Origin of the sequence: Streptomyces sp. NPDC126497 (assembly GCF_040302425.1) — a bacterium.
In the GTDB taxonomy this organism is placed as follows: Bacteria; Actinomycetota; Actinomycetes; order Streptomycetales; family Streptomycetaceae; genus Streptomyces.
Genome location: NZ_JBEORT010000009.1, coordinates 1 through 113,803, shown reverse-complemented (window position 1 = coordinate 113,803; position 113,803 = coordinate 1). Strand labels below are relative to the sequence as shown.

Annotated in this window: 103 protein-coding genes, 5 tRNA genes, 1 pseudogene and 1 riboswitch (1 of these 110 cut by a window edge); of the genes and pseudogenes, 34 read left to right on the top strand and 75 right to left on the bottom strand. The window is 72.0% G+C overall.

The window, feature by feature from the left end; translation table 11 throughout:
* The 5 genes from ABTY20_RS07790 to ABTY20_RS07770 form a co-directional block, all read right to left on the bottom strand.
* Positions 1-393, bottom strand: the start of a protein-coding gene (locus tag ABTY20_RS07790; protein WP_351996073.1) for a beta-galactosidase. Its footprint begins 1,578 nt before the window's first position; the window shows 393 of its 1,971 coding nt (coding positions 1-393); it begins with the start codon at positions 391-393; the stop codon falls past the left edge of the window.
* A complete protein-coding gene (locus tag ABTY20_RS07785) occupies positions 393-2,591 on the bottom strand; it encodes a 1,4-beta-glucanase (RefSeq protein WP_351996072.1) in 2,199 nt (732 codons plus the stop codon). The genes ABTY20_RS07790 and ABTY20_RS07785 overlap by 1 nt, the downstream gene beginning before the upstream one ends.
* A gap of 143 nt (positions 2,592-2,734) precedes the next feature.
* Entirely contained in the window at positions 2,735-3,670 is a 936-nt protein-coding gene (locus ABTY20_RS07780) for a carbohydrate ABC transporter permease (protein ID WP_351996071.1), read from the bottom strand.
* The gene (locus ABTY20_RS07775) at positions 3,667-4,701 is read right to left on the bottom strand and encodes an ABC transporter permease (protein ID WP_351996070.1); all 1,035 of its coding nucleotides are present in this window, start codon (positions 4,699-4,701) and stop codon (positions 3,667-3,669) included. Before ABTY20_RS07775 ends, ABTY20_RS07780 begins: the two co-directional genes overlap by 4 nt.
* 27 nt (positions 4,702-4,728) lie before the next feature.
* On the bottom strand, positions 4,729-6,423 hold the full coding sequence (locus ABTY20_RS07770; RefSeq protein ID WP_351996069.1) for an extracellular solute-binding protein: 1,695 nt from the start codon (positions 6,421-6,423) through the stop codon (positions 4,729-4,731).
* A 357-nt stretch (positions 6,424-6,780) separates the two neighbouring features.
* On the opposite strand from ABTY20_RS07770, the gene ABTY20_RS07765 reads away from it, so the two are divergent.
* Together ABTY20_RS07765 and ABTY20_RS07760 are read left to right on the top strand one after the other, a co-directional pair.
* Positions 6,781-9,621 (top strand): glycoside hydrolase family 3 C-terminal domain-containing protein, encoded by a 2,841-nt coding sequence (locus ABTY20_RS07765; protein ID WP_351996068.1) that lies wholly within the window; start codon positions 6,781-6,783, stop codon positions 9,619-9,621.
* Between the two features lie 189 nt (positions 9,622-9,810).
* Entirely contained in the window at positions 9,811-10,269 is a 459-nt protein-coding gene (locus ABTY20_RS07760; RefSeq protein ID WP_351996067.1) for a DUF4190 domain-containing protein, read from the top strand.
* Positions 10,270-10,563: 294 nt separating this feature from the next.
* Here the strand turns inward: ABTY20_RS07760 and ybiA are convergent, their stop codons facing one another.
* A complete protein-coding gene (ybiA, locus tag ABTY20_RS07755; RefSeq protein WP_351996066.1) occupies positions 10,564-11,133 on the bottom strand; it encodes a riboflavin biosynthesis intermediates N-glycosidase in 570 nt (189 codons plus the stop codon).
* A gap of 197 nt (positions 11,134-11,330) precedes the next feature.
* Here ybiA and ABTY20_RS07750 point away from each other — a divergent pair, with 197 nt between their 5' ends.
* From ABTY20_RS07750 to ABTY20_RS07730, 5 genes are read left to right on the top strand one after another with little or no spacing between them, the layout of a single operon-like run.
* Positions 11,331-12,866 carry a gamma-aminobutyraldehyde dehydrogenase gene (locus ABTY20_RS07750; RefSeq protein ID WP_351996065.1) on the top strand — a complete coding sequence of 512 codons (1,536 nt, stop codon included), beginning with the start codon at positions 11,331-11,333 and terminating at the stop codon, positions 12,864-12,866.
* A 50-nt stretch (positions 12,867-12,916) separates the two neighbouring features.
* The gene (locus ABTY20_RS07745) at positions 12,917-14,164 is read left to right on the top strand and encodes a polyamine ABC transporter substrate-binding protein (RefSeq protein WP_351996064.1); all 1,248 of its coding nucleotides are present in this window, start codon (positions 12,917-12,919) and stop codon (positions 14,162-14,164) included.
* Positions 14,165-14,168: 4 nt separating this feature from the next.
* Complete coding sequence (locus ABTY20_RS07740) at positions 14,169-15,365, top strand: ABC transporter ATP-binding protein (protein WP_351996063.1); 1,197 nt, start codon at positions 14,169-14,171, stop codon at positions 15,363-15,365.
* Entirely contained in the window at positions 15,362-16,294 is a 933-nt protein-coding gene (locus ABTY20_RS07735) for an ABC transporter permease (protein ID WP_351996062.1), read from the top strand. Before ABTY20_RS07740 ends, ABTY20_RS07735 begins: the two co-directional genes overlap by 4 nt.
* A complete protein-coding gene (locus tag ABTY20_RS07730) occupies positions 16,295-17,095 on the top strand; it encodes an ABC transporter permease (RefSeq protein ID WP_351996061.1) in 801 nt (266 codons plus the stop codon).
* Between the two features lie 37 nt (positions 17,096-17,132).
* Here the strand turns inward: ABTY20_RS07730 and ABTY20_RS07725 are convergent, their stop codons facing one another.
* Both ABTY20_RS07725 and gabT read right to left on the bottom strand, forming a co-directional pair.
* Positions 17,133-17,783 (bottom strand): phosphatase PAP2 family protein, encoded by a 651-nt coding sequence (locus tag ABTY20_RS07725; protein ID WP_351996060.1) that lies wholly within the window; start codon positions 17,781-17,783, stop codon positions 17,133-17,135.
* Positions 17,784-18,214: 431 nt separating this feature from the next.
* Positions 18,215-19,549 (bottom strand): 4-aminobutyrate--2-oxoglutarate transaminase, encoded by a 1,335-nt coding sequence (gene gabT / locus ABTY20_RS07720; protein ID WP_351996059.1) that lies wholly within the window; start codon positions 19,547-19,549, stop codon positions 18,215-18,217.
* Positions 19,550-19,847: 298 nt separating this feature from the next.
* On the opposite strand from gabT, the gene ABTY20_RS07715 reads away from it, so the two are divergent.
* The 3 genes from ABTY20_RS07715 (at position 19,848) to ABTY20_RS07705 (ending at position 25,544) form a co-directional block, all read left to right on the top strand.
* Positions 19,848-22,259, top strand: a complete 2,412-nt coding sequence (locus ABTY20_RS07715) for an ATP/GTP-binding protein (RefSeq protein ID WP_351996058.1) — start codon at positions 19,848-19,850, stop codon at positions 22,257-22,259.
* Positions 22,260-22,386: 127 nt separating this feature from the next.
* Positions 22,387-23,940, top strand: coding sequence for a PucR family transcriptional regulator (locus tag ABTY20_RS07710; RefSeq protein WP_351996057.1), 1,554 nt, complete (start codon positions 22,387-22,389; stop codon positions 23,938-23,940).
* A gap of 158 nt (positions 23,941-24,098) precedes the next feature.
* A complete protein-coding gene (locus tag ABTY20_RS07705) occupies positions 24,099-25,544 on the top strand; it encodes an aldehyde dehydrogenase family protein (RefSeq protein WP_351996056.1) in 1,446 nt (481 codons plus the stop codon).
* An 85-nt stretch (positions 25,545-25,629) separates the two neighbouring features.
* Here the strand turns inward: ABTY20_RS07705 and ABTY20_RS07700 are convergent, their stop codons facing one another.
* A complete protein-coding gene (locus tag ABTY20_RS07700) occupies positions 25,630-26,340 on the bottom strand; it encodes a DUF4190 domain-containing protein (RefSeq protein ID WP_351996055.1) in 711 nt (236 codons plus the stop codon).
* A gap of 178 nt (positions 26,341-26,518) precedes the next feature.
* Here ABTY20_RS07700 and ABTY20_RS07695 point away from each other — a divergent pair, with 178 nt between their 5' ends.
* The 3 genes from ABTY20_RS07695 (at position 26,519) to ABTY20_RS07685 (ending at position 29,613) form a co-directional block, all read left to right on the top strand.
* Positions 26,519-27,580, top strand: coding sequence for an adenosine deaminase (locus tag ABTY20_RS07695; protein ID WP_351996054.1), 1,062 nt, complete (start codon positions 26,519-26,521; stop codon positions 27,578-27,580).
* A gap of 19 nt (positions 27,581-27,599) precedes the next feature.
* Positions 27,600-28,310 (top strand): glycerophosphodiester phosphodiesterase, encoded by a 711-nt coding sequence (locus ABTY20_RS07690; protein WP_351996053.1) that lies wholly within the window; start codon positions 27,600-27,602, stop codon positions 28,308-28,310.
* Between the two features lie 148 nt (positions 28,311-28,458).
* A complete protein-coding gene (locus ABTY20_RS07685; protein ID WP_351996052.1) occupies positions 28,459-29,613 on the top strand; it encodes a serine hydrolase domain-containing protein in 1,155 nt (384 codons plus the stop codon).
* Here ABTY20_RS07685 and ABTY20_RS07680 read toward each other — a convergent pair.
* Together ABTY20_RS07680 and ABTY20_RS07675 are read right to left on the bottom strand one after the other, a co-directional pair.
* Entirely contained in the window at positions 29,606-30,127 is a 522-nt protein-coding gene (locus ABTY20_RS07680) for a hypothetical protein (protein ID WP_351996051.1), read from the bottom strand. The two genes, ABTY20_RS07685 and ABTY20_RS07680, sit on opposite strands and share 8 nt — an antisense overlap.
* A 107-nt stretch (positions 30,128-30,234) precedes the next feature.
* Positions 30,235-31,674 carry a gamma-aminobutyraldehyde dehydrogenase gene (locus tag ABTY20_RS07675; RefSeq protein ID WP_351996050.1) on the bottom strand — a complete coding sequence of 480 codons (1,440 nt, stop codon included), beginning with the start codon at positions 31,672-31,674 and terminating at the stop codon, positions 30,235-30,237.
* 216 nt (positions 31,675-31,890) lie between these two features.
* Here ABTY20_RS07675 and ABTY20_RS07670 point away from each other — a divergent pair, with 216 nt between their 5' ends.
* From ABTY20_RS07670 to ABTY20_RS07640, 7 genes are all read left to right on the top strand, one after another.
* Positions 31,891-32,409 (top strand): Lrp/AsnC family transcriptional regulator, encoded by a 519-nt coding sequence (locus ABTY20_RS07670; RefSeq protein ID WP_351996049.1) that lies wholly within the window; start codon positions 31,891-31,893, stop codon positions 32,407-32,409.
* Between the two features lie 2 nt (positions 32,410-32,411).
* On the top strand, positions 32,412-33,785 hold the full coding sequence (locus ABTY20_RS07665; protein WP_351996048.1) for an aspartate aminotransferase family protein: 1,374 nt from the start codon (positions 32,412-32,414) through the stop codon (positions 33,783-33,785).
* A gap of 400 nt (positions 33,786-34,185) precedes the next feature.
* Positions 34,186-34,935 (top strand): ABC transporter ATP-binding protein, encoded by a 750-nt coding sequence (locus ABTY20_RS07660; protein ID WP_351996047.1) that lies wholly within the window; start codon positions 34,186-34,188, stop codon positions 34,933-34,935.
* A complete protein-coding gene (locus tag ABTY20_RS07655) occupies positions 34,917-36,227 on the top strand; it encodes a hypothetical protein (protein WP_351996046.1) in 1,311 nt (436 codons plus the stop codon). The genes ABTY20_RS07660 and ABTY20_RS07655 overlap by 19 nt, the downstream gene beginning before the upstream one ends.
* A gap of 110 nt (positions 36,228-36,337) precedes the next feature.
* A complete protein-coding gene (locus tag ABTY20_RS07650) occupies positions 36,338-36,745 on the top strand; it encodes a VOC family protein (RefSeq protein WP_351996045.1) in 408 nt (135 codons plus the stop codon).
* Positions 36,746-36,884: 139 nt separating this feature from the next.
* Entirely contained in the window at positions 36,885-38,006 is a 1,122-nt protein-coding gene (locus ABTY20_RS07645; protein WP_351996044.1) for an LOG family protein, read from the top strand.
* A gap of 148 nt (positions 38,007-38,154) precedes the next feature.
* Positions 38,155-38,844 carry an LAETG motif-containing sortase-dependent surface protein gene (locus tag ABTY20_RS07640; RefSeq protein ID WP_351996043.1) on the top strand — a complete coding sequence of 230 codons (690 nt, stop codon included), beginning with the start codon at positions 38,155-38,157 and terminating at the stop codon, positions 38,842-38,844.
* 56 nt (positions 38,845-38,900) lie between these two features.
* On the opposite strand, the gene ABTY20_RS07635 is transcribed toward ABTY20_RS07640, so the two are convergent.
* From ABTY20_RS07635 to rlmN, 4 genes are all read right to left on the bottom strand, one after another.
* The gene (locus ABTY20_RS07635; protein WP_351996042.1) at positions 38,901-39,920 is read right to left on the bottom strand and encodes an ABC transporter ATP-binding protein; all 1,020 of its coding nucleotides are present in this window, start codon (positions 39,918-39,920) and stop codon (positions 38,901-38,903) included.
* A complete protein-coding gene (locus ABTY20_RS07630) occupies positions 39,921-41,522 on the bottom strand; it encodes an ABC transporter permease (RefSeq protein WP_502991761.1) in 1,602 nt (533 codons plus the stop codon).
* Between the two features lie 47 nt (positions 41,523-41,569).
* Positions 41,570-42,655: a thiamine ABC transporter substrate-binding protein gene (locus ABTY20_RS07625; RefSeq protein WP_351996040.1), complete on the bottom strand. Its 1,086-nt coding sequence runs from the start codon at positions 42,653-42,655 to the stop codon at positions 41,570-41,572.
* An 80-nt stretch (positions 42,656-42,735) separates the two neighbouring features.
* Positions 42,736-42,841, bottom strand: a riboswitch (TPP riboswitch).
* 24 nt (positions 42,842-42,865) lie between these two features.
* Positions 42,866-43,972 (bottom strand): dual-specificity RNA methyltransferase RlmN, encoded by a 1,107-nt coding sequence (gene rlmN, locus ABTY20_RS07620; RefSeq protein WP_351996039.1) that lies wholly within the window; start codon positions 43,970-43,972, stop codon positions 42,866-42,868.
* Positions 43,973-44,144: 172 nt separating this feature from the next.
* On the opposite strand from rlmN, the gene ABTY20_RS07615 reads away from it, so the two are divergent.
* Complete coding sequence (locus ABTY20_RS07615; protein ID WP_351996038.1) at positions 44,145-44,366, top strand: hypothetical protein; 222 nt, start codon at positions 44,145-44,147, stop codon at positions 44,364-44,366.
* Positions 44,367-44,755: 389 nt separating this feature from the next.
* On the opposite strand, the gene ABTY20_RS07610 is transcribed toward ABTY20_RS07615, so the two are convergent.
* Positions 44,756-45,163, bottom strand: coding sequence for an STAS domain-containing protein (locus ABTY20_RS07610; protein ID WP_351996037.1), 408 nt, complete (start codon positions 45,161-45,163; stop codon positions 44,756-44,758).
* Positions 45,164-45,270: 107 nt separating this feature from the next.
* Here ABTY20_RS07610 and ABTY20_RS07605 point away from each other — a divergent pair, with 107 nt between their 5' ends.
* A complete protein-coding gene (locus ABTY20_RS07605; RefSeq protein ID WP_351996036.1) occupies positions 45,271-45,630 on the top strand; it encodes a helix-turn-helix transcriptional regulator in 360 nt (119 codons plus the stop codon).
* 1,230 nt (positions 45,631-46,860) lie between these two features.
* On the opposite strand, the gene ABTY20_RS07595 is transcribed toward ABTY20_RS07605, so the two are convergent.
* The 5 genes from ABTY20_RS07595 to rpsB form a co-directional block, all read right to left on the bottom strand.
* Positions 46,861-47,985, bottom strand: coding sequence for a phosphatidate cytidylyltransferase (locus ABTY20_RS07595; protein WP_351996035.1), 1,125 nt, complete (start codon positions 47,983-47,985; stop codon positions 46,861-46,863).
* The gene (gene frr / locus ABTY20_RS07590; RefSeq protein ID WP_131559753.1) at positions 47,985-48,542 is read right to left on the bottom strand and encodes a ribosome recycling factor; all 558 of its coding nucleotides are present in this window, start codon (positions 48,540-48,542) and stop codon (positions 47,985-47,987) included. The genes ABTY20_RS07595 and frr overlap by 1 nt, the downstream gene beginning before the upstream one ends.
* A 120-nt stretch (positions 48,543-48,662) precedes the next feature.
* Positions 48,663-49,421, bottom strand: coding sequence for a UMP kinase (pyrH, locus tag ABTY20_RS07585; protein ID WP_351996034.1), 759 nt, complete (start codon positions 49,419-49,421; stop codon positions 48,663-48,665).
* Positions 49,422-49,611: 190 nt separating this feature from the next.
* On the bottom strand, positions 49,612-50,448 hold the full coding sequence (gene tsf / locus ABTY20_RS07580; RefSeq protein WP_351996033.1) for a translation elongation factor Ts: 837 nt from the start codon (positions 50,446-50,448) through the stop codon (positions 49,612-49,614).
* Positions 50,449-50,603: 155 nt separating this feature from the next.
* Positions 50,604-51,497: a 30S ribosomal protein S2 gene (gene rpsB, locus ABTY20_RS07575; protein ID WP_351996032.1), complete on the bottom strand. Its 894-nt coding sequence runs from the start codon at positions 51,495-51,497 to the stop codon at positions 50,604-50,606.
* Between the two features lie 282 nt (positions 51,498-51,779).
* On the opposite strand from rpsB, the gene ABTY20_RS07570 reads away from it, so the two are divergent.
* Positions 51,780-52,400: a M23 family metallopeptidase gene (locus ABTY20_RS07570; RefSeq protein ID WP_351996031.1), complete on the top strand. Its 621-nt coding sequence runs from the start codon at positions 51,780-51,782 to the stop codon at positions 52,398-52,400.
* A 21-nt stretch (positions 52,401-52,421) separates the two neighbouring features.
* Here the strand turns inward: ABTY20_RS07570 and ABTY20_RS07565 are convergent, their stop codons facing one another.
* The 17 genes from ABTY20_RS07565 to ABTY20_RS07485 all read right to left on the bottom strand — a co-directional run bounded on the left by ABTY20_RS07565 (position 52,422) and on the right by ABTY20_RS07485 (position 65,542).
* Positions 52,422-52,979 carry a TetR/AcrR family transcriptional regulator gene (locus ABTY20_RS07565; protein WP_351996080.1) on the bottom strand — a complete coding sequence of 186 codons (558 nt, stop codon included), beginning with the start codon at positions 52,977-52,979 and terminating at the stop codon, positions 52,422-52,424.
* A gap of 91 nt (positions 52,980-53,070) precedes the next feature.
* Positions 53,071-53,913 carry an RNA polymerase sigma factor WhiG gene (gene whiG / locus ABTY20_RS07560; protein WP_351996030.1) on the bottom strand — a complete coding sequence of 281 codons (843 nt, stop codon included), beginning with the start codon at positions 53,911-53,913 and terminating at the stop codon, positions 53,071-53,073.
* Between the two features lie 280 nt (positions 53,914-54,193).
* Positions 54,194-55,354: a DNA-processing protein DprA gene (gene dprA, locus ABTY20_RS07555; protein WP_351996029.1), complete on the bottom strand. Its 1,161-nt coding sequence runs from the start codon at positions 55,352-55,354 to the stop codon at positions 54,194-54,196.
* On the bottom strand, positions 55,351-56,976 hold the full coding sequence (locus ABTY20_RS07550; protein WP_351996028.1) for a YifB family Mg chelatase-like AAA ATPase: 1,626 nt from the start codon (positions 56,974-56,976) through the stop codon (positions 55,351-55,353). The genes dprA and ABTY20_RS07550 overlap by 4 nt, the downstream gene beginning before the upstream one ends.
* Before the next feature lies 1 nt (position 56,977).
* A complete protein-coding gene (locus ABTY20_RS07545; protein WP_351996027.1) occupies positions 56,978-57,379 on the bottom strand; it encodes a YraN family protein in 402 nt (133 codons plus the stop codon).
* Positions 57,380-57,468: 89 nt separating this feature from the next.
* Positions 57,469-57,777, bottom strand: coding sequence for a DUF2469 domain-containing protein (locus ABTY20_RS07540; protein ID WP_351996026.1), 309 nt, complete (start codon positions 57,775-57,777; stop codon positions 57,469-57,471).
* Positions 57,778-57,830: 53 nt separating this feature from the next.
* A complete protein-coding gene (locus ABTY20_RS07535; RefSeq protein WP_351996025.1) occupies positions 57,831-58,358 on the bottom strand; it encodes an NUDIX hydrolase in 528 nt (175 codons plus the stop codon).
* On the bottom strand, positions 58,348-59,124 hold the full coding sequence (lepB, locus tag ABTY20_RS07530; RefSeq protein ID WP_351996024.1) for a signal peptidase I: 777 nt from the start codon (positions 59,122-59,124) through the stop codon (positions 58,348-58,350). The genes ABTY20_RS07535 and lepB (ABTY20_RS07530) overlap by 11 nt, the downstream gene beginning before the upstream one ends.
* A gap of 33 nt (positions 59,125-59,157) precedes the next feature.
* Positions 59,158-60,144: a signal peptidase I gene (gene lepB, locus ABTY20_RS07525; RefSeq protein WP_351996023.1), complete on the bottom strand. Its 987-nt coding sequence runs from the start codon at positions 60,142-60,144 to the stop codon at positions 59,158-59,160.
* Entirely contained in the window at positions 60,059-61,123 is a 1,065-nt protein-coding gene (gene lepB / locus ABTY20_RS07520) for a signal peptidase I (RefSeq protein WP_351996022.1), read from the bottom strand. Before lepB (ABTY20_RS07520) ends, lepB (ABTY20_RS07525) begins: the two co-directional genes overlap by 86 nt.
* Positions 61,116-61,847, bottom strand: a complete 732-nt coding sequence (gene lepB / locus ABTY20_RS07515) for a signal peptidase I (protein WP_351996021.1) — start codon at positions 61,845-61,847, stop codon at positions 61,116-61,118. The genes lepB (ABTY20_RS07520) and lepB (ABTY20_RS07515) overlap by 8 nt, the downstream gene beginning before the upstream one ends.
* 45 nt (positions 61,848-61,892) lie before the next feature.
* On the bottom strand, positions 61,893-62,243 hold the full coding sequence (gene rplS / locus ABTY20_RS07510; protein ID WP_053848457.1) for a 50S ribosomal protein L19: 351 nt from the start codon (positions 62,241-62,243) through the stop codon (positions 61,893-61,895).
* Positions 62,244-62,376: 133 nt separating this feature from the next.
* Positions 62,377-63,210, bottom strand: coding sequence for a tRNA (guanosine(37)-N1)-methyltransferase TrmD (trmD, locus tag ABTY20_RS07505; RefSeq protein WP_351996020.1), 834 nt, complete (start codon positions 63,208-63,210; stop codon positions 62,377-62,379).
* A complete protein-coding gene (gene rimM / locus ABTY20_RS07500; RefSeq protein ID WP_351996019.1) occupies positions 63,210-63,764 on the bottom strand; it encodes a ribosome maturation factor RimM in 555 nt (184 codons plus the stop codon). Before rimM ends, trmD begins: the two co-directional genes overlap by 1 nt.
* 109 nt (positions 63,765-63,873) lie before the next feature.
* Positions 63,874-64,113: an RNA-binding protein gene (locus tag ABTY20_RS07495; RefSeq protein ID WP_005479813.1), complete on the bottom strand. Its 240-nt coding sequence runs from the start codon at positions 64,111-64,113 to the stop codon at positions 63,874-63,876.
* A gap of 2 nt (positions 64,114-64,115) precedes the next feature.
* Complete coding sequence (gene rpsP, locus ABTY20_RS07490; RefSeq protein ID WP_351996018.1) at positions 64,116-64,535, bottom strand: 30S ribosomal protein S16; 420 nt, start codon at positions 64,533-64,535, stop codon at positions 64,116-64,118.
* 407 nt (positions 64,536-64,942) lie between these two features.
* On the bottom strand, positions 64,943-65,542 hold the full coding sequence (locus tag ABTY20_RS07485) for a hypothetical protein (protein WP_030824797.1): 600 nt from the start codon (positions 65,540-65,542) through the stop codon (positions 64,943-64,945).
* 585 nt (positions 65,543-66,127) lie between these two features.
* Here ABTY20_RS07485 and ABTY20_RS07480 point away from each other — a divergent pair.
* Complete coding sequence (locus ABTY20_RS07480) at positions 66,128-66,982, top strand: methyltransferase domain-containing protein (RefSeq protein WP_351996017.1); 855 nt, start codon at positions 66,128-66,130, stop codon at positions 66,980-66,982.
* Positions 66,983-67,067: 85 nt separating this feature from the next.
* Here ABTY20_RS07480 and ffh read toward each other — a convergent pair whose 3' ends face one another.
* The 5 genes from ffh to nsdA form a co-directional block, all read right to left on the bottom strand.
* On the bottom strand, positions 67,068-68,618 hold the full coding sequence (gene ffh, locus ABTY20_RS07475; protein ID WP_351996016.1) for a signal recognition particle protein: 1,551 nt from the start codon (positions 68,616-68,618) through the stop codon (positions 67,068-67,070).
* Between the two features lie 218 nt (positions 68,619-68,836).
* Complete coding sequence (locus tag ABTY20_RS07470; RefSeq protein WP_351996015.1) at positions 68,837-71,278, bottom strand: [protein-PII] uridylyltransferase; 2,442 nt, start codon at positions 71,276-71,278, stop codon at positions 68,837-68,839.
* Between the two features lie 23 nt (positions 71,279-71,301).
* The gene (locus ABTY20_RS07465; protein ID WP_030231663.1) at positions 71,302-71,640 is read right to left on the bottom strand and encodes a P-II family nitrogen regulator; all 339 of its coding nucleotides are present in this window, start codon (positions 71,638-71,640) and stop codon (positions 71,302-71,304) included.
* Positions 71,637-72,977 carry an ammonium transporter gene (locus ABTY20_RS07460; protein ID WP_351996014.1) on the bottom strand — a complete coding sequence of 447 codons (1,341 nt, stop codon included), beginning with the start codon at positions 72,975-72,977 and terminating at the stop codon, positions 71,637-71,639. Before ABTY20_RS07460 ends, ABTY20_RS07465 begins: the two co-directional genes overlap by 4 nt.
* Positions 72,978-73,325: 348 nt before the next feature.
* Entirely contained in the window at positions 73,326-74,822 is a 1,497-nt protein-coding gene (gene nsdA / locus ABTY20_RS07455) for a transcriptional repressor NsdA (protein WP_351996013.1), read from the bottom strand.
* Between the two features lie 445 nt (positions 74,823-75,267).
* On the opposite strand from nsdA, the gene ABTY20_RS07450 reads away from it, so the two are divergent.
* Entirely contained in the window at positions 75,268-75,933 is a 666-nt protein-coding gene (locus ABTY20_RS07450) for a bifunctional DNA primase/polymerase (protein WP_351996012.1), read from the top strand.
* 121 nt (positions 75,934-76,054) lie between these two features.
* On the opposite strand, the gene ftsY is transcribed toward ABTY20_RS07450, so the two are convergent.
* The 5 genes from ftsY to ABTY20_RS07425 all read right to left on the bottom strand — a co-directional run bounded on the left by ftsY (position 76,055) and on the right by ABTY20_RS07425 (position 83,935).
* Positions 76,055-77,257 (bottom strand): signal recognition particle-docking protein FtsY, encoded by a 1,203-nt coding sequence (gene ftsY / locus ABTY20_RS07445; RefSeq protein ID WP_351996011.1) that lies wholly within the window; start codon positions 77,255-77,257, stop codon positions 76,055-76,057.
* 306 nt (positions 77,258-77,563) lie between these two features.
* Positions 77,564-78,982: a sugar porter family MFS transporter gene (locus ABTY20_RS07440; protein WP_351996010.1), complete on the bottom strand. Its 1,419-nt coding sequence runs from the start codon at positions 78,980-78,982 to the stop codon at positions 77,564-77,566.
* 194 nt (positions 78,983-79,176) lie between these two features.
* A complete protein-coding gene (gene smc / locus ABTY20_RS07435) occupies positions 79,177-82,809 on the bottom strand; it encodes a chromosome segregation protein SMC (protein ID WP_351996009.1) in 3,633 nt (1,210 codons plus the stop codon).
* A 263-nt stretch (positions 82,810-83,072) separates the two neighbouring features.
* A complete protein-coding gene (locus ABTY20_RS07430) occupies positions 83,073-83,276 on the bottom strand; it encodes a hypothetical protein (RefSeq protein WP_030824772.1) in 204 nt (67 codons plus the stop codon).
* 377 nt (positions 83,277-83,653) lie between these two features.
* Complete coding sequence (locus ABTY20_RS07425; RefSeq protein ID WP_351996008.1) at positions 83,654-83,935, bottom strand: acylphosphatase; 282 nt, start codon at positions 83,933-83,935, stop codon at positions 83,654-83,656.
* A 176-nt stretch (positions 83,936-84,111) separates the two neighbouring features.
* Between ABTY20_RS07425 and ABTY20_RS07420 the strand changes: the two genes are divergently transcribed.
* Both ABTY20_RS07420 and ABTY20_RS07415 read left to right on the top strand, forming a co-directional pair.
* Entirely contained in the window at positions 84,112-85,320 is a 1,209-nt protein-coding gene (locus ABTY20_RS07420; protein ID WP_351996007.1) for a CAP domain-containing protein, read from the top strand.
* A 54-nt stretch (positions 85,321-85,374) separates the two neighbouring features.
* Positions 85,375-85,773 (top strand): winged helix-turn-helix transcriptional regulator, encoded by a 399-nt coding sequence (locus ABTY20_RS07415; protein ID WP_351996006.1) that lies wholly within the window; start codon positions 85,375-85,377, stop codon positions 85,771-85,773.
* On the opposite strand, the gene mutM is transcribed toward ABTY20_RS07415, so the two are convergent.
* The 9 genes from mutM to ABTY20_RS07370 all read right to left on the bottom strand — a co-directional run bounded on the left by mutM (position 85,746) and on the right by ABTY20_RS07370 (position 94,811).
* Complete coding sequence (mutM, locus tag ABTY20_RS07410; protein ID WP_351996005.1) at positions 85,746-86,606, bottom strand: bifunctional DNA-formamidopyrimidine glycosylase/DNA-(apurinic or apyrimidinic site) lyase; 861 nt, start codon at positions 86,604-86,606, stop codon at positions 85,746-85,748. The two genes, ABTY20_RS07415 and mutM, sit on opposite strands and share 28 nt — an antisense overlap.
* Positions 86,607-86,682: 76 nt before the next feature.
* On the bottom strand, positions 86,683-87,501 hold the full coding sequence (gene rnc / locus ABTY20_RS07405; RefSeq protein ID WP_351996079.1) for a ribonuclease III: 819 nt from the start codon (positions 87,499-87,501) through the stop codon (positions 86,683-86,685).
* A 19-nt stretch (positions 87,502-87,520) separates the two neighbouring features.
* Positions 87,521-87,694: a 50S ribosomal protein L32 gene (rpmF, locus tag ABTY20_RS07400; RefSeq protein WP_003951102.1), complete on the bottom strand. Its 174-nt coding sequence runs from the start codon at positions 87,692-87,694 to the stop codon at positions 87,521-87,523.
* A 2-nt stretch (positions 87,695-87,696) separates the two neighbouring features.
* Positions 87,697-88,341 carry a YceD family protein gene (locus tag ABTY20_RS07395; RefSeq protein ID WP_351996004.1) on the bottom strand — a complete coding sequence of 215 codons (645 nt, stop codon included), beginning with the start codon at positions 88,339-88,341 and terminating at the stop codon, positions 87,697-87,699.
* A 128-nt stretch (positions 88,342-88,469) separates the two neighbouring features.
* Positions 88,470-89,591, bottom strand: a complete 1,122-nt coding sequence (locus ABTY20_RS07390) for a F0F1 ATP synthase subunit B (protein WP_351996003.1) — start codon at positions 89,589-89,591, stop codon at positions 88,470-88,472.
* 97 nt (positions 89,592-89,688) lie between these two features.
* Positions 89,689-90,168: a pantetheine-phosphate adenylyltransferase gene (gene coaD, locus ABTY20_RS07385; protein WP_351996002.1), complete on the bottom strand. Its 480-nt coding sequence runs from the start codon at positions 90,166-90,168 to the stop codon at positions 89,689-89,691.
* Positions 90,169-90,194: 26 nt separating this feature from the next.
* On the bottom strand, positions 90,195-90,782 hold the full coding sequence (rsmD, locus tag ABTY20_RS07380; RefSeq protein ID WP_351996001.1) for a 16S rRNA (guanine(966)-N(2))-methyltransferase RsmD: 588 nt from the start codon (positions 90,780-90,782) through the stop codon (positions 90,195-90,197).
* A 48-nt stretch (positions 90,783-90,830) separates the two neighbouring features.
* Entirely contained in the window at positions 90,831-93,038 is a 2,208-nt protein-coding gene (recG, locus tag ABTY20_RS07375; protein ID WP_351996000.1) for an ATP-dependent DNA helicase RecG, read from the bottom strand.
* Between the two features lie 27 nt (positions 93,039-93,065).
* Positions 93,066-94,811, bottom strand: a complete 1,746-nt coding sequence (locus ABTY20_RS07370) for a DAK2 domain-containing protein (RefSeq protein WP_351995999.1) — start codon at positions 94,809-94,811, stop codon at positions 93,066-93,068.
* A 268-nt stretch (positions 94,812-95,079) separates the two neighbouring features.
* Between ABTY20_RS07370 and rpmB the strand changes: the two genes are divergently transcribed.
* Positions 95,080-95,265 (top strand): 50S ribosomal protein L28, encoded by a 186-nt coding sequence (rpmB, locus tag ABTY20_RS07365; RefSeq protein ID WP_004924906.1) that lies wholly within the window; start codon positions 95,080-95,082, stop codon positions 95,263-95,265.
* Between the two features lie 163 nt (positions 95,266-95,428).
* Here the strand turns inward: rpmB and thiD are convergent, their stop codons facing one another.
* Together thiD and ABTY20_RS07355 are read right to left on the bottom strand one after the other, a co-directional pair.
* Positions 95,429-96,226 (bottom strand): bifunctional hydroxymethylpyrimidine kinase/phosphomethylpyrimidine kinase, encoded by a 798-nt coding sequence (thiD, locus tag ABTY20_RS07360; RefSeq protein WP_351995998.1) that lies wholly within the window; start codon positions 96,224-96,226, stop codon positions 95,429-95,431.
* Positions 96,223-97,188 carry a thiamine-phosphate kinase gene (locus ABTY20_RS07355; protein ID WP_030866190.1) on the bottom strand — a complete coding sequence of 322 codons (966 nt, stop codon included), beginning with the start codon at positions 97,186-97,188 and terminating at the stop codon, positions 96,223-96,225. Before ABTY20_RS07355 ends, thiD begins: the two co-directional genes overlap by 4 nt.
* 206 nt (positions 97,189-97,394) lie before the next feature.
* On the opposite strand from ABTY20_RS07355, the gene ABTY20_RS07350 reads away from it, so the two are divergent.
* The gene (locus ABTY20_RS07350) at positions 97,395-97,628 is read left to right on the top strand and encodes an Lrp/AsnC family transcriptional regulator (RefSeq protein ID WP_351995997.1); all 234 of its coding nucleotides are present in this window, start codon (positions 97,395-97,397) and stop codon (positions 97,626-97,628) included.
* A gap of 20 nt (positions 97,629-97,648) precedes the next feature.
* Complete coding sequence (locus tag ABTY20_RS07345) at positions 97,649-98,149, top strand: DUF3515 domain-containing protein (RefSeq protein WP_351995996.1); 501 nt, start codon at positions 97,649-97,651, stop codon at positions 98,147-98,149.
* Positions 98,150-98,165: 16 nt separating this feature from the next.
* Here the strand turns inward: ABTY20_RS07345 and ABTY20_RS07340 are convergent, their stop codons facing one another.
* The 3 genes from ABTY20_RS07340 to ABTY20_RS07330 all read right to left on the bottom strand — a co-directional run bounded on the left by ABTY20_RS07340 (position 98,166) and on the right by ABTY20_RS07330 (position 101,209).
* Positions 98,166-99,323: a D-alanine--D-alanine ligase family protein gene (locus ABTY20_RS07340; protein ID WP_351995995.1), complete on the bottom strand. Its 1,158-nt coding sequence runs from the start codon at positions 99,321-99,323 to the stop codon at positions 98,166-98,168.
* 81 nt (positions 99,324-99,404) lie between these two features.
* A complete protein-coding gene (locus ABTY20_RS07335; RefSeq protein WP_351995994.1) occupies positions 99,405-100,415 on the bottom strand; it encodes an NAD(P)H-dependent glycerol-3-phosphate dehydrogenase in 1,011 nt (336 codons plus the stop codon).
* Positions 100,412-101,209, bottom strand: a complete 798-nt coding sequence (locus ABTY20_RS07330) for a lysophospholipid acyltransferase family protein (RefSeq protein ID WP_351995993.1) — start codon at positions 101,207-101,209, stop codon at positions 100,412-100,414. Before ABTY20_RS07330 ends, ABTY20_RS07335 begins: the two co-directional genes overlap by 4 nt.
* 173 nt (positions 101,210-101,382) lie before the next feature.
* Between ABTY20_RS07330 and cofC the strand changes: the two genes are divergently transcribed.
* Together cofC and ABTY20_RS07320 are read left to right on the top strand one after the other, a co-directional pair.
* Complete coding sequence (gene cofC / locus ABTY20_RS07325; RefSeq protein WP_351995992.1) at positions 101,383-102,021, top strand: 2-phospho-L-lactate guanylyltransferase; 639 nt, start codon at positions 101,383-101,385, stop codon at positions 102,019-102,021.
* Between the two features lie 9 nt (positions 102,022-102,030).
* Positions 102,031-102,234 (top strand): hypothetical protein, encoded by a 204-nt coding sequence (locus ABTY20_RS07320; protein ID WP_351995991.1) that lies wholly within the window; start codon positions 102,031-102,033, stop codon positions 102,232-102,234.
* Positions 102,235-102,325: 91 nt separating this feature from the next.
* Here ABTY20_RS07320 and ABTY20_RS07315 read toward each other — a convergent pair whose 3' ends face one another.
* The 4 genes from ABTY20_RS07315 to leuC all read right to left on the bottom strand — a co-directional run bounded on the left by ABTY20_RS07315 (position 102,326) and on the right by leuC (position 105,632).
* Positions 102,326-102,964: an HU family DNA-binding protein gene (locus ABTY20_RS07315; protein ID WP_351995990.1), complete on the bottom strand. Its 639-nt coding sequence runs from the start codon at positions 102,962-102,964 to the stop codon at positions 102,326-102,328.
* Positions 102,965-103,099: 135 nt separating this feature from the next.
* The gene (locus tag ABTY20_RS07310; RefSeq protein WP_351995989.1) at positions 103,100-103,330 is read right to left on the bottom strand and encodes an SCO5555 family protein; all 231 of its coding nucleotides are present in this window, start codon (positions 103,328-103,330) and stop codon (positions 103,100-103,102) included.
* Between the two features lie 277 nt (positions 103,331-103,607).
* Entirely contained in the window at positions 103,608-104,201 is a 594-nt protein-coding gene (gene leuD, locus ABTY20_RS07305; RefSeq protein ID WP_351995988.1) for a 3-isopropylmalate dehydratase small subunit, read from the bottom strand.
* Positions 104,202-104,207: 6 nt separating this feature from the next.
* The gene (gene leuC / locus ABTY20_RS07300; protein WP_351995987.1) at positions 104,208-105,632 is read right to left on the bottom strand and encodes a 3-isopropylmalate dehydratase large subunit; all 1,425 of its coding nucleotides are present in this window, start codon (positions 105,630-105,632) and stop codon (positions 104,208-104,210) included.
* Between the two features lie 194 nt (positions 105,633-105,826).
* Here leuC and ndgR point away from each other — a divergent pair, with 194 nt between their 5' ends.
* Positions 105,827-106,540 (top strand): IclR family transcriptional regulator NdgR, encoded by a 714-nt coding sequence (gene ndgR, locus ABTY20_RS07295; protein WP_004924944.1) that lies wholly within the window; start codon positions 105,827-105,829, stop codon positions 106,538-106,540.
* 411 nt (positions 106,541-106,951) lie between these two features.
* Here ndgR and ABTY20_RS07285 read toward each other — a convergent pair.
* The 9 genes from ABTY20_RS07285 to ABTY20_RS07245 form a co-directional block, all read right to left on the bottom strand.
* A tRNA-Glu gene (locus ABTY20_RS07285) sits at positions 106,952-107,024 on the bottom strand.
* Between the two features lie 27 nt (positions 107,025-107,051).
* Positions 107,052-107,123, bottom strand: a tRNA-Gln gene (locus ABTY20_RS07280).
* A 21-nt stretch (positions 107,124-107,144) separates the two neighbouring features.
* Positions 107,145-107,217, bottom strand: a tRNA-Glu gene (locus tag ABTY20_RS07275).
* 62 nt (positions 107,218-107,279) lie between these two features.
* Positions 107,280-107,352, bottom strand: a tRNA-Glu gene (locus ABTY20_RS07270).
* A gap of 39 nt (positions 107,353-107,391) precedes the next feature.
* Positions 107,392-107,463: transfer RNA gene (locus ABTY20_RS07265), tRNA-Gln, on the bottom strand.
* A 90-nt stretch (positions 107,464-107,553) separates the two neighbouring features.
* On the bottom strand, positions 107,554-108,285 hold the full coding sequence (locus ABTY20_RS07260) for an HAD family hydrolase (protein ID WP_351995986.1): 732 nt from the start codon (positions 108,283-108,285) through the stop codon (positions 107,554-107,556).
* A 73-nt stretch (positions 108,286-108,358) separates the two neighbouring features.
* Positions 108,359-109,843, bottom strand: a complete 1,485-nt coding sequence (gene gltX, locus ABTY20_RS07255; protein ID WP_351995985.1) for a glutamate--tRNA ligase — start codon at positions 109,841-109,843, stop codon at positions 108,359-108,361.
* Positions 109,836-110,621 (bottom strand): fumarylacetoacetate hydrolase family protein, encoded by a 786-nt coding sequence (locus ABTY20_RS07250; protein ID WP_351995984.1) that lies wholly within the window; start codon positions 110,619-110,621, stop codon positions 109,836-109,838. The genes gltX and ABTY20_RS07250 overlap by 8 nt, the downstream gene beginning before the upstream one ends.
* A gap of 167 nt (positions 110,622-110,788) precedes the next feature.
* The gene (locus ABTY20_RS07245; protein ID WP_351995983.1) at positions 110,789-110,977 is read right to left on the bottom strand and encodes a hypothetical protein; all 189 of its coding nucleotides are present in this window, start codon (positions 110,975-110,977) and stop codon (positions 110,789-110,791) included.
* A 482-nt stretch (positions 110,978-111,459) separates the two neighbouring features.
* On the opposite strand from ABTY20_RS07245, the pseudogene ABTY20_RS07240 reads away from it, so the two are divergent.
* A pseudogene (locus tag ABTY20_RS07240) lies at positions 111,460-113,634 on the top strand (sensor histidine kinase); the annotation flags it as partial.
* Positions 113,635-113,803: the final 169 nt, after the last annotated feature.

Genomic DNA, 113,803 nt, shown 5'->3' with positions numbered 1-113,803 from the left:
GATGGCGGCGGCGTACCGGCGGTAGGTGGCGCTGGAGTGCGAGAAGTGCTGGCGTCCGCCCCACCACTCGGTCCGGCCCTCCGCGTCCCGGGGCAGGGTGTCCGGGTGGAGGTGGCCCATCCAGGGCGGCGGGGAGGCGGTCGGGGTGGCGAGGACGACCCCGACGCCGTTGTCGTGCATCAGGTCCATCAGCCGGTCGAGCCAGCCGAAGTCCCGCTCCCCGGGCCGGGGTTCGAGCTTCGACCAGGAGAAGACACCGAGGGTGACGGAGTTGACCCCGGCCTCCTTCATCAGCCGGACGTCCTCGTGCCAGACCTCCTCGGGCCACTGCTCGGGGTTGTAGTCGCCGCCGTAGAGGAGGCGGCCGCGGGTGACGTCGCTCAGGTCCGGCATCAGACGGGCTCCCCGTACTGGATGCCGCGCCCGTTGGTGGCGAGGTAGACCCGGCCGTACACGCGCGGGTCGCCGGTGACGGTCTCGCCGGTCCAGCCCCACTGGTGGTCGTCGTCGTTGATCCGCACCCAGGTCCTCGCCCCGTCGTCGGAGCGGTACACGGCGGTGACGGCCTCGACGGAGCCGACCTGGTAGATCGCCGGGTAGTCGGCGCCGGCGGCGGCCTTGCCGAAACCGAGGGTGTGGGAGGAGCGGCAGCTGTCGACCCTGGTGAAGGTCGCGCCGCCGTCGGTGGACCGGTGGAGCCCGTTCCCCTTGGCGCTCAGCCACAGGTCGCCGCTGCGGCCGGGCGCCGCGACCAGCTTGAACTGGCTGTCACCGGAGGGCAGTCCGGTCGCCCGGGCGGTGAAGGAACGGCCGGCGTCGGTGCTGGCGAGCAGCGTTCCCGTGTCGGTGTCGTACGCGTAGAAGAGCGTCGGGTCGGCCGGGTCGGCGACCGGGGTGGCGCCCTTCGGGAAGGAGGGGATCTCGGACCAGGTGGCGCCGTTGTCCGCCGAGCGGTGGGCCGGGTACCTGGTGCCGTCCCAGTGCACGAAGGACCACAGGAGCACGCTGCCGTCGGCGTTGGCGGCGATCGGCCCCGGCGCGTCCTTGGCGAGGGGGGGCTGGGCCGCGAAGGGCGCCCAGGTCCGCCCGCCGTCGTGGGAGTACGCGCCGTTGCCGTGGTCTCCCCAGCCCGTCCGGACGACGTACGCCGGTCTGCGCGCGGCCTGCGCGAGTCCCGTCGCCGACCCGAAGACGGGGTTCGTCGCCATGCCCCGCGCCGGGGACGAGGTGAGGCGCTCGTGGTACATCACCCCGATGTCCCGCGCCCCGCTGATCAGGTGCGCCCTCCCGGTCGGGGGCGAGACCAGCTGGGTCACGGACGCCTCCTCCAGGCCGCGGACCCGCGGGGTCCAGCGGCGCAGGTCGCGGGTGGCGTAGAGGGTGGCGCCGGTGCCGTACACGACGTGCCGCGCATCGTACGGGTCGAGGGCGAGCGCCTGGATCCACCAGCCGAACTTGGGCTCGTCCCCGCCCCACTTCAGGTAGGGCGTCTCGGACACGTCGAGGACGGCGGTGTCCTTCAGCGAGCGCCAGCTGCGTCCGCCGTCGGTGGACCGGTACAGGGTGTCGACCGCCGCCCAGCGGTTGTTGGTGGAGACGACGACGGTGCCGGGACGGCGGGCGTCCACGGCGACCCCGCCGTAGCCGAAGGTGTCGGCGGAACCTTCCTCCGTCGTCCCGCCCGGCTTCACCGGGGTGACCTCGGTCCACGTGCCGCCGGTGGTGCGCAGCTTGTGCACGCTGCCGTCGGACTGGCCGTTGGGGCCGGGCGCGTCGGCGTAGGTCACGTACAGCTCGTGGGCGTGCCGGTCGTAGGCGGCCCGGATCGGCACGCGGGCGGCGGTGCCGGACGGCTGCCCCGGGACCGCCTCCCAGGTGGTGCCGTCAGAGGTACGGAACAGGTTCGCGCCTGCGCCGTCGCCCCAGCCGGCGTAGACGGCGCGCCCGGCGGCGACGAGGAGGGTGACGCCCTGGCCGGTGGCGGACGGGGTGGCCGGGAATCCGCTCACCGGCGCCCAGGTGGCGCCCCGGTCGGTGGACCTGAGCAGCCCGTCGTGCCGGGTGCCGAGCCACAGGGTGTCGCTGTCGCGCGGGTCCACGAGGAGCCGCTCCCCCGCGCCCCGGCCGTCCTCGTTGGCGCCGAGCTTCACGGTGAGGTCGGTGCGCCGCCAGGTGGCGCCGCGGTCGTCCGAGCGCAGCACGGCACCGTTGCTCCCCCACGACTGGGCGTAGGTGCCGCAGGCGAGGTACAGCCGGTCCGGGTGGGCGGGGTCGACCGCCATCGCCTCGACGCCGAGCAGGTTCCAGTCGTCCCACCCGATGTGGTCGAGCAGCGGGATCCAGCGGTCGCGCCGGTCGTCCCAGCGGTAGGCGCCCCCGATGTCGGTCCGGGCGTAGGCGAGGCCGCGCACCCGGGGGTGGAACAGCACACCGGTGATGAACCCGGTCCCGCCGACGACGACGTTGCGCCAGCGGTAGGCGGAGGACCCGGCGGCCTCCGCCCGGCCGCCGAGGGCGGGAACACCGGCGACGGCGGCGCCGGCCGCCGCTCCGGCAAGAACGGCACGCCGACTCAAGGAAGACGCGAACATGACAGAACCTCGCCTGTGAGGGGGGTGAGTGGAGAAACCGGAGGGGCGCGGGGCTGTGTCCGGTGTGCGGCTCCGCCGCGTGGGCGCGACCAGCCACGACGGACCCGCGGCCCATTGACCGCGCAGCCCCGCAACCAAGGACGTCAACCCTTGACGGCCCCCGTGAGCATGCCCTTCTTGAAGTGCTTCTGGACGAACGGCGACAACACGGCCACCGGCAGCAGCGCCATCACCATGACGGCCATCTGCACGGCCAGACCGGACAGCTCACCGGTCTTGATCGCCTGGCCCAGGCCGACCGGCGCCTCCTGCTTCTGCACCAGCTGGATCATGACGTTCTGCAGCGGCAGCATGTCCTGGTCGTTCAGGTACAGGGAGGCGTTGAACCAGGCGCTCCAGTAGCCGACGGCGTAGAACAGCGTGATCACCGCGACGACCGCGCGGGAGAGCGGCAGCACGATCTGCCTCAGGATGCGCAGGTCCCCGGCGCCGTCGATGCGGGCGCTGTCGATCAGTTCCTGCGAGATGCCCATGAAGAAGCCGCGCAGCACCAGGATGTTGAAGACGCTGATCGCGCTGGGCAGGATCAGCGCGAGGTAGGTGTCCGTCAGGCCCAGGGACTGCACCAGCAGGTAGGTGGGGATGAGGCCGGCGCTGAAGAACATCGTGGCCAGCAGCACCATGAGGATCCAGCGGTGGCCCAGCGAGCCGCTGCGGGACAGTCCGTAGGCGCACAGCACCGACACCGTCATGGAGAAGAGGGTGCCGACGAGGGTGATGCCGATGCTGACGAGCGCGGCCCGGGTGACCTGGCCGCCGCCGAGCAGCTCCTGGTAGGCGACGAAGGTGATGTCCGTCGGGATCATCACCAGTCCGCCGGCCTCGTCGATGGCCTTGCGCGTGGACAGGCTGGTGACCACGACGATCCACAGCGGGAACAGGATGGCCAGACAGGCGAGGAGCAGGATCAGCCCCTTGCCGGCGAGCCCGGCCCGGCTGGGCTTCTCCTCCCACACCGGCCGGGGCGGGGCCGCCCAGCGGCCGGGCGTGCGCGCGGGCTTGTCGATGACGGCGGTCACTTCTTGTACACCCCCTGCTCGCCCATGAGATGGGCCACCTTGTTCGCTATCAGGACCAGGCCGAGACTGATGACGCCCTTGACGAGTCCCGCGGCGGCCGCGTAGCCGAAGTCCTGGTTGCGCACGCCGTTCCACCACACGAAGGTGTCGAGGACCTCCGCGGCGTCCGGTCCGACCATGTCGCGTTGCAGCAGGATCTGTTCGAAGCCGACCGTCAGGGCGTCGCCGACGCGCAGCACCAGCAGCAGGGCGATCACCGGGCGCAGCGCGGGCAGCGTGACGTGCCACATGCGGCGCCAGCGGTTGGCGCCGTCCATCGCGGCGGCCTCGTACAGGTCGGGGCTGACCGAGGCCAGCGCGGCGAGGAAGACGATGATCCCCCAGCCGGCGTCCTTCCACACGCTCTGCGCGGTGACCAGGAACTTGAAGGTCTCCGGGTCGGTCATCAGGCTGAGTCCGTCGTACCCGTGGTCGCGCAGCACCTGGGACAGCAGTCCGGCGCCGCCGAACAGCTGCTGGAAGACGGCGACGACCAGCACCCACGAGAAGAAGTGCGGCAGGTAGAGGACGGCCTGCGAGATCGCCCGCACCCGGGGCCTGACCACGCTGTTGATGAGCAGCGCGAGCAGGATGGGGACCGGGAAGTACAGCACCAGCTGGAGGAAGAACAGCACCAGTGTGTTCTGCACCGCGTTCCAGAAGGCGGAGTCCTCGAAGATGCGCTGGAAGTTCTCCAGGCCCACCCAGGGGCTGTGCAGGATGGAGACGACCCCGTTGTCACTGATGTAGGGGTCGTACTCCTGGAACGCGACGACGTTGCCGAGGATCGGCACGTAGTTGAAGAGCAGTACCAGCAGCACGGCCGGCAGCGTCATCAGCAGCAGGACGCGGTCGCGTCGGAACCTCAGCCGGAGGCTGAGCTTCCCGGCGGGTGGCTTCTTCGTGGCCCCGGGGGCGCCGCCGTGCGCCGCCGGGGGGTTCTCCTTCGCTTCGGCCTCGGTGTCGGTCCGAGGCACCGTGCTGTGGGACACGGCGGTTCTCCTTGCCTCGGTACCCGGTCAGCCGGCCGCCGAGCCGTTCTCGTCGAGGATCTTCTTGTACCAGTCGCGGAGCTCGTCGCCGCCCTTGCTCCTCCAGTCGGAGACGGCCTGCTGCACGTCGCTGACCTTCTTGCGGCCGCGGATGACGTCGTCCTCCAGCTGCTCGAAGTCGTTGGAGAGGTTGGTCCAGCGGGCGGGCTCGGTGATCTGCATGCCGTAGAAGGCCGACTTCCTGGTGAAGGCGCCCATCCGCTGCTGCCACTCCACCTGGCCCCTGGCGACCTCGGGGAAGTCGGGGTGGGCGATGGTCGGGGCGGGGCTCGCGACCATCACGTAGGCGTTCATCACGTCGATGTTGCCCTGGTCGGTCTTGGTGGGCACACCGTCCTTGACGGTGTAGTGGGTGCCCTCCACGCCGTAGTTGGTGGCCATGTACTCCTTGGTGCCGTACGGCGCGGCGGTGACGTTGGCGACCGCCAGCACGTCGCGGATCACGGCCTCGGAGGCCTTCTTGTTGACGAAGGCGAAGATGCCGGCCGGGTTCTTGGCCCACAGCGTGGGGTCACCGCCGTCGTGGCCGAAGATGTCCATGCCCCAGATCTTGAAGTCGGGGTTCTGGGTGGCCTGTTCGGCGGTGCGGCTCCACCACTGCGACATGTCCTGGTTGTAGATGAGGAACTCGCCGGCGGCGAACTTGGGGCCGGGGTCGCTGGCGTTGCTCTTGCCCAGCTTGGCGTCGGGGTGCACCACGCCGGCGGCGAACAGCTTGCGCGTCCACTCCAGGGCCTCGAGGTACTCCTCGGTCTCGATGCGGTAGACCAGCTTGCCGTCGGCCAGGTTCCAGCCGAGCGACTTCTCCTCGCCGGAGAGCACGCCGAAGGCGTTGAAGGCGGTCCACTTCATGTCCAGGCAGGCCCAGCGCTTGGCCTTGGCGCTGGTGGCGTCCTTGGCCAGCTCCATGAACTCGTCGCACGAGCGGGGGACCTCGTAGCCCTCCTTCTCGAAGATGTCCTGACGGTAGAGCGGGACGATGCCGGTGACGTACGAGGACGGCATGGGCAGGCCGCGCAGCTTGCCGCCGAAGATGGACCGCTGCCAGGCGTCGGTGGGGATCGCCGCGAGGTTCGGGTAGTCCTTGACGGCGTCGCCGGACAGGTACGGGCCGAGGTCGGCGAACTTGCCGATGATGGCGCTGGGGATCTTGCCCGTCATGTTCCAGCCGGGCACGACCACCACGTCGGGCACCTCGCTGGAGGCGAGGACGGCGCCGAGCTTCTGGTCGTAGGTGTTGCCGTCCTGGTTCCGCCAGACCACGTCGACGCCGATGAGGTCGTTCATCGAGGTGTAGTAGGCGTTGTCGTCCTTGGGCGGGGAGCCCCAGAACGGCGACATGATCGTGACCTTGCCGCCCTTGCCGAGCTTCTTCGGCACCGACGTCTTCAGGCCCGCCAGGTCGAGCTTGCCGGTGAAGCCGACCGCGGAACCGTTCTTGCTGGGGATGTCGGGCGTGACCACGTTGCTCGCCACGTACGCCGGGAGGATCTTCTTGGCGTCCTTGCCCGACGTGGTGCCGTCCCGCGAGCCTCCGTCGGAGCCGCCGCACGCGGCGAGCAGCGGCATTCCTCCGGCCACCGCTGCGGTGGCGACCGCCGTGGAGGCGAGGAAGCTTCTCCGGCTCGGCCCGGAGGAGGTGGGGGCGGCGTTCGGCGTCATTGCGTCAACCCTTCATGGCGCACCAGGACACCCGGCGGTGGCCGTCGGCTGCGGTGTCTTCAGTGGAACTGGCTGAGCCGAAGCGGTGGTTCGGCGGAAGGTGCGCCGGAAAGGCGGGCCTCTCAGTCGAAGCGCTTCGATGTTGCTGCGAGGTTAAGTGAACACCCAGGGGCACACAAGGGTCACATCCAAGATTCCTCGGATGTATGCACGATCGCGATGCAGCCATCATGTCCATGGATCACTCGCGAGGCGTTGGATCCGGTGCCCTGGATCCCTTGACACCCACCCCTGCCCCGAATGAGCATCGAAGCGCTTCGAAAGCGCCTCGCCGCTCCATCCCGAGGGGAACTCCACGTGACCGCACCAACGCCGCCCACGCCGTCTTTCCGCGATACGACCCTGCCGTTCGCGAAGCGCATCGACGACCTCCTGTCGCGGCTCACCCTCGACGAGAAGATCGGATTTCTGCACCAGTTCGCGCCGGCCGTCGAGCGTCTGGACGTCGCCGCCTTCCGCACCGGACAGGAGGCCCTGCACGGTGTCGCCTGGATGGGCCCGGCGACGGTGTTCCCGCAGGCCGTCGGCCTGGGCGCCACCTGGAACGAGGAACTGGTGCGCCGGGTGGGCGAGGCGGTGTCCCGGGAGGTCCGCGCCATGCGCGCCCGCGACGAGCGCGTCGGCCTCAACGTCTGGGCGCCGACCGTCAACCTGTTGCGCCACCCCCTGTGGGGCCGCAACGAGGAGGGCTACTCCGAGGACCCGAAGCTCACCTCGGCGATCGCCACCGCCTACACCCACGGCCTGCGCGGTGACCATCCGGTGTACTGGCGCACCGCCCCCGTCCTCAAGCACTGGCTGGCGCACAACAACGAGACGGAGCGCGACACCACCTCCAGCTCCGTCCGCCCGCGGGTGCTCCACGAGTACGACCTGCGCGCCTTCCGCGAGTCCGTCGAGGCGGGCACGGTGGCCGGCGTGATGCCGGCGTACAACCTGGTCAACGGCCGCCCGAACCACGTGTCGCCGTATCTGCGCGAGCAGTTGCGCACCTGGACCGAACAGGACCTGCTGGTCTGCTCGGACGCCGGAGCGCCGTCCAACCTGGTCGACTCCGAGCACTACTTCGACACCCACGAGGAGGCCACCGCGGCGGCCCTGCGGGCCGGGGTCGACAGCTTCACCGACCACGGCACCGACAGCTCGACGATCATCGGACGTGTCCGGGGCGCGCTGGAGCGGGGCCTGCTGACGGAGGCCGACGTCGACACGGCCGTACGCCGTCAGCTCTCGGTGCGGTTCCGGCTCGGCGAGTTCGACCCGGGCGCGGACCCGTACGCCGGGGAGCAGCCCTTCGACACCCCGGAGCACCGGGCGCTCGCCCGGGAGGCCGCCGAGCAGGCGGTCGTCCTGCTGAAGAACGACGGCGCGCTGCCGCTCGCCCCGGACGCCCGCGTCGCGGTCGTCGGGCTGCTCGCCGACGAGTGCAAGCTCGACTGGTACAGCGGCAGCCTCATCCACCGCGTCACCCCCCTGGAGGGCCTCTACGAGCGCTTCGGCGCCGAGCGCGTGGAGTTCGCCGAGGGCGTGGACCGGGTGCTGCTGAAGACCTCCGCCGGTACGTTCCTGCACGTCCCGCCGGCCCCCGAGGCCCCCGGGGCGGCGCGCGGCGCCGAGGGCGCCCTCGACCCGGCGCTGCTCGCGGGCCGCACCGACCTGCCGCCGCTCATTGCCGGGGCGGAGGGCACCGAGCTCGCCCTGGCCGACTGGGGCGAGGGCGTGCTCACCCTGCGGGCACCCGACGGCCGCTACCTCTCCGTCGCCGAGGACGGGTACGTGCGCGCCTCCGCCGACCAGCCGGGCGGCTGGGTCGTGCAGGAGACGTTCCGGCTGGAGCCGCACGGGGACGGTCACCTCCTCAGGCACGTGGGGACAGGACGCCACGTGCAGGTCGCCGCCGACGGCGTGAAGGTTGCCGAGGAGGATCCCGAGGTCTTCGAGCTGGTCGTCGTCGAGCGCGGGCAGGACGCGGTCACCCGCGTCGCGGCAGGCGCCGACGTGGTCGTGGTGGTCGCCGGCAACGACCCGCACATCAACGGGCGCGAGACCGAGGACCGTACGACGCTGCGGCTGCCCGCCCAGCAGGAGCGGCTGCTGCGCGCGGCCCGCGCCGCCAACCCGGACACGGTGCTGGTGCTGACCTCCGCCTACCCGTACGCGGTGGACGCGGCGGACCTCCCGGCGCTGCTGTGGACCGCGCACGGCGGCCAGGCCGCGGGCACCGCGCTGGCCCGCGTGCTCGCCGGCGACGTCTCCCCCGCCGGCCGGCTGCCGCAGACCTGGTACGCCGACGACGCCGACCTGCCGGACCTCCTCGACTACGACGTGATCGGCGGCCGGCAGACCTATCTGTACTTCGAGGGGACGCCGCTGTTCCCCTTCGGGCACGGTCTGTCGTACGCGGACTTCTCCTACGGGGAGCTGACGGCGGACGTCGCCGGGTCGGCGGTGCACGTCTCCTTCACCGTCACCAACACCGGTGACGTCACCGCCGACGAGGTGCCCCAGCTCTACGCCCGGGCCGTGGACCCGTCGGTCCCGCGGCCGCGCCGCGAGCTGCTGGCGCACCGGCGGGTGACGCTGGCGCCCGGGGAGTCGGCCGGGCTGTCCTTCGTGCTGCCGCTGTCCGCCTTCGCGTTCTGGGACGTGGCGGCGGACCGGTGGCGGGTGGAGCCGGGGGCGTACGAGCTGCTGGCCGGGGCCTCCAGCGAGGACGTGCGCGCACGGGCCACCGTGACCCTGGAGGGCGAGCCGGCCGCCCCGCGCGCCGTCCTCGAACGCGGCCTGGACGGGGCCGGTTTCGACGAGCAGAGCGGCATCGGGATCGTCGACCGGACGAAGGCCGCGGGCGACGCGGTCACCGCCGTGGCCGGGAAGGAGGGCGAACTCCTCTTCAAGGGCTGCGACTTCGGCGCCGGGGCGACGGAGGTGACCGTCGAGGTCTCCGGCGAGGGCACGGTCGAGGTCTCGCTCGACGGCGGACCGGTGCTCGCCGAACTTTCGCCGCAAACGCCCACGTCCGGCCCGTACGACTACACCACGCTCCGCGCGTCCCTCGCCGTCGTCGACGGCGTGCACGACGTGCGCCTGCGGCTGCGCGGCCCGCTGCGGCTCGCGCACGTCGGCTTCTCCGGTTGAGGGTCCGGACGCGGCCGACGCCAGGAAGGGGTCCGGCACCGAGGACATCGGTGCCGGACCCCGGTGCGTCGGGCCCCGAAATCCTCCCGTCCCGCCCCGGGAGGGGGGCCGGGACGGGAATCCCCGCTTCGGGAAGAGAGAGGTCCCTATGATGCCGGGGTCAGTTTTAACGGAGGGGAGAGCGTTTTCATGTCCGGCACCAATCCCGCACCCGGTGGGTTCGGGCCGCCGTCCCAGCCCCCGCAGCAGCCGGGCCCGGGATACGGCTATCCGCAGTCCGGCCCTTCCTACGGTTACCCGACGGGTCCCGCCCCGCAGGGCATGCCCCCCGCGCCCTATCCGCAGACGCCCGGCTACGGGATGCCCCTGCAGCCGAGCAACGGCATGGGGACCACCGGACTGGTGCTGGGCATCATCGGCCTGGTCTGCAGCCTCACCTTCTTCCTGTGGTTCTTCGGCGTGATCCTGGGCATCCTGGCGATCGTCTTCGGCGCCGTCGGCCGGGGGAAGGCCAACCGCGGCGAGGCCACCAACAAGGGTTCGGCGACCGCCGGACTGGTCTGCGGCATCGTGGCCACGGTGATCCTGCCGCTGCTCGGCATCCTGCTGTTCGCCAGTGTCATGGGAGGCGTCGGCGCCGCGTCCTGAACGCCCGTCCCCCGGAGGGCCGGTCCGCACGGACTGGCCCTCCGCCGTGCGAGGCCCCCCGCTCAGCCCGTGCGCAGCCGCCGTCGGGCCTTCACCAGCACTCCGGGGCACCCGCCCCTCGTCGCCGGCCGCGAGACCCGATCCATCGCGCACGGGAGCCCCGTTCAGCCGGCACGCAGCCGCCGTCGGGCCTCCACCAGCGCGACCCCCGGCAGGTCCAGGCCCTGCCACCGCTCCGGATCACCCGCCCCGTCGCCGATCGCGCGACCGGTCCCCTCTGCGCGCAGACCCCGTTCAGCCCGTGCGCAGCCGCCGCCGGGCTTCCATCAGCGCGAACCCCAGCAGATTCGGGCCCCGCCAGCGCTCCGGATCGCCCGCCCCCTCGTCACCGGCCGCGAGACCGATGCCCCACACCCGGTCCACCGGGCTCGCCTCGACCAGCACCCGCTCGCCCGTGCCCAGCAGGAACGCCCGCAGGTCCGCATGGGCCGCGAACTTGTGCACGCTGCCCTCGACGACGATCCCGAACCGCTCCCGGCGCCACGTCTCCTCGTCGAAGCCCCGCACCAGCCGCCCGGCCTTCTTCGCCTGCGAGGGATGCCCCGCGGCCAGCACCCGCCGCTCCCCCTCCGGATCCCCGAACAGCCGGGCCTTGGCCGCCATCATCCAGTGTTCGGCGGTCGCGTACTCCACCCCGTCCACCGTGAACGGCGACGGCCACCACTGACTCAGACAGCTCGCCCCGATCCGGCCGCCGGGCAGCGGCCGGTGCCCCCAGAAGTGCAGGTACTTCACTCTCGCCCCGGCGCGCAGCGCCTCGGCCAGCGTCTCCCGTGACTCCATCGCCCCCGTGATCCTCTCCATGCACGCGAGTCTGACAGCAACGACCGACACCCCGTCCTGCCTTTTCCGTGGTGACTCGACACCTGGTCGACAGATTCCGTCGCGTAACCAAAAGGCAACAACGGAATCACTTGTTGGGACCCACTCGTTCTGTCAGGATCGGCACTCAAATCGAGCTGGAGCCACGCCGCCCCCTCGGGGACACGGAGGAGAGCGACATGCACAAGCCGGGTACCGCCACCCCGGAACGACCCCCCGTCCAGGACCGGTTCGCGGACGGCGCGCAGTTCGTCGCGGGCCGCCCGGCGAAGGGCACCTCGGGCCGTACCCACACGGTCGTCGACCCGGCCACCGGCGCGGAGGTGTACACGTACGAACTCGCCGGCCCCGACGACGTCGACGCGGCCGTCGCCGCCGCGCGGGAGGCGTTTCCGGCGTGGGGCGGCGCCACTCCCGGTGAGCGGTCCGACGCCCTGCACCGGTTCGCCGCGGTCGTCGCCGACCGCGCGGAGGACTTCGCCCGCGCGGAGTCACTGCAGTGCGGCAAGCCCCTGAAGCTGAGCCGTGAGTTCGACGTACCGGGCACGATCGACAACATCGCCTTCTTCGCCGGGGCCGCCCGCCACCTGACGGGTCAGTCGGCCGGCGAGTACTCCGGCGACCACACCTCCTGCGTCCGCCGTGAGCCGATCGGTGTCGTGGGTTCCGTCGCCCCCTGGAACTATCCGCTCCAGATGGCCGCCTGGAAGATCCTCCCGGCGATCGCCGCGGGCAACACCGTCGTCCTCAAGCCCGCCGAGCTCACCCCGCTGACCTCGCTCCTGTTCGCCCGGGCCGCCACCGACGCCGGCATCCCGGACGGTGTGGTCAACATCGTCACCGGCACCGGCGAGGAGGCGGGCGAGCACCTGGTGGGCCACCCCGACGTGGCCATGACCTCCTTCACCGGCTCCACCGCCGTCGGCAAGCGGGTCGCCGCGATCGCCACCGCCACCGTCAAGCGCCTCCACCTGGAACTGGGCGGCAAGGCCCCCTTCGTCGTCTTCGACGACGCCGACCTCGACGCCGCCGTCAACGGCGCGGTCGCGGGCGCGCTGATCAACACCGGACAGGACTGCACGGCCGCCACCCGCGCGTACGTGCAGCGCCCGCTGTACGAGGCGTTCGTCGAGCGCACCGCCGCCCTGATGGAGACCGTCCGGCTCGGCGACCCCTTCGCCCCCGGCACCGACCTCGGCCCGCTGGTCTCGCACGCCCAGCGCGACCGGGTGGCCGGCTTCGTCGACCGGGCGCGCGCCTACGCGCGCGTGGTGACCGGCGGGGAGGCGCCCCTGGGCGAGCTGGCGGACGGCGCGTACTATCGCCCCACCCTCATCGTCGGCGCACCGCAGGACAGCGAGGTCGTGCAGTCCGAGATCTTCGGTCCGGTGCTGGTCGTCCTGCCCTTCGACACCGACGACGAGGGCATCGCGCTGGCCAACGACACCCCGTACGGGCTCGCCGCCTCCGCCTGGAGCCGGGACGTGTACCGCACGGGCCGCGCCACCCGCGAGCTCAAGGCCGGGTGCGTGTGGGTCAACGACCACATCCCGATCATCAGCGAGATGCCGCACGGCGGATCCAAGGCGTCCGGCTTCGGCAAGGACATGTCCGCCTATTCGTTCGAGGAGTACACGCAGGTCAAGCACGTCATGTTCGACAACACCGCGGTGGTCCGCAAGGACTGGCACCGCACCGTCTTCGGGGACCGATAGCAGCCAGGCCGCCCGACCCGCGGCCATCCTCCCGAAAGGGCACCACGCGCATGGAGCAGTACGAGCCCGACCGCCTCTCACCGGCCCGGGTGGCCGCCGTGCGGCGCAGCCTCCGCGGCGGCAGGGCGGCCCTGTCCCGCCGGTCCCTGCTGCGCGCCTCCGCGGGCGGCGCGCTCGCGGTCGGCGGACTCGGCGCGCTGAGCGGCTGCGGCATCCCCGCGGCCGGCACCACCCGGGGCGGCGTCCCGGCGGAGGACCACTCGAAGGAGGAGAAGTCCGTCAGCTTCTCCAACTGGACCGAGTACATGGACGTCGACGACGGCGGGCGCGCGCACCCCACGCTGGAGGCGTTCACGAAGCGGACCGGCATCAAGGTCACGTACACCGAGGACATCAACGACAACACCGAGTTCTTCGGCAAGATCAAGCCGCAGCTCGCCGCGGGCCAGGACACCGGCCGCGACATCATCGTCCTCACCGACTGGCTGGCCGCCCGTCTGATCCGCCTCGGCTGGGTGCAGAAGCTGGACCCGGCCAACCTCCCGAACGCCTTCGCCCACCTGTCGCCCCAGTTCCGCAGCCCCGACTGGGATCCGGGCCGCGCCTACTCCTACCCCTGGCAGGGCATCGCGACCGTCATCGCCTACAACAGGAAGGCGCTCGACGGCGTGGAGGTGAGGACCTTCTCCGACCTGCTGGACAACCCGAGGCTCAAGGGCCGGGTCGGACTGCTCACCGAGATGCGCGACACCATGGGCCTGACCCTGCTCGACATGGGCAAGGAGCCGGAGAGGTTCACCGCCGACGACTACGACGCGGCGCTCGCCCGGCTCCAGAAGGCCGTCGACAAGGGCCAGATCCGCCGGTTCACCGGCAACGACTACACCGCGGACATCAGCAAGGGCGACTTCGCCGCCTGTGTGGCCTGGGCCGGGGACGTCGTCCAGCTGAAGGCGGACAACCCGGACATCGACTTCCTGATCCCCGACAGCGGCTACCTGATGTCCAGCGACAACCTGCTGATCCCCAACAAGGCCCGGCACAAGACGAACGCCGAGCGGCTGATCGACTACTACTTCGAGCCGCGGCCGGCCGCCGAGCTCGCCGCCTACATCAACTTCGTCTGTCCGGTCGACGGGGTGAAGGACGAACTCGCGAAGATCGACGAGGCCGCGGCGAACAACCCGCTGATCCTCCCCGACCGGGCCATGCAGGCCAAGTCCCGTGCCTTCCGCTCCCTGAGCGCCGAGGAAGAGACGGAATTCGAAGAGAAGTTCGCAAAGCTCACTGGGGCGTGACGAGATGAAGACCACCGAAGACACCACCACGGCCGGGCACGGCGGCGGGGACGTCCGCCTCACCGGCATCGGCAAGACCTACGGCTCCTTCACCGCCGTGCACCCCCTGGACCTGACCGTGCCGCAGGGCTCCTTCTTCGCCCTGCTCGGCGCGTCCGGCTGCGGCAAGACCACCACCCTGCGGATGATCGCCGGCCTGGAGGAGCCCACGAGCGGCACCGTCCACCTCGGCGACCAGGACGTCACCGCGCTGCCGCCGTACAAGCGGCCGGTGAACACGGTCTTCCAGTCCTACGCCCTCTTCCCGCACCTCGACATCTTCGAGAACGTCGCCTTCGGTCTGCGCCGGCGCGGCATCAAGAGCGTGAAGAAGCGGGTCGAGGAGATGCTGGAGCTGGTGCAGCTCGGCGAGCAGGCCCGCAAGAAGCCGCACCAGCTCTCCGGCGGCCAGCAGCAGCGGGTCGCGGTGGCCCGCGCGCTGATCAACCACCCCAGGGTGCTGCTGCTCGACGAGCCGCTCGGCGCCCTCGACCTGAAGCTGCGCCGCCGGATGCAGCTGGAGCTCAAGCGCATCCAGACCGAGGTCGGCATCACCTTCGTGCACGTCACGCACGACCAGGAGGAGGCCATGACCATGGCCGACACGGTCGCCGTGATGAACGCCGGCCGGGTCGAGCAGCTCGGCTCCCCCGCCGACCTGTACGAGAACCCGCGCACCACCTTCGTCGCCAACTTCCTCGGCACCTCCAACCTCATCGAGGCCGAGGTCGACTCGAGGTCCGGCGACGAGATCGTCCTCAGGGCGGGCGGCGGCAGACTCGTCCTGCCCGCGGCACGCACCAGCGCGCCCACGGCGACCGGCGGCAGGGTGCTGGTCGGAGTGCGCCCGGAGAAGATCTCCCTCACCCACGCCGACGACGCCGGCAGGATACCCGGGGGCCGCAACCGGATCACCGGCAGGATCGCCGAGTCCAGCTTCATCGGCGTCTCCACGCAGTTCGTCGTCGACAGCCCGGTCTGCACCGACTTCGAGGTCTACGTGCAGAACATCGACCGCGACGCCCGGCTGGTGCCCGGCGCCGAGGTGGTCCTGCACTGGAACCCGGCGCACACCTTCGCACTGGACGCGGCGCAGTCCCCGCTCGCCGGGACGGTGGGCTCCGCGGGCGTCGGGACGGTCGAGGAAGAGGTCGCCCGATGACCACGGTCACCCAGGCGCCGCCCCTGGCGCCCGCCCCGGAGGCGAAACCCCCGGGCAAGCCGCGCGGGCGGGGCCGCTGGACGCCGTACCTGCTCCTGCTGCCCGGTCTGCTGTGGCTGTTCGTGTTCTTCGCGCTGCCGGTGATCTACCAGGCCTCCACGTCCGTGCAGACGGGCTCCCTGGAGGAGGGCTACCGGGTCACCTGGCACTTCGCCACCTACGGGGACGCGCTGTCCGAGTACTGGCCGCAGTTCGTGCGCTCGGTGCTCTACGCGGCCTCCGCGACCGTGCTGTGCCTGCTGCTCGGCTACCCGCTGGCCTATCTGATCGCCTTCCGCGCGGGACGCTGGCGGAACCTGATCATGATCCTGGTGATCGCGCCCTTCTTCACCAGCTTCCTGATCCGCACGCTCGCCTGGAAGACGATCCTCGCCGACGGCGGCCCGGTGGTCGACGCCCTGAACACCCTGCACGTCCTGGACGTCACGGCGTGGCTCGGCTGGACCGCCGGCGACCGGGTGCTCGCCACGCCGCTCGCGGTGGTGTGCGGTCTGACGTACAACTTCCTGCCGTTCATGGTCCTGCCGCTCTACACCTCGCTGGAGCGCATCGACCCCCGGCTGCACGAGGCGGCGAACGACCTGTACGCCAGGCCGTCGACCACCTTCCGCAGGGTCACCTTCCCGCTGTCGATGCCGGGCGTGGTCTCCGGCACGCTGCTGACCTTCATCCCGGCGTCCGGCGACTACATCAACTCGGATCTGCTCGGCTCGACCGACACCCGCATGGTCGGCAACGTCATCCAGTCGCAGTTCCTGCGGATCCTCGACTATCCGACGGCCGCGGCGCTCTCGTTCCTCCTGATGGCCGCGATCCTCGTCGTCGTCACGCTCTACATCCGCAAGTCCGGCACGGAGGATCTGGTTTAAATGGCCTTCGTCAACTGGCTCAAGCGCCATTTCGTCGTCATCGCGGGACTGCTGACCCTCGCGTACCTCCTCCTGCCGAACGTCGTCGTCACCGTGTTCTCCTTCAACGATCCGAAGGGGCGCTTCAATTACACGTGGCAGGAATTCTCCACCGAGGCGTGGAAGGATCCGTGCGGCGTCCCCGGACTGTGCGCCTCGCTGTCGCTCAGCCTCCAGCTCGCCCTGTGGGCGACGCTCGGCGCCACCCTGCTCGGCACGATGATCGCCTTCGCGCTGGCCCGCTACCGCTTCCGCGCCCGCCCCGCCGTGAACTCGCTGATCTTCCTGCCGATGGCGATGCCCGAGGTGGTCATGGCGGCCTCACTGCTCACCCTGTTCCTCAACATGGGTGCTCGGCTGGGCTTCTGGACGATCCTGATCGCCCACGTCATGTTCTGCCTCAGCTTCGTCGTGGTCGCCGTGAAGGCGCGCGTGATGTCGATGGACCCGAGGCTGGAGCAGGCCGCGCAGGACCTGTACGCCGGCCCGTTCCAGACGTTCGTCCGGGTCACGCTGCCGATCGCCGCCCCCGGCATCGCGGCGGGCGCGCTGCTCGCCTTCGCGCTCTCCTTCGACGATTTCATCATCACCAATTTCAACGCCGGCTCGACCGTCACCTTCCCGATGTTCGTATGGGGTTCCGCGCAGCGCGGAACCCCCGTGCAGATCAATGTGATCGGTACGGCCATGTTCGCCGTCGCCGTCCTGCTGGTCCTGGTCTCCATGGTCGTCGGCAGTCGCCGCAACCGGCAGAAGGCATGACAACACCGTAGGGAGCGGGCCGGGGCCGCCGGGCCGGTCAGCCGGGGCCGTCGCCGGTACCGGTCCGAGGGCCGGGAACCCCGGCGGGCCTCCGGCGGCCGCCCCGGCCGGCCGACAGCCGCAGACCGGTCAGCAGCACCGCGCCGAGGCACCAGCCGGCCGCCACGTCCAGCGGCCAGTGGTAGCCCCGGCGCACCAGCCCGAACGAGACGCCGGCGACCAGGGCGGCACAGGCCGCGACGAGCGCGCGGCGCACCGCCGGCGACCGCAGCAGCGGGAGGAGGAGCAGCGTCGTCGCGCCGTACGCCACGACGGCGGTGGTCGTGTGCCCGGAGGGGTAGTAGCCGACCGCCGGGGGCACGGCCGGGGTGCCGGGGCGGTCGGTCCACTCCTTCAGGGGCACGACCAGCGCCGGCACCAGCGCCATCGCCAGGGCCCCGGCGGCGGGCGGCAGCCACCAGCGGTCGCTGCCCGCGGCACGCCCGCGCCGGGCGGCGTACGCCAGCGCGATCACCAGGACCGGCACGGCGACCTGGACGTTGCCGAGGTCGGCGAGGAGCTCGGAGGCCCGGTCCGGGTGGACCAGCGCCCGGCTCAGCCGTTCGTCGAGGCCGATCAGCGGGCCGTCGGCGACGACCTGCCAGGTGATCAGCGCGAAGAGGAGGGCGGGCGGTCCGAGCAGCAGCATGGTGCACAGCTTCGCAGGTGGGATCCGGCGCACGCCGAAGGGCCAGTGCAAGGGGGGTGCGCACTGGCCCTTCGGGGAACGGCGTGCCGTGTGCGTACCCGGACGGCCGTCCGGACCGGAACGTCGCGCGCCCCGGGGGGTTTGGGGCGGGCGACCGTCCGATCGTGAGGAGATTCCGGGGCCCCAGGGGCCCCGGTTCGTGTGCGCGAGGCACGACCAGGTCGAAGCTGGGGAGGCTCCGGCCTGAACCGCCCGCAGTTCCCTGCGGGCGGGGTGTATCTCTCATCCGGGTAGAAACCTACGGCAGGGGGTGGCCCGGCGACAGGGCCGACGGGATCCCGTCATCCACCCCGCACACGTTCTTCACACGCTCTGCCGCTCCCCGGTCCCGGCGGCCGGCACTGGGGCGGCTCACCCGCCCCGGTACCGGCTCAGACGCGCGCGAACGCCTGCTCGATGATGTCGAGGCCCTCGTTCAGCAGGTCCTCGCCGATGACCAGCGGGGGCAGGAAGCGCAGCACGTTGCCGTAGGTGCCGCAGGTCAGGACCAGCAGGCCCTCCTGGTGGCAGGCCTTGGCCAGTGCGGCCGTCGCCGCCGGGTCCGGCTCCTTGGTGGCGCGGTCCTTGACCAGCTCGACGGCGATCATCGCGCCCCGGCCGCGGACGTCGCCGATGACGTCGAACTTCTCGGCCATGGCGGTGAGGCGGCCCTTCATGACCGTCTCGATGTTCTTCGCCCTGGCGTTGAGGTCCAGCTCCCTCATCGTCTCGATGGCGCCGAGCGCGCCCGCGCAGGCGACCGGGTTGCCGCCGTAGGTGCCGCCCAGGCCGCCGGCGTGCGCGGCGTCCATGATCTCGGCGCGGCCGGTGACGGCGGCCAGCGGCAGACCGCCGGCGATGCCCTTCGCGGTGGTGATCAGGTCCGGGACGATGCCCTCGTCCTCGCAGGCGAACCACTGGCCGGTGCGGCAGAAGCCGGACTGGATCTCGTCGGCGACGAAGACGATGCCGTTGTCCTTCGCGAACTCGCTGATCGCGGGCAGGAAGCCCTTGGCCGGCTCGATGAAGCCGCCCTCGCCGAGCACCGGCTCGATGATGATCGCGGCCACGTTCTCGGCGCCGACCTGCTTGGAGATCTGGTCGATCGCCTGGGCGGCGGCCTCCGGACCGGCGTTCTCCGGACCGGTCGGCCAGCGGTAGCCGTAGGCGACCGGGACGCGGTACACCTCGGGCGCGAACGGGCCGAAGCCGTGCTTGTACGGCATGTTCTTCGCGGTCAGCGCCATGGTGAGGTTGGTGCGGCCGTGGTAGCCGTGGTCGAAGACGACGACCGCCTGCCGCTTGGTGTACGCGCGTGCGATCTTGACGGCGTTCTCGACGGCCTCGGCGCCGCTGTTGAAGAGCGCGGACTTCTTGGCGTGGTCGCCCGGGGTCAGCTCGGCGAGCGCCTCGGCGACGGCCACGTAGCCCTCGTACGGGGTGACCATGAAGCAGGTGTGGGTGAAGTCGGCGAGCTGGGCGGAGGCGCGGCGGACGACGGCCTCGGCGGAGGCGCCGACGGAGGTCACGGCGATGCCGGAGCCGAAGTCGATCAGCCGGTTGCCGTCGACGTCCTCGATGATGCCGCCGCCCGCGCGGGTGGTGAACACGGGCAGCACGGAGCCCACGCCCTGCGCGACCGCGGCGGTGCGGCGGGCCTGCAGCTCCTGCGACTTCGGTCCGGGGATGGCGGTGACGACGCGGCGCTCCTGCGGAAGTGCGGTCATGCGGGGCTCCTGGGGGGTGTTTCGGACACGTGCGTTCTTTTCTCGCAGGCTAGGACGGGGAGCGGGGGGCGGGCATGCTCCATGTGGGCGCTGTCCGGGGTTCCGGCTTGTCCGTGGTGGACATAGCGGGGCCGGGGCCGCCCGCCGACGGGCGCGGGGCGCCTCCCCCGGCCCCCGGGGCGCCGGGGGAGGCGCCGCCGCCCGTGGCCGGAGCCGTGTATGCGGTGGACTCCGCCTGTCGGGGCGTTAGATTGGCTCGCTGACGGCGGATGGAGCGGCAGCTCAGGGGGCAAGGGCGATGGACAGCGACGGTACCCAGGACGCACGGGGCGCACACGCCCATCCCGTACCGCGCCCGGCGGCACCGCCGGCCGTGCCGGCGGTCCCGCCGCGGCCGAGCCGGGCACCGGGGGCGCCCCCCGCGCCCCCGCGGCCCCCGGGTCCCCCGTCCGGCGTCGCCGCCTGGCTCGACGAGGCCAGGCCGGACGCCCGGCCCGGGATCTGGCGGTACGGCCACCGCCCGAAGGAGATCCCGGAACGTCTTGCTCCGGTGACGGTCGTCGGCATGCTGCTCCCGCTCGTCCTGGCGCTCGGCGCGTGGTCCCTCTGGAGCAGCGGCTACTTCCCGTACAAGAGCGTCCTGCTGCGGATGTTCACGCCGGACGACTGGTGGTACGAGCTCTCGCTGAAGCCCAAGCCGGTCGAGGGCTGGGAGGTGGTGTTCCCCGGGTATCACGCCCGGCGGCTCGCCGACGGCGTCTTCTTCGCCGTGCTCGTCACCGCGGTCGGGGTGCTCGGCAGCTGGCGCGCCATCGTCCGGCACTACGTGGACCGCCTGTCCCGGCCCGCCCGGCTCCTGGTCTCCGCCGGCCTCGCCCTCGTCGCCCTCGGTCTCGTCTTCCCCGACGCCTTCCCGGGCTTCGGATGGTCCACGGTGCCGGTCGTCGAACCGCTGCTCTCCCTGACCGTGCTCCTCACGGACAGCTACGAGCCGATGGCCTCCCCCCTCTTCACCAACACGCTGTACGCCGTCGTCACCCTGCTCGTGGTGTGGCCGTTCGCCCGCCTCGGGAGCTGGCCGGCGTACGTCAGGGAACGGCTCGCCCCCCGTCCGGCGAGCACCGCCGCCGTCGCCTCCGCGCCGGTCCGCCCCCGCTCCCAGTGGCCGGCCCTCCGCGACGCCGGCCAGCACGAGGCCGCCGAGCTGCTCACCGCAGAGGTCGCCGGCGGCCGGATGAACGACGTCGACTGCACCCGCGTCGGGCACGCCTTCGACGCCGCCCGGCGCACCGCCGCGCTGGACGCCTTCCGCGACACCGTCCTGCGCCAGGGCGGCGCGGCCTGGACGCACCCCTCCGGTGCCCGGGACCTGCCGCGCCGGACCGCCCGCCACGACCTGCTCGCCGGTCAGGTGCGCATCGGCCGCTGGGTGGCGACCGAGCGCGCCCCCCAGCCGTACCACGACGCGGGGGCGGCCCTCGGTCCGGACGTGCTCGGCACCTCGCTGCTCGCCGTCGGCCCCTCCGGGTCCGGCAAGACCCGCACCCTCGTCGAGCCGGTGACCGAGGCGCTCGCGCTGCAGGCGCTCACCGGGCGCTGCGCCGTCGTCGCCGTCTCCGCCGCCGGGAGCCCGCTCGGCCCGGACGACTCCTTCGACGTGATCGTGCGGATCGGTGATCCGTCCTCGGTGCACGACCTCGACCCGTACGCCGAGTCCGACGATCCGGACGAGGCGGCCGCGATCCTCGCCGAGGCGCTGACGGGCGACCTCGACACGGTCGGCGCGCAGGGCGCCGCCACCGTACTGGCGCAGCTGCTCGGCCCCTTCCGGGCGGTGCACGGGCGTTTCCCCGCCCTGCCGGAGCTGCGCGAGCTGCTGGAGGGCGGGGAGGGGGCGCTGGCCCCGCTGCGGGAGGCGCTCGCCGCGAGCGGGAACGACCTGATGCGCCGCGAGCTCGACGCGCGGGTCCGGCAGGCCGGTGCGCCGGGCGACGCGGGCCGGACCCTGGCCGACCGGCTGGCCCTGCTGAACCGGCCGGTGTTCGCGGACTTCTTCGGGGGAGGCGGCCCGGGCAGGCCGTTCTCCCTGCGCGCGGTCGCCCACCACCCCCTGCGGGTGCGGATCGACCTGCCCGAGCGCGGTCACGAGGAGGCCGGACGGCTGATCACCCGGCTGGTCCTCGCCCAGTTCCACGCCGTCGTCCGGGAGGGGCCGCGCGCCCACTTCGCCTGCCTGGTCCTGGACGACGCGACGGGCACGGTCACCGCGGAGTCGGTGCGCCGCATCCAGCGGCTGCGCTCGCAGAACGCGGGCGTGCTGCTCGCCCTGCGCACCGTCGCCGACGTCCCCGAGGCGCTGCACGGCCCGCTCTACGGCGCGGTGGGCTGCCGCATGGCCTTCTGCGGCGTCACCACCTGGGACGGCAGCAGGTTCGCGCAGACCTGGGGCACCGAGTGGGTGGAGACCACGGAGGTCGCCAAGCACACGGTCTTCGCCGACCAGCCGATGACCCGGGTCATCCACGCACTGCGCAGGCGGCTCACGGGCAAGGCGGTGACCACGGACGCGGTCACCGTGCGGCAGGTCGAGCGGGAGCGGTGGTCGGCCTCGGAGCTGGCGCACACGGTGCCGCCGGGACACGCGGTGCTGTCGCTGACCACCGTCGAGGGCGAGCACGCGCCGCCGCTGCTGGTGGACCTCCGGGGGTGAGCTGTCCGGCCGGGACGGCCGGGGACCGTACAGTGAGGCAGAATCGACCCAGGCCGTTCATACGCCGCGGCCAAAAGATCACCGCATCCTCACCCGTCCGACGCCGACCCGAAGGCCCAAGGCACCGATGCCCCCGACGCTCGCCTCGCTCGTCCACCACTCCGCGCTCAAGCTGACCGTGCGCGCGGGCGAGGACCGCCTCGACGTGCCGGTCCGCTGGGCGCACGCCAGCGAGCTCGCCGACCCCGTGCCCTACATGGAGGGCGGGGAGCTGCTGCTGATCACCGCGCTGAAACTCGACGCGGAGGACCGGGAGGCGATGCGCCGCTATGTGCGGCGGCTGGCGGGGGCGGGCGTCGTCGGGCTCGGCTTCGCCGTCGGGGTGCACTACGAGGACATCCCGGAGGCCCTCGTCGACGCGGCGCGCGCGGAGGGCCTGCCGCTGCTCGAGGTGCCGCGCCGCACCCCCTTCCTCGCGATCAGCAAGGCCGTGTCCGCCGCCATCGCCGCCGACCAGTACCGCGCGGTGACCGCGGGCTTCGCGGCCCAGCGGGAACTGACCCGACAGGCCCTGGCCGGAGGCCCGGAGGGCCTGCTGACCGTGCTCGCCGCGCAGGTCGACGGGTGGGCCGCGCTGTACGACGCCTCGGGCGCCGTCGTGGCCGCGGCGCCGGAGTGGGCGGTGCGGCGCGCCGCGCGGCTCACCCCGGACGTGACCCGGCTGCGGGAGCGGCCCGCGCCCGCCTCCTCGGTGGTGGCCGGCCCGGAACACGAGGACCGGGTCGAGCTGCACTCCCTCGGCACCGGCAAGCGCCCCCGCGCGGCGCTCGCCGTCGGCACGGCCGCCGCCCTCGGCACCGCCGAGCGGTACGCCGTCCACTCCGCGATCGCCCTGCTCACCCTCACCACGGAGCGCTCCCGCTCCCTGCACGCCGCCGAGCAGCGCATCGGCGCCGCCGTCCTGCGCATGCTGCTCGCCGGGGAGCCGGACCACGCCCGCGCGGTGGCCGGGGACCTGTACGGGGGCCTGCTCGACGCGCCCTTCCGGATCATCGTGGCCGCCGGGGCCGACGCGAGCGGGGACGCGCTCGGAGCCCTCGCCGAGGCCGCGGAGTCCGCCGCCGCCCACTCCGGCGAGGTGGTGCTGGTGGTGCCGGAGGGGGACCGGCTGGTCGTACTGGCCACCGACGGCGGCGCCGCCGTGGCCGCCTGCCGCGACCACGCCACCGCGCGGGAGGCGGCCCGCAGGGCCGACGACGAACTGGTCGTCGGCCTGTCCGCACCGGCCGGGCCGATCGCCGCGTCCACCGCCTACAAGCAGGCCGAACAGGCCCTCTCGGTGGCGCGGCGGCGGGGCAGGGCGCTGGTGGAGCACGAGCACATGGCCGCCGGCTCGGTGCTGCCGCTGCTCGCCGACGACGCCGTCAGGGCGTTCGCCGACGGGCTGCTGCGCGCCCTGCGCGAACACGACGCGACGGGCCGCGGCGACCTCGTCGCCTCCCTCCGCGCCTGGCTCTCCCGCCACGGCCAGTGGGACGCGGCCGCGGCCGACCTGGGCGTCCACCGCCACACCCTCCGCTACCGCATGCGCCGGGTGGAGGAGATCCTCGGCCGCTCCCTGGACGACCCGGACACCCGCATGGAGCTGTGGCTGGCCCTGAAGGCGACGGCACCGGAGTAGCGCCCGTTCCCGGCCCGCCCACCCCACCTCGCCAAACCGTAGAACCCGCACACCCCCACCACTACGACTCGGCCAAACTTCGGCCCCCGGCCCCCGCCCTACCGTGGACCCAGCACCCGCCCACACACCCCCGACCGCGGAAGGGCCGGAACCCGCACATGACCTCCACCACCGCCTTCTGGCTCGCCGGCCGCCAGGCCACCGGCGAGACCGCCTTCGACGTCACCTCCCCCTGGGACGGCCGCACCGTCGGCACGGTGAGCGTCCCCACCGACGCCCAGGTCGAAGAGGCCGTCTCCGCCGCCCACGCCGTCCGCGAGGACTTCGCCGCCACCCCGGCCCACGTCCGCGCCGCCGCCCTCGACCACGTCAGCCGCCGCCTCGTCGAGCGCACCGAGGAGATCGCCCGTCTGATCTCCGCCGAGAACGGCAAGCCGGTCAAGTGGGCCCGCGGCGAAGTCGGCCGCGCCGTCTCCGTGTTCCGTTTCGCCGCCGAGGAGGCCCGCCGCTTCAACGGCGGCGAGGCGCAGCGCCTGGACACCGACGCCGGCGGCCAGGGCCGGCTCGCCCTCACCCGCCGCTTCCCCAAGGGGGTCGTCCTCGGCATCGCGCCGTTCAACTTCCCGCTGAACCTGTGCGCCCACAAGATCGCCCCGGCGATCGCCGCGGGCGCGCCCATCATCCTCAAGCCGGCGCCCGCCACTCCCCTGTCCGGCCTGGTCCTCGGCGAGCTGCTCGCCGAGACGGAGCTGCCCGCCGGTTCCTGGAGCATCCTGCCGGTCCCCAACGACCGCATGCCCGCCCTGGTCCAGGACGAGCGGCTGCCGGTGATCTCCTTCACCGGGTCGGAGAAGGTCGGTTACGCGATCATGGACTCGGTGCCGCGCAAGCACTGCACCCTGGAGCTGGGCGGCAACGGGGCGGCCGTCGTCCTCGCCGACTTCGCGAGCGACGAGGACCTCGACCGGGCCGCGCAGCGCATCGCGACCTTCTCCAACTACCAGGGCGGCCAGTCCTGCATCTCCGTGCAGCGCGTGATCGCCGACGCCTCCGTGTACGACCGGCTGCTGCCGCGCATCGTCGCCGCCGTCGAGGCGCAGGTCACCGGCGACCCCGACGACGACGCCACCGACGTCGGCCCGCTGATCAGCGAGGCCGCCGCGCAGCGCGTGGAGTCCTGGGTCGACGAGGCCGTCGCCGCGGGCGCCACGCTGCACACCGGCGGCAAGCGCGACGGCGCCTCCTACGCGCCGACCGTGCTCACCGGAGTGCCGGCCGACGCGACGCTCTCCTGCGAGGAGGTCTTCGGACCGGTGCTGACCGTGCAGAAGGTGGACGGCGAGGCCGCGGCCTTCGCCGCCGTCAACGACTCCAAGTACGGCCTCCAGGCGGGTGTGTTCACGCACGACCTGCAGACCGCCTTCCGCGCCCACCGCGCCCTGGAGGTCGGCGGTGTGGTCATCGGCGACGTGCCCTCCTACCGCGCCGACCAGATGCCGTACGGCGGCGCCAAGCAGTCCGGTGTGGGCCGCGAGGGCGTGAGGTTCGCGATGGACGACTACACCTACGAGCGCGTGATGGTGCTGACGGGCCTCGCGCTCTGACCCGTCCGGCAGAAGGCCGCCGGCCCGAGCCCGCTGTGCGGGGGCTCGGGCCGGCGGCGTCCGCGGTCCGTGACGACCGGTGCGGTCAGCGGAGGGCGGGAGCGGTGGCCACCGGGCCGTGGGCCCCGTAGGAGTCCTCGTCCTCCCAGCGGTCCTCCTCGCTGTTGAGGGCGGCCGTGACGCCGATGGCTATCAGGACGATCACGGCGATGCCGAGGACGAGGCCGACGATGCCGGTGATCAGGCCGGCCTGGGCCTGCCCGTGGTTGTCGGCCAGGCCCTGCTCGGCCTTCCGGCGGCCCTTGATGCCGAAGACGATGGCGAGGACGCCGAGGACGACGGAGACCACGCCGTACAGGCAGAACAGGCAGCAGGCCAGGATGCCGAGCACCATGGCGGCGACGCCCATGCCGTTCTGCCGCTGCACCGGGACCCCGGGCCAGCCGTAGCCCGGCGGGTAGCCGGGGTATCCGTAGCCGCCGGGTGCGCCGGGGCCGGTGGGCGCGACGGGCGGCGGGGGCAGCACGGGGCCCGGGGCGTCGAACGGCGTGGTGCCGGCCGGGGGCGTGCCCCCGGCCGGCGGGGCGAAGCCGGCACCCGGCATCCCGGCGACGGTGGGCTGGTCGTGCACGGACGGCGGCCGCGGCGCGGACAGTCCGTCGGCGACGGTCGGTGTGGCCGGTGCCTGCGGCGGCCGGCCGGACGCCGGGTCCCCGGCCGGCGAGGTCTTCCGCTCCGGGGGCGCCCAGGGGTCGCCGGTGCCCGTGTCCCCGCCCGGCTGCGTCGCGTCCGTCATCTGGAGTTACCCCCTGGCCCTCGATCGTCCGGCCATGCTACGGCTCCGCCGTCCCGCGCCGCCCCGCACCCCCGCACCCCCTCGCCCCCACCGCCTACGATGACCCCGAGTCACCGATCAGCCGATCATCGCGCCCCGCCGCCCGTGCGGCCCCGGGGCGCCGTTCCGGGGAGGAACCTTGACCGACCGTCTCGTCGAGCCGCGCGTCCCGCACGACCTGCGTGCCTTCATCGCCGGGCTGCCCAAGGCCGAACTGCACGTGCACCACGTCGGGTCCGCCTCCCCCCGCATCGTCTCCGAGCTGGCCGCCCGTCACCCCGACTCCAGGGTCCCCACCGACCCCAAGGCCCTGGCCGAGTACTTCACCTTCACGGACTTCGCCCACTTCATCGAGGTGTACCTGTCCGTCGTCGACCTCATCCGCACCCCCGAGGACGTACGGCTGCTGACCTACGAGGTGGCGCGCGAACTGGCCCGGCAGCAGGTGCGGTACGCCGAGCTGACCATCACGCCGTTCTCGTCCACCCGGCGCGGCATCGACGAGCGTGCCTTCATGGACGCGATCGAGGACGCCCGCAAGGCGGCCGAGGCCGAGTTCGGGACCGTGCTGCGCTGGTGCTTCGACATCCCCGGCGAGGCCGGGCTGGAGTCCGCCGAGGAGACCACGCGCCTGGCCACCGACGACCGGCTGCGCCCGGAGGGCCTGGTCTCCTTCGGTCTCGGCGGGCCCGAGATCGGCGTGCCCCGGCCGCAGTTCAAGCCGTACTTCGACCGTGCGATCGCCGCCGGACTGCACTCCGTGCCGCACGCCGGCGAGACCACCGGCCCGGAGACGGTGTGGGACGCGCTCAACGAACTGGGCGCCGAGCGCATCGGGCACGGCACCAGCTCGGCCCGCGACCCCGAGCTGCTCCGGCACCTGGCCGAACGGCGCATCCCGCTGGAGGTGTGCCCCACCTCCAACATCGCCACCCGCGCGGTGACCACGCTCGACGAGCACCCGATCAAGGAGTTCACCCGGGCGGGGGTGCTGGTGACCGTCAACTCCGACGACCCGCCGATGTTCAGCACCGACCTCAACAACGAGTACGCGGTCGCCGCGCGGCTGCTGGAACTCGACGAGCGGGGGCTGGCCGACCTGGCGAAGAACGCGGTCGAGGCGTCGTTCATGGACCCGGCGGGCAAGGCGCGGCTGGCCGCCGAGATCGACTCCTACACCTCGTCCTGGCTCGCCTCCTGACCACTCGCGGAGGGCCGCCGTGCAGAACGTGACCGCCGTGGCCCACCGCGGCGACCCCTACCGCGTCCGCGAGAACACCCTCGCCTCGCTGCGTTCCGCGCTCCGCCGGGGCGCGGACGCGGTCGAGATCGACGTGCGCCTCACCCGGGACGGCGTCCCGGTGCTGCTCCACGACGACACGCTGAAACGGCTCTGGGGACACGACCGTCCGCTGCGGTCGCTGACGTGGGAGGAGGTGCGCGGGGTCACCGACGACGGGGTGCCCACGCTCTCCGCCGCGCTGGCGGCGACGGACGGCGGCCGGGTGATGATCGACCTGCCCGGCGCGCCGGACGTCCGCGCGGTGCGCCGGGTCGTGGACGCCGTGCGCGAGCGGGACGCCCGGGACCGCGTCTACTACTGCGCGGGCGCCCCCGCCATGCTCGCCGTGCGGGCGGCGGACCCGTCCGCCGAGATCGCGCTCACGCGCACGACCCGGGCACCGGTCCGCGCCGGTCTGCTCGAGGCGATCCGTCCGCGCTGGCTGAACTACCGCTTCGGCCTGGTCGACCGCGCCCTCGCGGACCGTGTCCACCGCGCCGGTCACCTGCTCTCCGTCTGGACCCCGGACACCCGCCGCTCCATGCGCCGCCTGCTGGCCCTGGGCGTCGACTCGATCACCACCAACCGCATCGACGTCCTGTGCGCGCTGCGTGCGGCCGGGGGCCGGCCGGGGCGGGAGGCACCTTAGGGGCAACCCCTGACAACTCCCCTGCGCGTCCGGGGGAGTTGTCAGGGGTACGCCAGGGCGGCCGCCCTCCCCGGTGACGATCCGAAGGCGGCCCGCACGGCCGGAGGATGATCGCGTCCTCCCGCCGAACTCCCCCGAGGAGCAGCCGATGCACGCCCGCCGCCGCACCACCCTGCTCGCCGCCTCCCTCGTCCTCGCCCTGGGCGCGGGCCCGCTCGCCGCACCCGCCTTCGCCTCGCCCGCCCCACGGGCACCCGTGTGCACCACCGCGCCGTCCCACCAGGCGCTGTGCGAGGCGATCGAGGGGCTGCCCGACGCGACCACGACCGCCGCACTGGTCCGACTGGGCGGCACCGAGGGTTCCTGGCAGGGCAGTTCGGGGGTGCGGGACCTGGTGAGCGGCCGGGCGGCCGACCCGGACGCGCGGTTCAGGGCCGGTTCGACGACCAAGGTGGTGACGGCCGCCGCCGTCCTCCGGCTCGCGGCGCAGGGCGAGGTCGACCTCGACGCGTCCGTCGAGCGCTACCTGCCCGGCCTGCTCGGCCCCGAGTTCACCACGCCCGTCACCGTGCGGAACCTGCTGAACCACACCAGCGGCATCCAGCCGGGCGTCAGTTGGGGGGACACCTTCGAGGAGCAGTACGCCCACCGCTACGACACGCTCACCCCGCGGCGGGTCGTGAAGTCGGCGGTCGCGCGGGGACCGGCGTTCAAGGCCGGTGATGAGCAGCAGTACCTCAACATCAACTACACGATCCTCGGCCTGCTGATCGAGAAGGTGACCGGGCGGTCGTACGCCTCCGCGGCCACCCGGCTCGTACTGCGTCCCGCCGGGATGGAGCACACGTACTTCCCCGGCACCGACCCCCGCATCCGCGGACCGCACCACCGCGGCCACCAGGCGGTGCCCCGGCCGGACGGAACGACCCGACTCGTGGACGTCACCGAGTGGAACGTGGCCGACCGCTGGGCGGCCGGGGACATGATCTCGACCACCGCCGACCTGGAGCGGCTCGTCACGGCCCTCTTCGGCGGACGGATCGTGCCCGAACCGCAGTTGCGGGAGATGTTCACGGTCCCGGCGGACATCGACGGCGCCGCCTACAGCGCGGGCCTGACCCGCCTGGAGCTCCAAGGCACGGTCTACTGGGGCAAGAGCGGTGCCCGCCCCGGCTACAGCACGGCGATCGCCGCGACCGAGGACCTGGGTTTCACCCTCGTGTACTCGCTCTCCGACACCGACGCGAAGGACACGGCGTCGAATCCGGTCGCCGAGCGCATCAAGGCGGCCGCCCTCAGGTAGCGAGGGCCGGTGCCGTGTTCGGTGTGAGCGCCTCCAGCCGTTTGATCTTCCGGCGTACGGCGTACAGCGGGATCACGCCGAACACGCCGAACGCCATGTCGATGACGCTCCACCAGAAGGGGATGCCGCGGACCGGGCCGCAGACCAGGGCGAGCGGGACGACGCCGGCGCAGGCGATCATGCCGAACTCGATCACCCAGATGTTGCGGACGGGGTCGCGGTAGGGGCCGTGGAAGGCGACCGCGATCACGAGGTGTGCGAAGGCGAGCCAGTCGGTGCCGTAGAGGAGGAACGGGTACTCGGCGTCGGCGGTGTCGAGCCCCCCGCGCACGCGCTCGATCCATTCCATGAGGGCGGGGAGGTGCTCCGGCACGGACAGGGACCGGAGCACCTCCTCGGTCCAGCGCAGTTCGTGCACCAGCGGGAAGGCCGTGGCGCCGCTGAGCACCAGGCAGACGACGAAGAACACCAGCCAGGCGCGGATGCCCTTGAGCAGGGCGGCTCTGTCGCTCATGGCAGCAGCGTACGCCGAGAGTTGAACATGTTCAAAAACAGGGCCCACCCCTGGAGGCACCTCGGCCCCGGACGGTGGCGCACCGTCCGGGGCCGGGACTTCGGCACCTATCCGTCGAGCGACGTCATCACGTGCTTGACCCGCGTGTAGTCGTCGAAGCCGTACGCCGAGAGGTCCTTGCCGTAGCCGGACTTCTTGAAGCCGCCGTGCGGCATCTCCGCGACCAGCGGGATGTGGGTGTTGATCCACACGCAGCCGAAGTCCAGCCTCCTGGACATCCGCATCGCGCGGGAGTGGTCCTTGGTCCACACCGAGGAGGCCAGCGCGTACTCGACGCCGTTGGCGTACTCGACGGCCTGGTCCTCGTCGGTGAAGGACTGGACGGTGATGACCGGACCGAAGACCTCCTTCTGGATGATCTCGTCGTCCTGGTCGAGGCCGGAGACGACGGTCGGGGCGTAGAAGAAGCCCTTGTCGCCGACGCGCTTGCCGCCGGCGACCACCCGCGCGTGCGCCGGCAGCCGCTCGATGAAGCCCTCGACCTGCTCGAGCTGGCCGGGGTTGTTGAGCGGACCGAAGAGCACGTCCTCGTCGTCCGGCATGCCGGTCCTGGTGTCGGCGGCGGCCTTGGCGAGCGCGGAGACGAACTCGTCGTGGATGGACTCGTGGACGAGGACGCGCGTGGCGGCCGTGCAGTCCTGGCCGGCGTTGAAGAAACCGGCGACGGAGATGCCCTCGACGGCCTTGGCGATGTCGGTGTCCTCGAAGACGACGACCGGCGCCTTGCCGCCCAGCTCCAGGTGGACCCGCTTGAGGTCCTTGGAGGCGGACTCGGCGACGGACATGCCGGCGCGCACCGAACCGGTGATGGAGGCCATCGCCGGAATGGGGTGCTCGACCATCAGGCGGCCGGTGTCCCGGTCGCCGCAGACGACGTTGAAGACGCCCTTGGGCAGGATCGAGCCGAGGATCTCGGCGATCAGGACCGTGGAGGCCGGGGTGGTGTCCGAGGGCTTCAGGACGACCGTGTTGCCCGCGGCGATCGCCGGGGCGAACTTCCACACGGCCATCATCATCGGGTAGTTCCAGGGCGCGACCTGGGCGCAGACGCCGATCGGCTCACGGCGCACGAAGGAGGTCAGCCCCTCCATGTACTCGCCGGCGCCCTTGCCCTCGAGCATCCGCGCCGCGCCCGCGAAGAAGCGGATCTGGTCCACCATCGGCGGGATCTCCTCGGTGCGGGTCAGCCCGACGGGCTTGCCCGTGTTCTCCACCTCGGCGGCGATGAGTTCCTCGGCGCGCTCCTCGAAGGCGTCCGCGATCTTCAGCAGGGCCTTCTGGCGCTCGGCCGGGGTGGTGTCGCGCCAGCCGGGGAACGCCTCGGCGGCGGCGGCCATCGCGGCGTCCACATCCGCCCGTCCGGACAGCGGAGCGGTCGCGTACGCCTCGCCCGTCGCGGGGTTGACCACCTCGGTGGTCCGTCCGTCGGCGGCGTCCCGGAACTCCCCGCCGATGTAGTTGCGCAGACGACGCAGCTCGGTGCTCATTGCAGGCCCTCCTGGTGTTCCTCGTGGGTGTCCGAGGTGTCTGTGGTGTCTGGGGTGTCGAGAAATGTCGACTGTCCAACCTCTGAGACACCCACCCTAGACCGAGGGCTGACGTTTTCAACACCCCCGCCCGTCCCGCTCCTGCGAAATCCGCAAGCTTCGGCATCACAGACAACGAATTTCATCGATCGAGCCTTGCGAAACTGTCGATACGTCGTGCACAGTGGCACCGTGGCCAGTCGAAGCGCAGACCCGAAGGACTCCCGCGAGTCCAAGAACGGCGGCGGTCCCCAGTTGGACGCCGTCTCCCTCGCCATCATCGAGCAGCTCCAGGAGGACGGCCGCCGGCCCTACGCCGCCATCGGCAAGGCCGTGGGCCTGTCGGAGGCGGCCGTGCGCCAGCGCGTCCAGAAGCTCCTCGACCAGGGCGTGATGCAGATCGTCGCCGTCACGGACCCCCTCACCGTGGGCTTCCGCCGCCAGGCGATGGTCGGGGTCAACGTCGAGGGCGACGTGGAGTCCGTGGCCGACGCGCTGGCCGCCATGGACGAGTGCGAGTACGTGGTGATGACCGCGGGGTCCTTCGACCTCATGGTCGAGATCGTCTGCGAGGACGACGACCACCTCCTGGAGGTCATCAACGGACGCATCCGGGCCGTCCCCGGGGTGCGCTCCACCGAGAGTTTCGTCTACCTCAGGCTCAAGAAGCAGACCTACATGTGGGGAACCCGATAACCGTGAGCACCGACCGCACCGAGGACCTCAGCAGGTCCGCGTACGACCACCTGTGGATGCACTTCACCCGCATGTCCTCGTACGAGAACTCGCCCGTCCCCACCATCGTCCGGGGCGAGGGCACCCACATCTACGACGACAAGGGCAGGCGCTACCTCGACGGCCTCGCCGGCCTGTTCGTGGTGCAGGCGGGCCACGGCCGTCAGGAACTCGCGGAGACCGCCGCCAAGCAGGCCCAGGAGCTGGCCTTCTTCCCCGTGTGGTCCTACGCCCACCCCAAGGCGGTGGAGCTCGCGGAGCGGCTCGCGCACGAGGCCCCGGGCGACCTCAACAAGGTCTTCTTCACCACCGGCGGCGGCGAGGCGGTGGAGACCGCCTGGAAGCTCGCCAAACAGTACTTCAAGCTGACCGGCAAGCCGACCAAGTACAAGGTCATATCCCGCGCGGTCGCCTACCACGGCACCCCGCAGGGCGCCCTGTCCATCACCGGACTGCCGGCCCTGAAGGCCCCGTTCGAGCCGCTGGTGCCGGGCGCGCACAAGGTGCCCAACACCAACCTCTACCGGGCGCCGATCCACGGCGACGACCCCGAGGCGTTCGGCCGCTGGGCCGCCGACCAGATCGAGCAGCAGATCCTCTTCGAGGGCCCGGACACGGTCGCGGCCGTCTTCCTGGAGCCGGTGCAGAACGCCGGCGGCTGCTTCCCGCCCCCGCCCGGCTACTTCCAGCGGGTGCGCGAGATCTGCGACCGGCACGACGTGCTGCTCGTCTCCGACGAGGTCATCTGCGCCTTCGGCCGGCTCGGCACGACGTTCGCCTGCGACAAGTTCGGCTACGTCCCCGACATGATCACCTGTGCCAAGGGCATGACCTCGGGCTACTCCCCCATCGGCGCGTGCATCGTCTCCGACCGCCTGGCCGAGCCGTTCTACCGGGGCGAGAACACCTTCCTGCACGGTTACACCTTCGGCGGCCACCCGGTCTCCGCCGCGGTCGGCCTCGCCAACCTCGACCTGTTCGAGCGCGAGGGCCTGAACAAGCACGTGCTGGACCACGAGGGCGCCTTCCGCGCGACCCTGGAGAAGCTGCACGACCTGCCGATCGTCGGCGACGTCCGCGGCAACGGCTTCTTCTACGGCATCGAACTGGTCAAGGACAAGAACACCAAGGAGTCCTTCGACGCCGACGAGACCGAGCGCGTGCTGTACGGCTTCCTGTCGAAGAAGCTCTTCGAGAACGGCCTGTACTGCCGTGCCGACGACCGCGGCGACCCGGTCGTCCAGCTCGCCCCGCCGCTGATCTCGAACCAGGAGACCTTCGACGAGATCGAGCAGATCCTGCGCGCGACCCTCTCGGAGGCCTGGACCAAGCTGTAGGCCGACCGGGGTTCCGATCTTCCTTCTGAATGATCAACACCGGCCCCGTGCCGCCCGTTCGAGTGAGAATGGACGGCACGGGGCCGTGTTGCTCTCCGGCCACGTGCCACGGCCTGCCTAGCGTGCCCCTTGACTCCGCCCCGCCCGGGACGACGGGACCTCCCGGCTCACGCCGCCCCGTCGCCCGGCCGGACCGCGGGGTCCCACGCGACCGACACCGTCCGGGCCGGTCCCGGCCCGGACGGCGACAGCGCCGAGGAGGCAGCACGTGTTCGGTTCCCGCAACGCGCTGTCCACGGCGCACGACGCCGCGTGGAACCGTGACCGGCGGCCTGCGCTCTCGTCCCCCCGTCCGGGGGACGCAGCACGGCACTTCCGATCTGAACCGAGGTGTACGCCCATGGTGGCCCCACCCGACAACGACGTGCTCTGGGCACGAGCCCTGCACTACCGGCACGACGACGGCTCACCCGGACTGAGCGGGGTCTCGCTCGGCGTCCGGGAGGGGGAGATCCTCGCCGTCGGCGGCCCGCGCGGCAGTGGCAAAACGACACTGCTGCGCTGTCTGTCCGGCCTGCTGGCCGCGGGGAGCGGCGAGGTCTGGTTCAACAGCGTGCCGGTGCACACCATGAGCCCGGCCGCCCGTGAGCGGCTGCGCCGGGACCACTTCGGCTGGATCGACCCGGAACCGGTGCTGGTGCCCGAGCTGAACGTCTGGGAGAACGCCGCCCTGCCCCTGATGCTGCGCGGCACCGGCCGGCGCCGTGCGAGAACGGCGGCCCTGGAGTGGCTGGAGCGCCTCGACATCGGCGACGGGGCCCGCAAGCACCCCGGAGAGCTGACGCACGCCGAGCGGCAGCGGGTGTGCGTCGCCCGCGCCCTCGCCCCGGCGCCCTCGGTGCTGTTCGCCGACGAGCCGACCGCCCCGCTGCACCGCGTCGACCGCGCCCATGTGCTGCGCACGCTCACCACGGCGGCCCGCTCGCACGGCATCACCGTGGTCCTGGCGACCCACGACGCGCGGACCGCGGCCCTCGCCGACCGCACGGTGTCGCTGCTCGACGGGCGGCGCGTGCGCACCGTACACCTGCCGCCGGTCTCCGGGACGGCCGCGACGGAAGGCCGGGCGACGTGCTCGCTCTCCGTCTGACCCGAGGCGCCCACCCCGCCGTCCAGCTGCGCCGTCTCCTGGTCGTGGCCGCGTCCGCGGGCACGGGCTTCCTGCTGCTCAGCGCCCTCGGCCACGCGCTGGTACACCCCGGCCCGTCGTCCTCGGCGCTCCGGCTGGCCTGGTGCACGGTCCCGATGGCGGCCACCGTGCACTTCGCGGTCGCGGTCGCCCGCACCGATCCGGGCGCCCGGCCGCGGCCCGGCCTGTCGGCGGTCGGCCTGGGTCCCGCCCGGCTGATGGTGATCTCCGCGGCCACCACGGCGCTGTCCTGCGCGCTGGGCTCGGCGCTGGCCCTGCTGGTCTTCCTCCAGCTGCGCGGCGACCTCACCGGCATCCCCCTCGACGGCGCCGCGAGGGACTTCCTCGCCACCGGCCGGCCGCTGCCGCTGCCGGCGGCCCTGACCCTGCTGGCCCTGGTGCCGCTGAGCGCGTCGGCGGCCGTGGCGGTGTCGCTGCGGCCGCGCGGTCCGGTGACGGGCGCGGCCCGCGCGGGACGGGCGTACGGCAGGTTCGGCGCGTACCGGCGGACACCGGTCCGGGAGTCGTTCGGAGCGTACGGCCGGTTCGGCAGACAGCTGGGGGCGGCGGCCCGCGGCCGGCGCACGGCCGGGGCGGCGCCGGAGCGGGGGGACACCGCGCGGGAGGTCCCCGGGACGGACGCCGACGCCGGGCCCCCCGTGCCGACGGCGCCCCCGTCCGGGCTGCCGTGGGGCGTCTCGGTGCTGGCGGTGGGGCTGGCCGTGGAGGCCTTCGCGAGCCGGACGGGCGGCGGGGGCGCCCCGGGCGAGCGGCCTTCGGCCCTGCTCGGTCTGGCCCTGACCGCCGTCGGTCTCGCCCTGGCCGGTCCCGGACTCACCCATCTGTGCGGCAGGCTGCTGCAGACGGCGGGACCCGGCGCGCTGCGGCTGCTGGCCGGACGGGTGCTCATGACCGAGGCCACGCGCATCGGACGCCCGCTGGGCGTGGTCTGCGCGGTGCTGTCGGCCGCGTACGCCCTGGCCGCGTTGCACGACCGCGAGGACGCCCCCGCCGGGCCGCTCGTCGCGCTCGGGGTGCTGCTGGTGGCCGGCTGCACGACGGCGACACTGCTGACCGCCGCCGTCGAGGCCAGGCAGGCCCGCGCCGTCACCACCGTCGCGCTGCAGCGCCTGGGGGCGGCCACGGGGACCCTGCGCCGGGCCGCCGCGCTCCGCGCGGGCGCGCTTCTGGTCCTGTTCGGGCCGCTGACACTGGTCGTGGCCGAGCTGTCCGTGTGGCCGCTGGCCCGCTGAACGGGCCGTCCGGGAACGGTCCGAAAAAATCCCCGCGGGCCGATGAGTTCCGTGCGCCCCCTTGGTCTACCTCCACGAACACCGTGGAACCGAACGGGAGAGGCCCCGCCATGCACCAGCAGATGATCTTCGTGAACCTGGCCGTCGACGACCTCGACGCCTCGAAGAAGTTCTTCACCGAGCTCGGCTACTCGATCAACGCGCAGTTCAGCGACGAGACCGCCGCGTCGGTCGTGATCAGCGACACGATCGTCGCGATGCTGCTGACCCGGCAGAAGTACGCGCAGTTCACGAAGAAGGAGATCGTGGACGCGACCAGGAGCAGCGAGGTGCTGCTGGGGCTGAGCGCGGAGAGCCGCGAGAAGGTGGACGAGCTGGTGGAGAAGGCCGTCGCGGCGGGCGGCTCGATCACCGGCGAGACCCAGGACCACGGCTTCATGTACGGCCGCGCCTTCGACGACCTCGACGGCCACACCTGGGAGGTCATCTGGATGGACCCGGCGGCGCTGCAGGGCTGAGGAACACTCCGGTCCGGGGCTGCCGGGAAAGCACCGCCGTCCGCCCGAAGGGCGGGCCGGGCGGCGCCGGGTGCGGGGGACCGCGCACCCGGCGCCGCCCGGCGGACGGGGCTTCCGCGACCGGCCCTAGCATGGGCGGGTGCAGACGAGTCCCGCCCATGCCGTCCATCACGGAGACCGCGAGATAGAGACGCTCGAGGAGTTCGACGCGGTCGTCTCCTCCCGCGGCACGCTCTCCGGATTCCGTGTCCAGTCCGTCGACCTGACCGATCGCACACGGGAGTTGCTCACCACCGACACCTCCGGAGCCGTCTTCCTCGGCTGCCGGATGCGCCCCGACGCGGCGGAGAAGCTGCGCGCCGACGGCGCCCTGGTCCTCCCGCCCGTCCCGGACCTGCCCTTCGACCCCTACCGGGGGCACCTCTACACGCCCGACGACCTGTTCGCCTCGCTCGACAAGGGATACGAGGCGACCCCGGACGCGCTGGGCTACGCCTGGTTCCGGCGGACCGGGGCGGACGGCGACATCTTCGCCTCCATGCTGCGCGCGGTCCACGACGACTCCATGTCCGACGCCCTCGACGAACTCCTGCGCGGGGCCCGGGTCGTGGGCGTGATGGGCGGCCACGCGATGGCGCGCGGCACCGAGGAGTTCCGGGGTGCCGCGCGGCTCGGACGGGCGCTGGCCCACGCCGGCTTCACGGTGGCGACGGGCGGCGGTCCGGGCGCGATGGAGGCGGCGAACCTCGGCGCCTACGCGGCCCCGTACGACGACGCCATGCTGGACGAGGCCTGCGCACTGCTGTCGTCCGCCCCCTCGTTCACGCCGTCGATCACCGACTGGGCGCGCGCCGCCTTCGAGGTGCGCGCCCGCTGGCCGAAGGGCAACCACTCGATCGGCATCCCCACCTGGTTCTACGGTCACGAGCCGCCGAACGCCTTCGCCTCGCACATCGCGAAGTACTTCGCCAACGCCACCCGCGAGGACGGGCTGCTGGCCCGCTGCAACGCGGGCGTGGTCTTCCTGCCGGGCGCCGCCGGGACCGTACAGGAGATCTTCGACAACGCGACGCCCAACTACTACGAGTCGCGCGGTGAACCCACCCCCATGGTGCTGGTGAACCGGGCGCACTGGACGGAGCGGCTGCCCGCCTGGCCGCTGCTGCGGTCGCTCGCCCGGGAGCGCTCGATGGAGGCCCGGATCGCCCTGGTCGACCGGATCGAGGAGGCCCCGGAGGCCTTGAAACGTCTGGCAGGTTAATAAGAAGGCAAAGCCCGGCGTCGCTATAGGCATATGCGTTGACACTACTTATGTGGCGCTTATAGACCTGGGAGCCACACGGGAGTGCTGATGCTTCGTCAACACTCCCTCAACCCCCCGCATTTGCGCATTCCCGTAAAGGACAAACGTGGCAGTTCTGTCCGTACCCCGTCGTACCGTCGCGCGCTCCGTGCGCGCCCTCGGTGTCGTCTCCGCGTCCGCCGCCCTCGCGATCGGCGTCGCCGGCAACGCGGCGGCCTGCAACATCAGCGAGTTCTCGGCCGAGGCCAAGTGCGTCGGTGACAAGGGCGTCATCACCGTCACCGACAAGGACCCGGCCGGCGTCCCCGCCACCATCACCGTCTTCCTGCAGGACAAGCAGGTCGGCGAGCAGGTGGTCAAGGGCTCCCGTGAGGGCACCACCATCACCTTCGAGGAGGACTGGAAGCCGAACACCGAGTACCGCATCCACGTCGACGCGAAGCCCTACGTCGACGAGGACATCAAGCCGAACCTGGTCACCCCGGCGACGGCCTGCAAGACGGCGGAGGAGCCGCCGGCCGAGGAGGAGCCCGAGCCGACCCCGTCGGAGCCCTCCTCCACCCCGCCGGCCGAGGAGGAGCCCGAGCCGACCCCGTCGGCGTCGGAGAGCGAGAGCACCGCTCCGGCGGACACCTCGAACAACGAGCCCTCCCCGGCCGGTGAGTCGAACCTCGCCGAGACCGGCGCCAACTCCAACACCGGCCTGATCGCCGGCGTCGCGGCCGCCCTGGTCGTGGTCGGCGGTGGCGCGGTCTTCTTCGGCATGCGCCGCCGCGGGGCGAACAGCCAGCGCTGACGCCTCCCGCACGCAGTGGCGGCCCGTCCCCTGCCGGGGGCGGGCCGCCTCCGCGTTCAGCCCAGCACCGCGATCTCCGCCGCGTCGAACTCCACGCCGACCTCGTCCCCGGCCTCCGGCGCGGCCCTGAGCGCACAGGCCGCCTCCAGACGGGGGGCGTCCTCCGGCTGGAGGTGGACGGCGACGTGGGTGCCGCGGAAGGTGCGCGCGGTCACCGTGCAGCGCAGCCCCTCGTCGGCCGGGACCAGGCGGACACCGGCGGGCCGGACGAGGAGCGTGCGGGCGCCCCGCGGGGCGCCGTCCGGCACCGGCACCTTGCCCCAGGGGGTCACGGCGACGCCGTCCGCGACGGTCGCCTCGACGACGTTCTCGAAGCCGAGGAAGCGGGCCACGAACGCGTCGGCCGGACGCTGCCACACCTCCAGCGGCGTCCCCGACTGGGCGATCCGCCCGTTCCGCATCACCACGACCCGGTCGGCCAGCGCGAACGCCTCGCCCTGGTCGTGGGTCACGGCGAGCACCGTGGTGCCCAGCCGGCCGAACAGCTCCCGGAGTTCGACGACGAGGCGCTCCCGGAGCGACCGGTCGAGCTGACCGAGCGGCTCGTCGAGCATCAGCAGCCGGGGGCTGGGCGCGAGGGCGCGGGCGAGCGCGACGCGCTGCTGCTCGCCGCCGGACAGCGCGGCGACGGCGCGTCCGGCCGCCCCCGGCAGCCCCACGAGGTCCAGCAGCTCCCGTACCCGGTCCGCCTGTTCGGCGCGTGACGCGCCGCGCATCCGCAGCCCGAAGGCCACGTTCCCGCCGACGTCCCGCTGCGGGAAGAGCTGGTGGTCCTGGAACATCAGTCCGACCCCGCGCCGGTGCGCGGGCACGCCGGCCTGGTCCTGTCCGTCGAGCCGGATCCGCCCGGAGTCCAGGGGCTGCAGTCCGGCGACCGCCCGCAGCAACGTCGACTTGCCGCTGCCGCTGGGGCCGAGCACACAGACGATCTCGTGCTCGGCGACTCCCAGGTCGACGTCGTCCAGCACCGCCCGCCCGCCGAAGCGGACGGTCGCGCCCTGAAGGCTCAGCAGCATCTAGAACTCCCCGGTCCGGTCGGTCCGCAGCCGCTCCAGCACCAGCAGCGCCACCGCGCACACGATCATCAGAATCGTCGACAGGGCCATCGCCTGGCCGTAGTTGAGGTCCCCGGGCCGTCCCAGCAGCCGCGCCACGGCGACCGGCAGGGTGGGGTTCTCCGGCCGCGCGATGAACACCGTCGCCCCGAACTCCCCCAGTGACACCGCGAAGGCGAACCCGGCCGCGACCAGCAGCGCCCGCCGCACCAGCGGCAGGTCCACCTCCCGCCACGCCCGCCACGGCGACGCCCCGAGCACCGCCGCCGCCTCCCGCAGCCGTACGTCCACGGCCCGCAGCACCGGCAGCATGGTCCGTACGACGAAGGGGACGCCGACGAGCGCCTGGGCGAGCGGGACCAGGATCCAGGAGGCCCGCAGGTCCAGCGGCGGCTCGTCGAGGGCGATCAGGAAACCGAAGCCGACGGTCACCGCGGACACCCCGAGCGGCAGCATCAGCAGCGCGTCGAAGCCGCGCACCAGCCGGCCCGCGTCCCGCCGGGTCAGCGCGACGGCGGCGAGAGAGCCGACCAGCACGGCGATGGCGGTGGCGGCGACCGCGTACTGCAGCGAGTTGCCGACCGCCTCGATCGGAGCGGCCAGGAACACTCCCCCGTCGTCCTCGGTCAGCGCCCGGTAGTAGCCGAGGCCGGCGGCCCCGAAGGACCGCTCCACCAGGACCGCGAGGGGCAGCAGGAGCAGCACGGCGACGGTGGCGACGACGGAGCCCAGCAGCGCCCACTGCCCGGCGCCGCGCGGCCGCCGCGCGGTCACCGAGGCGTCCACCAGCCGCAGCGCGGTCTCCCGGCGCCGTACGGTCCAGGCGTGCAGGGCGAGGATCGCGCCCACGGCGACGAACTGGATCATTGTCAGGACGGCGGCCGTGGAGAGGTCGAAGATCTCGGAGGTCTGCCGGTAGATCTCCACTTCGAGCGTGGAGAAGGTCGGCCCGCCGAGGATCTGCACCACGCCGAAGGAGGTGAAGGTGAACAGGAAGACCATCAGCGCGGCGGCGGCCACGGCGGGCGCGAGCGCGGGCAGGGTGACGGTGCGCCAGGCCGCGAACCGCGAGGCGCCGAGCATCCGCGCGGCCTCCTCCTGCCGCGGGTCGAGCTGGGACCACAGCCCGCCCACGGTGCGCACGACGACGGCGTAGTTGAAGAAGACGTGCGCGAGCAGGATCGCCCACACCGTGGTGTCCAGCCGCAGGCCCCACAGTTCGTCGAGGAGCCCGCCGCGTCCCACGAGCGCCATGAACGCCGTGCCGACGACGACCGTCGGCAGCACGAACGGCACGGTGACCACGGCCCGCAGCACCTGTTTGCCGGGGAAGTCGAAGCGGGCGAGGACATGGGCGCCGGGCAGGGCGATCAGCAGGGTGAGGGCGGTGGAGGCCAGCGCCTGCCAGGTGGTGAACCACAGGACCTGCCGGACGTCCGACTGTGCCAGGACGTCCCCGATCCGCCCGAGCCGCCAGGTCCCGTCGGCCTTCAGTCCGCGCGCGACGATCGCGGTGACGGGATAGGCGAAGAAGACGGCGAAGAACGCGACGGGCACGGCCATCAGGCCGAACCGCGCCGCGCTCCCGCGCCGCCCGGCCGCGGCTCGCGTCACTTCAGTACCAGCGAGGTCCACGACTTGACCCACTGGTCACGGTGGGCGGCGATCTTCTCCGGGTCCATGGTCTGCGGGTCCTTCGCCTGCGGCCCGAACTTCACGAACTCCTCGGGCACCTGGGCGGCCTCCCGCACCGGGTAGACGAACATGTTGAGCGGCATGTCGTCCTGGAACCGCTTGCTGATCAGGAAGTCGAGCAGCGCCTTTCCGCCCTCGGGGTTCTTCGCGTTGCTCAGCAGCCCCGCGTACTCGACCTGGCGGAAGCAGGTGCCCTCGGCGACGCCGGTCGGGGCGGTCTCCGGCTTCGGATCGGCGTAGACGACCTCGGCGGGCGGCGAGGAGGCGTACGACACCACCAGCGGCCGGTCGGCCTTGGCCTTCCTGCCGCCGGCCGAGCCGGAGAACTCCTCGTTGTAGGCCTGCTCCCAGCCGTCGACCACCTTCACTCCGTTGGCCTTGAGCTTCTTCCAGTAGTCCGGCCAGCCCTCGTCCCCGTACTTCGCGGCCGTGCCGAGCAGGAAGCCGAGGCCGGGCGAGGAGGTGGAGGCGTTCTCGACGACGAGGAGGTCCTTGTACGCGGGCTTGGCCAGGTCGTCGAAGGTCTTCGGCGGGGTCAGCTTCTTCTTCTCGAACCACGCCTTGTCGTAGTTGACGCAGACGTCGCCGCTGTCGACGGGGGTGACCCGGTGCTCGTCCTCGTCCACCCGGTACCCGGGCAGGATCAGGTCCGCGCCCTTCGCCTCGTACGGCTGGAACAGCCCGTTGTCGAGGGCGCGGGACAGCAGGGTGTTGTCGACGCCGAAGAAGACGTCACCCTGCGGGTTGTCCTTGGTCAGGATCGCCTTGTTCACGGCCTGCCCGGCGTCGCCGTCCTCGAGGACCCTGAGCTTGTAGCCGGACTGCTTCTCGAAGGCGGCGACGACGTCCTTCGACACGGCCCACGAATTGTGGCTGACGAGGGTCACGGTCCCGGACCCGCCGCCGCTGCCGTCGGCGTCGCCGCCGGACGACCCGCACGCGGACAGCGTGACCAGCCCCAGCCCGACGGCCAGGGCCGTGACCTTCTTGGTGATGCCCACTTGATTCCTCCTGGAGTGACCAGGAAGAGACGCGGCCCTGCCCGGAACCCCTCTGCGGGGTCCCGGGCAGGGCGCAACAGCTCGAGTGATGACCGATCTCCCTACCCAGAATGACCTGGGCCAGGTTCGGAGGGTCTGCGGCCGGTGCCGCACTCTCAGCGCTGTGGCGCTCCCCTGTCGGAATATGAAGATGTGCTTACGCGAGTCACATTACCGCTCGCTCGCGGCGAGCTGACCACACGCCCCGTCGATCTCCTGCCCCCGGGTGTCCCGGATCGTCACCGGCACACCGTGCGCGGCGATCGCCTCCACGAACGCCTTCTCGTCCTCGGGACGGGAGGCGGTCCACCGGGAGCCGGGCGTGGGGTTGAGCGGGATGAGGTTGACGTGCACCGGCCGGCCCTTGAGCATCCGTCCGAGCCGGTCACCGCGCCAGGCCTGGTCGTTGATGTCCCGGATGAGGGCGTACTCGATGGACAGCCGACGGCCCGACTTGGCCGCGTACTCGAACCCGGCGTCGAGCACCTCGCGCACCTTCCACCGCGTGTTCACGGGGACGAGGGTGTCGCGCAGCTCGTCGTCGGGGGCGTGCAGCGAGATGGCGAGCCGGCACTTGAAGCCCTCGTCGGAGAACCGGTGGATCGCCGGCACGAGGCCGACGGTCGACACGGTGATCCCGCGCTGGGACAGGCCGAGCCCGTCCGGCTCGGGGTCGGTCAGACGGCGGATCGCCCCCACGACCCGGTTGTAGTTGGCGAGCGGCTCCCCCATGCCCATGAACACGATGTTGCTGAGCCGCGCCGGGCCACCGGGCACCTCGCCGTCCCTCAGCGCCCGCATCCCGTCCACGATCTGGTGCACGATCTCGGCGGTCGACAGGTTCCGGTCCAGCCCGGCCTGTCCGGTCGCGCAGAACGGGCAGTTCATGCCGCAGCCGGCCTGCGAGCTGATGCACATCGTCACCCGGTCCGGGTAGCGCATCAGCACCGACTCGACGAGCGTGCCGTCGAACAGCTTCCACAGCGTCTTGCGGGTGGTGCCCTGGTCGGTCGACAGGTGTCGCACGACCGTCATCAGCTCCGGCAGCAGCGCCTCCCGGAGCCTGTCGCGGGAACCGGCGGGGATGTCGGTCCACTGCTCCGGGTCGTGCGCGTACCGCGCGAAGTAGTGCTGCGAGAGCTGCTTGGCACGAAACGGCTTCTCACCGGCCGCGGCGACCGCCTCCTTGCGCTCGGCGGGCGTGAGGTCGGCGAGGTGCCGCGGGGGCTTCTTGGCTCCGCGCGGCGCGACAAAGGTGAGTTCTCCGGGCTTGGGCATGGTGCTACCAGTGTCGCAGATCAACTTGCGTGACCTGCGGCTGCCGGTCCGGACGCCTGTCGCTGGCGGCCGCCGTCCGCCGTCGCCGGTCCCCCTCGAAGGCCCGGGGCGGCCCGGGGGCACTGCGGGACAACCCGTTGACCTGGCCATGGATGTGGGATGTGATCACCCCATGGGTCCTGGCGGCGGTGGCGAGACGGGTGCGGAGGCGGCCGACGACGCGATCGTCGCCGGGCAGATCATCCTCGGGCTGAAGACGCTACGTGATCACCTCGGCTGCTCGTTGCGTGGAGCCCTCGACGCCTACGTCGCACGCTACGAGGTGTTGCGACGGGAACGCGCGGCCGACTTCACCAAGAGCCACGAGGAGTACTGGGCGAACTTCCACTCATGACCCAACGGACGCGATCTTGAAAACCGTCGTGGCAGCGATGTCACCGTGGGTTCACATCCCACCGCCTTCGCGCGAGGGGTGGTGGGAACGGCCCCTGACCCGAGCAGTCGGCCAGGGGCCGCGCGTGCCCGGGCTCCGACAGCGTTCGGCTTTCCCCGCGGCTCACCACTCGATCGGGCACGGCCGGGGGCACGGCCGGGGCACGGCCGGCCGGACACCGGGCCGACCCGCCCTGGAGTGTGTCGCCTCCCGTGCACAGGTCGGGTCCGGCATCGGAGGAGACCGGGGAAGCGCCCCGACCTCCGAATCGCTTGCCACGCTCTTCCCAGGACCAGGACGGCTCCGCTCGACCCCCTCGACGCGCGTCCAGGGGCCCGGTGCAGGGCGCCTCAGGAGTCGGCGGCGTCGTCCACTGTCCGTCGTACCTCCAGAACCGTGTCGACACCGGTGAGCTCGCAGAGCCGCCGAACCTGCCGTGACGGCGAGACCACGCGCAGGGTGCCCATCTGGTGGTTGAGGATCAGCAGATTCAGAAACGCCGAGTCCGCGAAGGTGACGCCGGAGGCGTCCAACACCACCTTTGGATACCGTCCGACAGCGGCCTTCAGCGCATCCGCCAGTGGCCCGGCCGTGTGCGTGTCGAAGGAGCCGCGCGCGGTGACGACCCAGGCACCGCGCCGTTCGTACTGGTGCACCGAGGCCTGTTCCGGGACATGCTCGAAGGCCCGTCTTGGTGCCGGCTTCTCGGCGGCGTCGCTCATGAGCGTCGGCGAGACGGCCTCGTCCCAGGGCACCATCGGGCTCCTCCTGCTGCGCCGCTCCCTCATGGGAGCAGGTCATCGATTACCTGAAAAGTATGTCACGTATTCGCGTTCCGGCAATGGTGAGCCTTAAAATGCGGAGCATGGCTGGAGTGCCCGAACCTCACACCGGATGGACGTTCATCACCAATCACGCGCGTGTGCTTGCAGTCATCGCCGACAACCCGAACGTTCGGATCCGCGACATCGCCGCCCACTGCCGGCTCACCGAGCGTGCCGTCCAGCGGATCATTTCGGATCTCGAACAGGATGGTTACCTCTCCCACACCCGCGACGGACGCACGAACACCTACCGCATTGAGCCGGACAAGGTGCTGCGCCACCCGGCAGAGGCCGGCCTCCCCGTAGCCTCCCTGCTGTCCCTGCTCGTGCAGGATGAGACCGAACGCGTCAGGAAACCGGTTACTCAGTACGGGCGGTTGGGGACGAGCGCGGTCAGGTAGTGCCGGGTCGCATGCCGGCCGTCGCGCTCTTCCTCGGCCCACTGCCGACCCCGGCCCCCTCCCGTCCGCCGTCGCCCCGCACACCGTGGAGCGGACGCGGGGCCCCGACGTCCAGATGGAGCGCGCCACCGTACAACGACCTGGACGCCGGGGGCCGCGTCCGCCCGGCTCTGCCTGGGTCGACGGTGGGCGGGAGGGGAGCACCCCGCGCACGCTGCTCCGGGCCTGCGGTCGGCGACGGCGCCCCCTCCGTCCCGGTGCCGGCCGGTCCACGCGCCGGGGCATTGCCCTGACCGTCACCGCGCTATGCGGGTTCCGCTCCCGGGCCGTTGCTTCGTTGCGGCCCCCGGAGGCGCAGAGGGGCCGACCCCTGACGAAGCAGGGAGGCCCTACCGGACACCGCGAGCGGACTCGTCCGGCGCAGCGACGTCACGGTCCAGGAACGGAAGCCGGCTCCTGCGGCTGCCGGCTTGATCCCGCAGGCCGGTGAGGGACGGCACGTACGAGTCCGCCCGTGAGCACGGCATGCACGCCCCGAGGCACTCCTGCGCCTCGGTGTTGTGGGACGCCGGCGAGAGCATCAGGGCGGTGAGCCAGTACGGGGGCACTCCGGCCCCGGGCCGATACCGCGGGTCTACGCGCATCCCATGCCATCGGGCCAGGAGCGGACCCGGAAGGAAGTGGACGCGGTGCTGTCCCCCGACATCGCGCAGTACGGCTGACCTGAGGGGCGTGAGGAGGACAGGAGTCCGGGAGCGATCCCTGGGACGGATGTGCGGGGGACGTGGTTGACGACCACCGCAGGTGCTGTGACCGCGCTGGTGGCGGCATCGTCAACGGACCTGCAGCACCGCGTCCGGGAGGAGAGGACCCCGAGGTCGGAGGGGCGAGTCAGCAACTGGGCGGTCCTCCGGGCTCGGGCACGGTGCTGCCAGTGCCGCGGATCCACTCGGGTGACCCGGCCGGGCCCGGAGCAGGCCGGTGATCAACCCCACGGCCGTGCCGGAGCGGTCCTTCGCGCGGTGCCACGGACCACAGGGGCGGCGCACCCCGCGCCGTCCCCTCCGGTCGAGGAACGCCCCGCGCCACGCACAGGGCGAATCACGGTGGTGCCTGCCGTCGCTCCGCCCCGCCGTGGCGGCGCCCCGCTGGACGCTTCGGATCACCTGGCGCCGGCACGGCGAACGGCCTCCGCCCGGATCGGGCGGAGGCCGTTCGAGGAGGTGCCGGTCAGCCGGACCCGACGAAGAGCACCAGCAGCAGCCACACCACCGGCGCCGTCGGCAGCAGGGAGTCCAGGCGGTCCATGATGCCGCCGTGGCCCGGGAGCAGCGTGCCCATGTCCTTGATGCCCAGATCACGCTTGATCATGGACTCGCCGAGGTCGCCCAGCGTGGCGCTGGCCGCGACCGCGAGGCCCAGCAGCAGACCCTGCCACCAGCTGCCGTCGTCGATGAGGAACTGCATGCACAGCGCGCCGGCCACCATCGCGAAGCCGATCGCGCCCAGCAGGCCCTCGCGGGTCTTGCCGGGGCTGATGCGCGGGGCGAGCTTGTGCCGGCCGAAGCGCCAGCCGACGGCGTACGCACCGGTGTCGCTGACCACCGTCAGCAGGAGGAAGGTGAGGACCCGCCAGGGACCGTCGTCGGCGGTGAGCATCATTGCGACGAAGGTCGCCAGGAACGGCACGTAGAACGCCGCGAAGACCCCCGCCGTGACGTCCTTGAGATAGCCCTCGGGCGGGGCCGCCATCCGCCAGACCAGCACCGCCAGCGTGGTGAGCGCCATGGTGACCCACGCGCCCTCGGCCCCCCGGGCGTACCCGGCGACGACCATGGCCGCGCCGCCCAGCGCGAGCGGGACGAGGGGCGCCTTGATGCCCTTGCGTTCGTCGAGCCGCTTGGTCAGCTCCCACAGGCCCACCACCACGGCGACCGCGATCACACCGACGAAGACCGCCTTGACGACGAACAACGACGCGACGATCACCGCACCGAGCCCGACGCCGACGCCTATCGCGGCGCCCAGGTCGCGTCCCGCGCTCTTCTTCTGCGGTGCGGGTGCCGGCTGCGGGGCGTCGGGCATGGGCTCCGGATTCTGCGGCACCTCCCCCGGGAGGGGTCGGGCCCGCGTCGGCTCGTCTCGGAACAAGGGGCCGCTCAGCCGAGCGGCCCCCCGGTCCACCTCCTGGTCTCCGCCGTGTTCGGGTACGTCGGGCACCGTGGGCATGGGGCGCGTCTGCTGCGCGCTGTGCGCATCGTACGCGTGACCCGCCGGGGCAGCCCCCCGGCCAGGCCCGTGATCGGACGGCCCCCAGTACCCGGTCTGCGGCGTCCCCCAGGAAGAGTCGTTCATCAGACCTCGAGCAGCTCCGCTTCCTTGTGCTTCAGGAGCTCGTCCACCTGGGCGACGTACTTCGCCGTGGTGTCGTCGAGCTCCTTCTCCGCACGGCGGCCCTCGTCCTCGCCGACCTCGCCGTCCTTGATCAGCTTGTCGATGGCGTCCTTGGCCTTGCGGCGCACGGAGCGGATGGAGACCTTGGCGTCCTCACCCTTGGTCTTGGCGACCTTGATGTAGTCGCGACGGCGCTCCTCGGTGAGCTCGGGGAACACCACGCGGATGATGTTGCCGTCGTTGCTCGGGTTGACGCCCAGGTCGGAGTCGCGGATCGCCTGCTCGATGTTGCGCAGCGCGCTCTTGTCGAACGGGGTCACCACGGCCATGCGCGGCTCGGGCACGGAGAACGAGGCCAGCTGGTTGATCGGCGTCAGCGCACCGTAGTAGTCGGCCACGATCTTGTTGAACATCGCCGGGTGCGCACGGCCGGTGCGGATCGCGGCGAAGTCCTCCTTGGCGACCACGACGGCCTTCTCCATCTTCTCCTCGGCCTCGAGGAGGGTCTCTTCGATCACCACTTGCTCCTGCGTGTCTTGAGTAGGCCCGGCCGCGGTGCCTTTGCGGGGCGGCAGCCGGCTGCGTCGCGTCTTCTTCCTGCACGGTTCCCGACCGGCAGGACATTGTCCATCCCCCGGTCAGCTGCGGCCGGCTTGGTCGCCCACCAGCGTGCCGATCTTCTCACCCTTGACGGCACGGGCGATATTGCCCTCCTTCAGGAGCTCGAAGACGACGATCGGGAGACTGTTGTCACGGCAGAGCGTGACGGCCGTGGCGTCGGCGACCTTCAGTTCCCGGGTGATGACCTCGCCGTAGCCGAGCGCGTCGAACTTCACGGCGTCGGGGTTGGTCTTCGGGTCGGAGTCGTAGACGCCGTCCACCCCGTTCTTGCCCATGAGCAGCGCCTCGGCGTCGATCTCCAGGGCGCGCTGGGCGGCGGTGGTGTCGGTGGAGAAGTACGGCATGCCCATACCGGCGCCGAAGATGACCACGCGGCCCTTCTCCAGGTGCCGTACGGCGCGCAGCGGAATGTAGGGTTCGGCGACCTGCCCCATGGTGATGGCGGTCTGCACGCGGCAGTCGACGCCCTCCTTCTCCAGGAAGTCCTGGAGGGCGAGGCAGTTCATCACGGTGCCGAGCATGCCCATGTAGTCGGAACGGGCACGGTCCATGCCGCGCACCTGGAGCTCGGCGCCGCGGAAGAAGTTGCCGCCGCCGATGACGATCGCGATCTGCGCGCCGTCCCGTACGACGGCCGCGATCTCACGCGCGATGGCGTGCACCACGTCGGGGTCGACACCCAGTCCCCCGCCACCGGAGAAGGCCTCTCCGGACAGCTTCAGCAGAAACCGGCCGCTTACTTTGCCGTCGTCGCTCTTCTCAGCCTTGGTGGTCATCGGGGATCCCGCCTCTTTCGCGTGTTGCACATACGAAGAAGGCCATTGCCGGTGGGGTGTGTTGCGCATCCCATGCGGCAATGGCCTCCTCGTCAGATCTGCTGTCGTCCCGCACGCGCGCGTGCGTGGACGCGTGTCCGAACGACTGCTGTCGACCCTATCGGGGTCGCGCGCCCGTCGCGGTACGGACTCAGATGCCGACCTTGATGCGCGTGAAGCGCTTCAGGGTGACACCGGCCTCGTCCAGGACCTTCTGGACGGACTTCTTGTTGTCCAGCGCGTAGGGCTGGCCGAGCAGCGTGGCGTCCTTGAAGAAGCCGTTCAGGCGACCCTCGACGATCTTGGCGATCGCGGCCTCGGGCTTGCCCTCGGCGCGGGTGGTCTCCTCGGCGATGCGGCGCTCGGACTCGACGACCTCGGCCGGGACCTCCTCCTTGGAGAGGTACTTCGGCGAGAAGGCGGCGATGTGCTGGGCGACGCCCTTGGCGATCTCGGCGTTCGGCTTGTCGAGCTCGACGAGGACACCGATCTGCGGGGGCAGGTCGGGCATCGTGCGGTGCATGTACGCGGTGACGTAGCCGTCGGCGAACTGCGCGAAGCGGTCCAGGACGATCTTCTCGCCCAGGTTGGCGTTGGCCTCGTCCACGAACGCCTGGACGGTCTTGCCGGCCTCGATCTCGGAGGCGAGCAGGGCCTCGAGGTCGGCCGGGGAGGTCTTGGCGACGTGCTCGGCGATGGCGGTGGCCACGGCCTGGAACTTCTCGCCCTTGGCGACGAAGTCCGTCTCGCACTTCAGCTCGACGAGGACGCCGGAGGAGTTGTCGTCGGCGATGATCGAGACCACGGCGCCGTTCTCGGCGGAGCGGCCCTCGCGCTTGGCGACGCCCTTCTGGCCCTTGATGCGGAGCGCCTCGACGGCCTTCTCGACGTTGCCCTCGGCCTCGTCCAGCGCCTTCTTGCAGTCCATCATGCCGGCGCCGGTGAGCTCCCGGAGCTTCTTGACGTCGGCGGCGGTGTAGTTCGCCATGAGTCTGTGAGTCTTTCTCGAAGTCTGGAGGTTCGAAGATCCGCGGGTCAGGACCTGACTGAGGCAGGCCTCCGACTCGCCACTGACCTACGGGTGAACGGCGGGAGCGGATGTGGTTGCCACCGCTCCCGCCGTCATCGGCTCTGACGGGGCGGTCAGGCCTGCTCGGCCTCGGCGGCCGGGGCGGCCTCGGCAGCCGGGGCCTCGGCGGCGGGGGCCTCGGCCGGCTTCTCGGCCTCGGCCTCGGCCTCGGCCGGGGCGGCCTCCTCGGTCTTCTTCTCGCCCGCGAGCAGGTCGCGCTCCCACTCGGCCAGCGGCTCGCCGGCGGCCTTCTCGCCCTTGCCCTCGGTGGCGACACCGGAGCGGGCCATCAGGCCCTCGGCGACGGCGTCGGCGATCACGCGGGTGAGCAGGGTGACGGAGCGGATCGCGTCGTCGTTGCCCGGGATCTTGTAGTCGACCTCGTCGGGGTCGCAGTTGGTGTCGAGGATGGCGACGACCGGGATGTTGAGCTTCCGGGCCTCGCCGACCGCGATGTGCTCCTTCTTGGTGTCCACGATCCAGACGGCGCTGGGCACCTTCTGCATCTCGCGGATACCGCCGAGGGTCTTCTCCAGCTTGGCCTTCTCGCGGGAGAGGACCAGCAGCTCCTTCTTGGTGAGGCCGGAGGCGGCCACGTCCTCGAAGTCGATCTGCTCGAGCTCCTTGAGGCGCTGCAGACGCTTGTAGACGGTCGAGAAGTTGGTGAGCATGCCGCCCAGCCAGCGCTGGTTGACGTAGGGCATGCCGACCCGGGAGGCCTGCTCCGCGATGGCCTCCTGCGCCTGCTTCTTCGTGCCGACGAACATGACCGTGCCGCCGTGGGCGACGGTCTCCTTGACGAACTCGTAGGCGCGGTCGATGTACGACAGCGACTGGAGCAGGTCGATGATGTAGATGCCGTTGCGCTCGGTGAAGATGAAGCGCTTCATCTTCGGGTTCCAGCGACGGGTCTGGTGACCGAAGTGGACGCCGCTCTCCAGCAGCTCCCGCATCGTGACGACGGCCATGGCCGTATCTCCTTGAATGTCTCGGTTGTGCCGCGGATGCCGGACGGCTCCCGCGCCTGACGCCCGCGACGCGCCGTTGCCACGAAGGACCGAGGGGCGCTGACATCCGGGGTCCGGCCGTGGCCGTTCCTGATGTCGGGGCGTGCGAAGTCGACCCGGTGGCCCGGATCGCCATCAGAAGTGTACGGGACCCACGGGGCGCCGGGTGACGCCGTTGTCCACAAACGGCCGGTGGTCCCCAGGTCCGGGCGGTGGTCTCGGCCGTCCGGAAGGCTGCGCGGCATGCGAAAGAGTGCATTCACGAGGGCGTGTGCGCGGTTGGTCCTTCCGGTGGTCCTGGCCCTGGCGGCGCTGTCGGCCCCGCCGCCGTCGGGCCCGACGGCGGCGACGGCGGGGGCGGGGGCTCCGGGGACGCCGGCGCCGGCGGGAGAGGACACCGGGACGCCGGCCGTCGGGAGGACGTGGCCGGTGGGATCACGGCCACGGGTGCTGCGCGGCTGGGAGCCGCCGGTGACGGCGTACGGGCGCGGGCACCGGGGCGTGGACCTCGTGGCGGCACCGGGGACGCCGGTACGGGCGGTGGCGGCGGGACGGGTCTCCTTCGCCGGCCGGGTGGCCGGGAAGGGCGTGGTCTCGGTGGAGCTGACCGGTACGGGCGACCCCCCGCTGCGCACCACCTACGAACCGGTCCGCGCGTCGGTGGCCGAGGACGACGAGGTGACGGCGGGCGAGGTGGTCGGCACGGTGGAACCCGCGGGTTCCCACTGCACGGCCCCCTGCGTCCACTGGGGCCTGCTGAGGGGCGGCCGCTACCTGGACCCGCTCGCCCTGCTGCCTCCGTGGCTGCTGCGGAGGGACCCGCCGAGGCTGCTGCCGGTGCTGGGCGTACCAGTGCCGGGGTGAGGCCCGGGACACGGGGGCGCGTCAGCCCCGTACCCCCCCGAGGGCCATCGAGACCGCCGCTTCGGTGATCGCGTCCGGGTGTTCCGCCGCGCCCAGCTCGATGCGGCGCACGGCCGCGTCGACCACACCCTGGAGCAGCATCGCCGCGAGGCGGGGCTCGGCGTGGCCCAGGCCGGCCAGGGCCTCGACGATCATCGCGACGAGTCCGCCGTGCGCGGCGCGGATCTTCTCCCGGGCCCCGGCGTCGAGCTCGCTCGCGGAGATCGCGACCACGGCCCGGTGCCGCCGGTCCCCCACCAGTTCCAGCTGTGTGCGGACGTACGCCTCGACCTTGGCCTCGGCGCCGTCGGCGGCGGCCATCGCCGCCTCGACCTCCGCCGCCCAGACCGGGAAGTCGACCTCGCACAGCTCCTCGACGACGGCGGCCCGCGAGCGGAAGTACTCGTACACGGACGAACGCGCGAGACCGGTGCGCTCGGCGAGGGCCGGGAAGGTCAGCGCCTCCGTACCGCCCTCGGACAGCAGGGAGCGTGCCGCGTCCAGCAGGGCGGCTCGCTGCATCGACCGGTGCTCGGCCACGGAGGCCGCTCGAATCCTTGGCACGTCGTCCACTTTACGGACGCCCCGCCCGTGGCGGCCAGGGGATCGGCCGGCTCCGCGCCCGCCGGGCTCAGCGGCCGAAACCCGCCAGCTTCGCGCGCAGCTGCAGCACCGACTTGGTGTGGATCTGGCTGACCCGGCTCTCGGTCACGCCCAGCACGTTGCCGATCTCGGCGAGGGTGAGCCCCTCGTAGTAGTACAGGGTGACCACGGTCTTCTCCCGCTCCGGGAGCGTGTTGATGGCCCGCGCCAGGAACCTCCGCAGCTCCCGGTCCTCGGCCACCTCCACCGGGTTGTCGGCGGTGGTGTCCTCCAGGGTGTCCATCAGGCTCAGCCGGTCGCCGCCCTCGCCGCCGACGTGCAGCAGCTCCTCCAGCGCGACGACGTTCGCCAGCGACAGCTGGCTGAAAACCGCGTGCAGCTCGTCCACGGCGATGCCCAGCTCGCCGGCGACCTCGCTCTCGGAGGGCGTGCGCCGCAGCCGTGCCTCCAGCGTGGCGTAGGCGCGCTCCACGTTGCGCGCCTTCTGCCGCACCGAGCGCGGGATCCAGTCCAGCGCCCGCAGCTCGTCGATCATCGCGCCCCGGATGCGGGTGATCGCATAGGTCTCGAACTTGATCTCCCGGTCGACGTCGAACTTCTCGATCGCGTCGATCAGCCCGAAAACCCCGGAGGAGACGAAGTCCGCCTGGTCGACGTTGGACGGCAGTCCCACGCTGACCCGGCCGGCGACGTACTTCACCAGCGGCGAGTAGTGCAGGATCAGCTGCTCCCGCAGCCGCTCGTCCCCCGTCGCCTTGTACGACCGCCACAGCTCGTCGAGCGTCGAGGGAGCGGGCGGCCGCACGCTGCCACCGTCACGGGCGGCTGGGGGGATCGCCGCCCGGTCGGACCCGGAGGTGTGCTGGGGCATTCGTCGCCTTGTGCCGTTCTGCCGTGGACCGGTGCTGCCTGGGTGCGCCGTCTGTCCGATGTCTGGGTGCCTGTCCTTGCCTGTCCGTGTCGGATCCTCGTGAGCGTAGCGTGACTGCGGCGTCGCGGTGTGCGAAGAGGGGAGCGAGGCCGTGCGCAGATTCGTTCCGGGGGCCGCTCCACCGGGGCACGACCGTCGCTCTGTGTGATCGACGGGGTGACCCAACTGACGTGAATTCCAAGGGGTGTCGAGGTTCCCCCGGACGGCCGAACACGCTGCGTCAGCGAGGCCCGGGGCCGTCCCGGACGGAGATCATCGCCTGGCGCGTCAACTTCCAGCCGTCGCCGTGTCGTTCGACGTAGCCAAGTGCTCGCAGTTCGTACAGTCTCGCGATCGCGTCGTCCGGGGTGGTCTGCGCGGCGAGCGCGATCTCCCCGGGCCGGGCCGTGCCGCGCCCCGGCAGCGCGGCGAGCACCTGCCGTACGGCCGGGCCGAGCAGGTCCCGCGGCAGCACCGGCCCCCGGCGCTCCGGCGCGAGTTCGCCCATGGCGCCGACCAGTTCGACGACCTCGGCGGCATCGGTGACCAGTACCGCGTCCTGCCGCAGCAGTTCGTGCACTCCGGCGGAGAGCCCGCTGGTGGCCGGCCCCGGCACTCCCATCGTGTGGCGTCCCAGCCGCCGGGCCGCGCGGGCGGTCACCAGGGAGCCGCTGCGGTGGGCGGCCTCGACCACGACGGTGCCCCGGGTGAGCGCGGCGATCACCCTGTTGCGGAGGATGAATCTGCTCTGTGTCGGGTGGTCACCGGGCGGCAACTCGCCGATGACCAGGCCCTGTTCCGCGATCCTGCCGATCAGCCCGGCGTGTCCGCGCGGGTAGGGCCGGTCGACTCCGCAGGCGAGGACGGCGACGGTGGCGCCGCCCGCGCCGAGGACGCCGCGGTGGGCGGCGCCGTCGATCCCGTAGGCACCGCCGGAGACCACGATCCAGCCGCGTTCGGCGAGGCCCGCGGAGAGGGTGGCGGCCATGTGCGCGCCGTACTCGGTGCAGGCGCGGGCGCCGACGACGGCGACCGAGCGCAGCGCCCACATCCGCAGGTCCGCTCCCCCGCGCACCCACAGCCCGAGGGGCCGGGCGTCGCCCAGGTCGTCGAGCTGACCGGGCCACTGCGGGCTGCCCGGGCCCACGAAGCGCACCCCGGCGTCCCGCGCGACGGCGAGGTCCTCGCGCGGTTCGGCCCGCTCGGCCCGGGCCAGCAGGCCGGCCCACCGTCTGCGGCTCACTCCCGGCAGCGGGTCCCCTCGTTCCCGCAGCCGCCGCACCACGGCGTCCACGCCCAGTTCCCGCACCCAGCGCCCGCCGGCCTCGTCACCGGGTTCGAGGACCCGGGTGAGGAAGACCCGGCCGAGCAGTTCGGCGTCGGGGCCGCCCACGGCGCTCATACGGCCGCCCCGATGGTCATGGGCACGCCGCGCGGGACGCCGGTGCGCAGTTGCAGGGCGAGGGCGACGTCCGAGGCGTCGGGCCGGTCGTGGCCGGCCAGGTCGGCGACGGTCCAGGCGACCCGCAGGACCCGGTCGAGTCCCCGGGCGGTGAGCACGCCCCGTTCCAGACTCCGCTCGGCGTCGTCCATGGCGCCGGGGGCGGCGTGCCAGCGGTTGCGCAGCTCCCGTCCGGGAACCTCGCCGTTGGTCCGCCACGGGGTGCCCGCGAGCCGTGCCGCGGCGCGATCCCGTGCCGCCCGCACCCGGTCGGCGACGGTGGCGGTGGTCTCGCCCCGGGCGCCGCCCGCCGTCAGTTCGCCGCGTGTGACGCGGTCCACCTCGACCCGCAGGTCGACCCGGTCGAGCAGCGGTCCGGACAACCGGGCCTGATAACGGCGGATCGCCGAGGGCGGGCAGTCGCACTGCTCGTGCGTCCGCGAGAAGCGCCCGCAGGGACACGGGTTGGCGGCGAGCACCATCAGGAAGCGCGCCGGGAAGCGCACGACGCCCGCGCTGCGCGCGATGACCACGTGGCCGGACTCCAGCGGCTGGCGCAGGGCGTCCAGGGCCCGGCTGCTGAACTCCGGGGTCTCGTCCAGGAAGAGCACGCCCCGGTGCGACAGGGACACCGCTCCCGGCCGGGCCGTCCCGGGGCCGCCGCCGACGAGTGCCTGCATGGTGGCCGAGTGGTGCGGGGCGCAGTAGGGGGCGGTGTCGATCAGGGGTTTGTCCGGGGGCAGCAGTCCCGCCACCGAGTGCACGGCCGTCACCTCGAGCGAGGCCTGCCGGTCCAGCGGCGGCAGGACCGACGGCAGTCGTTCCGCGAGCATGGTCTTGCCCGCGCCAGGCGGTCCCTCCAGGAAAAGGTGGTGTCCGCCCGCCGCGGCCACCGCCACCGCCGTCCGCGCCGAGAGCTGGCCCACGACGTCCGCGAGGTCGTGCCCCTGGTCGCAGGGGGCCGCGCCGGCACCGTGCATCCCGGTGTCGGCCCCGGTGCCCGGGGCCCGCAGCCCCGCCAGCAGCGGGTCGGGACCCGCCTGCTCCTCCGCGTCCTCCTGCGGCACGGGCTCGTCGGTGAGCACCGCGATCAACTGGCGCAGGCTGCGGATGCCCAGGACGGACACGCCCGGCACCAGCGAGGCCTCGGCGGCGGCGCACTCGGGCACCACGACCTGTTCGTATCCCGCGTCGGCCGCGGCCAGCACCGCCGGCAGGATGCCGCGCACCGGCCGCACCCGGCCGTCCAGGCCCAGCTCGCCGATCATGACGATGCCGCCGAGCACCCGTGGATCGATCCGTTCGGCGGCGCCGAGCACGGCACAGGCGACCGCCAGGTCGAACCCGCTGCCGGCCTTCGGGACCGACGCCGGGCTGAGTCCCACGGTGAGCTTCTTCTGCGGCCACTCGCCACCGGAGTTCACCACGGCGGCCCTGACCCGGTCCCTGCTCTCCGTCAGGCTCTTGTCCGGCAGTCCCACCAGCGTGAAGGCCGCGACCCCGGGCTCCAGGTCGGCCTGGACCTCCACGACCACGCCCTCGACGCCCACCAGCGTCACCGAGCACGTACGCGCGAACCCCATGTCAGGCCACCCCCCGGACGTGCTCGACGACGGGTGCCCCGCGGGCCGGCAGCACCACGCCGACCAGGTCGATGCGGACTCCGCCGGGCGGCGCTCCCCCGTGTTCCTGGAGCCAGCGTTCGGCGAGGCCCCGCAGGCGGTCGGCCTTGGCCGGCGTGACCGCTTCCATGGGGTGCTGGAAGGAGCCCGCCCTGCGGGTCTTCACCTCGCAGACGACCAGGGCGTCCCCGTCACGGGCCACGATGTCGATCTCGCCGGTCCTGCCGCAGCGCCAGTTGCGCTGCAGGACCGTCATCCCCGCCTGGGCCAGCCGCCGCGCGGCCAGTGTCTCGCCGTACCTGCCGAGTGCGCTGCGTGCGCGCTGTGCGTTCATGTCGGCACCACCTCCGGCGCCAACGGTCACGCATCCTGCCCCGAGAAGTGGATCTCGGTGCAGAACTCAGGGGGTGTGGACAACTCCGTCACCCACCCGTGTCACCCCGCGCTCCGCGGTCATCCGCCCGGCAGCTCCAGATCGCTCTTGTTGAGCTCCTCGATGTTCACGTCCTTGAACGTGAGAACGCGCACCTGCTTCACGAACCGGGCCGGCCGATACATGTCCCACACCCAGGCATCCGCCATCGACACCTCGAAGAACACCTCACCCTGGACCGAATGGACCTGCATCTCGTAGGCGTTGGTCAGATAGAAGCGCCGCTCGGTCTCGATCACGTATTTGAACAGACCGACGACATCGCGGTACTCCCGGTAGAGCTTGAGCTCCATCTCGGTCTCGTACTTCTCGAGGTCCTCGGCGCTCATGGCATGTTCCCCTTCAGCCGTGCGATCCCACCATTGTGCGCCAGTCCCGGGGATCACCGGACGATTTCGGTGTCCAGGGTCACGGGCCCGGCCGGGGGACCTTCGTCGAGCAGCGTGCGCAGCAGCCCGGCGAGTCTGGTCGGATACACCGTCTCACGGGTCCGTGCGAGTTCCGGGCACGTCCACCAGCGCGCTCCGACGACGCTGCGCCGCTCCAGCTCGGTCAGCGCCGTGGGCGCCGTCGCCGTCCGGGTGGTGCGGGCGAGGTAGTACCACTCGTCCTGGTCCCAGCGGCGGCCGGCGAACGGGAAGGAGCACCTCCGCCGCCACAGCACGGGACCGAGCTCGACCCCGGTGATGCCGGTCTCCTCGGCGAGTTCCCGCAGGGCGGCCTGTTCACGGGTCTCGTCGCCCTCCACCCCGCCGCCGGGCGTGAACCACCAGTCGTCGGCCGGGTCGTCCGGTTCGTGGCCGTGCAGCAGCAGGATGCGGTCCCGGGGATCGAGCAGGACGACCCGGGCGACCCGGCGCGGTCCGCCCGCGCGGGGGTCCCCGGCCGCCGGTGCCGGCTCAGCGGGCACCGGCGGTCCCCGCGTTCGCCCGGGCCCGGGACGCTCCCGTCCGCTTGGCCAGGGGGCCGTACGCGGCCCCGCCGAGGACGAGCACGGCGCCGGCGACCACCGCGACGACGACGGTCCGCAGCGGCCCCGGAGAGGAGAGCGCACCGAGCTCCTCGAAGCCGGTGGGCGCCCGGAGCATGCCGTCCATCGGCCAGACCACGGCGTCGACCCTGGCCCGGACCGCGCCGCGGGAGACCGTGCCGCCGGCGGCGTCGGTCAGATGGGCCGTGGAGTCCAGCGACCCGGAGCGCTCGTCGCCGAGCAGGAACAGCCGTCCCTTCGGCACGGTCACCTCCGGGATGCCGCCGAACTCGGCGGCCTTGCCCCCGGCGAGGTACGGTTCGTCGATCTCCTCGCCGTTGACCTCCAGCCTGCCGTTCCGGCAGCAGGAGACCGTGTCACCGCCGACGGCGACCACCCGCTTCACCACGGGGACGTTCGACCACGTCGCGTCCTCGAAGACGACGACGTCACCGCGTCGGACCTCGCTCCCGTCGACGCGCTGGGCCAGCACCCGGTCACCGGCGTCGATCGTCGGCGCCATCGAGGAGGTGGGCACGGTGTACGGCCGGTACAGCACCGCTCCCCAGACGAATCCGCCGAGGAACAGCACCAGCCCCAGGGCCACGGCCAGCCCGGACAGCAGCTGCCCGGTCCGGCCGCCCGCTCGGGCGGGGCCCGGGCCGCCGACGCCGGGAACCGTACGCGTCGTGCTCTGACCACTCATGGGCGGCACCCTACCCGGCGGTACCGGAGCGGGTCAGCCCTCCCGGCGGCCCTCTCCGTCACCCTGCCGCCGGCGCCGCCAGAGCACCAGCGGCACCGCGCCCGCGAGCGCGAGTCCCTGGGGCGCGGCCGCCAGGACCGCGGCGGACGGCGACCCGGCGGCCAGGCCGGGCTGGTCGAAGGTGGCCGGGACGGGCAGGTTGGTCCAGCGGTTGACCGGCCAGGCGATCACGACGGCGCGGCCGACGACCTCGTCCACGGGGACCATGCCGTGGTTCTCGTCGGCCTGGTTGTAGCGCGAGTCCCGGGAGTTCTGCCGGTGGTCGCCCATGACCCAGATGTGGTCCTCGGGAACCTTGACCTTGAACTGGCCGCCCTGGTCGTCCTGGCTGCACGGCGTGTTGCCGGGATACACGTACGGCTCGCTCAGCACCTTGCCGTTGACCTTCAGCGGGCCGGTGCCCTTGCACTCGACCGTGTCACCGCCGACCCCGATGACCCGCTTGATCAGGTCCTTCTCCTCCGCGGACGGCATCAGACCGACCCAGCTGAGGACTTTCTGCAGGGGGTTCGGGTCGGGCGTCGGCTCGCCCGCCAGCCAGTTGTCAGGGTCGTGGAAGACGACGACCTCACCGCGCTCGGGCTCGGAGCCGAACCAGGGGGTGAGCTTGTCGACCAGCACCCGGTCACCCTGCTGGAGGGTGTTCTGCATGGAGTCGGAGGGGATGGAGAACGCCTGCACCAGGAACGTCTTGATCAGCAGCGCCAGCACCAGCGCGATGCCGATCAGGATCGGCAGCTCCTTCCAGAAGGAGCGGGGCTGCTTCGCCTGGGGGGTGCCGTCGCCCGGACCGCCCTGCGCCGTGGGGGGCTGCCCGTCCCCGGGTCCGTCACCGTCACCCGCCGGGGAGGCCTTCCCGGGGGTCGCGGAGCCGTCAGCCGGATAGGCCGCTTCCGCGGGACGCCCGCGGTGCTCCTCGCCCTCGCGCCCGGACCGTGCGCCAACCGCCGCATCCCCCACGCCAACTCCTCACTCTCTGCCGCCGCCCGCGCCATGCCCGGCGCAGGCCCACCACTCCCATAACGAGCGGGAGTTCCGCAGGGCTCGGGAGCCGGACCATTCCGTCGGGACCGTCCGGGGCAACCCTATGCGACAGCGGACCGGCAGCGGTCGACCCCGGCGCCGAGTCCGACACGGAGGCGTAGGTCGTCGGCTCCTCCAGCGTGCTCCAGTGGCCGAGCGGCCAGGCGATGACCACGGCCCGGCCCACCACCTCGTCCTCGGAGACCGTGCCGCCGTAGTCGGTGTCCTGGTGGGAGCGGGAGTCGGCGGAGTTCGCCCGGTGGTCGCCCATCACCCAGAGCCGCCCCTCGGGCACGGTGACGTCGAACGGCGTCGTGGAGGGGGCGTTGCCCGGGTACAGGTAGTCCTCGTCCAGGGGAACGCCGTTGACGGTGACCCGGCCCTGCTTGTCGCAGCACTGGACGCGGTCGCCGCCGACCCCGACGACCCGTTTGATGAGGTCCTTCTCGTTCTCGGACGGCAGCAGTCCGATGAAGGTGAGCCCCTCCTTGATCTGCTTGATCCCGACGGGGTCGTCCTTCTTCGGCGCGGCCCGCTCGTCCTGGAGCCAGCCGCCGGGGTCCTTGAACACGACGACGTCCCCGCGCTGCGGCCGGGAGCCGAACCAGGGAGTGAGCTTGTCGACCAGCACCCGGTCACCGATCCGGATCGTCTGCTCCATGGAGCCGGAGGGGATGACGAAGGCCTGGACGAGGAACGTCTTCAGCACCAGCGCTATCACGACGGCGACCCCCACGAGGAGGGGGATCTCCTTGACGGCGCTGCGCCTGCGGCGTCTCCTGACCTTGCGCTGGAGCTTGCGCCGCTCGGCCCGGGAGCGTCCCGTGGACGCCCCGGCCGCGCGACGGGAGCCGGTGGGCAGCAGGTTCTCCGCGGCGCTCTCCGGGACACCGCGGGGCTTGCCGCGGTTACCCATGGCCGCCCTCCGCCGTGTCCGTCCCCGGGGCGGGCACGCGCGCGTAGGCGTCGGGCCGGTGCAGCCGGGTGGCGTGGCCGAGGGGCCAGACGATGCCGTCGGCGCGGCCGATGACGCCGTCGACCGGGATCATGCCGCCGCCCGGCGAGCCGAGGTGGTCGCGGGAGTCGCTGGAGTTGCTGCGGTGGTCCCCCAGGACGAACAGGCGCCCGTCGGGCACGACGACGTCGAAGGGGACCGTGGAGGGGCTGTCGCCGGGGAACAGGAAGCCCGACTCGTCGACCGACCGGCCGTTCACCCGGATCCTCCCCTCCCCGTCGCAGCAGACCACGTGGTCCCCGCCCACTCCGGCGACCCGTTTGATGTAGTCGGCCTCACCGAAGTACCCGGTGCCGTCGAACACGACCACGTCCCCGCGCTGCGGCCCGGCGCCGAAGCGGTATGCCACCTTGTTCACGAGCACGCGGTCCCCGACCCTCAATCCGGGTTCCATCGATCCGCTGGGAATCTGGAACGGCCGTGCCACGAACGTGTTCACCGCCAGCAGGAACACCAGGCAGAGCAGCAGGGTCAGGGTGATCCGCCCGCCGGGCAGCCAGGAGGCGAGGCGCGGCAGCAACGCGGAACGCGACCGCCCCTCCGGCCCCGCCGTCCCCGAGGTGTCCTCGGGTCCGGCCGGGGGGAGGGAGCGGTCGCGCTCCGTCGGCTGTGCTTCGGTGTCCATCGGGGCCAGATGCTATCCGGCCCCGATATGACGCCGGTAAAGCGCTCAGTTCTCGCGCTTCTCCTTGATCTTCGCCGCCTTGCCGCGCAGCTCGCGCAGGTAGTACAGCTTGGCGCGACGGACGTCACCCCTGGTGACGAGCTCGATCTTCTCCACGATCGGGGTGTGCACCGGGAAGGTGCGCTCGACGCCGACGGAGAAGGAGACCTTGCGGACCGTGAAGGTCTCGCGCACGCCGGCACCCTGGCGGCGGATGACCACGCCCTTGAACTGCTGCACACGGGAGCGGTTGCCCTCGATGACCCGCACGTGGACGTTCACGGTGTCACCGGGACGGAAGGCGGGGATGTCGCTGCGCAGCGACGCGGAGTCGACGGAGTCGAGCAGGTGAGACATTTCGTCTGCTTTCTTCGCTGATGCCGCAGGTCATCAACGGCAACTAGAGGCTGGGACCGATGCCGTGCGGTTCGGGGCGGGCGTCGTGTCCCCCTGCGGCAGGGGCGCACGCCGGACCACGCACAACAGCGGCCTATTGTTCCACGCCGTCGGTCCTGCGCCAAAATCGGCCGTACGGCTCCCCGGCGGGGTCCGGTGCCCAGCCCAGGATGGACAGCATCTCGCGGTCCTTCTTGTCGAAGGCCCGGGGATCGCAGCGCTCGATGAGGTCGGGCCGGTGGGCGGTGGTGCGGCGCAGGGCCTCGTCGCGCCGCCAGCGGGCGATCTTCCCGTGATGACCGCTGAGCAGCACGTCCGGGATCCCCCGTTCGCGCCATTGCGGCGGCTTGGTGTAGACGGGGCCCTCCAGGAGGTTGGCCATGGCGCCGGGTGCGAAGGAGTCGTCGCGGTGCGACTCGGCGTTGCCGAGGACGCCGGGGAGCAGCCGTGCCACGGCCTCGGTGACGACGAGGACGGCCGCCTCGCCGCCGGCCAGCACGTAGTCCCCGATGGACACCTCGTACACGGGCATCCGGGTGGCGTACTCGTCGATGACGCGACGGTCGATGCCCTCGTAGCGGGCCGGGGTGAAGATCAGCCAGGGGCGCTCGGAGAGGTGGACGGCGAGTTCCTGGGTGAAGGGACGGCCGCTGGGGGTGGGGACGATCAGGGCCGGCGCGCCGGAGCCGGTCTCGTAGCCGTCGGCCAGGACCGAGTCGAGCGCGTCCCCCCAGGGCTCGGTCTTCATGACCATGCCGGGGCCGCCGCCGTACGGGGTGTCGTCGACGGTGTTGTGGCGGTCGTAGGTCCAGTCACGCAGGTCGTGCACGTGCACGTTCAGCTGACCGCGCGCGCGTGCCTTGCCGACGAGGGAGACGCTCAGCGGTTCCAGGTACTCGGGGAAGATCGTGACGACGTCGAGCCGCATTACGCCTCGTCCCCGGCGGCGTCCCGCGCGGAGGCGACCTCGGCGCGGTCGTCGATCAGGCCGGGCGGCGGGGCGATGACCGCGCGCTGCTCCTCCAGGTCGATCTCGGTGACGATCTCCTCGACGAACGGCACGTACACCTCGGTGCCGTCGGGGCGCTCGACCACGAAGAGGTCCTGGCTGGGCAGGTGCGAGATCTCGGTGATGCGGCCCACCTGTTCGCCGTCCTCCGTGACGACGTCGAGGTCGATCAGCTGGTGGTCGTAGTACTCGTCCTCGTCCTCGGGCCGCTCGTCCGGGTCGACGTCCGCGATGAGGAGGGTGTTGCGCAGGGCCTCGGCGCCGTTGCGGTCGCGGACGCCCTCGAAGCGCAGCAGGAGGCGGCCGCTGTGCACGCGGCCGGTCTCGATGGTGAGCGGCCCGACGGAGGCGGGGTCGGTGGTCAGGACGGCGCCGGGCCCGAGCCTCAGCTCCGGTTCGTCGGTGCGGACCTCCACGGTGACCTCGCCCTTGATGCCGTGGGCACGGCCGATGCGAGCGACTACCAGCTGCACGGTGCTTGATCTCCTGTCGAACTGCGACGAGCCACTCACGGCTCATACGACTGCGGGCCGGGGACGGCCCAGTGGCCTTCCCCGGCCCGAGCCGGTGCTGCGTTCGGCGTCAGCGGACGTGGTCCACGTCGACGAGGTCGACGCGGACACCGCGGCCGCCGATGGCGCCCACGACGGTGCGCAGGGCGCGCGCGGTGCGGCCGTTGCGGCCGATCACCTTGCCGAGGTCGTCCGGGTGGACCCGGACCTCGAGCACACGCCCGCGACGCAGGTCGCGCGAGGCGACCTGCACATCGTCAGGGTTGTCGACGATGCCCTTCACGAGGTGCTCGAGAGCCTCCTCGAGCATGCTCAGGCCTCGGTCGACGCGGACTCGGCCGAAGCCTCGTCCTTCTTCTCAGCCTTCTTCTTCTGGGTGATCGCCTCACCCTTGCCCTCGTCGTCGCCACCGAGCGCCTCGAAGGACGGACGGGCCGACTTCTCGGCGGGCTCGAGCAGCGGAGCCGGGGCGGGCTCGCCCTTGAACTTCTGCCAGTCGCCGGTCTTCTTCAGGATGGCGAGCACGGGCTCGGTCGGCTGCGCGCCGACACCGAGCCAGTACGCCACGCGCTCGGCGTCGACCTCCATCACCGACGGGTTGTACGTCGGGTGGTACTTGCCGATCTCCTCGATGGCCCGGCCGTCACGGCGGGTACGGGAGTCGGCGACGACGATGCGGTAGTGAGGCGAACGGATCTTGCCCAGACGCTTCAGCTTGATCTTGACTGCCACGGGAGTGGGTTCTCCTGAATTTGACGTGGTTGGGCACGGCGAGGAATGCCGCGTGGGGTTGCGGTACCCGAGTGCCCGATGGACGCGTCAGCCGGAGGAGAGAGGGGTCCTGTGCGACTGTCGAGTACAGCTAGCCATTGTGCCACACCCCGCGCGGCGCGCTTCACCGAGGGGGCGCGTGAAAGCGGGCGCGCCGAGGGGGCGCCCGGCGTCCCGGCGACCGCACGGCGGGTGGGCCGCCCGGCGCCCACCGGGCGCCTCCCCCGCTCCCGGCTCCGCTCGAGCGGAGGCACCCCCGTCGCCCGCCCGGGGTGCCTCCCAGGCCCTTCCGGGCCCTGGGGGAGGCGCGACTCCGCGGGGGCGGCGGGACGGCGGGTGGTCCCGGCATCCACGAGATGCCGGGGCCGTCAGCTCGCGGCCGCCACCACGTCCGGGATCCGGAAGGGCTTGCCGCAGCCGCCGCAGACGATGGGGGCCTGGGCGAGGACCGAGGGGACGACACGGACGTTGCGGCCGCAGTCGCAGACGGCCTTGACGCGGACGCCGCCCCCGGAGGAGCCGTGCCGGGCGGCAGGCCCGCGGAAGCTGCGGGCGGTGTCGCCCGCGGTCGCCGCGGAGTGGGCCTTCAGGGCCCGCTGGAGGCGCTCCGTCGTCGGCCGGTAGCGGCGCTTCGCCTCCGGAGTGAGCGTGACCAGCGAGAAACCGCTGCTGGGGTGCGGTTCCTCGGGATGGTCCAGGCCCAGCTCCTCGGCGATCGCGAGGAACCTGCGGTTGTGGTAGCGGCCGGCTCGGGACGTGTCGCGCACGCCGCGCGCGGCGGCGACGCCGTGGACTGCCTCGTGCAGCAGTCGCTCGAAGGAGAGTTCGTGCCCGCACGCGGACGACGACTCTCCGATCAGGGACTCGGGCGCGGCAAGATCGGGCAGCTCGGGGTGGTACCGCTGGATGTCGGCCCACGCCTGCGCCAGTTCTGCGGCGAGAACAGGTGGTGTCTGTGTCGTGCTCACGTAATGACAACGAGCCGGGGTGCCCCTGTGTTCCGATTCCGGGGCATCCCAAATAATTTGCACGTACCCGTCAGTTGCCGCTGATGTGTCCTGACGAGTACGGGTGCGCTGATCTGCGGAGAAGCCACGCAGCTCGCCTCAAGGTGGTGCGTAGGCTGACGTACGCCCCGGCGCGTAAGCGGTCTCCACGCGCCGGTGCGCGTGAGATCCGTGGATGCGCAAGAGACGTTTCGGCCGCTCTCGCGGGGACACGGCGTCCGGCTCGGCGGACACGCCACGGGCGCGACGTTACCGGGTCCGCCCGCGCGATCGCGCACCGCCCCGCCACAAGCCGCTCCCGGTTCCGTCGGCCTTGACCGGAACCGGCGTGCGGGCGCCTGCGCCACGGCGGACCGGACGGGCCGGGGTGACCGGCAGGTGAATTCCTGCCCCCGGCACGGGCGGCCGCCAAGCCGCCGCCGCATTCCACTGGACGACACGACGAGGGCGGAGTTTCCTGGCATACGGGGGGTGTGCGGGGCGCACTGCACGGGGGCCAGGGAATCGGGCACTGCGGCAACTCTCGGCTGATTGGGGCGCTTACCTATGACACCTACGCTCGTGCGGCAGCACCTGCCCCGCACGGGGGCCGTCCCCCGTGTGGCCCCGCGTGCACGCGCGCGTGACTGGTCCGAGATCCAGGAGCGGATGCTCGTACCGCTCTACGAGGCCGTCCACGAGCGACTGGACGTGGGTCCCACGACACGGCTGCTCGGCCTCGGCTGCGGATCGGGACTGGCCCTGCTGTTGGCGGCCTCGCGCGGTGCCGCGGTCACCGGCGTCGACACCTGCGCCGACCGGCTGGCCCTCGCTCGGGAGCGGTTGCTGCCCGACGAGCAGCGGGCGCCACGCGCGCGCGGTGACCACCGGATCGTGCACGGCCCGCCCGCCCAGGCCGCCCGCACCGACGCGTACACCGTGGTGACCGCCTTCGAGCCGATCGGCTGCCTCGCGGGCGACGCGGAGCGGCTGGGCGATCTGCTCGCCGAGGCGGTGCCGCTCGCCGGGCGCGGAGCGGCCGTGGTGCTGACCGGCTGGGGTCCGCCGGAGCGGTGCGCCACGGCGTCCGTGCTCCGGGTGGCCACCGAGCCGGCGGAGCCGCCGCGCGGCGGCACGGGCGCCTGGCGTCCCCCGGACCGCGACGACCTGGAACGGGTCGCCGCGCGGGCGGGGCTGCGGCCGGACGGCTCCGGGCGGGTGGCCTGCCCGTTCGGCTACGCCGACGCGGACAGCGCGGTGCGGGGCCTGAAGTCGACCGGGCTGTTCGACCCGGCGGTCACCGCCACGGACCAGGCGCAGGTCGACAAGGAGCTGGCGGAGGCCCTGCACCCGTACCGGCGGCAGGACGGGACCGTGTGGATGCCGAACGTGTTCCGCTACCTCGTCGCCCGTGTCCCCTGAGACACGGCGGACGGGAAGACACGGCGGATACGGCACCGGGGCGCCCCCTCGTCGAGGGGGCGCCCCGGTGCCGTACGGCGGGTTCTCAGCCCATGAACTTCTTGAACTCGTCGGGCAGTTCGAAGTCCTTGCCACCCTGCTGCGGCAGTCCGAAGGCGCCCGCGCCCTCCGCGGCGGCGGCGCGGCGCGCGGCCTCCTCCTGCTCCTGCTGCCTGCGCTTCATCGGGTTGCCGGAGCGCTGCTTGCCCTTGGCCTGCTTCTGCTTCTTCTTCTGCCGGCCCGGGCCGCCGCCCATGCCCGGCATCCCGGGCATCCCCGGCATGCCGCCGCCCTGAGCCATCCGGGACATCATCTTGCGGGCCTCGAAGAACCGCTCGACCAGGTTCTTCACCGCGCTGACCTCGACACCGGAACCCTTGGCGATACGGGCGCGGCGCGAGCCGTTGATGATCGTCGGGTCCTGGCGTTCGCCCGGGGTCATCGACTTGATGATCGCGGCGGTGCGGTCGACGTCCCGCTCGTCGAGGTTGTTGATCTGGTCCTTGATCTGACCCATGCCGGGGAGCATGCCGAGCAGCTTGGAGATGCTGCCCATCTTCCGGACCTGCTCCATCTGGGCCAGGAAGTCGTCCAGGGTGAAGTCCTGGCCCTTCTTCGACGCCAGCTTGGAGGCCATCTTCTCGGCCTCTTCCTGACTGAACGTCTTCTCCGCCTGCTCGATCAGGGTGAGCAGGTCACCCATGTCGAGGATGCGGGAGGCCATCCGGTCCGGGTGGAAGGCGTCGAACTCGTCGAGCTTCTCACCGTTGGACGCGAACATGATCGGCTTGCCGGTGACCTGCCGGATCGACAGGGCCGCACCACCACGGGCGTCGCCGTCGAGCTTGGAGAGCACCACGCCGTCGAAGCCGACGCCGTCGCGGAACGCCTCGGCGGTGTTGACGGCGTCCTGACCGATCATGGCGTCGACGACGAACAGGATCTCGTCCGGGGAGACGGCGTCGCGGATGTCCGCGGCCTGCTGCATCATCTCCTGGTCGATGCCCAGGCGGCCGGCGGTGTCCACGATCACGATGTCGTGGACCTTGGTCCGCGCGAAGTCGATGGAGTCCTTGGCGACCTTCACCGGGTCGCCCACGCCGTTGCCCGGCTCGGGCGCGTAGACGGCGACGCCCGCGCGCTCGGCGACGACGCTCAGCTGGTTGACGGCGTTGGGGCGCTGGAGGTCTGCGGCGACCAGCACCGGCGAGTGGCCCTGCTCCTTCAGCCAGCGGCCGAGCTTGCCCGCGAGGGTGGTCTTACCGGCGCCCTGCAGACCGGCCAGCATGATCACGGTCGGCGGCTGCTTGGCGAAGCGCAGGCGGCGGGTCTCGCCGCCGAGGATGGTGACCAGCTCGTCATTGACGATCTTGAGCACCTGCTGCGCCGGGTTCAGCGCCTTGGAGACCTCGGCGCCGAGCGACCTTTCCTTCACGTTCTTGATGAAGGCTCGGACGACGGGCAGGGCCACGTCCGCTTCAAGGAGGGCGATGCGGATCTCACGCGCCGTGGCGTCGATGTCCGCTTCGCTCAGCCGGCCTTTTCCGCGGAGATTTTTGAAGGTCGCGCTGAGGCGGTCGGAGAGAGTATCGAACACGGCGGCGTCGGTCCTCAGGGTCGGAGTCGGTACGGGCTGCCCTCCAGGGTATCCGGACCGGCAAGCAAATCGTCCCCTCCACCGATGTCGGTGGAGGGGACGCACACCCCGCTTCGGCGGGGACCACGCATCGCACACCTCGGCGCCACGGGCGCGCTCCGGACCACCCCCGCAGCGGCGGGGACCACACCCGATCAACGCGCGGAACGACCGCGAGGTCACGCTCTCAACGTCTCCTCCAGTTTCCGCGCCACCGCCACCGCCTCCTCCGTGGGGAGCGGTGTGCCGTCGAAGCCGGTGACGTAGAAGGCGTCCACCGCGTTCGCCCCCAACGTGCTCACATGCGCACTCCGCACCCGTACCGCCGCGTCCTCCAGCGCCCGCCCGATCCGGAACAGCAGACCCGGCGCGTCCTGCGCGCGGACCTCCATCACGGTGGCGTGCCGGGAGGCGGCCGGGGCGACCGTCACGCGCGGCGGCGGGGCGACCACGCCCCGGCGGCGCGGGTAGGCGGCGTCCCGTTCGGCGAGCCGGCCGGCGATGTCCAGGGTGCCGTCGAGGGCCCGGACGAGGTCCGCGCGGAGCCGGGCGGCCTGGGGCAGGGAACCGTACTCGGCGGCGACCCGCCAGTCCAGCAGCAGTACGGAGCCGTCCACGCCGTCCGGGAGGTCCAGGGTCCGCAGCTCGGCCGTGCGCACGGTCAGCCGGTGCACGGCGAGCACCCCGGCCACGGCGGGCAGCACGCCCGCCTGGTCGGGTACGGCGATGCGCAGCTCCACGCCCAGCGGCTCGGGGTCGCCGGGGGGCCCGGTGGGCGGCTCGGCCCGGGCCCGCAGGGACAGCACCGGTGCGCCCGTGGCGACGGCCTCGATCGCCAGGCGCTCCTGCTCCGCGGTGGGCACGGCTTCCTCGGGCCCGTCCGGGGCGTCCCCGGACAGCAGGGCACGGACCCGTTCGACCAGGTCGGCGACGAGCGAGGCGCGCCAGGACGACCAGGCGGCCGGACCGGTGGCGAGGGCGTCCGCCTCGGTGAGGGCGTGCAGCAGTTCGAGGGTGCCCTGGGCCCGGACGGCGTCGGCGACCGCGCGTACGGTGGCGGGGTCCTCCAGGTCGCGCCGGGTGGCGGTCTCGACGAGCAGCAGGTGGTGGCGTACGAGGGTGGCGATCACGGTGACGTCGCGGTGGTCGAAGCCGATGCGGGCGGCCACGTCCCTGGCGATGACCTCGCCGGCCACCGCGTGGTCGCCGGGCCAGCCCTTGCCGATGTCGTGCAGCAGCGCGGCGACCAGCAGCAGGTCGGGGCGGCTGACGCGGCGGGTGAACGCGGCGGCGCGCACGGCGGTCTCGATGAGGTGCCGGTCGACGGTCCACAGGTGCACGGCGTTGCGCTGCGGACGGCAGCGGACCCGGTCCCAGTCCGGCAGCAGCAGGCTGACCAGGCCCTCCGCCTCCAGCGCCTCCCAGACCTCGACGGTGGGACGCCCCGAGCCCAGCAGGGTGACGAGTTGTTCGCGGGCCTCGGCGGGCCAGGGCACGGACAGCGGGCGGGCGCCGGCCGCCATGCGCCGTACGGCGTGCAGGGAGAGCGGGAGCCCGGCCTGGGCGGCGGCCGCCGCGGCGCGCAGCGGAAGCACGGGGTCGCGGTCGGGGCGCGCGGCGCGGGCGAGCACCACCTCGCCGTCCTGTTCCACGACCCCCTCGGCCAGCGGGGAGCGCTCGGGCGCCGGTTTCCCGCCGCCGAGGACGGCGCGCAGCCGGGGCCGCGCCGCGCGGGAGCGCAGGACGCGTCCCACTTCGCGCCAGGTGACGTCGCCGGCGTAGGCGATGGCCCGCGCGGCCTCGTAGACCTGTCGCAGCAGCGCGTCCGCGTCGAGCACGCCGAGCTCGGCCGCGACCTGGTCCTGTTCCTGGAGCGCGAGCCGGTCGGTGGCGCGTCCGGTCGTCAGGTGCAGGGCGTCCCGTACGTCGAGGAGCCGGCGGCGGGCGTCGGCGAGGCCCTCGCGCGGGGCGTCGGCGAGCCAGGAGGCGGCCACCGCGCGCAGGGCGGTGGCGTCGCGCAGCCCGCCGCGGGCCTCCTTGAGGTCGGGCTCCAGGAGGTACTGCAGTTCACCCTGGCGTTCGGCGCGTTCCTCGCACAGCTCCCGCAGGGCGGGGAGGCGTTTCGGCGCCTGGTTGCGCCAGTCGGCGAGCACCGTCGTGCGCAACGACGTGGTGAGGCCGAGGTCGCCGGCGACGTGCCGGGCGTCCAGCAGGCCGAGCTGCGCCTTCAGGTCCTCGCCCGCGGTCCTGCGGGCCTCGGCGGCGGTGCGGACGGAGTGGTCGAGGGCGAGCCCCAGGTCCCAGACGGGGTACCAGAGGCGGTCCGCCAGGGCGGCGACCGCCTCGGGGTCGGTGCCGTCGTGCAGCAGGAGGAGGTCGAGGTCGCTGCGCGGGGACAGCTCCGCGCGCCCGTAGCCGCCCACGGCGACCAGGGACACTCCGCGCGCCCCCTGAGCGCCCGCCGCGAACAGCCCGCCGAGCCAGCCGTCGGTGAGGTCCGCCAGGGCGGTACGGCGCGGCGGCCCGGACCGCGCCCCCTCGGTGAGGAGGCGCAGCCGGGCCGCCGCGTAGCCGCCGGGTCCCGAGTCCTCTGCTTCTTCCGTCACGTTCGTACGCGTCACCCGGTGACTCCCGTCCTCGTGTCTCAGAGCGCGTCCGGGCCGCGCTCGCCGGTGCGTACCCGCACGGCCGTCTCGACCGGGATCGACCAGACCTTGCCGTCACCGATCTTGCCGGTGCGGGCCGCCTTGACCACGACGTCGATCAGCTGCTCGGCGTCGTCGTCCTCGACCAGCACCTCGATGCGGATCTTGGGCACCAGGTCGACGGTGTACTCGGCGCCGCGGTAGACCTCGGTGTGGCCGCGCTGGCGGCCGTAGCCGCTGGCCTCGGTGACGGTCAGGCCGTGTACTCCGAAGGCCTGCAGGGCCTCCTTGATCTCGTCGAGCCGGTGCGGCTTGACGACGGCGGTGATGAGCTTCATGCGTCCACCTTCTTGCTCTCGGCCGGGGCGACGGGGGTGGTGACCGCGGTGCGGGCCGCGCCGCCGCCGGCACCGCTGAAGTCGTATGCGGTCTCGGCGTGCTCGGCCTGGTCGATACCGGCCACCTCGTCGTCCTCGGAGACTCGCATGCCGATCGTCTTGTCGAGGAGGAGGGCGAGGACCGCGGAGACGGCCAGGGAGTAGGCGAGGACGCCGAAGACACCGGCGCACTGCTTCCAGAACTGGTCCAGGCCACCGCCGTAGAAGAGGCCGGCGACGTCGGACTGGCCCTTGCCGGTGGCGAAGAAGCCGATGAGGAGCGAGCCGAGGATGCCGCCGACGAGGTGGACGCCGACGACGTCGAGGGAGTCGTCGTAGCCGAACCTGTACTTCAGGCCGACGGCCATGGCGCAGAGCACGCCGGCGATGGCGCCGACGGCGATCGCGCCGAGCGGGGAGACCGCGCCGCCGGCCGGGGTGATGGCGACCAGACCGGAGACCGCGCCGGAGGCGGCGCCCAGCGTGGTGAACGCGCCGTGGCGGATCTTCTCGTAGGCGAGCCAGCCGAGGACGGCGGCGCCGGTGGCGACCTGGGTGTTGACGAACATCAGCGCGCCGACGCCGTCGTCGTTGCCGAGCCAGGAGCCGGCGTTGAAGCCGAACCAGCCGAACCACAGCAGACCGGCGCCGAGCATGACCAGCGGGAGACTGTGCGGGCGCATCGGGTCCTTCTTGAAGCCGATCCGCTTGCCGATCACCAGGATCACACCGAGCGCGGCGGCGCCGGCGTTGATGTGGACCGCCGTACCGCCGGCGAAGTCGATGACGCCCAGTTCGAAGGCCCAGCCGCCGGCGCCCCAGACCCAGTGCGCGACCGGGAAGTAGACGACGGTGGCCCACAGGGCGATGAACAGCGCCCACGCGGTGAACTTCACCCGGTCCGCGAGCGCTCCGCTGATCAGCGCGGGCGTGAGGACGGCGAACATCAGCTGGAAGACCAGGAAGACGAAGACCGGGACGGTGTAGCCGTCCCAGAGCTCGGTCAGGCCGATGTCGCTCAGGCCGACCCAGTCGGAGTTCCAGCCGATGAGGCTGCCGGAGTCGGTGCCGAACGCCATGGAGAAGCCGTACAGCACCCACAGGACGGTGACGATCCCCAGGCTGATGAAGCTCATCATCAGCATGTTCAGCGTGCTCTTGACGCGGACCATGCCTCCGTAGAAGAAGGCGAGACCCGGGGTCATGAGCATCACCAGGGCGGAACAGATGAGCATGAACCCTGTGTTGGCGGCGGACAGCGTGGGCGCGTCTGCGGCCAGGGTGATGGCTGGTGCCATCGGCGTCTCCTCGTCGTTGGTACGGCCCCGTGCGGGCGAAGCCTTGGGCGGATTGAGGGGTGGGCCGGTTATGCGCCATGAGATTCGCGCAGCGCCGTTTCGGTGGAGGCCCCTCGTTGTTTCGCCGCCGTGACGAAGGCACCCGGCGTGTTACGGGTCGGTGAACCGCCGGAACCGGGCAGCGCCGATCGTTATCGTGGCGCAACCTTCGGTGGGCGGCGGTGAGCCGGGGCCGGGGAGACGCACGACCGGCCGCGGACGGCCTCCGAATGACCTGGCATGGGGGAGCCGAGTCGGGCAGTTCGGGAGGGCCGGCCGCGGCCGGGGTCTAGCGGTACCTCGGGGGTGTCAGACCGCGTCCGCGGTCTCGGGCAGCTCGATCGCGAGCCGCTCGCCGAGTTCGACGACGTCGGCGAGGTCCCCGAAGTCGCGTACGGCGGTGTCGACCGTCTTTCGGATACGAGTGTTGACGCGCTCGGAACGGACCTTCTTGGCCGCCTTGATGGCCTCGGTGGCGAGGACCGCGCTCTGCTCGGGCTCGCTCTGCAGCAGGTGGACGGTGGCCATGCCGATCAGGTTGAGGGCGTAGGAGCGCTGGTGCTCGCCGCCCTCCCGGCCGAACAGTTCCACGGCCCGCCGCATCAGCGGCTCGGCGAGCGAGGCGTAGGTGGGGCTGCGGCCGGCGACGTAGGCGAGGTCACGGTAGGAGTGGGAGTTCTCCGCGTACAGCTCGGCCTCGGAGAAGAAGCGGATCCAGTCGGGGTCGGGCTCGTCCCACTCGTCGGCCTCGGCGAAGGTGTCCTCGGCCATCCGCACCGCCCGCTTGCAGCGGCCGGGCTGGCCCATGTTGGCGTAGGCGCGGGCCTCCATCGCATACAGCATGGACTGGGTGCGCGGGCTCGCGCAGTCCCGGCTGCCGTACTGCGCGAGGTGGATCAGCTCCAGGGCGTCCTCGGGCCGGCCGAGGTGGATCATCTGCCGGCTCATGCTGGACAGCACGTACGAGCCGAGCGGCCGGTCACCGGCCTCCTTGGCGGCGTGCAGGGCGAGCACGAAGTACTTCTGCGCGGTGGGCTGGAGCCCGACGTCGTACGACATCCAGCCGGCCAGTTCGGCGAGTTCGGCGGCGACCTTGAACAGGCGCCGGGTGGTGGCCTCGGGCTGGGACTCCTGGAGGAGGTCGGTCACCTCGTGCAGCTGTCCGACGACCGCCTTGCGGCGCAGGCCGCCGCCGCACTGGGCGTCCCACTGCCGGAACATCACGGTGGTGGTCTCCAGCAGATCCAGCTCCGGCCCGGAGAGCCGGCCGCGGGCGTGCGCGGAGGAGGACGCCGGGTCGGCCTCGGGCCGGGGCAGCGGGACGGCCGGGGAGGGGACGAGCCAGCGCTGCATGGGCTCGATGAGGGACGGGCCCGCGGAGAGGGCCAGCGAGCTCCCGAGGAAGCCGCGCCGCGCCAGCATCAGGTCGCTGCGCGAGAACTCGCTGAGCAGGGCCACGGTCTGCGGACCCGTCCAGGGCAGGTCGACGCCGGTCGCGGAGGGTGCCGGACGGGCGGTGCGCAGGCCCAGGTCCTCGACGGAGACGACGACGCCGAAGCGTTCGGAGAACAGTTCGGACAGGATTCCGGGGATCGGCTCGCGCGGGTTCTCGCCGTCCAGCCAGCGGCGCACGCGCGAGGTGTCGGTGGAGATGTGGTTGGCGCCCAGCCGGCGTGCCCTGCGGTTGACCTGGCGGGCGAGCTCGCCCTTGGACCAGCCGCTGCGGACGAACCATGACGCGAGCAGCTCGTTCGGGCGCTTCTCCGCACTCGCAGCGCTCGTCCCGCCACCGTCGTTGCCGCTCACTGGAACGCCCCCATCCCTGAAGACCACTTGTCGTCGAGTGCGCCAAGCCCTATCAGAATGCCGGTCGCCGGGGCCGCCCGTCCGACGGTTGTCACCCTTCGAACGGAAAGCCGAGTTGCCTCCGGCATACCCACGAGTGCATGCGCCACAAGAAGTCGTGCACACACAGTAACCCTACGATCACCCGTCCCACCCCGGCGGAACCGCAATCGCCACCATTCGCCACCCCTTCGAATGAACTCACCGTGGCCATCTCGCGATTCACTTGACACAGGACGCTCACAAGGGATGCGGCGGTGCACCGCGGGGCGCGCATCGCCGGACGCGCCACCCAGGGCGCCCCGAAGCGCCGGTTGGGCGAAGCGCCACCGGGAAGTCGGAAACAGAGAGTCACACGCCGCGTTCGCTTCGTAACCAGTGGTGCGCCGGACCTGTTGGAGGGGGCATGGGCTTCACGACCGGCATCGGCCGGGGCATCCGCGACATCCGGTCCGGCTCGCGTCGCCGGAACCGCTCCTCGGACGGCACCGTCGTGGCGGAGTACACCGGACTGTGGGGCTGGGACGTGGTGCCGGGCGTCCGCACCGCCGCGGGCGTCTGCTCCTGCGGCCGGGCCGGCTGCGGGACGTCGGGCGCGCATCCGCTGGACCTCGCGCCGGTGATCCGCGCGGGAACCCCGCTGGACGAGGTGACGGCGGTCTGGTCGGAGTTCCCGGGGGCCTCGCTGATGCTGCCGGTCGGGCGGGCGTTCGACGTGATCGAGGTCGCGGAGGCCGCCGGGCGTCACGCCCTGGCGCGGCTGGAGCGCATGGGCCTGCCGGTCGGCCCGGTCGCCGCCACCCCGGACGGCCGCGCCCACTTCCTCGTCGCCCCCGGTGCCGCCGCCGCGCTCCCCGACCTGCTCTACCGCATGGGCTGGGACGACCCGGCCGCCCTGGACCTGCGCGGCCTCGGGCCCGGTGCGCACATCACGGCGCCACCGTCCGACCGTGGCGGCCTGGGCCCGGTGCGCTGGCTGCGCTCCCCCGCCCTGGACTCGGCGTCCCGCCCGCCCGAGGCCCGCCTGCTGCTGGGCACGCTGGCCTACGTGGCGCACCGGTCGGGGGCGTGACCGGCCCCGGGCCCGCACCGACGCCGCACGCCTCCCGGACACGGCGAAGCGCCCGTCCCCCGGTCTGCTCGGGGGCGGGCGCTTCCTCGCGGCTGCCGGATCCGCCTGACGGAGCCGGGGATCACTCCCCGATGAGGGCGTCCACGAACGCGTCCGGCTCGAACGGCGCCAGGTCGTCCGCGCCCTCGCCGAGCCCGATCAGCTTGACCGGCACGCCCAGCTCGCGCTGCACGGCGATCACGATGCCGCCCTTGGCCGTGCCGTCCAGCTTGGTGAGCACGATGCCCGTGATGTCGACGACCTCGGCGAAGACCCGGGCCTGCACCAGGCCGTTCTGACCGGTGGTGGCGTCGAGCACGAGCAGCACCTCGTCCAGCGGCGCCTGCTTCTCCACGACCCGCTTGACCTTGCCGAGCTCGTCCATGAGGCCGGTCTTGGTGTGCAGCCGGCCGGCGGTGTCGATGAGCACGGCGTCGGCGGCCATCTCCTTGCCCTCCTTGACCGCGTCGAACGCGACGGAGGCCGGGTCACCGCCCTCCGGGCCGCGCACGGTGTGGGCGCCGACCCGCTCGCCCCAGGTCTGCAGCTGGTCGGCGGCGGCGGCGCGGAAGGTGTCGGCGGCGCCCAGGACGACGGTGTTGCCGTCGGCGACCAGGACACGGGCGAGCTTGCCGGTGGTGGTGGTCTTGCCGGTGCCGTTGACGCCGACGACCATCACGACGCCGGGACCGCCGGCCGCGTTCTCGGTGTGCACGGTGCGGTCCATCTCGGGACCGACCAGGGTGATCAGCTCCTCGCGGAGCAGGCCTCGCAGCTCCTCGGGGGTGCGGGTGCCGAGCACCTTCACGCGCTCGCGCAGCCGCTCGACCAGCTCCTGGGTGGGCTGCACACCGACGTCGGCGGTGAGCAGGGTGTCCTCGATCTCCTCCCAGGTGTCCTCGTCGAGGTGCTCGCGGGAGAGCAGGGTGAGCAGGCCCTTGCCCAGGACGTTCTGCGAACGGGAGAGACGGGCGCGCAGCCGGACCAGCCGGCCGGCGGTGGGCTCCGGGATCTCGATCTCGGGGGCCTCGGCGGCGGGCGGTTCCTCGATGACGACGGGACCGGCGCCCGCCGGAAGATCAACCTCCTCGATGGTGCGCCGCGGTTCCTCCCGCGGCGTCTCGGCCTCTTCGCCGACGTGCGGCTCGGCCGGAGGGGCGGTGATGTCGGGCGCGGCGGGCGGCGGCGGGGGCAGCGGCTTGTTGCGCCGGCTGCCGACGATGAGCCCGCCGAGCGCGCCGATCACGACCACGGCGATGACTACAGCAAGGATGACGATGTCCATAACAGCCCCAGTATGGCGTGGCCCCTCACAAGGCCGTCCGTTGTACGCGCGGGGCCGTCGGCCCCGAGGGGACGGGCCGGCCCGTCGCTCGGCCCCGTGCCGGGCGGGAAGCCCTCAGGGGCGGGGTCACCACGCGTCCAGTATCGGACGGGACGTGCGGGGGCCGCGAAGACGCGCGCCCGGCGCCCGGCCCCCGGGGTGACGCACCGCCGCCCCCGCCCGGGCGGACCGGGCGGGGGCGGCGGTGCGGGGACGAGGAGAGGGGCGGCGGGGAGGTGAGCCCTTCTCCCCGGACTCGGGGGCCGCTCAGCCCATCTCCTCCAGCGTCTTGCCCTTCGTCTCCTTCACGAACTTCAGGACGAACGGGATGGAGAGGGCGGCGAAGACCGTGTAGATCACGTAGGTGACCGAGAGGTTCCAGTCGGCCAGCGAGGGGAAGCTCGCCGTGATGGCCCAGTTGGCGACCCACTGCGCGGCGGCGGCGACACCGAGGGCGGCGGCGCGGATCCGGTTGGGGAACATCTCGCCGAGCATGACCCAGACGACCACGCCCCACGACAGGGCGAAGAAGAGGACGAAGACGTGCGCGGCGATCAGGGCGACCCAGCCCTGGGTGGCGGGCAGCGCCCCGTCGACGAGGTCGGCGGAGAAGGCCCAGGCCTCCAGCGCGAGGCCGATCACCATGCCGACGGAGCCGATGATCGCGAGCGGCTTGCGGCCGATGCGGTCGACGAAGATCATCGCGATGACGGTGCCGACGATGTTGATGATCGACGTGGTGAAGGAGTAGAAGAACGAGTCCGTCGGGTCGACGCCGACCGACTGCCACAGCGTCGAGGAGTAGTAGAACGCGACGTTGATGCCGACGAACTGCTGGAACACCGACAGGCCGATGCCGATCCAGACGATCGGCTTGAAGAAGAAGCTGCCGCCCAGCAGGTCCTTGAAGCTGGACCTCTCCTCGCGGTGCATCGCCGACTCGATCTCGGTGACGCGGGCGGTCAGGTCGACGTCCTTGCCCTCGACCTCTTCCAGGATCTGCCGGGCGCGCTCGTGCTTGCCGACGGAGATCAGGTAGCGCGGGGACTCGGGGATGGCGAAGGAGAGCAGGCCGTAGAGGACGGCCGGGACGACCATGACGCCGAGCATGACCTGCCAGGCCTCCAGGCCCATCAGCTCACCGCGCTGGTCGCCGTCGGCGGCGTTCAGGATGCCCCAGTTGACCAGCTGCGACACGGCGATGCCGACCACGATCGCGGCCTGCTGGAAGGAGCCGAGCCGGCCGCGGTAGGCGGGCGGGGCGACCTCGGCGATGTAGGCCGGGCCGATGACGGAGGCCATGCCGATGGCGAAGCCGCCGACGATCCGCCAGAAGGCGAGGTCCCACAGCGCGAAGGGAAGCGCGGAGCCGACGGCGCTGACGGTGAACAGGACCGCGGCGATCTGCATGCACCGGATGCGGCCGATGCGGTCGGCTATCCGGCCGGCGGTCGCGGCGCCGATGGCACAGCCGATCAGCGCGATGGCGATGACCTGCGCGAGCGCGGCGGAGCCGATGTCGTAGCGGTCACGGATGGCCTCGACGGCGCCGTTGATCACGGAGCTGTCGTAGCCGAAGAGGAAACCGCCCATGGCGGCCGCCGCCGCGATGAAGATGACGTGCCCGAGATGTTCGGGGTGAGCCGCCCGGGCTCCTGACTTGTGTGCCTGCGATGTGCTGGTCACGTGTACTCCTCGGGCCACCGGCAACATCGCCGGATGGGGGGTCAGCCCTTCGAGGTCCAGCTGAAGGTACCTGAAGGTAAAAGCAACATTGCAGAGAATATGTCTTCAATTATTGAAGTCAATAGGGGTAGGGATGTGAGCTTGAAGACGCACCAAAGGATCAAGCGTTCAGGAGTTGAAGCAAGTGTGTCGCTCTAGCGCAGACGCTGGCTGATGACCTTGGAGACGCCGTCGCCCTGCATGGAAACGCCGTAGAGCGCGTCGGCGACTTCCATGGTGCGCTTCTGATGCGTGATCACGATCAGCTGCGAGACCTCCTGCAGCTCCTGCATGATCCGGATCAGCCGCTGGAGGTTGGTGTCGTCGAGGGCGGCCTCGACCTCGTCCATGACGTAGAACGGGCTGGGCCGCGCCTTGAAGATCGACACCAGCATCGCCACGGCGGTCAGCGACCGCTCGCCGCCCGAGAGCAGGGAGAGCCGCTTGACCTTCTTGCCGGGCGGCCGTGCCTCGACGTCCACGCCCGTGGTGAGCATGTTGTCGGGGTCGGTCAGCACCAGCCGGCCCTCGCCGCCCGGGAACAGCCGGGAGAAGACGCCCTCGAACTCGCGGGCGGTGTCCCGGTAGGCCTCGGTGAAGACCTGTTCGACGCGCTCGTCGACCTCCTTGACGACCTGGAGCAGGTCCGCGCGGGTCTTCTTCAGGTCCTCCAGCTGCTCGCCGAGGAACTGGTGGCGTTCCTCCAGCGCCGCGAACTCCTCCAGGGCGAGCGGGTTGACCTTGCCGAGCTGCTGGTAGGCGCGCTCGGCCGCCTTCAGGCGCTTCTCCTGCTCGGCCCGGACGAAGGGGCGGGGCCTGTTGCGCGGGTGCTCCGGGTCCTCCGGCAGCTGTTCGCCCTCGGCGGGGGGCGAGGGCGGCACCGGCTGGTGCGGGCCGTACTCCGCCACCAGCCCCGCCGGTTCGACACCCAGCTCCTCCAGTGCCCTGGTCTCCAGCTGCTCCATCCGCAGCCGCTTCTCCGCACCGAGTACCTCGCCCCGGTGAACTGAATCCGTCAGCTTGTCGAGTTCCGCCTTGAGGTCGCGGCCCGCGGCACGGGCGCGGCCGAGTTCCTGTTCGCGGCGGGCCTTGGCGGCTTCTGCGGCGGTGCGCTCCTCGTCGGCGCGGGCGAGGGAGACCTCGACGTGCGCGAGGAGTTGCCGGGCGCCGGAGGCGACGGCCCCGGCGACGGCGGCCTCGTGCCGCAGCCGGGCCCGGCGCCGGTCGGCACGCGCGCGTGCCTCGCGTTCCGCGCGGGCCGCGCGGTCCAGCGAGTCGGCCCGTCCGGCCAGCCCCTTGACCCGTTCCTCGTGCGTACGGACCTGGAGGCGGGCCTCCATCTCGGTCTGGCGGGCGTTGGCCCCGTCGGCGGCGAGCCGGTCGCGTACGGAGGTGTCGGGCTCCTCCGCCCCTCCCTCCCCGAAGGGGGCGCTCTCCTCGGCGACGGCGAGCCGCTCGGCGAGTTCCTCGACGTCGGTGAGCGCCGTGTCGAGGGCCTCCTGCGCCCGGGCGGCGGCGGCGACGGCCCGCTCCGCCTCCCCGGCGGCGCCTCGCGCCTGGCCGGCGAGCCGGCCGAGCTGCTGGGCGACCGAGGACTTCTCCCGGTCGGCGGCCCGGCGCCGCTCCCCGAGTTCCTCGACGAGGTCCGCGCACTCCCGGCGCCGCCCGGCCGCCGCCTCCTGCGCCCCGGCCAGCTCCGCGCACCGCACGGCCAGCTCCTCCAGCTCGGCGGCGGCCTCGTCCACGGACGCCTGCACCTCCAGCAGGCTGGGGGCGCCCGCCGAGCCGCCCTGCGCGAAGTGGGCGCCGAGCAGGTCGCCCTCGGCGGTGACGGCGGTCAGGTGCGGGTGGGTGCGGACGAGTTCCTCGGCGTCCTCCAGGGTGCCGACGACGACGACGTGGCGCAGCAGCCGTCGTACGGCCGGCATGAGGTCGGCGGGCCCGTCGACGAGGCGCTCGGCGGGGAGGGGGAAGGCGGGGGGTCCGGCGGCCGCGGGTGCGTCGTGGCCGGTCGCGCGGATCGCCGTCCCTCCCGGGTCGGTGCCGGGTTCCGTTCCCGGTTCCCGCGGTGTTTCCGCCAGGAGCAGGGCCGCCCGGCCCGCGTCCTGCTTGCGCAGCAGACGGATCGCGTCGGCCGCGGCGGACGGTGAGGTCATCGCCAGGGCGTCCGCCGCCGCGCCGAAGGCGGCCGCGAGCGGCACCTCGTAACCGGCCGTCACCGTCAGCAGTTCCGCGGCCGGGCCCAGCAGTCCCGTGAGACCGTCCCTCGCGCCCAGCAGGGCGCCGGTGCCGTCCTTGCGGCGCAGGCCGAGCGCGAGGGCCTCGTGGCGGGCCCGGGTCGCGGCGCGCTCGCGCTCCGCCGCGGTGACCGCCTCGCGGGCGGCGGTGAGGGCGGTCTCGGCCTCGGCGAGCCGCCGCCTGGCCTCCTCGTGCCGCTCGGCGAGTTCGGCGTCCCCCGCGTCGAGGCCGTCGACCTCGGCCCGGAGCGCCTCGTACTCCTCCTGTGCGGCGACGGCCCGTTCCCGGGCCTCGTCACGGGCGGCGGCGAGACGTTCGATCTCGGCCTGGGCGGCGGCGGCGCGCGAACGGGCCGCGCCCACCTGCCCCTTGAGGCGGGCGAGCCCCTCACGCCGGTCGGCGATGGCCCGCGCGGCGTCCCTCAGCCGCCGCTCCTCCTGGGCGAGTTCGCGTTCCAGCTCCGCGCGGTGGGCGACCGTGTCCTCCAGGGCGCGTTCGGCCGCCTCCAGGGCGGCCTCCAGTTCGGCCTCCTGCTCGCGGACGCGGGCGGCCTCGCGCTCCATGTCCTCGGGGTCCCGGCCGCGCCGCTCCTCGGGGGGTGCGGAGGTCGCGCTCTTCACCCGCGCGTCGGCCAGCGAGACGGTGCCGCGCACCCGCTCTGCGAGCTGGGAGAGCTCGTACCAGGTCTGCTGGGCGTTCTGCAGCCGGGGGGCGAGCCGGCGCACCTCGTCCTCCAGGAGCGCCTCGCGCCGGAGGGCCTTGCTCAGTTCGGCCTCGGCCGCCTCCTTGCGCTCCTTGAGGGCGGCCTCGTCGGCGATCTCGGCCCGCAGCGCCTCCCGCAGCCGTACGAGGTCGTCGGCGAGCAGGCGCAGCCGGGCGTCGCGCAGGTCGGCCTGGATGACGGCGGCCCGCCGCGCGACGGCGGCCTGCCGGCCGAGCGGCTTGAGCTGGCGGCGCAGCTCGTCGGTGAGGTCCTGCACGCGGGCGAGGTTGGCCCGCATCGCGTCCAGCTTCCGCAGCGCCTTCTCCTTGCGCTTGCGGTGCTTGAGGACGCCGGCGGCCTCCTCGATGAAGGCGCGGCGGCCCATGGGGTCGGCGTGCAGTACGGAGTCGAGCCGGCCCTGGCCGACGATGACGTGCATCTCACGGCCGATGCCGGAGTCGGAGAGCAGTTCCTGGATGTCGAGGAGCCGGCAGGTGTCGCCGTTGATCTGGTACTCGCTGCCGCCGTTGCGGAACATGATCCGCGTGATGGTGACCTCGGAGTACTCGATGGGGAGGGCGCCGTCGGAGTTGTCGATGGTCAGGGACACCTCGGCGCGGCCCAGCGGGGGGCGGCCGGTGGTGCCGGCGAAGATGACGTCCTCCATCTTGCCGCCGCGCAGCGACTTGGCGCCCTGCTCGCCCATGACCCAGCTGAGCGCGTCCACGACATTGGACTTGCCCGAGCCGTTCGGACCCACCACGCAGGTGATCCCCGGCTCGAACCGGAGCGTTGTCGCGGAGGCGAACGACTTGAAGCCGCGGAGGGTCAGAGCCTTGAGGTGCACGCCGTCGGACTCTACCCGCCGGTCAGGGCTCGCTCCATGAACGCGCGGTTTCGCGGGTGAACGCACAGGGCACATCAGACGTTGAAGACGGTGAAAGGATGCGCGGGACAGCGCGTACGGAGCGCCGTGCGGGTGCCGGGGTGAGGCCGCGGGGGCGGAAAAGAAAGAAGGGACGCCGGGGCGTCCCTTGCAGTTCTGACTGCTCGGCGGTGATGAGGGGCGGGCCCGACCGCTGCTGTGCTGTTCGTGGAGCGGTGCAGTGATCAGGTGAGCGCAGGCTCCGCCTGGTGTGCGTCAACGCTCTCCATGATCCTGTCGTGAGAAGCGGCAGCCGCCAGCGCGTCCTTCTCCGCCTGGATCCGTACGAGCTCGGATTCCAGGTCCTGGACGCGCTGCTGGAGCCGTCGCATCTCGGCGAGGAGTCGCGGGTCGGAGCCGCCGACGTAACCGAGAAGCGCCTTTGCCATGATGGATGGTCCTCCACAATGAGTGACCGACCGATGCGGTGTGGGTCGTGAGGGATTCGCACCCGCGATGCTTGGCAGGCCTGCAGTTGTGGTGCCGTTCAGCCATGCCAAACAGCTAAGGTGCGCGGGGCTTTCAGCGTCTCACCAAAAAGTTTGAGGGTCAACACGATCACGCCCCGTATGGGCGGACAACCGGCTGCGCACGGCCGGCGGGTGGCGGCGGCGCGAGTCTCACGGGTCCTCGGGACGTGGCGATCATCTTGACGGCCGACGCCGCTCACGGCAAGCCCTTCTCGGCAATCACCAGGACTTTTTCCTCGACGAGGGACCGTCGGACGGACCGTCCGGCGGGCGCGGGGCCGCCGGAGCGGGCAGGGTCAGCGGATGGCGAAGCCCTCGTAGCCGCCGCGCGGTGTGTCCCAGATCTCGGTGACTCCGTCCACATGTCCGGGCGTGTCGCCGGCCTGGAGCCAGTCGAGCAGTCCCTCGCAGCGTTCACGGGCTCCCTCGGCGACCACCTGGACCCTCCCGTCGCCCAGATTGAGAGCAAAACCACTCAGCCCGCCGATCTCCAGCGCCTTGGCGCGCGTGAACCAGCGGAAACCCACCCCTTGGACACGCCCCCGCACCCAGGCGACCAGTCGCACATCCTCACTCATGGCTGCAACCTAACCGGACAAAGCCACTTGGGGCACACCGTGCCTGTGCGCCATGCGGTACCGTCCCCACCCATGAATCTCATATGAAACTCACTCGTTGGTGTGAGTTTCGTGATCATCGAGTTTCGGGTTGGCCGCCAGCACGAGTCGACCGCGAGGACGAGGAAGGCCAGGACATGGGACGCCACCGACGCTCCGCCGCCGGCCGCGCCGCCGGGGTCACTCCTGACGGCCCCCACGACGGCCCGTATCCGGGGGTCGACCGGGGGGACGGTCCGCCCACGATGGGCACCGCGCCGTACCTGAACCCGGAGGCGTACGCCGAGACGTACGCCAGGAGCGAGGCCTACCTCTACGCGACGGGCGAGGCCAGGACCCCCGCCGGAGGCCGCGACTTCGCCCGCGGCGGCTTCCCCGGCGCAGACTTCCCGAGCGCAGACTTCCCGAGCGCCGACTTCTCGGCGGGCCGGGACCGGATCGGGCCCGCCGTCGCCGGTGACGGCCACGCCCCCGGCGACGGGCCCCGCACCGGCGGGCACCGGCGCCGGAAGAAGAAGGCCGCGGCCCCGGTCCGCACCGGTCTGCTCGGCGTCTCCGCCGCGGTGGCCCTCGGCACGGTGGCGGTGGCCACGGGTGCGGTGCCCGGTCTGGAGAACTACCGGCTCGGCGGCGACAGCGGCCCCGGTGAGAGCGTGCAGGCCGGGGACGCGGCGGCCAACTCGCCCGGCGGGCAGGGCGGTGCCTCCGGCAGCCTGGGCGACGCGGGCCGTGACGCCGGTGCTCCGGCGAGCCGTGGCGCCGGGCGCTCCGCCTCGCCCGCGCCGTCCGCGTCGGCCCCGGCGTCGGACTCACCGACCAAGACCCCGCAGAAGAAGGCCCCGGAGAAGAGGACCCCGGAGAAGAAGGAGACCGCGGCGGCCCCGGAGAGGACGGCGGAGGAGACGCCGTCCCGCAAGGCGGCGCCGGAGCCGGAGCAGAGGACGAGCACTCCGGTGACCGGATCGGCGGAGGCCGCCGCGGGTGCCGAGGTGCTCCGGCTGGTCAACCTGGAGCGGGCCGGGGTGGGCTGCAGCCCGGTCACCGCGAGCAGCGAGCTGACCGACCTGGCCACGGCGTTCAGCCGGGACATGGCGGAGCGGGACTTCTTCGACCACACCGACCCCGACGGCGACACCCCCTGGGACAGGGCCGAAGCGGCCGGCATAAGCAGTCTGGGCGGCGAGAACATAGCCCGGGGCCAGGCCGACGCCGAGGCCGTGATGCAGGCCTGGATGGACAGCCCCGGCCACAAGGCGAACATACTGAACTGCGACTTCAGGACGCTCGGCGTGGGCGTCCACATGGGGTCGGGCGGTCCGTGGTGGACCCAGAACTTCGGGTACTGACCTCCGGTGAGCGCAATCTGATGGTCAGCGCTGCCCTGGCGTAGGCTTGCACGTATGACGACCGCGCGGCGCCCGGAGGAGCGGGAGCTCCCCTTCAACGTGTTCGCCAAGGCGTGCCCGTCCCGCGGCACGCTGGAGCATGTCACCGGACGCTGGGGCGCGCTGACCCTCGGCGCGCTCCACGAGGGCCCGCTCCGGTTCAACGAGCTGCGCCGCCGGGTCGACGGGGTGAGCGAGAAGATGCTCTCCCAGACGCTGCACGCGCTGGAGCGGGACGGGCTGGTGCACCGCGAGGCCCAGCCCACCAACCCGCCCCGGGTGGACTACGAACTGACGCCGCTGGGCCACGAGGTCGCCCGGCGCCTGCTCTCCCTCATCCAGTGCGTCGAGGACAGCATGGACACCGTGCTCCAGGCCCGTGAGCGCTACGACGAGACGCGCGGCGCCCGCTGACACCTCGGGCAGAAGTAGCTGGACCGGTTCATCCACGCCCGCCGGCGCACCGGGGTGCCGCAGCGGCGGCAGGGCAGACCCTCGCGGCCGTACGCGTCCAGGGACCGGTCGAAGTAGCCGGACTCCCCGTTGACGTTGACGTAGAGGCTGTCGAAGCTGGTGCCGCCCACCGCGAGCGCGGCGTTCATGACGTCCCGGACGTGACCCAGCAGGAGTTGGGTGCGCGGGCGGGTGAAGCCGGCCGTCGGGCGCTCGTAGTGGATGCGGGCCCGCCACAGCGCCTCGTCGGCGTAGATGTTGCCGACGCCGCTGATCAGCGACTGGTCGAGCAGGGCGCGCTTGATGGTGGTCCGCCTGCGGCGCAGCGCCTGGTGGAACGCCTCCTCGTCGAAGAGCGGGTCGAGGGGGTCCCGGGCGATGTGGGCGATGACGTCGGGCAGTCCGTCGGCGGTGTTGTCGTGCAGTGACAGACCGCCGAAGGTGCGCTGGTCCACGAAGCGGAGCTCGGTGTCCAGGGCGTCGGTGAAGCGGACGCGGACGCGCAGGTGCTTCTCGTCCGGTGCCGCGTGCGGCTGCACCAGCAGCTGGCCGCTCATGCCGAGGTGGGCCAGGACCGACTGGTCGGTGTCCTCCAGGGGCAGCCACAGGTACTTGCCGCGGCGGCTGGGGACGCCGACACGGTGCCCCTTGAGCCGGTGCGCGAAGTCGTCGGCACCGGCGGGGTGACGGCGTACCGCGCGCGGGTGCAGCACCTCGGCGTCGGCGACGGTCCGGTGGGCGACCCACCGCTCGAGGCCGCGCCGTACGACCTCCACCTCGGGCAGCTCGGGCATGTTCCCCTCCAAGGACCGGTGGACGAGACCGAGCGCCCGCCCCGGTGCGGGGCGGGCGCTCGGGTCGTGTGGTGCGTCAGGCGGAGGCCGACGGGGCGTCGGCGCTCTTCCCGGAGGCATCGGCTTCGGCGACCCGGACGGTCTCCTCGGCCTGAGCCGCCGCCTCGGCGCGCTCGTCCGCCGCTGCCCGGATGGACCGCCACGCGGACTCGGCGGCCTGCTGCTCCGCCTCCTTCTTGCTGCGGCCGGTGCCGGTGCCGTACGAGACGCCTCCGACGCGGGCGGCAGCAGTGAAGGTCTTCTCGTGATCCGGGCCGGTCTCCGTGACCAGGTACTCGGGCACGCCGAGTCCCTCGGTCGCGGTGAGTTCCTGGAGGCTGGTCTTCCAGTCCAGGCCGGCACCGAGGTTCGAGGACTTCTCGATCAGCGGGTCGAACAGGCGGTGCACCAGTTCGGAGGCCGCCTCGAGCCCCTGGTCGAGATAGACCGCGCCGATCACCGCTTCGAGGGTGTCGGCGAGGATGGACGCCTTGTCCCGGCCGCCCGTGCCCTCTTCACCGCGGCCGAGCCGGATGAAGGAGCCCAGTTCGAGCCCGCGGCCCACTTCCGCCAGCGCACGCGAGTTGACCACCGCGGCCCGCAGCTTGGCCAGTTGGCCTTCGGGCAGGTCGGGGTGGGTGTTGTACAGCGTGTCCGTGACGACGAGGCCGAGCACGGAGTCCCCGAGGAACTCCAGCCGCTCGTTCGTCGGCAGGCCGCCGTTCTCGTACGCGTAGGAACGGTGGGTCAGCGCACGCACCAGAAGGGCGGACTCGAGCTTGTAGCCGAGCCGCCCTTCCAGAAGCGTGTGGGACGAGGCCTGGTTGTCCGCTGAGTTCTTCTTCGGCGTCGACACAGTGCCTCTCACCAGCCGCTCAGACCTCGAGGACCTGGCGCTTGTTGTAGGTGCCGCACGACGGGCACGCGATGTGCTGCTGCTTGGGCTCGTGGCAGCGCTCGCACGCAACCAGGGTGGGGACCGCAGCCTTCCACTGCGACCGGCGGTGGCGCGTGTTGCTGCGCGACATCTTCCGCTTCGGAACAGCCACGGCTACTTCTCCTGCTTCTCGTCGACGCCCGGTTCGGCGCCGCTCATCTCGTCCTTCTCGCCGTCCTTCATGGTGCCGGCGAGTCCCTGCAAAGCCGCCCAACGGATGTCGACGGCGTCGTGGTGGTGGTCCGGGTCGTCGGCGAGCCGTGCTCCGCACTCGGAACACAGACCCGGGCAGTCTTCCCGGCACACCGGCTGCATCGGCAGTGCGAGCACCACCGCATCGCGCAGCACGGGCTCGAGGTCGAACAGGCCGTCCTCGAGGAAGAGCCGGTCCTCGTCGTCCTCGGCGTCGTCGCCCGGTTCCGCGATCACGCGGCCCCGGTCGTCGGCGTCAGGGTACGAGAACAGCTCCTGGAAGTCCGCTTCGAGCTCCTGCTCCAGCGGCTCCAGACACCTTACGCACTCCCCCTCGGCCTTGGCACGGGCGGTGCCTGTGACGAGCACACCTTCCATGACCGACTCGAGCCGGAGCTCCAGCTCCACCGGGGCGCCTTCCGGCACTCCGATGACGTCCTTGATCCCGAAGTCCTTGGGAGCGTCGACCGTGCGGGTCAGGCGCTGCAGCGCACCGGGCCGCCGTCCCAGCTCGTGTGTGTCGAACACGAGGGGGTTGCGGTGGTCGAGGCGGGCGTTCAGGGCCATTCCCACTTTCGGTCTTCGAGCTCAGAGGTACCACTGCCGTGCGGTGATCCCGGGCAGCGTGGATCGCGGACGTAAGCGCGACCGAACAGCCAGGATACTGGACCTTTCGCTTTCAGCCCAATCCGCCCCTACAGACCCCGCTCGCGCTCGTAGGCGCGCAGCTGCTCGGGAGTGATCATGCTGGTGTCGAACAGGCTGGTCTCGTCCAGGGCGTAGCCCTGCTGGGCCTGCTGGTCGTGCCCGGACCGCTGCCCCTGGTCCGGGTCGTACGCCTGCGCGTCGTAGCCCTGGTACGCGGCGTACGGGTCGTTCTGCTGGACCGGGACGCCTCCCGCCGGAACGTAGCCGGAGGCGGCGGAGTAGGCGTCCTGCTGTCCTCCGTACTGCTGCTGGTAGCCGGCGTAGGGGTCCGGCTGCTGCTGGACGGGGGCGTCTCCCGCCGGGGCGTAGCCGGGGGCGGGGGGGTAGACGGGCTCCGGCTGGGCGTACGTCCGCCGCTGCTCGGCCCGTCCGGCCGAGGCGGCGTCCTGCTCGGCGAGGGACGCGAGGTCGGCCAGGTAGTCGGCGTCGCTGGAGTGCTGGACGGTCGTGGTGTCGTCGGCCAGCGCGCCCAGGTCGTCGGTGGCGATCCGGCCGTGCAGCTTCTGACGGCCCCGCCCCACCGCCTCCAGGGTCTTGGCGAGGACCGCCTCGAAGGCGCCGAGCTTGACGTCGACGTACTCGTCGGCGCTGCGGCGCAGGGTCTCCGGGTCGTGGCTGCGCTCGGGGGCGTCCTCGTCCTCGTGGCCCTGCTCGTCGAGGCCGGGGCCGGTGCCGAGCAGCTTCTCGCGGCCGCGGCCGACCGAACCGAGCGTCTTGGTGAGGACGACCTCGAAGTTGGCGAGCTTGGAGTCGACGTAGTCGTCGGCCTCCGCGCGGATCTCCTCGGCCTCCTTGCGGGCCTCGGCGAGGATCCGGTCGGCCTCGGCCTGGGAGCGGCGGGCGATCTCGGTGTCGGAGACCAGGGAGCCGCGCTGCGCGTGCGCGCTCTCGATGATCCGCTCGGCCTCCTGACGGGCCTGCTCGACCATCTGCTCCCGGCCGCCGATCAGCTCCTCGGCCTGGGCGAGGGAGTCGGGCAGGGCCGCGCGCACCTCTTCGAGCATCGAGAGCAGCTGGGCGCGGTTGACCACGCACGAGGCCGACATGGGCATCGACCGGGCACTGGAGACCGCGGCGACGATCTCATCGAGCTTCTTCTGCACGTCCACCGTGTGCTCGCCACTCTCTACAGCTGTGTTGGAGACGGACGGGACGACTGTACGGCCACGGGCCGCCCGGTGGACACCGGGCGGCCGTACCGGAAGGTCAGTCCTTGCGCAGGCGTTCGGTGAGGGCGGTCAGGACCTCCGGCGGCACCAGGTGGGCGACGTCGCCGCCCCAGGCCGCGACCTCCTTGACGAGCGAGGAGGACAGGAAGCTGTAGGTGGGGTTGGTGGGGACGAAGAGGGTCTCCACGCCCGAGAGGCCGTTGTTCATCTGGGCCATCTGCAGCTCGTAGTCGAAGTCGCTGACCGCGCGCAGGCCCTTGACGATGGCCGGGATGTCGCGCTGCTTGCAGAAGTCGACGAGCAGGCCGTGGAAGGACTCCACCCGGACGTTGCCGTACTCGGCGGTGACCCGGCGGATCAGGTCGATCCGCTCCTCGATCTCGAACAGGCCCTTCTTGGACTGGTTGATCATCACCGCGACGTAGACCTCGTCGTACAGCCGGGAGGCCCGGGCGATGATGTCGAGGTGTCCGTTGGTGATCGGGTCGAACGACCCCGGGCATACGGCGCGGCGCACTTGTGATCCCTCGCTCTCCGGTCCGGTCATCGTGCGTCTTCGCACGTAGAGGCGGCGCGACCGTACCAAAACGTTCCCTCGCCGTAGCGTCGGGCCCGGATCGCCTCGAACCCGGGCGGCCAGGCGAATTCCCCGCCCCTGGTGCTGCGCTCCACGGTGACGAGGGCTTCTTCGGCGAGCCAGCCCTCCGTCCGGAGTGTGAGCAGGATCTCGCGAAGATCGTCATCCGAGACGGCGTAGGGCGGGTCGAGGAAGACGATGTCGTACGGCTCCTGCGGGGGCGCGGTGCGGACGACCTGTTCCGCTTTCCCGGACCTCACCTCGGCGCCGGGGAGCCGGAGCGCCCTCACGTTCTCCCGGACCGTACGGGTGGCGCGGGCGTCGGCCTCGACGAGCAGGACGTGCCCGGCGCCGCGGGACAGTGCCTCCAGCCCCACGGCGCCGGAACCGGCGTACAGGTCGAGGACGCGCTCGCCGTCCAGCGGGCCGCCGAGCAGCGACTGCCAGGTGGAGAAGAGGCCCTCGCGCGCACGGTCGGAGGTCGGGCGGGTGCCCTGTCCCGGCGGGACGGCCAGGCGGCGTCCGCCGGCCGCGCCGGCGATCACGCGAGTCATGTCCTCGGTCCTTGTCGGTGGGTGCTGGTCGGTGACCGTCCCAGTCTGTCAGCCCTTCTCCAGGTACTGCTCCCGCTCCTCGTCCAGCAGGGCGTCCAGCGCCGTGCGCAGGGCGGGCAGGTTCGTCAGGTCCGGGTCGGCGGCCACCACCGCCGCCGCCTCCTCCCGCGCCTCGGCGATGATCTCCTCGTCCTCGATGACGGCGAGCATGCGCAGGCTGGAGCGGGTGCCGGACTGCGCCTGGCCCAGCACGTCGCCCTCACGGCGCTGCTCCAGGTCGATGCGGGAGAGCTCGAAGCCGTCGAGGGTGGCGGCGACGGCGTTCAGCCGCTGCCGGGCCGCGCTCGCCTCGGGCATCTCGGTGACCAGCAGGCACAGGCCCGGGGCCGAGCCGCGGCCGACCCGGCCGCGCAGCTGGTGGAGCTGGGAGACGCCGAAGCGGTCGGCGTCCATGATCACCATCGCGGTGGCGTTGGGGACGTTGACCCCGACCTCGATGACGGTGGTGGCGACCAGGACGTCGGCCTCGCCGGCGGCGAAGCGGCGCATGACGGCGTCCTTGTCGTCGGGCTGCATGCGCCCGTGCAGGACCTCGACCCGGAGCCCTTTCAGCGGCCCCTTCGCGAGCTGGTCCGCGACGTCCAGGACGGCGAGCGGGGGCCGCTTCTCCGCCTCGTCCTCGGTGGACTTCTTCCTGCCCGCCTTCTTCGGGTCGTCCTCCTCGTCACCGATGCGCGGGCAGACCACGTACGCCTGGTGCCCGTTCGCGACCTCCTCGCGCACCCGCTCCCAGGCGCGGGAGAGGAAGTGCGGCTTGTCGGCGGCCGGGACGACATGGCTGGCGATGGGCGAGCGGCCGGCCGGGAGCTGGTCGAGGACGGAGGTCTCCAGGTCGCCGAAGACCGTCATCGCGACCGTGCGCGGGATGGGGGTGGCGGTCATGACGAGCAGGTGCGGGGGCTGTTTGCCCTTGCCGCGCAGGGCGTCGCGCTGCTCCACCCCGAAGCGGTGCTGTTCGTCGACCACGACCAGGCCCAGGTCGTGGAACTGCACCTTGTCCTCGATCAGCGCGTGCGTGCCGATGACGACGCCGGCCTCGCCGGTGGCCAGGTCGAGCAGCGCGTGGCGCCGCGCCGCCGCCCCCATGGACCCGGTGAGCAGCACCACCTTGGTGGCGGTCTCCGCTCCTCCGAGCATCCCCCCCTCGGCCAGCTCCCCCATCATCTCGGTGACCGACCGGTGGTGCTGCTGGGCGAGCACCTCGGTGGGCGCGAGCATCGCCGCCTGTCCGCCGGCGTCGACGACGGCGAGCATGGCGCGCAGGGCGACCAGCGTCTTGCCGGAGCCCACCTCGCCCTGGAGCAGGCGGTGCATGGGGTGTTCGGTGGCGAGGTCGGCGAAGATCTCGGCGGACACCTTCCGCTGGCCCTCGGTGAGGGTGAAGGGGAGGCGGTCGTCGAAGGCGGCGAGGAGGCCGTCGGGCCTCGGGCGGCGGGCGACGGCGGGGAGGTGCGCGTCGGCGTGGCGGCGGCGGGCGAGGGCGACCTGGAGGACGAAGGCCTCGTCCCACTTGAGGCGGGCGCGGGCGTCCTCGACGTCCGCCTTGGTGTGCGGGCGGTGGATCTTGAGGAGCGCCTCGGGGAGGGTGACCAGCCCGCGGCCCGCGCGGAGGGACTCGGGGAGGGGCTCGACGGCCTCCTGGGCGCTGGGCAGCACCGTCTGGAGCGCCTTGCCGATCTTCCAGGACTCCAGCTTGGCGGTGGCGGGGTAGATCGGGATGAGGGCGCCGGCCCAGGTCTCGACCGTCTCCTCGGTGTCACCGCGCAGCAACTCGTACGCGGGATGCGCGAGTTGGAGGCGGCGGTTGAAGACGGAGACCTTGCCGGCGAACATCGCGCGGGTGCCCGGCAGGAGTTCCTTGTGCGGTTTGTGGACACCTGCGCCGAAGAAGACCAGTTGCAGCCGGCCGCTGCCGTCCGTGATGGTCACCTCCAGGCGCTGGCCCTTGCCGCGCGGCGCCTTGGCGGAGGCGAAGGTGTGCAGACGGGCGTCGGCCACCTGGGCGACCACCGTGACGTGCTCGTCCATGGGGAGGTCGGCGAGGTGGGTGAGCTGACCGCGCTCCTCGTACCGGCGGGGGTAGTGATGCAGGAGGTCGCCTACGGTGTTCAGGCCGAGGTGCTCGGCCATCACCTTCGCGGTGGCGGGGCCGAGCACCTTCTTCAGTGGTTCTTCCAGTGCGGGCACGGCATCCATTGGACACCACACCACTGACAACGGGTGTCACTCCACCCCGATGAGCAGCAGGGCTCCCTGCCTGCCGCCGTGGTACACCAGCGTGTCGACGGCGAGGTACCCCTCGCGGACGCGGGTCTCCAGGTGGGCGGCGACGGATGCGGGGGCGCCGTCGCCGAGGACCAGGGTGACCAGTTCGCCGCCGGCCGCGAGCATGCGGTCCAGGACGGCCTCCGCGATGGCCGTGAGGTCCTGCCCGATCACGGCCACGTCGCCGTCGACCAGGCCGAGGACGTCCCCGGCCTGGCAGATCCCCGCCATGGTCCAGGACTGGCGCTCGGCGACGGTGACCTCGGCGTAGCGGGTCGCGCCCGCCGCCGACGTCATCGACACCACGTCCTCGTCGAAGCGGCGCTCCGGCTCGTGCACCGCGAGCGCCGCGATGCCCTGGACCGCGGAGCGGGTCGGGATGAGCGCCACCCGGATCCCCTCGGCCCGGGCCTGCTCGGCCGCCGCGGCGGCGGTGTGGCGCAGTTCGGCGTCGTTGGGCAGCAGCACCACCTCCCGCGCGTGCGCGCGCCGGACCGCCTGGACGAGTTCGCCGCTCGCGGGCGGCTCCCCGGGACGGGCGAGCACGGTGGTCGCGCCCGCCTCGGCGTACAGGTCCGCCAGGCCCTCGCCGGGCACCACGGCCACGACGGCCCGCCGAGCGCGTTCCCCGGGCGCCGTCACCGTCGGTTCGGCCCCGGTCGTGTGGACGTCCCCCGCGGCGAAGTGGGTGATCCGGATGCGGTACGGCCGTCCGGCCTCGACGCCGGCCTCCACGGCGGCGCCCGCGTCGTCGACGTGCACGTGGACGTTCCACAGCCCGTCCCCGCCGACCACCACCAGCGAGTCGCCCAGCGCGTCGAGCCGCTCGCGCAGCCGGGCGACGGCCGCGTCCCCGGCCTCCAGCAGATAGATCACCTCGAAGGCCGGACCGCCGGCCCCCGGCACGGCCCCGGCGTCGGCGCACTCACCGGGACCGGCGGACTCCCGGGGGAGGTCCCCCCGCGCCTCCGCCCGCGTGTGCGGCCCGGGACCGGCGGTGCGTACGGAGCCGTTCCACGGACCCCCCACCGCCGGCACCGCTCGCGGCGCCTCCCCCGTGAAGGTCTCCACCAGTGCCGCGAGCACCGCCACCAGTCCCCTGCCGCCCGCGTCGACCACTCCGGCGCGCTCGAGGACGGCCAGCCGGGCCGGGGTCTCGGCGAGTGCCGCGCGGGCCCCCTCGTAGGCCGCCCGCGCCACCGCCCCGCAGTCGCCCCCCGCTCCGCCGGCCGCCTCCGCGGCGGCCGAGGCGACGGTGAGGACGGTGCCCTCGACGGGGTGCGCGACCGCCCGGCGCGCGGAGTCGGCCGCGTGCCGCAGCGCGGTCCGCAGCCCCTCCCCGTCGGCGTGCGCCGGGGCCTCGTCCCCGGCCAGCACCTGGGCCATGCCGCGCAACAGCTGCGCCAGGATCGTCCCGGAGTTCCCGCGGGCGCCGATCAGCGCCCCGTGCGCCATCGCCCGCACCGCGTCGGCCAGCGACGGCCGCCGGCCCCCGTCGGCCTCGTGTCCGGCGAACACCGCCTCCACCGCCGCGGCCGCCGATTCGACGGTCAGGTAGAGATTGGTCCCGGTGTCCCCGTCCGCCACCGGATAGACGTTGATCGCGTCGATCTCCTCACGGGCCCGTCCCAGCGCCTCGAGCGCGAGACCGCACCAGGAACGCACCGCGGGAGCGTCGAAGAACGTCTGCGGCACCTGCGCCACCTGCGCCTCCCTGAGCTGCCGGCCGTGCCAGGCAGCGTAGACCGTGGAACGCCGCCCACCGGAAGAGGGCCGGAGGCGGACCCCCGCGCCACCGTGGTAGTTTCGTTCTACGGATGCAGCCGTTGTATGCTGCTCCGGTTGCCCGATCCGATCGGGCCTCTCCCCTGGCAACGCCACTCAGATTCCACAGGGCTCCCGTGAGTTCGGAATCTCGATCCCGGCCTGCCGGGATCAACCGTACGTGCATCTGAAGTCTTTGGAGTGACCCGTGGCTGCCAACTGCGACGTCTGCGGCAAGGGGCCGGGCTTCGGCAACAACATCTCGCACTCGCACCGCCGTACGCCCCGTCGCTGGAACCCGAACATCCAGCGCGTGCGTACCGTGGTCGGTGGGACGCCGAAGCGCGTGAACGCCTGCACCTCGTGCATCAAGGCCGGCAAGGTCTCGCGCTGACGCTTTCGCTGAGCGCGCGGCCCTGGTCGGTTTCGCCGCAACAGCCGGTCCACCTCGGGTGGGCCGGCTTTTTGCTGTGCTCGGGGCCGGGGGCGGTCGTGCGGCCCGGCTCCCGCATGCCGCCGCCCCGCAGGCGGCGGCATGCGGGAGCGGTCGCCCGCGGTCAGCGCGGCGGGTTCAGGTTCCAGGCGTGGTCCACCGGGCCTATGCCCGCGCCCAGGGCGAAGCCGGCCGCTATGGCTCCGGTGACGTAGGCCTTGGCCGTCCTCACCGCCTCCGGCACCGGCCGGCCCTTGGCCAGTTCCGACGCGATCGCCGAGGCCAGGGTGCAGCCCGTGCCGTGGGTGTGGCGGTTGTCGTGCCTCGGCGCCCGCAGCCAGTGCTCCTCGGATCCGTCGGTGAGCAGGTCCACGGCGTCGCCGGACAGGTGGCCGCCCTTGATCACCACCCAGCGCGGCCCGAACGCCAGCACCGCCCGGGCCGCCCGGCGCATGTCGGGTTCCGATCCGACCCGTATGCCGGTGAGTTGCGCCACCTCGTCCAGGTTCGGGGTGGCGACCGTCGCCACCGGCAGCAGCCCGGTCCGTACGGAGTCCAGCGCGGAGGCCGCCAGCAGCGGGTCCCCGTGCTTGGAGACCCCCACCGGATCGACCACCGCCGGCACGTCCGTGCCGGCGATCAAGTCGGCGACCGTCTCGACGAGTTCGGCGGAGGACAGCATGCCGGTCTTGACCGCCTGCACGCCGATGTCGTCGACGACGCTGCGGTACTGGGCCCGTACCGCCTCCACGGGCAGCTCCCAGGCGCCCTGCACGCCCAGGGAGTTCTGCGCGGTCACCGCGGTGAGCACGCTCATGCCGTGCACACCGAGCGCCAGCATCGTCTTCAGGTCGGCCTGGACGCCGGCGCCGCCGCCGGAGTCGGAGCCGGCCACGGTGAGGACCCGGGGCGGCGCGCTCATGACTCGATGTCCCCGAAGTGGTCCCAGCCGCCCTGGGTGGTCCAGGGGGCCCCGTCGACCGTCACCTGGGGCAGCGCCGACGGGTTGAGCACCTCGCCGATCACCTTCCAGCGGGCGGGCAGCTTCACGTCCGGCGGGAAGGTCGCCACGATCGCGTGGTCCTCTCCCCCGGTCAGCACCCACTGCATGGGGTCGACACCGACGGCCTGGCCGATGTCGTTCATCTGCGAGGGGATGTCGATCGCGCCGGAGCGGATGTCGATGCGGACCTTGCTGGCCTCGGCGATGTGCCCGAGGTCGGCGATCAACCCGTCGCTCACGTCGCACATCGCGGTGGCGCCGAGGCCGGCGGCCGCGGGCCCCGCGTGGTACGGCGGTTCGGGGCGCCGGTGCGCCTCCACGAAGGCGCGCGGCGAGCGGAAGCCGCGGGAGAGCACCGCGTGCCCGGCGGCGGACCAGCCCAGCCAGCCGGTCACCGCGACGAGGTCGCCGGGCTGTGCCCCGCCCCGGGTCACCGGCTCCTGGTTGCGCAGATCGCCGAGCGCGGTGATCGACACCATGATCGTGTCGCCGCGTACGACATCGCCTCCGACGACCGCGGCGCCGGCCACCTGGCACTCGTCGCGCAGGCCGTCCATCAGCTCGCTGGGCCAGGTCACCGGCAGTTCCGCGGGGACGACGAGGCCGAGCAGCAGCGCGGTCGGCACGGCGCCCATGGCGGCGATGTCGGCCAGGTTCTGCGCGGCGGCCTTGCGTCCGACGTCGTAGGCCGTGGACCAGTCGCGGCGGAAGTGCCGGCCCTCCAGCAGGATGTCGGTGCTGGCCACGACCCTGCGGTCGGGCGCGGAGACCACCGCGGCGTCGTCGCCGGGGCCGACCCGGACCGCCGGGGTGGTGGTGAGGCGGGAGGTGAGCTCCCTGATGAGCCCGAACTCGCCGAGCTCACCAACAGTGCCCTTCATTTCCCTTTCGACCCTTCTATCCCTGTCCGTGCCCGGTCGCGAGGCGTTCGAGTCCTCGCTACGGTCGAAGTGACCGTCAACTTCTCTCGTGTCTGTACCCCGGCGCGCAAGGCCCGGTTCCCGCAGGTCTCCCCGCGAGGAGCGGCGACGCGATACCGTGGCGTTCCTTTTCCCCACATGATCCTCGTGGCCGCCCTGGAGGTTCCGTGGTACAGGCGTACATCCTGATCCAGACGGAGGTCGGCAAGGCGTCGGCCGTCGCCGAACTGATCGGCAAGATCCCTGGAGTCATCCAGGCCGAGGACGTGACCGGACCGTACGACGTGATCGTGCGCGCCCAGGCCGACACCGTCGACGACCTGGGCCGCATGGTGGTCGCCAAAGTCCAGCAAGTGGACGGCATCACCCGCACCCTGACCTGCCCGGTCGTCCATCTGTAGCCCCCGTCTACCCTGTGCCCGTGAACTCTTCCCGTCACCGGCACACCGTCCTGTCCGCGCTCGCGGTGCTGATCACCGCCGCGGGCTGCTCCTCGGCGGACGACGGCGCGTCCGCGGCGGTTCCCCGCCCGGACGCGAAGGTCACCACGCTGTGCCGGAACCTGGACGAGGTCCTGCCGGCGAAGGTGGACGGTGAGAGTCGCGCCGATCCCGAACCCGCGTCCGAACTGACCGCGGGCTGGGGCGGCGTGGCGATCATACTGCGGTGCGGTGTCGAACGGCCGCCGAAGATGACCGACCCGAAGGTGGCCAACGGCAACGACGCCGACGCGGTGCCGGGCGGGGTGAACGGCGTCGACTGGCTCATGGAGAAGCGGGACGGGGACGTGCAGCGCTTCACCACCGCCAACCGCGAGGCGTACGTCGAGGTCGAGGTGGCCGACGGGCGGGACAGCACGGGCGTGCTGATCGACCTCGCCCCGGCCCTGAAGGAGGCGATCCCCGAGGGGATCGCCTCCTGAGACGTGCGTGCGCGGCTCAGCGCAGTCCGGTCGGCCGGCGCAGCGCCGCCCGCACCAGCAGGTCCACCAGCTCCGGGTAGCTCACCCCGGTGGCCTGCCACATCTGCGGGTACATCGAGATGGGCGTGAAGCCGGGCATGGTGTTGATCTCGTTGATCACGAACTCGCCGTCCTCGGTGAGGAAGAAGTCCGCGCGGACCAGTCCCTCGCAGGAGGCCGCGTCGAACGCCTCCACCGCGAGCCGCCGCACCTCGGCCGTCTCCTCGTCGGTCAGCGGCGCGGGCACGATGCCGGGCGTGGAGTCGATGTACTTGGCCTCGAAGTCGTAGTACGCGTGGGCGTCCGGCGGCGGGATCTCGGCCGGCAGCGAGGCGCGCGGGCCGTCCTCGAACTCCAGCACGCCGCACTCGATCTCCCGGCCGCGCAGCGCCGCCTCGACGAGGATCTTCGGGTCGTGCCGCCGGGCCTCGGCGATCGCCTCGTCCAGGCCGGACGGGTCGTCGACCTTGGTGATGCCGATCGACGAGCCCGCGCGGGCGGGCTTCACGAACAGCGGCCAGCCGTGCTCGCCGGCGAAGTCGACGATCCTCCGGCGGGCGGCGGACTCGTCCCGCTCCCACTCGCGCGGCCGGATCACCAGGTACGGGCCGACCTTCAGCCCGAAGGAGGTGAACACCCGCTTCATGTACTCCTTGTCCTGGCCGACGGCCGAGGCGAGCACGCCCGAGCCGACGTAGGGGACGCCGGAGAGCTCCAGCAGGCCCTGGAGGGTGCCGTCCTCGCCGTAGGGGCCGTGCAGCACCGGGAAGACCACGTCGACCTCGCCGAGCGCCTTGGGCACCGAACCCGGCTCGCTGTAGACGACTTCGCGGCTGGCGGGGTCGACGGGGAGCACCACGCCGCCCTCCGTCGACTCGGCGAGCTGGTCCACGCTGGGCGTACGGCGGTCGGTGATCGCCATGCGTTCCGGCTCGTCGGCGGTGAGCGCCCAGCGGCCGTCGGGGGTGATGCCGATCGGCAGGACGTCGTACGCGGTCCGGTCGATGGCCTTGAGGACGGCTCCGGCGGTGACCACGGAGATCCCGTGTTCGGAGCTGCGCCCGCCGAACACGACGGCCACACGCGGCTTGCGGGACGGCTGCTCGGGGCTCTGGGGGAGGTTCTCGGTGCTCATATCGCGATGAGCGTACCTGCCCGCAGGAGCGGGACACAGTGCCCGCAACGCCGGGCGTGAGCCGAACGGAGGGGCCGTCGCTCAGCGTCGTTCGGGCTTCGCGCTGCGCGACATCAGCTCCTTGACGGCGACCCCGGGGGACTTGCCCTCGTGCACGATGGAGACGACCGTCTCGGTGAGCGGCATGTCGACGCCGTGCCGGCGGGCCAGGTCCAGCACCGACTCGCAGGACTTGACGCCCTCCGCGGTCTGCTTGGTGACCGCGACGGTCTCCTCGAGGGTCAGGCCCCTGCCGAGGTTGGTGCCGAAGGTGTGGTTGCGCGACAGCGGCGAGGAGCAGGTGGCCACCAGGTCGCCCAGGCCCGCGAGGCCGGAGAAGGTCAGCGGGTCGGCGCCGAGGGCGACTCCGAGCCGGGTGGTCTCGGCGAGACCGCGGGTGATGAGCGAGCCCTTGGCGTTGTCGCCGAGCCCCATGCCGTCCGCGATGCCGACGGCGAGACCGATCACGTTCTTCACGGCGCCGCCCAGTTCGCAGCCGATGACGTCGGTGTTGGTGTACGGCCGGAAGTACGGGGTGTGGCAGGAGGCCTGGAGCCGCCGGGCGACGCCCTCGTCGGTGCAGGCCACCACGGCGGCGGCCGGCATCCGGGCGGCGATCTCCCGGGCCAGGTTGGGACCGGTCACCACGGCGATGCGGTCGGCGCCGACCTTGGCGACGTCGTCGATCACCTCGCTCATCCGCATCGCCGAGCCGAGTTCGACCCCCTTCATCAACGACACCAGGACCGTGCCGGGCGCGAGCAGCGGCGCCCACTCGGCGAGGTTGCCGCGCAGCGTCTGCGAGGGGACCGCGAGGACGGTGAAGTCGGCTCCGCGCGCGGCCTCGGCGGCGTCCGCGGTGGCCCGCAGGTTCTCCGGGAGCTCGATCCCGGGCAGGTAGTCGGGGTTGGTGCGGGTGGAGTTGACCGCCTCGGCGAGTTCGGGGCGCCGCCCCCACAGCACGACGTCGCAGCCCGCGTCGGCGAGGACCATGCCGAAGGCCGTCCCCCACGATCCGGTGCCGAAGACGGCCGCCTTGACCGGCTCGCTCACGTGCCCAGCCCCTCTTCCCGCGCGGTGGGCCTGCCGCCCCGCGCCCGCTCCTCCCGCTTCTGCGTACGCGTCCTGCGGCGCTGTTCGATCCGTTCCCGGCGCGGGTCGTAGGGCGTCTCGGGGGCCTTCTCGCCGCGGATCTGCTCCAGCTGGCGCGTGACGGCCGCCATGATGACCTCCGTCGCCTCCTTGAGCAGTTCCGGGGTCATCTCCCGCTCATAGAAGCGGTCGAGGTCCACCGGCGGCCCGGCCAGCACGCGGTGGGTCTTGCGCGGCAGCAGGCTGGGCTTCTTGGCGTACGGCGGCAGCAGCTCGTTGGCGCCCCACTGGGCGACCGGGATCACGGGGCACCTGGTCTGCAGGGCCACCCGGGCGGCACCGGTCTTGCCGGTCATGGGCCAGCCGTCCGGGTCGCGGGTGAGGGTGCCCTCGGGGTAGAAGGCGACGCATTCGCCGCGCTCCACGGCGTCGATCGCGGCCCGGAAGGCGCTGAGCGCGTCGGTGCTCTCCCGGTAGACGGGGATCTGCCCGGTGCCGCGCATCGCGGCGCCGATGAATCCCTTGTTGAAAAGCCCGCTCTTCGCCAGGAATCGCGGGACGCGTCCGGTGTTGTACTGAAAGTGCGCGTAGGCGAAGGGATCGATGTGCGAATTGTGGTTCACCGCGGTGATAAATCCACCCTCGGCCGGAATGTTCTCCATTCCGCGCCAATCCCGCTTGAGCAGAACCACCAGCGGCGGTTTGCAGAGAACCGCGGCGAAGCGGTACCAGAAGCCGATTCTGCGGCGCGGCACGAGTACACCTTCCTCTTACGAATGACAGGCCCAGGGCCCGGATCCGGAGGCCAGGCGGGCCGCACAAGTGTCGCCCCGGGCCGCCGGTCTGTCGAGAACACCGTACGCCCGACCCCCTCGCCGCCCCGTGCACCGGGTGACAATGGCCGCGACAAGAGAGGGACGTAACACTCGTGCAGTGGACCTTGGTGGTACCCCTGAAGCCGCTGGACCGGGCCAAGAGCAGGCTCTCGGACACCGCGGACGACGGTCTGCGCCCGGGCCTCGCGCTCGCCTTCGCCCAGGACACGGTGGCGGCCGCGCTGGCGTGCCCGGCGGTGGGGGACGTGCTGGTCGTCACGGACGACGCCCTGGCCTCCCGCGAGCTGGCCGCGCTGGGCGCCGGAATCGTCCCCGACGAGCCGCGCGGCGGACTCAACGCGGCCCTCGCCCATGCCGCGGCGGTGGCGGGCGCCGCGCGCCGCGCGGCGTGCGTCGCGGCCCTCAACGCCGATCTGCCGGCGCTCCGCCCGCCGGAACTGGCCCGTGTCCTCGATGCGGCCGCCGCGTTCCCGCGCGCGTTCCTCGCCGACGCCGCCGGGCCCGGCACGACGCTGCTGGCCGCGAGCCGGGGCCGGGAACTGCGCCCGTTCTTCGGTCCCGGCTCCCGGGCCCGGCACCGGGCGTCCGGAGCCGTGGAACTGCGCCTCGACGGAGTGGACTCGGTGCGGCAGGACGTGGACACCGGCGACGACCTGCGGGCGGCGCTGGCTCTGGGCGTGGGCCCTCACACGGCCGCGGTCACCGCGCGGTTGTCGGCGGCGGAGCAGTAGGCTGCCGGTATGCAGGCCACCGCGTACACCTACGACCCCGACAGCCGGAGCGGCCAGGTGCTCCTGGACGACGGCACGCCGGTGTCCTTCGACGCCCCGGCGTTCGACGCGGGGGGTCTGAGACTGCTGCGCCCCGGGCAGCGGGTGCGCGTCGAGACCGAGGGCGAGGGCGCGGCCCGGCGGATCACGCTGGTGACGCTGCAGACGTTCTGACCGTCCCGGGCGCCGACCCCCGGACACACCGCGGGCCGGGCTCCCGGGGAGCCCGGCCCGGCGCGTGAGGACCGCTCGTCACCGTCCGCCGCTACTTCTTGCGGGCGGTGGTCTTCTTGGCGGTGGTCTTGCGCGCGGTCGACTTCTTGGCGGGCGCCTTCGTGGCCGTCGCCTTCTTCGCCGGGGCCTTCTTGGCGGTCGTCTTCTTCGCGGTGGCGGTCTTCGCCGTCGCCGCGGTCTTGGCGGGCGCCTTCGTGGCCGTGGTCTTCGTGGCCGCCGTCGTCTTGGCGGTGGTCTTCTTCGCCGGGGCCTTCTTGGCGGTGGTCTTCTTCGCGGCGGCCTTCTTCGCCACCGTCTTCTTCGCGGCGGCCTTCTTGACCGTGGCCGAAGCGCCGCCGCTCAGGCTGCCCTTGGGCGCCTTCTTGACCGAGACCTCACCACCGCGCGGCAGCTTCTTCGAACCGCTCACCAGGTCCTTGAAGCCCTGGCCCGCGCGGAAACGCGGAACGGAGGTCTTCTTGACCCGGACCCGCTCGCCCGTCTGGGGGTTACGGGCGTAGCGGGCCGGGCGGTCGACCTTCTCGAACGAACCGAAGCCGGTGACCGAGACCCGCTCACCCGCGACGACCGCGCGGACGATGGCGTCCAGTACATGGTCGACGGCGTCGGCGGCCTGCTGGCGGCCGCCCACCTTGTCGGCAATCGCTTCTACGAGCTGCGCCTTGTTCACGTCTTCCCCTTCGGAGACATCGCCAGAACGAAAGTGTTCAAGCTTTTCGCACGTTAGGCAGATATATACCGCAAATCAAACACGAAACGGGCTAATCACCCTTGTGCCGCAACGGAATCGGTTGTCCTGGTCGGTTCAGCGTTCCTCTTCGGGGAATCGGCCCTCGTCGAGGTCCTCGGCGAACCGCTCCAGACGCCCTGCCGCGCCGGCGAGATCGTGTTTGGCCGCGGCCGTAATGACCAGCAGCTTCCGGGTCAGCGCCATCCGTACGCCCTCCGGGACTTGCAGTGCGCGCACCTTCGCGTGCGCTTCCTTGAGCTGGACCGCGACCGCCGCATAGAGCTGGAGTTGGCCGTCGTGTTCCATGCACAGATTGTGCCATCTGGGGCGAGTTGTCGCCTGCGCAGGGGGCAACTACCGCCTCGGACGGCCGTCCGGGCACATGCGGGGATCACGGGCACGTGACACGTGTACCCCGACAACCACCTTCCTAACGTGGCAAGTTGAGGTCCCTCAAGGAGACACGCAGGGCCGAACGGGTGCAGACGCGCCCGTACCCCCGATCGGTCCGATCGGGGGTACGGGAGGGATGGTCCGGTGGCCGAAAGTCGCCCTCTGGCGAGGACTTCGGCCGCGGCGCGGGTCAGGCCGTGAGCGTCCTCGGCTTGAACGACGGGCGCTTCGCCTCGTACGCGGCGATGTCCGCCTCGTTCTGCAGCGTGATGGAGATGTCGTCGAGCCCGTTCAGCAGCCGCCAGCGGGAGTTCTCGTCGAGTTCGAAGGCGGCGGTGATCCCTTCGGCGCGCACCTCGCGGGCCTCGAGGTCGACGGTGATCTCCGTGGTGGGGTCGGCTTCGGTGAGCGCCCACAGCGCGTCCACGGTCTTCTGGTCGAGGACGACCGTCAGCAGGCCGTTCTTCAGCGAGTTGCCGCGGAAGATGTCGGCGAAGCGGGACGAGATCACGGCCTTGAAGCCGTAGTTCTGCAGCGCCCAGACGGCGTGCTCGCGGGAGGAGCCGGTGCCGAAGTCGGGGCCGGCCACCAGCACGGTCGCGCCCGCCCGCTCGGGCTGGTTGAGGATGAAGGACGCGTCCTTGCGCCAGGCCTCGAACAGCCCGTCCTCGAACCCGTCCCGGGTCACCTTCTTGAGCCAGTGGGCGGGGATGATCTGGTCGGTGTCGACGTTGCTGCGGCGCAGCGGGACGGCCCGGCCGGTGTGGGTGGTGAATGCTTCCATGACTGATCAGACTCCAGCGGGCGTGGGGGCGGCGGCGAGGTCGGCCGGGGCGGCCAGGTGACCGAGGACCGCGGTGGCGGCGGCGACCTGCGGGGACACCAGGTGGGTGCGGCCGCCCTTGCCCTGCCGGCCCTCGAAGTTGCGGTTGGAGGTGGAGGCGGAGCGCTCCCCGGGGGCGAGCTGGTCGGGGTTCATGCCCAGGCACATCGAGCAGCCCGCGTGCCGCCACTCGGCGCCGGCCTCCTTGAAGACCACGTCCAGGCCCTCGGAGACGGCCTGCAGGCCCACCCGCGCGGAGCCGGGGACGACCAGCATCCGCACGCCGTCGGCGACTTTGCGGCCCTTGATGACGTCCGCGGCGGCGCGCAGGTCCTCGATGCGGCCGTTGGTGCAGGACCCTACGAAGACGGTGTCCACGTTGATGGAGCGCAGCGCCTGCCCGGCCTCCAACCCCATGTACTCCAGGGCCTTTTCGGCGGCGAGCCGCTCCGAGGCGTCCTCGTACGACGCCGGGTCGGGGACGGACGCCGAGAGCGGGGCGCCCTGGCCCGGGTTGGTGCCCCAGGTGACGAACGGCGACAGCTCGGCGGCCTCGATGACCACCTCGGCGTCGAACTCGGCGTCCTCGTCGGACCTCAGCGTCTTCCAGTAGGCGACGGCCGCGTCCCAGTCCTCGCCCTTCGGGGCGTGCGGACGGCCCTCGAGGTAGGCGAACGTCGTCTCGTCGGGGGCGATCATGCCCGCGCGGGCGCCGGCCTCGATCGACATGTTGCAGATGGTCATCCGGGCCTCCATCGAGAGCTTCTCGATGGCCTCGCCGCGGTACTCCAGGACGTAGCCCTGGCCGCCGCCGGTGCCGATCCTCGCGATGATCGCCAGGATCAGGTCCTTGGCCGTGACGCCCTCGGGCAGCTCACCGTTGACCGTGATCGCCATGGTCTTCGGGCGGGCCATCGGCAGCGTCTGGGTGGCCAGCACGTGCTCGACCTGGGAGGTGCCGATGCCGAACGCGAGTCCGCCGAAGGCGCCGTGCGTGGAGGTGTGCGAGTCGCCGCAGACGACGGTCATGCCGGGCTGGGTCAGGCCCAGCTGCGGGCCGACGACGTGCACCACGCCCTGCTCGACGTCGCCCAGCGGGTGCAGCCGGACGCCGAACTCGGCGCAGTTCTTGCGCAGCGTCTCCAGCTGGACCCGGGAGACCGGGTCGGCGATGGGCTTGTCGATGTCGAGGGTGGGGGTGTTGTGGTCCTCGGTGGCGATGGTGAGGTCGAGACGGCGCACCCGGCGGCCGCCCTTGCGCAGGCCGTCGAAGGCCTGCGGGCTGGTCACCTCGTGCAGCAGGTGCAGATCGATGAAGAGGAGGTCGGGCTCGCCCTCGGCGCGCCGGACGACGTGGTCGTCCCAGACCTTCTCCGCGAGTGTCCTACCCATCGCTGTCCCTCCGGCCGGCACGTGGCGCGCCGGTCCAACTAGATCTGTGGGAGACGGCGCCCGCACCCCTGCTTCCGGGCACCCGCCGCCGGGCCCGGTGGTCCACGGGCCGCATTGCTTCCGTGCATCCAGAGTGGCGGGTTCCACGGAAAATTGAACTTGCGTTTCACAGAGTGAGACGCAAGTATCGTTTCATGGACAACAGTAGCGGCGTCGGCGTTCTGGACAAGGCGGCCCTCGTCCTGAGCGCTCTGGAGTCCGGTCCGGCCACCCTCGCGGGCTTGGTCGGGGCGACCGGACTGGCACGACCCACGGCCCACCGCCTGGCCGTGGCGCTGGAGCACCACCGCATGGTGGCGCGCGACATGCAGGGCCGTTTCATCCTCGGCCCGCGCCTGGCCGAACTGGCCGCGGCGGCGGGCGAGGACCGGCTGCTCGCCACGGCGGGACCGGTGCTCACCCACCTCCGCGACGTGACCGGCGAGAGCGCCCAGCTCTACCGCCGCCAGGGCGACATGCGCATCTGCGTCGCCGCGGCGGAGCGCCTGTCGGGCCTCAGGGACACGGTGCCCGTGGGTTCCACGCTGACCATGAAGGCCGGTTCCTCGGCACAGATCCTGATGGCCTGGGAGGAGCCGGAGCGGCTGCACCGCGGTCTGCAGGGCGCCCGGTTCACGGCGACGGCCCTCTCGGGCGTCCGGCGCCGCGGCTGGGCCCAGTCGATCGGTGAGCGCGAGCCGGGCGTGGCCTCCGTCTCCGCCCCGGTGCGCGGCCCGTCGAACCGCGTGGTGGCCGCCGTCTCGGTCTCCGGCCCCATCGAGCGTCTGACCCGCCACCCGGGCCGGATGCACGCCCAGGCCGTCATCGACGCCGCCGGCCGCCTGTCCGAGGCGCTGCGCCGCTCCTGAACCCCGTACTCCCCGTCCCCGGGAAGGGCCCGCCTCAACGCCGCGGCGGGACCTTCCCCGGACTCGGGCGCCGTCGGCCGTCGCCGTCGGCGCCTCCTCCTTTCTCCGGCCGGTGCGCGAACCTGTCCTTCGCACACCGGCCGCGCCGTTCCGGCGGCTCCCGCCCGCGCACCCTCCCCGCCCGCCCCTTGCGGTCGACGAACGCGCACGCGGTGTGAGGGAACGCGTCGGAAGCGTGGGCGTGGGGCGCCTCCTGGGATTCCCCGTACCGGACGACGCGGTGCGTCCGCGGCGAGGCGGTGAGCAGGACGTGGCCGAGGAGTCCGCGCGCCGGTACGGCATCGAGCGAGCGGTGGGCGCCGCGGGACGGCGAAGGCCCCCTCACCGCAGTGAGGGGGCCTTCGCCAGGTGTACCCCCGACCGGATTCGAACCGGCGCTACCGCCTTGAGAGGGCGGCGTGCTAGGCCGCTACACAACGGGGGCGTGGATCATGCGTTTCCGCAGATCCTGCTGGTCTACCTGGACTCGAACCAAGACTAACTGAACCAGAATCAGTCGTGCTGCCAATTACACCATAGACCAATGATGGTTTAGACCAGTCAGTACCCCCGACCGGATTCGAACCGGCGCTACCGCCTTGAGAGGGCGGCGTGCTAGGCCGCTACACAACGGGGGCCCTAGCGATCCTGCATCGATGACAGTGGGAGCTACCCTGGCTGCCTTCGCGGGAAGGATCTGTACCCCCGACCGGATTCGAACCGGCGCTACTGCCTTGAGAGGGCAGCGTGCTAGGCCGCTACACAACGGGGGCTTGCGGATGTGATCCGCTGGTGCAGATGAGCTCTGCGAGCTGGCCTACCTGGACTCGAACCAAGACTAACTGAACCAGAATCAGTCGTGCTGCCAATTACACCATAGGCCACTGGAACGCAAGCCCCTGAGGGGTTCTTGTTCTAGTTCTGCGCTTGGGGCTCCGGCCTTCCGGCCCGCTCCCCTCGGCGCAGGAAGAACATTACCCGAAGGTGGACGGGGCTCCAAAACGGGTATCGGCGAGTACCGCGGGAAGTTCGGCGAGGGAGGCGATGCGGCGGGGCCCCACGGGCGGTTCGACGGCCGCCCAGGCCTTCCCGCGGTCGATCCACACGGACAGCAGCCCGGCCTCCGCGGCACCCCGGCCGTCGATCTCCGGATGGTCACCGACGTACGCCACCTGGCCCGGGGGCAGCGCCAGCGCCTCGCAGGCGGCGAGGAAGGCGCCGGGCTCGGGCTTGGAGACGCCCAGTTCGGCGGCGCACAGGACGGCCTCGAAGCGGTCGTGGACGCCGAGGACGCGCAGCTTGCGGTCCTGGACGTGGAGACTGGAGTTGGAGAGCACCGCGTGGCGGTGGCTGGCGGCGAGGGCGTCGAGGACGGGCAGCACGTCGGGAAAGAGGCTCCAGGCGGCCTCGTAGTGCGTGACGTACCGCCGGAACCAGTCGTCGGCCTCGGCGTCGGTCAGTCCGGGCCGGCCCAGGAAGATCCGGGTGCGGTCGCGCCGCTGGGTCTCGAAGTCCACCTCCCGCGCGGCGAACCGCGCCCACTGCCGCTCGGTCACCTCCCGCCAGCGCGCCAGCGCCTCCTCGACGGAGGCGTACCCGGCCAGCAGCCCCTCGGCCGCCAGGTGCGCCCGCATGCCCTCGCGGTCGGCGGAGGTGTAGTCGAAGAGGGTGTCGTCCACGTCCCAGACGACGGCTCGGATCACCATGCCACCGACGGTACCCGGAGACGACGAAGGGGGCGCCCGAACGCTTTCGGGCGCCCCCTTCGAAGGCCTGCTGCTACGCGGCGAGCTTCGCCAGCGCCGCGTCGATCCGGGCCAGCGTCCTCTCCTTGCCCAGGACCTCCAGGGACTCGAAGAGCGGCAGGCCGACCGTGCGGCCGGTGACGGCGACGCGGACCGGGGCCTGGGCCTTGCCGAGCTTGAGGCCGTGGGCCTCGCCGGCGGCCAGGACGGCCTCCTTCAGCGACTCGGGGGACGTCCAGTCCGCCGCGTCCAGCCTCTCGCGGGCCGTGCGGAGCAGGGCGTCGGAGCCCTCCTTCATCGCCTTGTTCCAGGACGCCTCGTCGAAGACCGGCTCCGGCAGGAACAGGAAGTCGACGTTGTCCGTGATCTCGGAGAGGACCTTGAGGCGGGTCTGCGCGTGCGGGGCGATCGCCTGCCACTTGGCCTCGTCGAAGGCCTCCGGGGCCCAGGGCGCGAAGGGGGCCCTGAGCCAGGGCGCGCAGCGCTCGGTGAAGTCCTTCACGTCGAGCATGCGGATGTGGTCGCCGTTGATCGCCTCGCACTTCTTCAGGTCGAAGCGGGCCGGGTTCGGCTGCACGTCGGCGACGTCGAAGGCCGCGACCATCTCGTCGATCGAGAAGACGTCCTGGTCGGCGGAGAGCGACCAGCCGAGCAGGGAGAGGTAGTTGAGCAGGCCCTCGGGGAGGAAGCCGCGCTCGCGGTAGAGGTTGAGCGAGGACTGCGGGTCGCGCTTGGAGAGCTTCTTGTTGCCCTCGCCCATCACGTACGGCAGGTGGCCGAAGGCGGGCGTTCCCTTGGCGATGCCCAGCTCGGCCAGCGCCTTGTACAGGGCGATCTGGCGGGGGGTGGAGGAGAGCAGGTCCTCGCCGCGCAGGACGTGGGTGATCTCCATCAGGGCGTCGTCGACCGGGTTGACCAGCGTGTACAGCGGGGCGCCGTTGGCGCGGACGATGCCGTAGTCCGGGACGTTCTCCGGGGTGAAGGTCAGTTCGCCGCGGACCAGGTCGGTGAAGGTGATCGTCTCGTCGGGCATCCGGAAGCGGACGATCGGCTCGCGGCCCTGGGCCTTGTACTCCTCGACCTGGGCCTCGGTGAGCTCGCGGCAGTGGCCGTCGTAGCCGGAGGGCCTCCCGGCGGCGCGGGCGGCCTCGCGGCGGCTGTCGAGCTCCTCCTGGGAGCAGTAGCAGTGGTAGGCGTGGCCGGCGTCGAGGAGCTTTCGCGCGACGTCCCGGTAGATGTCCATGCGCTGCGACTGGCGGTACGGCGCGTGGGGGCCGCCGACCTCGGGGCCCTCGTCCCAGTCGAAGCCGAGCCAGCGCATCGAGTCGAGCAGCTGGGTGTAGGACTCCTCCGAGTCGCGGGCCGCGTCGGTGTCCTCGATGCGGAAGACCAGGGTGCCGCCGTGGTGCTTGGCGAACGCCCAGTTGAACAGGGCGGTGCGGACCAGGCCCACATGGGGGTTACCGGTGGGCGACGGACAGAAACGGACGCGTACGGGGGAGCCGGGTGCGCTAGCCACGCTTGACAACCTTGTTGGTGAGAGTGCCGATGCCTTCGATGGTGACGGCGACCTCGTCGCCGACGTTGAGGGGGCCGACCCCAGCCGGGGTGCCCGTGAGGACGACGTCGCCGGGGAGCAGCGTCATGGCCTCGGAGATGTTGACGATCAGGTCCTCGATGGAGTGGATCATCTCGCTGGTGCGGCCGAGCTGGCGCTGGGCGCCGTTGACCGTGAGCTGGACGGTCAGGTCGCCGGCGGCGGCGATGTCGAGGCCCGTCTCCACCCAGGGGCCGAGCGGGCAGGAGGTGTCGAAGCCCTTGGCACGGGCCCACTGCTTCTCGCGCTTCTGGACGTCGCGCGCGGTGACGTCGTTGGCGCAGGTGTAACCGAAGATCACGTCCTTGACGCGCTCGCGCGGGACCTCGCGGCACATCCGGCCGATCACCACGGCCAGCTCGGCCTCGTGGTGCACCTCCTGGGAGAAGGAGGGGTACTGGATCTCGTCACCGGGGCCGATCACCGAGGTGGCGGGCTTGAAGAAGGCGAAGGGGGCCTCGGGCACCTCGTTGCCCAGTTCCTTCGCGTGGTCGGCGTAGTTGCGGCCGAAGGCGACGACCTTGTTGGGGAGCACCGGGGGCAGCAGCCTGACCTTGCTCACCGGGACCTTGGTGCCGGAGAGCTCGAAGTCCGCGAACGGGATGCCCTTGATGATGTCCAGGACGAGTTCGTCCTGCTTCTCGCCCTCTACCGCGCCGAAGGCGACGTTCCCGTCGATGGAGAATCTGGCGATGCGCACGGGATGCTTGTCCCCTTGACCGATCGGCTGACGTCTGACGCTCCAGGCTAACGCGGCAGGGCCCCCGCCCCGCGCGACGACGACGAGGGGCGCCCCCCGTCACCCGGGGGGCGCCCCTCGTTCGGCGGCCTTGAGCGTTTCGCGGCCGGCGTCCGTATGAACCGGTGTCACTTCGCGGCGTCGGCCGCGACCGGGATCTCCATGAGGACGGTGCGCTTGGGGTTGGCCGTCTGGGCAGGGAGGTCGACGGTGTGCTCCGGCCGGACCGGCGCCTGCAGTTCATCGGCGCCGTCCAGGTGCGCCAGCGTGGTGCGTCGCGGGTTGGCGATCTTGTGGAACATCATCGTCGTCTTCACCGTTTACTTGACCCTGTCCTGTTCACGGGCGCCCGGAGGAGGTGGAGGACTCCGGCGGGGCGCGGGTTGTCGGTTGTGCCATCCCTGTAAAGCGTCAGGCTAAACATGCGATTCCCCGCCGATCGTGGCCGAAGGCCTTGATCAGGGTGTGAGTTTGCTCACGAAGTACCGGGTAAAACGCCCATTCCGGACCCGTCCCCGAGGGGGCGGAATCGGGCATTCCCCCCTCGAAGGCGTCATTCCGCTCCCGATCATGGCGACTGGGACACCGGAGCCGCCCCATCGGCTTGTGGCTATACGCCCCTTATCGGCGAGATCACTTTCTACCGCCGGTGACTCGCCGCTCACGTGGTGTCACGTAACCCAACGGTAAGGCCACGGGCCTTGTTGGAGATCCTGCACTGTGCTGGAATTCCACGGAACCGCCGCAGGATCGAGCCGGCGCACAGGGGGCGCACAGACGCGCCGAGTGGCGGGCGAGAATGGGGGAACCAGCGCCGGTCACTCACGACCACCACGGGGCGTATTCAGGGCGCCCCCATGACGCCGACACCGTGCCCCGCCGTTCACCCGGAGGGGCGCCTGGTTCAGAGGTTGCGACGCTAGTGCAGGGACGTTTCAAGAGGGATGGCAGCGCTTCGGCGGAGCCGGAGCCGCAGGGCGGGACTGGCCCCAAGGCCGTCAGCTCCTCGCCCCAGCACGCCCAGAACCAGGGCCCGGCCCCGTCCGGGAACGGCGGCGACGGCTCCGCCGGGGCACAGGGTCCGGCGCCGGCCGCGCCGAAGGACCCGGTCGGCCCGGGGTCGCGCATAGCCCTGCGGAACTGGCGGATCTCGACCCGTCTGGTGTCGCTGCTCGCCCTCCCGGTGGTCGCGGCCACCTCGCTGGGCGCGCTGCGCATCAACCAGTCGATGGACGACATCCAGCAGCTCGACAACATGAAGCTGCTGACGGACATGACCAAGCAGGCCACCGAACTGGCCCACGCCCTCCAGGAGGAGCGCGACCAGTCGGCCGGCCCGCTGGCACACGGCGGCAAGGCCACCGACTTCTCGGTCAAGGGCTACCGCGACAAGACCGACCGGGCGCGCGACCTCTTCATCGACAGCTCCGAGGAGATCGACGACGCCAGCAAGGACGGCGACCTCAAGGGCGTCCGCGACAACCTGGTGCAGCTCGCCGGCGAACTGGGCGAGCTGGAGAAGATCCGCAACACGGCCTTCCGGTCGGAGCGGAACTCCACGCAGACCGTCGAGGGCTACCACCGCCTGATCGAGAAGCTCGTCGAGCTCTCGCAGGACATGGCGGAGGCGACCAGCAACCCCGACATGATCCAGCGCACGCGTGCCCTGGCGTCCTTCTCCTCCGCCAAGGAGTACGCGTCGATCCAGCGCGCGGTCCTCGCCGCGGCGCTGCCCGCCAGCAACACCACCAAGGGCGAGCTCTCCGAGAACGACCGGCTCTACGCCGAGTCGGCACTGGCCAGCCAGAAGTCCGAGCTCCGCAGCTTCAAGAGCGTCTACGGCGATGTCGCCGCCACCGAGCTGCTGCTGCCGATCGAAGAGGGCAACACCACGATCAAGGCCACCGACGAGTACGCCGGGCGTGCCCTGGCCTCGGAGTTCGGCCTCACGTCGGTGGGCGCGCGGTCCTACCGCGACTGGCTGGACGACAGCTCCACCAAGATCCAGCAGATGAAGAAGATCGAGCTCACCCTGCTCGAGGACATGGAGCAGAAGGCCCGTGAGCTGCGCAGCGCCACCGAGCGCGACGCGATCGTCTCCGGTGTCCTGATCCTGCTCGTGCTCGGTGTGTCGCTGGTCGGCGCCTTCGTCGTGGCCCGCTCCATGATCCGCTCGCTGCGCCGGCTGGAGGACACCGCCACCAGGGTCGCCCAGGAACGCCTGCCCGAGCTGGTCAAGCAGCTGTCCGAGTCCGACCCGCAGGACGTCGACACGTCCGTGGAGTCGGTCGGCGTGCACTCCCGGGACGAGATCGGCAAGGTGGCCGCGGCCTTCGACGACGTGCACCGCGAGGCGGTCCGCCTCGCCGCCGAGCAGGCCCTGCTGCGGGGCAACGTCAACGCGATGTTCACCAACCTCTCGCGCCGCTCCCAGGGCCTGATCCAGCGCCAGCTGTCGCTGATCTCCGAGCTGGAGTCCCGCGAGGCCGACCCCGACCAGCTGTCCTCGCTGTTCAAGCTGGACCACCTCGCCACGCGTATGCGCCGTAACGGTGAGAACCTCCTCGTCCTCGCGGGTGAGGAGCCCGGCCGCCGGTGGACCCGTCCGGTCCCGCTGGTCGACGTGCTCCGTGCCGCCGCCTCCGAGGTGGAGCAGTACGAGCGCATCGAGCTGGCCTCCGTGCCGAGCACCGAAGTGGCCGGCCGCGTGGTCAACGACCTCGTGCACCTGCTCGCCGAGCTGCTGGAGAACGCGACCTCGTTCTCCTCCCCGCAGACCAAGGTCAAGGTCACCGGTCACGCGCTGCCCGACGGCCGGGTGCTGATCGAGATCCACGACACCGGCATCGGTCTGTCGCCCGAGGACCTGGCGGCGATCAACGAGCGGCTCGCCTCGCCGCCCACCGTGGACGTCTCCGTCTCCCGCCGCATGGGTCTGTTCGTGGTCGGCCGGCTGTCGCAGCGCCACGGCATCCGCATCCAGCTGCGTCCGTCCGACTCCGGTGGTACGACCGCGCTGGTCATGCTGCCCGTCGACGTCGCCCAGGGTGGCTATGGTCTTGTTAATGTTAGGGAACAGAGAGGGCCGGTAAATTACGAACACTGGTTTTCCGTCAATCTTGATATACCGATCATCAGAAAAG

Excerpts from the sequence above, each read along its gene's own strand:
- ABTY20_RS07570 (WP_351996031.1), top strand. The coding sequence starts at position 51,780 with ATGCGAAAGAGTGCATTCACGAGGGCGTGTGCGCGGTTGGTCCTTCCG.
- ABTY20_RS07615 (WP_351996038.1), top strand. The coding sequence starts at position 44,145 with ATGGGTCCTGGCGGCGGTGGCGAGACGGGTGCGGAGGCGGCCGACGAC.
- ABTY20_RS07770 (WP_351996069.1), bottom strand. The coding sequence starts at position 6,423 with ATGACGCCGAACGCCGCCCCCACCTCCTCCGGGCCGAGCCGGAGAAGC.
- ABTY20_RS07460 (WP_351996014.1), bottom strand. The coding sequence starts at position 72,977 with ATGGCACCAGCCATCACCCTGGCCGCAGACGCGCCCACGCTGTCCGCC.
- ABTY20_RS07635 (WP_351996042.1), bottom strand. The coding sequence starts at position 39,920 with ATGCTGCTGAGCCTTCAGGGCGCGACCGTCCGCTTCGGCGGGCGGGCG.
- mutM (WP_351996005.1), bottom strand. The coding sequence starts at position 86,606 with ATGCCCGAGCTGCCCGAGGTGGAGGTCGTACGGCGCGGCCTCGAGCGG.
- ABTY20_RS07425 (WP_351996008.1), bottom strand. The coding sequence starts at position 83,935 with ATGAGTGAGGATGTGCGACTGGTCGCCTGGGTGCGGGGGCGTGTCCAA.
- ABTY20_RS07685 (WP_351996052.1), top strand. The coding sequence starts at position 28,459 with ATGCACGCCCGCCGCCGCACCACCCTGCTCGCCGCCTCCCTCGTCCTC.
- ABTY20_RS07605 (WP_351996036.1), top strand. The coding sequence starts at position 45,271 with ATGGCTGGAGTGCCCGAACCTCACACCGGATGGACGTTCATCACCAAT.
- ABTY20_RS07310 (WP_351995989.1), bottom strand. The coding sequence starts at position 103,330 with ATGGAACACGACGGCCAACTCCAGCTCTATGCGGCGGTCGCGGTCCAG.
- thiD (WP_351995998.1), bottom strand. The coding sequence starts at position 96,226 with ATGAGCGCGCCGCCCCGGGTCCTCACCGTGGCCGGCTCCGACTCCGGC.
- rplS (WP_053848457.1), bottom strand. The coding sequence starts at position 62,243 with ATGTCTCACCTGCTCGACTCCGTCGACTCCGCGTCGCTGCGCAGCGAC.
- ABTY20_RS07725 (WP_351996060.1), bottom strand. The coding sequence starts at position 17,783 with ATGCTGCTGCTCGGACCGCCCGCCCTCCTCTTCGCGCTGATCACCTGG.
- ABTY20_RS07660 (WP_351996047.1), top strand. The coding sequence starts at position 34,186 with ATGGTGGCCCCACCCGACAACGACGTGCTCTGGGCACGAGCCCTGCAC.
- ABTY20_RS07650 (WP_351996045.1), top strand. The coding sequence starts at position 36,338 with ATGCACCAGCAGATGATCTTCGTGAACCTGGCCGTCGACGACCTCGAC.
- lepB (WP_351996022.1), bottom strand. The coding sequence starts at position 61,123 with ATGGGTAACCGCGGCAAGCCCCGCGGTGTCCCGGAGAGCGCCGCGGAG.
- leuD (WP_351995988.1), bottom strand. The coding sequence starts at position 104,201 with ATGGAAGCATTCACCACCCACACCGGCCGGGCCGTCCCGCTGCGCCGC.
- ABTY20_RS07730 (WP_351996061.1), top strand. The coding sequence starts at position 16,295 with ATGGCCTTCGTCAACTGGCTCAAGCGCCATTTCGTCGTCATCGCGGGA.
- ABTY20_RS07550 (WP_351996028.1), bottom strand. The coding sequence starts at position 56,976 with ATGGGGTTCGCGCGTACGTGCTCGGTGACGCTGGTGGGCGTCGAGGGC.
- ABTY20_RS07320 (WP_351995991.1), top strand. The coding sequence starts at position 102,031 with ATGCAGGCCACCGCGTACACCTACGACCCCGACAGCCGGAGCGGCCAG.
- ndgR (WP_004924944.1), top strand. The coding sequence starts at position 105,827 with ATGGACAACAGTAGCGGCGTCGGCGTTCTGGACAAGGCGGCCCTCGTC.
- leuC (WP_351995987.1), bottom strand. The coding sequence starts at position 105,632 with ATGGGTAGGACACTCGCGGAGAAGGTCTGGGACGACCACGTCGTCCGG.
- dprA (WP_351996029.1), bottom strand. The coding sequence starts at position 55,354 with ATGAGCGCCGTGGGCGGCCCCGACGCCGAACTGCTCGGCCGGGTCTTC.
- tsf (WP_351996033.1), bottom strand. The coding sequence starts at position 50,448 with ATGGCGAACTACACCGCCGCCGACGTCAAGAAGCTCCGGGAGCTCACC.
- ABTY20_RS07595 (WP_351996035.1), bottom strand. The coding sequence starts at position 47,985 with ATGAACGACTCTTCCTGGGGGACGCCGCAGACCGGGTACTGGGGGCCG.
- ftsY (WP_351996011.1), bottom strand. The coding sequence starts at position 77,257 with ATGGACATCGTCATCCTTGCTGTAGTCATCGCCGTGGTCGTGATCGGC.
- rpsB (WP_351996032.1), bottom strand. The coding sequence starts at position 51,497 with ATGGCCGTCGTCACGATGCGGGAGCTGCTGGAGAGCGGCGTCCACTTC.
- ABTY20_RS07630 (WP_502991761.1), bottom strand. The coding sequence starts at position 41,522 with ATGGCCGTGCCCGTCGCGTTCTTCGCCGTCTTCTTCGCCTATCCCGTC.
- ABTY20_RS07610 (WP_351996037.1), bottom strand. The coding sequence starts at position 45,163 with ATGGTGCCCTGGGACGAGGCCGTCTCGCCGACGCTCATGAGCGACGCC.
- ABTY20_RS07785 (WP_351996072.1), bottom strand. The coding sequence starts at position 2,591 with ATGTTCGCGTCTTCCTTGAGTCGGCGTGCCGTTCTTGCCGGAGCGGCG.
- pyrH (WP_351996034.1), bottom strand. The coding sequence starts at position 49,421 with ATGACCACCAAGGCTGAGAAGAGCGACGACGGCAAAGTAAGCGGCCGG.
- trmD (WP_351996020.1), bottom strand. The coding sequence starts at position 63,210 with ATGCGGCTCGACGTCGTCACGATCTTCCCCGAGTACCTGGAACCGCTG.
- ABTY20_RS07700 (WP_351996055.1), bottom strand. The coding sequence starts at position 26,340 with ATGACGGACGCGACGCAGCCGGGCGGGGACACGGGCACCGGCGACCCC.
- gabT (WP_351996059.1), bottom strand. The coding sequence starts at position 19,549 with ATGACCGCACTTCCGCAGGAGCGCCGCGTCGTCACCGCCATCCCCGGA.
- ABTY20_RS07710 (WP_351996057.1), top strand. The coding sequence starts at position 22,387 with ATGCCCCCGACGCTCGCCTCGCTCGTCCACCACTCCGCGCTCAAGCTG.
- ABTY20_RS07740 (WP_351996063.1), top strand. The coding sequence starts at position 14,169 with ATGAAGACCACCGAAGACACCACCACGGCCGGGCACGGCGGCGGGGAC.
- ABTY20_RS07355 (WP_030866190.1), bottom strand. The coding sequence starts at position 97,188 with ATGAAGGGCACTGTTGGTGAGCTCGGCGAGTTCGGGCTCATCAGGGAG.
- ABTY20_RS07395 (WP_351996004.1), bottom strand. The coding sequence starts at position 88,341 with ATGGCCCTGAACGCCCGCCTCGACCACCGCAACCCCCTCGTGTTCGAC.
- whiG (WP_351996030.1), bottom strand. The coding sequence starts at position 53,913 with ATGCCCCAGCACACCTCCGGGTCCGACCGGGCGGCGATCCCCCCAGCC.
- ABTY20_RS07420 (WP_351996007.1), top strand. The coding sequence starts at position 84,112 with ATGGGACGCCACCGACGCTCCGCCGCCGGCCGCGCCGCCGGGGTCACT.
- ABTY20_RS07715 (WP_351996058.1), top strand. The coding sequence starts at position 19,848 with ATGGACAGCGACGGTACCCAGGACGCACGGGGCGCACACGCCCATCCC.
- ABTY20_RS07340 (WP_351995995.1), bottom strand. The coding sequence starts at position 99,323 with ATGAGCACCGAGAACCTCCCCCAGAGCCCCGAGCAGCCGTCCCGCAAG.
- rsmD (WP_351996001.1), bottom strand. The coding sequence starts at position 90,782 with ATGACTCGCGTGATCGCCGGCGCGGCCGGCGGACGCCGCCTGGCCGTC.
- recG (WP_351996000.1), bottom strand. The coding sequence starts at position 93,038 with ATGGATGCCGTGCCCGCACTGGAAGAACCACTGAAGAAGGTGCTCGGC.
- lepB (WP_351996024.1), bottom strand. The coding sequence starts at position 59,124 with ATGAGTGGTCAGAGCACGACGCGTACGGTTCCCGGCGTCGGCGGCCCG.
- ABTY20_RS07415 (WP_351996006.1), top strand. The coding sequence starts at position 85,375 with ATGACGACCGCGCGGCGCCCGGAGGAGCGGGAGCTCCCCTTCAACGTG.
- ybiA (WP_351996066.1), bottom strand. The coding sequence starts at position 11,133 with ATGGAGAGGATCACGGGGGCGATGGAGTCACGGGAGACGCTGGCCGAG.
- lepB (WP_351996021.1), bottom strand. The coding sequence starts at position 61,847 with ATGGACACCGAAGCACAGCCGACGGAGCGCGACCGCTCCCTCCCCCCG.
- ABTY20_RS07735 (WP_351996062.1), top strand. The coding sequence starts at position 15,362 with ATGACCACGGTCACCCAGGCGCCGCCCCTGGCGCCCGCCCCGGAGGCG.
- ABTY20_RS07750 (WP_351996065.1), top strand. The coding sequence starts at position 11,331 with ATGCACAAGCCGGGTACCGCCACCCCGGAACGACCCCCCGTCCAGGAC.
- ABTY20_RS07705 (WP_351996056.1), top strand. The coding sequence starts at position 24,099 with ATGACCTCCACCACCGCCTTCTGGCTCGCCGGCCGCCAGGCCACCGGC.
- rlmN (WP_351996039.1), bottom strand. The coding sequence starts at position 43,972 with ATGCCCAAGCCCGGAGAACTCACCTTTGTCGCGCCGCGCGGAGCCAAG.
- ABTY20_RS07465 (WP_030231663.1), bottom strand. The coding sequence starts at position 71,640 with ATGAAGCTCATCACCGCCGTCGTCAAGCCGCACCGGCTCGACGAGATC.
- ABTY20_RS07260 (WP_351995986.1), bottom strand. The coding sequence starts at position 108,285 with ATGGTGATCCGAGCCGTCGTCTGGGACGTGGACGACACCCTCTTCGAC.
- ABTY20_RS07760 (WP_351996067.1), top strand. The coding sequence starts at position 9,811 with ATGTCCGGCACCAATCCCGCACCCGGTGGGTTCGGGCCGCCGTCCCAG.
- ABTY20_RS07430 (WP_030824772.1), bottom strand. The coding sequence starts at position 83,276 with ATGGCAAAGGCGCTTCTCGGTTACGTCGGCGGCTCCGACCCGCGACTC.
- ABTY20_RS07675 (WP_351996050.1), bottom strand. The coding sequence starts at position 31,674 with ATGAGCACCGAGCTGCGTCGTCTGCGCAACTACATCGGCGGGGAGTTC.
- ABTY20_RS07745 (WP_351996064.1), top strand. The coding sequence starts at position 12,917 with ATGGAGCAGTACGAGCCCGACCGCCTCTCACCGGCCCGGGTGGCCGCC.
- ABTY20_RS07495 (WP_005479813.1), bottom strand. The coding sequence starts at position 64,113 with ATGCTCGAGGAGGCTCTCGAGCACCTCGTGAAGGGCATCGTCGACAAC.
- ABTY20_RS07680 (WP_351996051.1), bottom strand. The coding sequence starts at position 30,127 with ATGAGCGACAGAGCCGCCCTGCTCAAGGGCATCCGCGCCTGGCTGGTG.
- ABTY20_RS07450 (WP_351996012.1), top strand. The coding sequence starts at position 75,268 with ATGGGCTTCACGACCGGCATCGGCCGGGGCATCCGCGACATCCGGTCC.
- ABTY20_RS07540 (WP_351996026.1), bottom strand. The coding sequence starts at position 57,777 with ATGAGCGCCGAGGACCTCGAGAAGTACGAGACCGAGATGGAGCTCAAG.
- ABTY20_RS07480 (WP_351996017.1), top strand. The coding sequence starts at position 66,128 with ATGACACCTACGCTCGTGCGGCAGCACCTGCCCCGCACGGGGGCCGTC.